We start from the raw sequence: 112,425 nt of genomic DNA, 5'->3' as shown, positions 1-112,425 counted from the left end.
GCGGCCAGTGAACGCAGCTTTTCGCCCACATCCAGCAAGCGCTTGCGCATTCGTGTCGCCGCGCCCATGCGCGAGGATTTCACTTCACCCCATACTGCCAATTCCATCAGAGCCGTCCATTGGGCGCGGAGTTCCGCGACCCAGACCGGGTCGATGGTGACTGCCTGGCGCACTTCGTCAGTATTCATGCTGATCCCAACAGCTCGCGATTCAATTCCGCCAGGCGCTCCGGCGTGCCGATGTCGCGCCAGCGTCCGGCGTAATATTCACCGCTGACTTGCTCGCGTTGCATCGCCCAGCGCAACAATGGGGCGAGCTTGGCTGGTTGGCCAGGCGTCATGCCCGCAAACAACGCTGGCCGGTAAATGCCGATGCCGCTGAAAGTCAGCAGGGCATTACCGTCGCTGTGTACGGTATTGGCAGACAAGGCAAAATCACCGCGGCTGTGTTGCGGCGGGTTATCCACCATTACCAGATGCGCCAGGCACTCAGCCACACGATGAGTCCTCATGGCATCGAGGCGCGGCAGGAGCTTGCGAAAATCGTAGTCGGTCCAGATATCCGCATTGACTACCAGGAACGGTGCATCGTAAAGCATACGCAGGGCATTGACTATGCCGCCAGCGGTCTCCAGCGCCTGCGCCTCGTGCGAGTAACTGATGCGTACACCAAAGGCGTTGCCATTGCCCAGCATCGCCTCAATCTGCTCGCCCAGGTGTGCATGGTTGATGACCACGTCAGTAAATCCGGCGTCAGCCAGTTTTTCCAGATGCCACACGATCAACGGTTTCCCCCCCGCCATCAGCAGCGGCTTGGGGGTGTGATCGGTAAGCGGGCGCATGCGTTCGCCACGCCCGGCTGCCAGAATCATGGCGCTGTTCAAAAAGTATATCCGGCGGATTCGGGGGCTTGCCCCTGTAATGTATCGAGCAATTGCAACAATGGTTCGAGCTCGCGATAACGGGCACAGGCACTGCGCAGATACGCCATCACCAACGGCATATCCTTGAGATATCCGGTTTTGCCATCGCGATGATACAGGCGCGCGAAAATACCCAAAACCTTGAGATGACGCTGCACGCCCATCCATTCGAAATCGCGGTAAAACGCGCCGAAGTCGGCATTCACCGGCAACCCGGCGCGCCGCGCTTTTTCCCAATAGCGAATCACCCAATCCAGCATGATTTCTTCATCCCAGCAAATATAGGCATCCTTGAACAGCGACGCCAGATCGTAAGTCACCGGGCCGTAGACGGCATCCTGAAAATCCAGCACGCCGGGATTGGGTTCGCTCACCATCAGATTGCGACTGTGGTAATCGCGATGCACGAACACCTGGGCCTGCGCCAGATTGTTGGCGAGGATGGCCTCAAATACCGTATCCAGCGTTTGCGCCTGCTGCGCATTCAATTCCACTCCCAGATGACGCGTGATGTACCATTCCGGAAACAGCCGCAATTCACGCTCCAGCAGAACACGATCATAATCCGGCAGCACTCCGGGGCGACTACTGCGCTGAATACTGACCAACGCATCCAGCGCATCGTTATAAAGCGGGCCGGCATTATCTGCGTTGAGTACCGACAAGTAAGTGACATCGCCCAGATCGGTCAATAACAGGAAACCCTGAACCAGATCCTGCGCCAGCACTTTAGGGGTATTGGCGCCCGCCGCGCCAAACAGTTCGGCTATCGCGATGAAAGAATGGCAATCTTCATACTGCGGTGGCGCGTCCATAACGATATAATGGTCGCCATTCGACAATACGGCGCGGAAATAGCGCCGAAAACTGGCATCCGCAGAAGCGGGTGCAAGACGGATGGCCTGTTCTGGAAACAGGTTCTCCAGCCAAGCCTGAATGCGGTGTTGACGTTCCAAACGATCTCCGGACGATGATATATATTGAGCCACGATTCTAGCATTATTCGCTGACCAGACCCCATGCCGCCATCCCAATTCAAATGTTACCTAGCTGCCTGCCTGATGCTGTTTTGCGATATCGCGCTGGCAGAAGATCCACCTGCTGAGCAAACCAGTTCAGTCCTCCCCCCACAAAAAACCGAAGACGCCCCGCTGTACCTGCATGCCGACCAGATAGAAGGCATTGCAAACCAGCAAGTGAAAGCTAAAGGCCACGTTGAGTTGCAACGCAACGACGGCGTGTTGACCAGCGATTACCTGCAATACACATTTGATACCGACCAGGCCTACGCCACTGGCGATGTCACACTAGAGCAACCGGGACTGAATGTGCGCGGCCCGGAACTGCGTCTGCGCCTGACCGATCAGGTGGGGCAGATGCAACAGCCGGTATACAGCCTGAGCGATCTGATTACGCATACCCAGGCCACCGCATTGACTCGCAAGGCGCGCGGCGAGGCGCGAGTGCTGGATTTTGAGGGGAAAAACCAGTACCGTCTCAAAGACGCTACTTATACGACCTGCCCGGTCAATAATGATGACTGGTATCTGCACGTCAAGGATCTGAACATCGATCGGGGGCGTGAGGTGGGTACTGCACGCAATGCTTATCTGGAATTCAAGGGCGTGCCCATTCTGTATACGCCATTCATAGATTTCCCGCTCAATAACCAGCGTAAATCAGGCCTGCTCGCGCCCACCTTCGGCACCACGGGTAGTAGCGGCCTGGAGTTTCGCCTTCCGTATTACTGGAACATCGCACCGAATTACGACGCCACCATCAGTCCGCGCATCATGAGCAAACGCGGGCTGCAGCTGGGCGGAGAGTTCCGTTATCTGGGTGAAAGTTATCGCGGCTTACTCAATGGTGAGTTTCTGGCTGACCAGGCCACCAAAACCAATCGCTGGAGCGTGTTTGTCAACCACGACCAGACTTTCGCTCCGGGATGGAGCGGCCACCTGCATTATGAGCGGGTCTCCGACAACAACTATTACCGGGACTTGTCCAATCAGATCAACACCACTTCGATTACCAACCTGTCGCAGGATGGCAGCATCAACTACAGCGCGGGCTGGTGGAACGCCGGTATCCGCGCGCAAAAATTCCAGACCCTGCAGGATCCGCTGGCGCCCATCGTGCCGCCCTATAATGTGCTGCCCCAGCTCACCCTTAACGCCAATCTCTACGACTGGCACGGCGTGGATTTCAGTTTCGCCGGCGAAGCCGTGCACTTCGACCATCCAACCCTGGTCACCGGTACACGGGTATCGGCTTACCCCAGCTTCAGCCTGCCGATGGCGAATGATTTCGCCTACCTCACTCCCAAATTCGGCGTGAGCCAGACCAATTACTATCTGGATTCGAGCACGCTGCCGAATACCGTGCGCACCTTGCCGATCACCAGCGTGGATAGCGGCTTTTACATGGACCGCACTACCACGCTGTTTGGCCACAATTACCATCAAACGCTGGAACCGCGAATTTTTTATGTTTACATCCCCTATCGCGACCAGAGCCAGATTCCCAATTTCGACAGCGGCGAGGTCGATTTCAATTTTGCCCAGATGTTCACCGAAAACCGCTTCGCCGGTGGCGACCGCATCAATGACGCCAACCAGCTCACTACGGCAGTGACCTCCCGCCTGATCGAGCCTGAAAGCGGCCTGGAACGCCTGCGCGTTTCGCTGGGCCAGCGTTTTTATTTCGCTCCCCAGAAAGTCGTGTTGCCCGGGGGCACACCCAGCAATAGCACATCTTCCGACGTACTCGCCAGTATCGGCGGCCAGCTCAGCCAGGCGTGGCGCGCCGAGGCGGCGGTACAATTCAATACGGGTCTGGGCGAAAGTATCCGCAACAGCATCTCTGCGAACTATCATCCGGAGCCGGGGAAAACACTCAATCTGAGCTATCGTAGTATTCGCGGCACCTATAACAGCCTGGGAGCATCCAATCTCGATACCATCCGACAGGTGGACATCTCCGCGCAATGGCCCCTTGCACCGCGCTGGTATGGCCTGATGCGTTATAATTATTCTTTTGTGGATGGCCGCCTGGTGCAAGGTTTGGCGGGGCTGGAATACAATGCCGGCTGCTGGGCAATCCGCGGCGTACTGCAGCGCATTGCCACCGCCACTGGCAGTGCCAGCAATTCTTTTTTCATCCAGCTCGAATTGAACGGTATTGGCCGACTCGGCTCTAATCCGCTCGATGTCCTCAAACAAAGCATTTCCGGCTACGTGAATACCAATGAACTTCAAAACCCTTAATCGCATCCTGCACGTCATTACCCTGCTTGCCGCTTTGTTACCGGGCGCGGTCCATGCGGCGCAAGACGACGCTGCCCAACCAGCATCCGGCACACCCAGTGGCTCTACAGCCAAGCACGCTGCGCCGCCTATCAAGCCGCTCGACAGCATCGTCGCCGTGGTCAACGATGACGTCATTACTCGTTACGATCTCGATGAGCACTACGATCGCGCCGTACAGCAATTGAAGGCACGCAAAATACCGCTGCCATCGCGTGCGGTGCTGGAAAAACAGCTGCTGGAACGCATGATCAACGACCGTATCCAGTTGCAATATGCCAACCAGACCGGTATCCGCGTGGACGGGCCTACACTGGATAAAGCACTGAACCGCATCGCCGCCCAGAACAACATGAACCTGGAACAGTTCCGCGCCGCCCTGGCCAAGGAAGGCATGGCGTTCAACAAATTCCGCAACGACATCCGCGATGAAATCATCCTGCAGCGTCTGCACGAACGTGATGTGGACAGCAAAGTCAACGTCACTGAAGCCGAGGTCGATGCGTATCTGGAAAACCAGGCCAAACAAGGTCAGGAGGACGAGTACAACTTTGACCACATCCTCATTCGCATTCCCGAGGCCGCCACCACAGAGCAAATTCAGAAGCAGCGCGCTCGTGCCCAGAAGGTGCTCGACGAACTCAGGAAAGGCGCTGATTTCGCCCAGCTGTCAGCCAGTTATTCCGACGCCTCCAATGCGCTGGATGGCGGTAATGTAGGCTGGCGGCGCGGTTCGCAATTACCCACCGTGTTTGCCGATATTCTGGCCAAGATGCAGCCCGGCCAGGTATCCGACATTATCCGCAGCAGCAATGGCTTTCATATCCTCAAACTGGTCGACAAGCGCGGGCAGAACTCCAAAATGGTGGTCCAGCAGACTCATGTACGCCACATTCTGATCAAGACCAACGAACTGGTATCGGCAACCGACGCCAAAAACCGCTTGCTGCAAATTCGTGAACGCCTGCTCAATGGCGCCAAATTCGCAGATATGGCACGCCAGTACTCGGACGACAGCTCGGCTGCCAAGGGGGGCGATCTGGGCTGGGTGTCGCCCGGCGAAACTGTGCCAGAATTCGAACACGCGATGAATGCGCTGAAACCCGGCGAAATCAGCCAACCAGTGCAATCACCGTTCGGTTTCCATCTGATCGAGGTGCTGGCACGACGCGATCAGGATGTCACCAAGGAACGCCAACGCCTGCTGGCGCGCCAGGCGCTGCGCCAGCGCAAGATCGAGGAAGCGCAGGAAGAATGGCTGCGCCAGCTGCGCGACAGCGCTTACGTCGAATACCGTAACGCGGAATAATTCAGGCCGTGACTGCGCCCATCCTCGCCATCACCGCGGGCGAACCCGCCGGCATTGGTCCCGACCTGTGCGTGATGCTGGCCCAGCAGTCACGGGAACAAGCCTGGGTGGTCATTGCCGATCACGATCTGCTGGCGCAGCGTGCCGCCATGCTTGGCCTGCCGCTGGCGCTGCAGCACTATGGCAGTACGCCGGTCAGCCATGCAGCCGGAACGCTTACCGTTCTGCATGAACCGCAGCATGCGCATACCACCCCTGGGCTGCTTAACCCGGCCAATGGCCATTATGTGCTGCAAACCCTGAAACTTGCGGTACAAGGCTGTATGGATGGCGAATTCGCCGCCATGGTCACCGCGCCCGTCAACAAGGCCGTCATCAATGACGGCGGCATCCCCTTTACCGGCCATACCGAGTTTCTTGCCGAAGAAACCGATACCCCGCACGTGGTAATGCTGCTGGCTGGCGGTGGCATGCGCGTCGCGCTCGCCACCACTCACCTGCCGCTCGCGCAAGTCGCCGCCGCCATTACCCGCGAATCACTTACCACCACATTGCATATCCTGCACCATGATCTGGTCCGGCGTTTCGGCATCGTACAACCGCATATCCTGGTCGCCGGACTCAATCCGCACGCGGGAGAATCCGGCTACCTCGGGCATGAAGAAATCGGCATCATCAATCCGGTACTGGATGAGTTACGCGCACAAGGTATGCGCCTGACCGGCCCCTTGCCCGCCGATACGCTATTTAATCCGGCGCGCCTGGTGGATGCTGATTGCGTGCTGGCGATGTATCACGACCAGGGCTTGCCGGTGCTCAAATACGCCAGCTTTGGTGGCGGGGTGAATATCACCCTTGGCCTGCCCATCATCCGCACCTCGGTTGATCACGGGACCGCACTCGACCTGGCGGGCAGCGGGCAAGTCCATTCCGGCAGTCTGCAAGCGGCGCTGGATCTTGCGGCTCAGCTGGTGGCGCACAGCCAGGCCAGCTAGGCACACCGGCATGTCCCGACATATCCCGCGCAAACGCTTCGGTCAGCATTTCCTTCGCGACCCCGACATCATCGCCGCGATCGTTCATGCCATCCGTCCGCAGCGTACTGACAACATGGTGGAAATCGGTCCTGGCCTGGGCGCGCTGACGCGACCCTTGCTGGCGCATCTGGATCATCTGCATGTGGTCGAACTCGACCGCGACATCATTACCAGGCTGGCGCGCGAGCATGTTCCGGAACGCGTGTCCATCCATGCCGGCGACGCATTGGCGTTTGACTTCGCCAGCCTGGGTGAAAAGCTGCGCATCGTCGGCAACCTGCCCTACAATATTTCTACGCCACTGCTATTTCACCTGGCAGAATTCGCGCCCCATATTGTCGACATGCACTTCATGCTGCAAAAAGAAGTGGTCGAGCGCATGACTGCCAGTCCCGGCACCCACGACTTTGGCCGCCTCACCGTGATGTTGCAATACCGCTTTGACATGGAAGCATTGTTCGACGTGCCGCCGGATGCTTTCGACCCGCCGCCCAAGGTCAATTCCGCGATCGTGCGCATGCTGCCACGCGCGCCGGACATGATGGCAGCAGCCAGCATCGAATTGCTGGAAAAAGTGGTGGCCAGCGCTTTCAGCCAGCGTCGCAAAACCTTGCGCAACACGCTGGGCGGCATGTTGTCCGCGGCCGGATTTGAACAAATCGGTATCGACCCGGGCCGTCGCGCCGAGACGCTCGCAGTAGAAGATTTCGTATGCATCGCCAATTATTTACATGGTAAGGAAGTCAAATGAACCTGATAGATATCGTCCAGGCCTGCCTGGAACACATGCAGCTGCCTGCCACCCGCGTACCCAACCTGCCTGTCGTCAACCTGCCGGTGGAAATCGAGAACGGCAAGCTGAATATTTTCATCCATGCGCATGAGGATGCCGAACGCGTCTTCGTTTATGCGCGCCCGCAGGACATGCTGGTGCCGATCGAACGCATCCCGGCCATGGCCGAATTCCTCACCCGCGCCAACTACGGCCTGCCCTTGGGCAACTGGGAAATCGACATGAACGACGGTGAAATGAATTTCAAGAACAGCATCGATGTCAGCGGCGGCGCGCTGACTGAAGCGATGGTGAAAACCCTGCTGGTATTCGCCATGGAATGTGCCAACCGCTACCTGCCCGGCATCCGCGCGGTGATCGATGGCAGCGATGCCAAAACGGCGCTGGAAGCCATAGACGGCCCCACCAAGGTCGTCATCAAATAGGCAGTTGAAGATATGTCGCTGCGCATGATCGCCCGTGGCATTGCGGTGGAAATGTATGTCGGTATCTGCGATTTTGAATACCAGACGCCGCAGACGGTGATTGTCAACGTGGAAGCCGAGGCCACGCTGCCGTATCGCCCGCACGACATCGGAGAGTGTCTCGACTACACGCTCATGTGTGATTTCGTCCGCGCCTGGAAAGACCGCCCGCATACCGAACTGGTGGAAACCCTGCTGTTCGATGTGGTGGAATTCTGCTTTGCCGATGCCCGCGTCACGCGGGTCGATGTGGAAATCCTCAAACCCACTGTCATCGCGCAAGCCAATGCGGTAGGCGTAGGCATGCGCGTAACGCGCGCTGATTACCAGCAGTTGCGCGCCAGCCGGGGCGCAGCATGAGCACGCAGCCTCCTCTGGCCGTGGTCACCGGGGCGGGCAAGCGCCTCGGACTGGCTATTACCCGCACACTGCTGGAAAACAACTGGGAAATTCTTGCATTGGTGCGTCACCCCAGTGTTGCACTCAACGCATTGGCCGCAACAGGTCAGCCCGTGCACATCATCCAGCAAGATATTGCCGATCCCGCAGTGTGGTTTGAACTCTGGCCAAGTCTGCGTGCGCGCTGCGGACGTCTGCCGCAAGCGCTGGTACACGCTGCCTCCCTGTTTGAGCACGACACCGCCGCCACCAGTTCATGGGCAGCCATCGAAGCGCACCGCCGCATCAATTACGACAGTTTTGTCGCCGCCGCCAGCGCCTGGCTGCAATGCGCCGATGCCGCACAACGCGGCGCGTTTGTGGCGCTGGTGGATCAAAAAGTGCAACGCCTCAACCCGGATCATTACGCCTATACCCTGAGCAAACTCAACCTCGCTGCCAGCATCCCGTTTCTGGCGCAGGCGCTGGCACCGCAGCTACGCGTGAATGGCGTAGCGCCCGGGCTGACCCTGCCCAGCGGGGGGCAGACGGACGCTGACTTCCATACTGCGCAAGCTGCGTTTCCTCTGGGCGCGGGACTCGCCCCAAACGATATTGCCAGCGCCGTGCTGTTTTTGTTGCAACAGCGCTGGATTACCGGCCAACTCCTTACCGTGGACGGCGGCCAGCACCTGCAAAGCGATTGCGACGTGATACGACGCACACCCACACCTTCGTGACCTCATGACTGGTTTGCACAAGCGCGGACAAAGGCACCCTCTCCGCGACTACCCGTCGCAGCCATTCAGCTTGTTACAGCCCTCCTGCTGAATCAGGATTTTTTCTGAATGAATTCGATCTTGTAACCGTCCGGATCTTCCACAAATGCGATCACCGTGCTGCCATGCTTCATCGGCCCGGCTTCGCGGCTGACCGTGCCGCCCAAGCGTTTGACCTCGGCGCAGGCCTGATAGGCATCATCCACTTCCACGGCGATATGGCCAAAACCGTTTCCCAGATCGTAGGCGGGTGTGTCCCAGTTGTGCGTGAGTTCCAGCACGGTATGGTCCGACTCATCGCCGTAGCCGACAAACGCCAGGGTAAACCGGCCTTCCGGGTAATCGTTGCGGCGTAACAATTTCATTCCCAGCACTTCGGTGTAAAAACGGATCGAACGTTCCAGTTCACCGACGCGCAGCATGGTGTGCAACATGCGCATGATTTTCTCCTTTCATCTGATTTGTTAATAATGCAGCCCATCCATCAAGAGAGGCGCCAAAAATCGAAATTTCGCGTTAAACTTGAAAAATTATCCAATCACTCCATGCACTGCTGTTTTTTCATGGTAACGCTTGCTTTCATTCATGCCCGAGCTTCCGGAAGTTGAAACCACCTGTCGCGGGCTGGCCCCGCATTGCGTTGGGCGCAACATCGTTACAGCCTTGGTGCGCAACACACAATTACGCTGGCCGGTACCCGCCGACCTCGCGCAACAAGTCGCCGGACAGCCTATTCTGAACCTGAGCCGGCGTGCCAAATACCTGATCATGACGCTGCAGCATGGCGCCATCATCCTGCATCTGGGTATGTCGGGCAGCCTGCGTATCATGGACAGCAATTCCCCGGCAGGCGTTCATGACCATATTGATCTGGTGCTCGATAATGACACCTGTATCCGCCTGCGCGACCCGCGCCGCTTTGGTGCCGTATTGTGGACGCAAAGCGACGTTTTACGTCACCCCCTGCTGGAGAATCTGGGGCCGGAACCCTTGTCGGAAATGTTCGATGAGACCTACCTGCATGGTTATTCACGCGGGCGCAAAGTACCCATCAAAACGTTTCTGATGGATAGCCATGTGGTGGCGGGGGTGGGAAATATTTATGCCAACGAGGCGCTGTTCCTCGCCGGCATCCGTCCCACCATGCCTGCCGGGCGGCTCTCGCTGGCCCGTTATGCCAGGCTGACAGCGGCCATCCGCACGATCCTGGCACGTGCAATTGAGGCTGGCGGCAGCACGCTGCGCGATTTCGTCAACAGCGCAGGCGAGGCTGGCTATTTCCAGCAACAATACACGGTGTATGGACGAGCTGGAGAATCATGCCGGGTATGCAGCAGTTCCATCAAACAAATACGCCAGGGGCAACGCTCCACATTTTACTGTCCGTGTTGCCAGACTTGACCAGGCATGGGCTTTGCTATGCTTTATTCATGGATAAATTTACAAACCATTGAAGCGGCTAAATATTTGGCCGATAATGACCCGGCAAAATACAAAAACGCCCATTCAGGAGAGCGCACCATGTCCAACAATACCCTGGTCGAACAGTTCGAGCATTACAGTTCCTGGCGCGAACGTCTGGCCCAGAGCATCGCGGGTTACCACGATTGGCTCAGCGAACAGGAAATCAACGATGGCCAGATTGATCTGCGCTTGCAGCATCTGCTGGACCGGCTGGCCGAGGACAAGCTGAATGTGGCTTTTGTCGCCGAATTTTCGCGCGGCAAGTCAGAATTGATCAACGCGATCTTCTTTGCCGACTACAAGCAGCGGCTCCTGCCTTCTACAGCCGGGCGTACCACCATGTGCCCGACCGAACTGCTCTACGACCCGGAACGGCCGCCCTCAATCCAGCTGTTGCCCATCGAGACCCGCGGCAGCAGCGTGACCACCGCCGAGTACAAACGCTATCCGGAGGAATGGATCACCACGCCGTTGAATGTTGATTCGGCTGACGCAATGACTGCGGCCATGCTGCAAGTTGGTGAAACCCGCAAGGTCTCCAAGGATGAAGCGACAAAATACGGCCTTTATCACGAAGGAGATGTGGATGCCCTGCTCACCGTGGATGCGGATGGCCGTGTGGAAATTCCGCGCTGGCGTCACGCCATCATCAACTTTCCGCATCCGCTGCTGAAAAAAGGCCTGGTCATCCTCGACACGCCGGGACTGAACGCCATCGGTACCGAACCGGAACTTACCCTCAACCTGCTGCCCAACGCCCACGCCATCGTGTTCATTCTTGCCGCGGATACCGGCGTGACCAAATCCGATATCGAAGTGTGGCGCGACCATATTGCCACGCTGCACAGCCGCAATAAAGGGCGGCTGGTTGTGCTCAACAAGATCGATGGGCTGTGGGACGATCTCAAACAGGCCGATGCGATCGAGCAGGAACTCACCAGCCAGATCAACAGCTGCGCCAACCTGCTGGGGCTGGATGCCTCCCAGATTTATCCAATCTCCGCCCAGAAGGGCCTGCTTGCCAAGGTTAATGGCGATGCAGCCCTGCTGGCCAAAAGCCGTCTGAGCGAATTTGAACGAGCGTTAAGCGATGAGCTGATCCCGTCCAAACGCGAAATCGTGCGCGACAATACCGAAAACGAAATGCAGGACCTGATGTCCGGCACGCGCGCCTTGCTCACTGCGCGGATGACCAATATCAACGAACAGCTGGGTGAACTGACCGGCCTGCGCGGCAAAAACGAAGAAGTCGTGCAGCATATGATGACCAAAGTGGAGGAAGAAAAAACCCACTTTGAAAAAGGCCTGCAGCAGTTCCAGGCGCTGCGCAGCGTGTTCTCGCAGCAATCCAATGCACTGTTCGATTATCTGGGTATGGATCGCATCAAGAGCGAGGTCCGTGAAACCCGCATTGCCATGGAAAACAGCCGCTTCACCAAAGGCCTGCGCGAGGCGATGAGTGCTTTCTTCATCCATGTGGACGCTAATATTACCCACTCAGCGGAACAGATCGAAGAAATCAAATCCATGATGACGGCGATGTACAAGAAGTTCAACGAGGAACATGGCCTGATCGAAATCACTCCGCCGAACTACTCCACTTTCAAATATAAAAAGGAAATGGAGCGCCTGGAAAAAAGCTACAACGAGCATTTCAACACCTTGATCAACATGCTGACCAACGAGCAGTACACGCTGACCACCAAATTCTTCGAGACGCTGGCAAGCCGCGTGGTCAATATTTATGAAGTAGCCAATCGCGAAGCCGACAACTGGCTCAAGGCAGTGATGGCCCCCATGGAAACGCAAGTCCGCGAACACCAGATGCAGCTGCGTCGTCGGCTGGAAAGCATCAAGCGCATCCATAAGGCCACCGACACGCTGGAAGACCGTATCGCCGAACTGCAGCAGATGCAGGTCACCCTGCGCAGACAACTGGACGAGCTGGATGGGATGCAGTCACATGTCACGACGGTGCTCAACCCAGGCCTGACTGAAGTCAGCGCTGCTGTAGCCTGAACTTGGCTTCTATCGCCAAATAAAAAGCCCCGCAAGCGGGGCTTTTTATTTGGGAGGCCATCTCAAGCCGACGCCTGGCGTCCCGTCAATAACAGATAACGATCCATTAACTGCTCCTGAGTTTCCTCAATCCCCAGCGGGATACAGTCCACCGGGCATACCTCCACACATTGAGGCGCGTCGTAATGTCCAACACACTCGGTGCATTTGTTCGGGTCGATTTCGTAAATGCTGTCGCCCTGATAGATCGCCTCATTGGGGCACTCCGGCTCACACACGTCACAATTGATGCATTCATCCGTAATTAACAGAGACATTTAATTATCCTTTACTGGGTTGATGCAATTTTAGCCTGAAGTCGTTGTGCGACCAAGTGCGGCACAAACTGGCTCACGTCGCCGCCCAGCAGGGCGATTTCACGCACCATGCTGGCGGAAATAAACATCAGTTGCTCGGCCGGGGTCATGAACACGGTTTCGACCTCGGGATTGAGGTGACGGTTCATACCGGCGAGCTGGAATTCGTATTCGAAATCCGATACCGCACGCAAGCCACGCAAGATGATATGAGCTTTCTGCTCGGCCACGAGTTGCATCAGCAAGCCAGAAAAGCCCACCACACGCACCTGCGGCGCATCGGAAAACACCTGCTGCGCCATCTCCACGCGTTCGCTCAAATCAAAAAACGGGCGCTTATGGCTGCCTGCAGCCACCGCCACCACAACCTCGTCGAAAATGCGCAATGCACGCCGCACCAGGTCTTCATGACCGCGTGTAACCGGATCAAAGGTGCCGGGATAGACCGCAATTTTATACATGGCTGTCCTGTTCCTGCGCCTGTTTGAGTAGGCAAAAATGCGCTTTACCCGCGCGCCCCTCGCGCCACACCAGCCAGCCAGGCGGCACGACCAGATTGCCGTCATGCTCGACATACACACGGGCGCCGGGGTTCAGATGCGGCGGTAACGCCGCCAACACCTGCTCCTGCAAACCTGCAGCATAAGGTGGATCAAGAAATACCACGTCAAAGCGCCCGCTGTACTCGGACAGGAATTTTACCCCATCTCCCTGCAACACATCGACATTGTTGGCTGCCAATGCAGTCAAGCTGAGTTGCAATCCATTGAGTACCAAACGGTTTTTTTCCACCATTGTCACGCGCCGAGCACCGCGTGAAGCCGCTTCGAATCCAAGCGCGCCACTACCGGCGAACAGATCGAGGCAATCCAGGCCATGCAACTCTTGCCCGAGCCAGTTGAACAGCTTTTCGCGTACCGCATCCGGAGTGGGTCGCAGTCCTTCAGCATCGGGGAAACTGATCAAACGCCGCCGCCAGTGGCCGCTGATAATGCGCACCCGATTGCGCAAAGTCCCGGCATGATTCATTTTCCGCTGCCACCCACCACGATGGTAACCAGTTTGTCCGGATCGATATGGCGTTTGAACGCAGCTTGAATCTGTTCTGCAGTGACCGCTTCGACCCGCTTCGGGAACTCGTCCAGATAATTCAGTGGCAGATCATAAAAACCGATCACGGCGAGATATTCGAGGATTTCCTTGTTGCTGTCTATACGCAACGGAAACCCTCCCACAATGTTGTTCTTGGCCTGGGTCAGCTCCGCGTCGGTCACCCCGTTGGTGACAAAATTCGCCAGCGTCTGACGCACTACCTGCAGCGCCTCATCGGTCTGGTCAGTGCGGGTTTGCAGCCCGATCTGAAACGCGCCAGCCTCGCGCATGGGCATGAAATAACTGTACACGCTGTAGGCCAGACCACGCTTTTGCCGCACTTCGTTGAGCAGGCGCGAATCGAAGCCGCCACCCCCCAGGATGTAGTTGCCCACATACAGTGCAAAATAATCCGGATCGCCGCGTTTTACACCGGGCTGCCCGATGAGCACCTGGCTCTGCTTGGCGGGGAAGGGAATGGTGCGCGACACCGCCTGCTGCAATGCAGGCACCGGCGGTATGGTCAAACTTGCCTCGCCACTGGCTGGTGGCAGTTGGTCAGTAAGCTGATGGGCAATGCGATCCGCCTCGGCACGACTGATATCGCCCATCAATGCCACCACCGCCCCCGAGGCGGCGTAGTGACTACGGTAAAAGGCCTGCAAATCGGCCACCTTGAGCTTGCTTACGCTGTCGATCTCGCCGCTGTCACGCCGCGCATAGGGATGGCTGCCAAACACCGCAGTCTGGAATGCCTTGGCGGCAAGGCTCTCAGGCCGGGCTTCGGCTTCTTGCAAACCAGCGATGACACGCGCCTTTTCCCGCTCCAATACAGGCGCAGGGAAGGTCGGCTGCTGCAATACCTTAGCCAATATCGACAGTGCTGCATCGCGCTGCTCGGGGCTGCTCAGGGTGCGTAGCGTAATGCCGGCGCGATCCGCATCGAAACGTCCGCCCAACTCCGCACCCACGTCGGCCATGCCGCTGGCGATCAGGTTGTCATCCAGTCCGCCCGCACCCAAGCCCAGCAGGTGGCGCGTGAGATTGGCCACGCCGCCCTGGTTGGCGGGCTCCAGCGCCGTACCGGCGGGAAAATCGACACTGACGTCCAGGATCGGCAAATCGTGGCTTTCCACAAAATACACCTTGGCGCCATTGGCCAACACCCAGTGCTGGATGGGCAGGCTGGCATGTGCGCTCAATGTGGCGAAAACTGCAAACAGTGCAAACAGGATACGCATTATCGAAGTTCTCCACCGGTATGACGCATCCCCGGCATGTCGGGGCGCGGAGGCTTGTTGTCGAACGGTTGCGGATCCAGCGTCGCCACAGTCAGTTCGTCATCCACCAGATATTTGCGTGCCACATCGCGCACCTGCTCGGGGGTCACCGCCTGCAATTTTTTCACGCGCGCCTCAATTTCGGATATGGGCAAACCTGCAGTGGCGTACTCGCCCAGTTGCATGGCCTGGTAAAAAGTCGAATCGCGCTGATATACATCGCTCGCGATGACCTGCGCCTTGACCCGCTTCAACTCGTCGGCGCTCACACCATCGCGCTTGATGAGTTCGATCTGGGCACGCAGGGCGGCTTCCAGATCGGCAGCGCTCTTGCCCTCGGAAGGCGTGCCATCGAGCAGGAACAGCCCGGGGCCACGCGCCACGGCATCGTAATCGGCGCCTGCTTCGCTGGCCACACGCTGCCCGCGCACCAGGTTGCGGGTCAGGCGCGCGGCATCGCCGCCATCCAGCACTGCCGCCAAGACTTGCAGCGCATAGGGCTCCCAGTCCTTGTCGACATCGCGCAGTACCGGCGCGTGGTATGCCATGATCAGATACGGCAGCTTGGCGGGCGCTTTAACCGTCACGCGCTTGATGCCGGTTTGCGCCGGTTCTGGCTGGGGCTTGCGCAGCGCCAGCTGCTTGGCGGGAATGGGTCCGAAATAGCGCTCAGCCAGCTGTTTCACCGCGTCCGCCTGGACGTCGCCCACCACCACCAGCGTGGCATTATTGGGCGCATACCAGCGCTGGTACCAGTCGCGCGCGTCCTCCACTGTCATGTGTTGCAAATCGCTCATCCAGCCGATGACCGGGCGCCGGTAGGGGCTTTCCTGAAACGCGGTGGCCATCAGCTGCTCATACACCAGCGCCTGCGGCTTGTCGTCGGTACGCATGCGACGCTCCTCCATCACCACCTGGATTTCTTTGGCAAAAGCGGCGTCAGACAGGATGAGATTTTGCATGCGGTCGGCTTCCAGCTTGAGCGCCAGTCCCAGCCGGTCTTTTTGCAATTGTTCAAAATAGGCAGTGTGGTCCCGGGCGGTGAACGCATTTTCACGGCCACCCGCTGCTGCAATCAATTTGGAAAACTGCCCATCCGGCACGTCTTTGGTACCCTTGAACATCATGTGTTCGAGCACATGGGCAACCCCGGTGGTGCCGTTGAATTCATCCAGACTGCCCGCGCGGTACCACACCTGCGATACCACAATCGGCGCACGATGGTCTTCCTTGACCAGGACGCGCAAACCATTGGCAAGGTGAAATTCCTGTACGGAGGCCAGGGCTGGGGTCGCCAGGCATAAAATGCCGATGACAAGCGCTTGTTTTATAAAGTTCATACAATCCCGGAATGAGTTAGGCTAAGGCGCATGATAAAATAGCTGTCGCAATTATATGCTGTGTTTCCGCACACCGTTTAAAGACTGCCCACACTGTGTTTAGTTTCTTCAAGAAATCCGGCGACAAGCCCATCCCTGCCGAAGCCCCCCCTACGCCGACCAAATCGGCCGTCGTTGACGCGCCAGTGCCTGCAGTGGAGGCTGTGCCCAAATCATCCTGGACGCAGCGCCTGAAACAGGGCTTAAGTCGCACCCGGGAACAATTTGGCAAACAGCTGAGCAACCTGTTTTCGCGCGGCGGGAAAATAGACGCAGACTTGTATGACGAACTGGAAACCATTCTGCTCACCGCTGATGTGGGCGTGGATGCCAGCCAGTATCTGCTCGACAGCCTGCGCCAGCGCGTCAAAAAAGACCGGCTCACCGACGCTACCCAATTACAGGCTGCACTGCACGACACATTGTGCACCTTGCTTTCACCCCTCGAACAAGCATTGGACGTAAGCACCCACAAACCCTATGTGATCATGCTGGCAGGGGTAAATGGCGCCGGCAAAACCACCACCATCGGCAAGTTGGCCAAATACTATCAGGCGCAAGGCAAATCCGTGCTGCTGGCAGCGGGGGATACGTTCCGCGCCGCGGCACGCGAGCAACTCATGGTGTGGGGTGAGCGTAACAATGTGGCGGTGATCGCGCAGGATGGCGGCGATTCGGCGGCGGTGATTTTTGATGCCATTGCTGCCGCCCGTGCCCGCGGCATTGATATCGTGCTGGCCGACACTGCTGGCCGCCTGCCCACCCAGCTCAACCTGATGGAGGAAATCCGCAAGGTCAAGCGTGTCATCCAGAAGGCTGAACCCACTGCCCCGCATGAAGTCTTGCTGGTGCTCGACGCCAACACCGGACAAAACGCGGTTACACAGGTCAAAGCGTTTGATGATGCGCTGGGTGTTACCGGCCTGGTGCTCACCAAGCTCGACGGTACGGCCAAGGGTGGCGTGATTGCGGCCATCGCCAAAACCCGTCCGCACCCGATCCGCTTTATTGGTGTGGGAGAAAGCCTGGAAGATTTGCGTCCGTTCGTAGCACAGGATTTTGTTGACGCTTTATTTGAGGGACCTGCGCCATGATTCGTTTTGATGCCGTGACCAAGCGCTATCCAGGCGGTCATGAGGCCCTGTCCAATGCTTCCTTTGAAATCGCCAGCGGCGAAATGGTATTTCTCTCCGGCCACTCGGGTGCAGGCAAATCCACACTGCTTAAACTTATCGCTGCTATTGAACGCCCTACGCTAGGAACCGTGACGGTCAATAGTCAGAATGTCGGCAAAATGCGCCGCGCTGCAATTCCCTATCTGCGCCGCAATATCGGCCTGATATTTCAGGATCACAAATTGTTATTCGACCGCAGCGTCATGCAGAACGTGCTCCTGCCTTTACAGATCGCCGGGTTTCCGCGCCACGAGGCAGCTGGCCGCGCACGCGCGGCACTCGACAAGGTTGGCCTGCTCAAACGCGAAAAGGCCAACCCCATCACCCTTTCCGGAGGCGAGCAACAGCGCCTGTGTATTGCCCGCGCCGTGGTGTCGCGCCCCAGCCTGGTATTGGCCGATGAACCCACCGGCAACCTGGATGCAGATTACGCACGCGACATCATGGACATGTTCAAGGCATTCAACCAGGTGGGTGTCACACTGGTCATTGCCTCACACGATGAAAACGCCATCAGCGCCTATGGTAGCCGGGTAATCCATCTCGAACACGGGGCATTACTGTCATGATGACCTGGCTCGCGCACCATCGCCAGGCACTCATCGCAACCCTGGCGCGCATGGGGAAAGCCCCTTACGCTACCCTGTTTGCCATTATCGCTATCGGCGTCGCATTAAGCCTGCCGGCAGGACTGTTTGTATTACTTCAAAACATCACCCGGCTGGCCGCTGATCTGCCCGCTCAACCCGAGATCAGCGTTTTCATGCAACAGAACGCGAACGATGCCGATATCACCGTGATACGCCAACGCCTGCAGGCACGCACCGATTTAGCCGGTTTTCACTTCGTACCACGTGCGCAGGCGCTGGCAGCTTTGTCGAAGCAAGCCGGCGTCAGCGACTTGACTGCGGGCTTGACTGACAATCCGTTGCCGGATGCCTGGATCATCGTCCCTGCGCAAGCCGACGCCCAAAATATGGCGCGTATCGCCGCTGCTATTCGCGGCTGGCCGCAGATCGCCGAAGTCCGGGATGACAGTCAGTGGGCGCAGCGCCTCACCGCTCTGCTAGGTTTGGGCCGCGATCTCGTATGGGTACTGGCAAGCCTGCTGGGCGCTGCGCTGGTAGCCGTATCCGGAAATACCATCCGACTGCAAATTCTTACCCGTCGCGAGGAAATTGAAGTCAGTCGACTGATCGGTGCCACCGACCGCTATATACGTCGTCCATTCCTGTATTTCGGCGTAGTACAGGGACTATTTGGCGGACTCATTGCCTGGTTGATTCTAGTGGTTTCTGTGCTGCTGCTCGACCAGCAGGCCAGCAAGTTGGCCGCACTCTACGCCTCAAGCTTTCATTTGACCGGCCTCGGGTTGATAGAAGTGGCAATACTGCTGGCGATTGCCGCCGCACTGGGCTGGCTGGGCGCTTATCTGGCGGTGAACCGCAGTCTGCGCCTGATAGAATCCAGATAATCAAGAAATCCGGTGAACTTTACATGATTAGCACTCTCTTATGTAGAGTGCTAGAATGGATTCAAGGAGGAATATGCCATGTCACCTACTTTTGCATTGCCAGCATTAAGCAACAGTGCCAGCAGTCTGGACAGCTATATCCACACCATCAATAGCTATCCGATGTTGAGCCTGGAAGAAGAAATTTCACTGGGACGACGCCTGCGTGACGATAACGATCTGGAAGCAGCCGGCCACCTGGTGATGTCACACTTACGCGTGGTGGTAAGTATCGCCCGCAAATACGTCGGCTACGGATTACCCCAGGCCGACCTGATTCAGGAAGGTAACATTGGCCTGATGAAAGCGGTCAAACGCTTCGACCCGGAACGCGGTGTGCGATTGGTGTCATTTGCCATGCACTGGATCAAGGCTGAAATGCACGAATACATTCTGCGCAATTGGCGCATGGTAAAAATCGCCACGACTAAAGGCCAGCGCAAACTGTTTTTCAACCTGCGCAGTCACAAGACCGGTCTCAATAGCCTGAGTCCGGACGAGGCCAGCGCCATGGCTAAGGAACTGGGCGTAAAGCGCGAAGAAGTGCTGGAAATGGAGGCGCGATTTTCCGGGCAGGACGTTACGCTGGAGCCTTTGGGCGAAGACGGTGAGGACGGTTATGGCCCCTTGGCATATCTGAGTAATGCCGAAGATGAACCATCGAAGATTCTGGCGCGTAACGAAAACGAACAGCGCACTAGTACGGGCCTGATGTCTGCACTGGGCAGTCTGGATGCTCGCAGTCGCCACATCGTCGAAGCACGCTGGTTGCGTGAAGATGAAAACGCCACCCTGCACGACCTGGCTGCGGAATATAATATTTCTGCCGAGCGTGTACGTCAGATCGAACAAAAGGCATTTCAGAAAATGAAGGCTGCGCTGGTTTAAGTTGTTATCAGATTTGCCCTGACCCATAAAAAACCCCGCATTTGCGGGGTTTTTTATGGGTCACATTTGCGTGTCACGCAAACAGGAGAACCGAGAAGAAGCTGAGCCAGGCAAACACAATGAGACTCACGATAACGGTCATCGGCAGATTGGTTTTATTGAACAGCTGAGTCATGATCCATCCTTACATGAATATATAAAATTGAATCCATTTTAAACTATTTCGTTTTGTCGCTCAATTGATTCGACGGCAGCATCGGGTCATCCTCATCCATCAGGATGCGTTGTGCCGGCCCTTCCATATCTTCGAACTGGCCGCTTTTGATTGCCCAGAAAATACCGAAACCAATCAATAAAATAAATATGACCGTCAAACCCAGCAGAAATACCAATGTAGATGTCATCTTAACCTCAAAGCGTTCAACACCACCACCATGGAACTGATGGACATACCCAGCGCTGCCAGCCACGGCGAGACATAACCGAGCGCGGCAAAAGGTAATGCGATCACATTATACGCCACCGCCCAGAACAGGTTCTGGCGCATCACTCCCAACGTGTCACGTCCCGTTTCCAGTGCCTGCGGCACATCGTCCAAGCGGTTGGAGAGCAAAACGATGTCGCTACTCTGGTTGGCCACGTTAGTGCCCGCCGCCATGGCAAACGATACCTGGGCCGCAGCCAGGACTGGCGCATCGTTGATGCCATCCCCCACCATCGCGACGATAGCGCCATCGCGTTGTATCGCCTGCAAAACAGCCAGTTTGTCCTGAGGTTTTTGCTGCCAGTGGAGATCGCTGACACCCAGCGCAGCGCCGACATGGCGCACGGTGGTTTCGTTATCTCCACTTAAAATACTGATGCCAATGCCACGCGTCCTGAGTGTCGCAATTGTCTGCCTGGCATCATCCCGCAACGGATCTTCCAGTACAAACACGGCCAGCGCTCGCGTCGCATCACACAGCCATACCAAAGTTGCACCGGGATAGCGGGTGGAATAATTCTCAGCCAGGATACGGCTTGCAGGCGAAAAATCCTGATTACCCAGAGAATAAGTTTGCCCATCCACTACACCGGACACACCTTGTCCCGGGTGATTTCGTGCCGCTTGCACGGCCGGTAAATCAGACGCCAATACGCGCCCCTTGAATGCCGCTGCCAACGGGTGTTCCGAGGCTTGCTCGAGACTCGCAGCCAGCACATCACACTGCGCCGCGGTCAAATCTGCTAGAACAATCACATCCATCACCGCCGGTTTACCTTGCGTCAGCGTCCCGGTCTTGTCGAATACCACATGATTCACTCGTGCCAGTGTTTCCAATGCATGGCCGCGCGTCACCAGAATACCGCGTTTAATGAGATGTGAGCCTGCCGCTGCCAGTGCAGCCGGTACTGCCAGCGACAATGCGCAGGGGCAAGTCACCACCAGCACTGCCAGTACGATATCCAGCACCTGCGTGCGGTCTATGAATAGCCACGCCAGCCCGACCACAGCGGTAAAAACAAGCAGTGCAAGCGTGAACCAGGAAGCGGTGCGATCCGCGAGTGTGGCGATATGCGGTTTTTCGGCCTGCGCCTTATCCACCATACGTACAATGCCAGCCAGGACGGTATTTTCACCCACGCCAGTCACTGTCAATGTGAGCGGGCCTTCCAGATTAATGCTGCCGGCGATCACGCTATCGCCAGGCTTTTTAAGCACCGGACGCGGTTCGCCGGTCAATAGCGCTTCATCTACCGTCGACATCCCTTCCGCAACCGTGCCATCCGCTGCGATCGTCTCACCCGGTTTGGCCAGGATACTGTCACCGCGCAGCAGATCCAGCACCGGTACATATTCTTGCAGGCCAGCCCGCAACCGGATGGCCATGGTGGGCTGAAGCTTGAGCAGGTTTTCTGCCGATTCAATCGACTTTCCGCGGGCGCCAGCTTCCAGCAAACGCGTACCCAGCAGGAACAGGGTAAACATGCCGATAGAATCGTAATAAACATGCGCTCCACCGAACAGGGTGACCCACACGCTCCCGATGAATGCTGTAATAATCGCCAGCGCCACCGGCACATCCATATTCAGATGCCTGGACTTGATGCCACTCCATGCTGCGCGATAGAACGGCATGGCAGAGAACGTCACCACCGGCAGCGTCAGCAGCAGACCGAACCAGCGCAGCAGCACCACTGTACTGGGAGCAATGCCATCCCAGTTCCCTGCGTAGAGACCGACCGACAACATCATCGTCTGCGCCGCGCCTATCCCGGCAATGGCAAGCCTCTGCAAATCCTTTTTACGCCTGGATTGGCGCAACGCATCGGCTTGCAAAGCGCTGTAGGGATGCGCGTTATAGCCAAGCAACTGGATTTCCTGGAGGATGCGCGACAGGGAGATTTCACGGCTATCCCAGGCAATCCTGGCACGATGATTAGCGTAATTAACCTGTACCGAGTTCACGCCCGGCAGTTGTTTGAGATGGCGTTCGTTTAGCCAGACACAGGCAGCGCAGGTGATTCCTTCCAGGATCAGCACCGCTTCGCGCTGATTCACGCCGCTGTCGATCACAAAGCTGCGCTGGATATCCGGATGATCGTACAGGGCAAGCTTTTTCAGCTCATCCGGCAATATTTCATGCCCTTGCCCCGGCAAAGCAGTGCGATTCGAGTAATACTCGCTTAGACCATTGTCCACAATCGCCTGGGCGACTGCCTGACAACCACGACAGCACATAGCGCGCGACTGGCGTGCGATGTTAACGCTAAATTCTGCGCCGCCAGGGACGGCCTGACCACAGTGATAGCAAGATTCAGATGCCGTCATGCATTACTCAGGAGGCAGGCACGCTCACATCGTGTTCGCGCTCGACGCGTTGACCATTGGCCTCGATCACCAGCTTGACCACCCACGAGCCGGTACCGGGAATACTGATACTGCCGCCGTACTCACCTGGCTTACCCTCAAGCAGGCGGAGTGGAGGAAGCATTTGCACATAGCCGGGACGAAAGAAATTCAAGGTGACAACGGCATTTTGCATAGGCTGCTTCAGCCTGTCATGTAAGCGCATGGTGAGATTATTCACTGCTGACGGTCCTGACTTCAGCGTATCCAGGCCTTCCATTTCTACGTCCCAGCCCAACTTTTGTTCATCCGAGAGTGTTTTAAGATGCTCGTTGACCGCCTTGGCCGCCTGCTCGTCGTGCTCGGTAACTCCCGAGAACCCGGAATATACCGGGTGATTCTTGGCACGTGGCATGATCAGGCTGGCCACCCAGGGCGGCACGCCCTGGGTGGAAACAGCCACGAATGTGCCATCGATCACCGTCAGCAATCCGAAGAACACGACCATTGCTTTGGGTGCCCAGTGCATGCGTTTTCCCGAGTTGCGTTTATCGCTTGCGAGCAGGCTGAGTACAGTTGCGGTGGCGAGATAGATTGCGACGTGAATGGCTATCACATCAAGCTGATCGCCATTCATAATGGCATAGACGGCATAACCGATAGTGGGAACCGCACCGGAAATCACGCCACGCCAATAATTTGCCAGCCCTGCACGCCCCAGCAGCCAATGCAATATCACCACGATTACGGTGCCGCCAAACAGCGTTTCCAGCAAGCTCATTGTTCGTTCGTCCTTGAATAAAAGTTTACCTGCTCTACCACCCGCCCATCCGGTTCAGATATTGGGGTGATCACAAAATCAAATCGGGGATATTTTCCGACTTGCTGCGGCGTGAGTATGATACTTGCCTGCACGAGCACGCTATTGCCACTGCGCACCTTGACGGTCTGCGACTCATCCATAGCCAGAGCCCCCGGCGGCAAGCCCTGCGTGCTGATGCGATATTCCATATCAGCACCGCTCTTGTTGGTGAGATGAATCTGATAACGATTGCGGATGTCGCCATTGGAGAGCACTACGTATAACGGCTGGCGTATTTGCTGCACATCGTGTTCGAAATTGGTACGCGTGGCGATACTGTATATCAGCGCACCTGTCATAACGCTGAGAGCCACGAAATATCCCACAACCTTAATTCGTTTCCAGTGAATATGCGGCTTGGCCGGCTCAGGCAGCGCCAGATTGGCTTCCGAATCGTAACGGATCAGGCCGCGCGGATAACCCACCGAATCCATAATGGTGTTGCAGGCATCAATACATAAACCACAGGATATGCAACGGTATTGCAAGCCGTCCCGAATATCGATCCCAGCCGGGCACACCTGCACGCAGAACCCGCAATCAATGCAGTCGCCATAACCCTTCTGCTGGCGTATTTCGTGTATTTTCAATTCTGCCCTGGGCGCTGCACGTCCCATGCTGCCATCACCCCGCTTGGCGTCATAGGCGACAGCCAGCGTTTCGGGGTCGTACATCACACTCTGGAAGCGCCCATACGGGCATATATATGCGCAGATTTGCTCGCGCATCAGGCCTGCCGCGGCGTAGGTGGTGAGTGTCAGCGAAAATACCGTGACATAGGCGGCATAGACTGCGTGGCCGGTAAAAAACCGCACCAGCAGATCCGGAGCATAGCCGTAGTAGAGCACGAAAGTCATACCGGTCCAGAATGAAATCAGCAGCCACAGACCGTGCGTCACGCCCAGTTTGAGAATCTTCTCGCCGTTCCACGGTTGCCGCTGCAACCGAATACGCGCGGGACGCTCACCCTGCACCAGCTTTTCAATCCAGATAAATATATCTGTCCATAAAGTCTGAAAGCAGAAGTAGCCGCAAAATGCACGGCCTATCAATGAAGTGGCAAAAAAGAGCAGAACGGCGGCAATGAATAACAACAAGGCCAGCCAGAAGATATTCTGCGGATACATGACCAGGTCGAAAATGAAGAAGCGGCGTTCAGCCAGGTCGAACATGACCGCTTGGGAAACCACGCCATGTCGCGTCCAGGGTAGCCAGGGCAACCCGAAGAACACCGCATAGGCCAATACCATCACACCCCATTTGAAATTGCGAAAACGCCCTTTAACTGAACGGGTAACAATTGGGATGCGCTTCTGGTATAGCGCCCGCGGTTCTTCAATACCAACGTTCAAACATATTCTCCATGAAAAAACCCCCGCAGTATGGCAGGGGTTTTGTTTAGGCCGCGAGACCGGCCGGAACCGGATCAGGGGTCAATAGCTACTTATTTACCACCACCCAATTCGTGTACGTAGACGGTCAACAACTTGATTTGTTCAGCCGACAGTCGATCTTTCCAGCTAGGCATGACGCCTTTATTCAGGCCGGTACGAATGACATTCTTCACTGCGGCTTCCTTCAGCGGTATGGTTTTGGCATCGGGCACGTCTGCCCACAGCCAGATGCTGTCAGTCAAGTTGGCTGAACCGTGTGCCTGGCGACCTTTGGCATCAACCCCGTGACAGTAGTAGCAGGCTGCCGTTTCGGAATGAAACAGCACGTCACCCGCCTTGGCGCTCTCCGGATTTACGGCGTTATGCGAAAGACTCAACACATAATCAGCCAGTTGGGTCATTTGCGCATCAGTCAACACCTCGGCAAACGGCGGCATGTAGCCATGACGGCCATCGGTGATGGTCTGCTGAATGTTTGCGTAATGACCACCGTAGAGCCAGTCGTCGTCGGTCAAATTCGGTGCGAAATCCATTTTTCCGCCACCACCCTGCTGATGGCAGGCTGCGCAGTTGTCCGAGAACAACTGTTTGCCTGCGGATAATACAAAGCTGTTGAGTTCCGGATTCTTGGCAATCTGTTCAAACGGCATCGCCGCAACCTTATCGAAATAGGGTTTCTGCGCAGCGACCGCCTCGTTGGTTTCATGCATAAGCAGAGCACGGGTATTCCAGTGTGTGGTCTTGGTCACACCCTTGTCGTTAACGTAGGTGATCTGATCAAAACCCGTGGTAAATCCATTACCTATCGGCCACGCGGGATAAGTAAACCAATATGCAACCGCCGCGAGCACGCTAATATAGAACGCATAAAGCCACCAGTCCGGGATCGGATTGTTGTATTCCTGCAGGTCACCGTCCCATGCGTGACCGGTAGTCTGTACCGTGTGGGACTGTAATTTTTCCTGGCTCATTTCTTGTCTTCCTTGCTTTCAGATTCATCGTCCATGAATGGCATGTATTTGTAGGTTTCCAGCCGCTCACCGCGCTTTTTGCTGCCGTACACATACAGCACAATCAGCACGAAAGTGACAAACAGAATCACCAGCGCCAGCGGCTTGGTATTCTCATATGAAGCAAACCAACTCAACCATTTCATGTCCATGGGCCGGCCTAATTATTGATTAACGGTATTTCACAAACGCGTCGTCGTCATATTTGCTGAAATCAACCATGGTGCCAAGCACCTGCAAATACGCCACCAGCGCATCCATCTCCGTAATTCTGCTGGGGTCACCATCATAGTTGCCCGACTCTGCCTGAGCGATAAGATTTTTGCGCGCATCCGGGATGCTCAACATCTCGGCTGTTGCTGCCCCGAACTGTTTGACGTTAGCCTGATATTCGGATTTGGTGAGCGAATAGGGTACGCCGACTTTACGCAAGGCTTCCATGCGTTCCTTGATATCCGAAATATTCAGTTCATTCTTTTCCAGCCAGGGGAAATTGGGCATGACTGATTCTGGAACCATGGAGCGTGGACTGGTCAGGTGAGCAACCTGCCATTCGTTGGAGTACTTCTTGCCGACGCGCGCCAGATCCGGTCCGGTACGCTTGGAACCCCACTGGAATGGATGATCGTATTCCGACTCGGCTGCCAGCGAATAGTGTCCATAACGCAGCGCTTCATCGCGGAACGGACGGATCATCTGCGAATGGCACAGGTAGCAACCTTCACGCTGATAGATATCACGGCCCCGCAATTCCAGCGGGGTGTAGGGACGTACGCCATCCACTTTCTCCACGGTGTTCTTGATAAGAAATAGCGGAGCGATTTCTACCAGGCCGCCAATACTGATGGCCAGCATGACCAGCACCAGCAGCAGGCCCACATTGGTCTCAATCCATTCGTGCTTGAAATTGAACATTTCTGTTTCCTTGTACTTTTAAGCGCCGGCCATGCCGGATTTGACCATTTTGGCGGACATTTTTGCTTCCAGCTCTGCTGCCTCGCCTCTGGCTTGGCGAATGGTCATGGCAACGTTAACGAACATCATCACCATGCCGGTCAGGAAGAACATGCCGCCAATCGCACGCATCGCATAGAACGGGTGCATGGCTGCAACAGACTCAACGAATGAGTACTGAAGATTGCCGTACTGATCGAATGCACGCCACATCAGCCCTTGCAGAATGCCGGAAATCCACATCGCAGTGATGTATAGCAACACGCCAATGCTGGCAAACCAGAAATGTATGCCCACCAGTTTTTGGCTCCAGATTTTGGTGTCCCACAGCTTGGGTATCATGTGATACATGGAACCGAAGGTAATCATTGACACCCAGCCCAGCGTGCCTGAGTGCACGTGACCAACAGTCCAATCCGTGTAATGCGACAGCGCGTTCACGTCTTTCAGCGCCAGCAGGGGGCCTTCAAAAGTAGCCATGCCATAGAACGACAGCGCCACGATCAGGAAACGCATGATCGGATCGGTACGCAGCTTATCCCACGCACCGGACAGGGTCATGATGCCGTTGATCATGCCGCCCCAGGATGGCAGCAGCAGCATGATGGAGAATGTCGCCGCCAGAGTGGAAGTCCAGTCCGGCAGCGCGGTCCAATGCAGGTGGTGTGCGCCGACCCACATGTACAGGAAAGACAGTGCCCAGAAATGGACGATGGACAAACGGTAAGAGTAAATCGGACGACCGGCCTGCTTGGGCACGAAGTAGTACATCATGCCCAGAAACGCCGCTGTCAGGAAGAAACCAACCGCGTTGTGCCCGTACCACCATTCCGTCATCGCATCCTGCACACCCGAAAACAGGCTGTATGACTTCATCGAGAACAGGCTGACCGGCACCGCCAGATTGTTGAAGGTGTGCAGCAGCGCAGTGGCAAGAATGAAGGACAGGAAGAACCAGTTGGCCACATAGATATGTGGCTGCTTGCGGCGCATGATGGTGCCGACAAACACGGCAAGATAAGTGACCCATACAATCTCGATCAGGATATCGATCGGCCATTCCATTTCCGCGTATTCGCGCGATTGGGTGTGGCCCAGCATATAACTGATATCCGCCAGCACAACAATCGCTTGCCAGCCCCAGAAGGTGAAGCTTGCCATACCGTCACTGAACAGGCGCGACTGGCAGGTGCGCTGCACAATGTAATAGGAGGTTGCAAACAATGCGCTGCCGCCGAAACCGAAAATCGCGCTGGTGGTATGCACCGGACGGAGTCGTCCGAATGTGATGTATGGAATATCGAAATTCAGGAACGGCCATGCCAGTTCTGACGCAATATATACGCCCGCTGTCATGGCAATCACACCCCACACCATGGTCATGATGGAGAACTTCTTCACAATATCGAAATTGTATTGCTCGGTACTGCTCAGTGCCGTAACCGCCATGAGGACTCTCCTACGTCGCCTAGTCTTAATTAAAATTAGCTAGTGTTAGTAAATTGGAATATTACGAATTTTCGGATTTTACCAGCGACAGGTTGCCGCGCGCAAGATATGTTCAGTTCCTGAGCAACAATGAAATGTCGTGCGCGATTGCATGAGGCCCTTCCCCATAGGGCATGTAGAGTCGCAACCGGCCTTGTGTGTCGTAGATATAGGTCCCGGCACTGTGGTCCACCGTATAATTGCCACGCGCATCTGGCGGCTGCTTTTGATAAAAAACCTTGAATGATTTGGCGAGTACGGCAGTTTCTTCCGGGCTGGCATACATTCCCAGGAAACCGGGATTGAAGGCAGGCATATACTGGGCAAGCACGCTGCGTGTATCCCGTTGCGGATCCACCGTCACAAAAATGACCTGTACCCTGGCGGCATCCTTGCCAAGCAGTTTCATCGCCATGGCGAAATCCGACAATGTGGTCGGACAAACATCCGGACAGTGCGTATACCCAAAAAAGATTGCAACGACCTTGCCACGAAAATCGGCCAGGGTTCGCACCTTGCCGGTCTGGTCAGTCAGCCGAAAATCGCGCGCATAATCGGCGCCGGTGATATCGGTAGCTTGATAATGCGGTGCCTGTTTCTGACTGCAGCCACTGAAAACAAGCGCCACAAACAAAAAAAGGAAATGAACTGGATGCCGGCTGACCATATTGCCTCTTCGAACATACCCACAAGGGAAAGTTTGCCGCAAGTTTATAGCGGGCAAACCAGGATTGTATTCCTGCTGTCCGAATGATGAAAATATATGGTGCGCTAACCCACCGGCCGCATGAATTTGATCATCCAGTAATGGTCAACCAGCAACAATGCAAACAGCAAACTGAGGTACAGGATTGAATAGCGAAATGTCTTTTGCGCCAGGGCATCACTGTAATGCCGATAAATGGAAATCGCATAATAGAGGAAGATGCCATCCAATATCAGCGTACCGCCAAGGTAGATCAATCCACTCATGCCCGTAACGAATGGCAGCAGCGTCACTGCGGTAAGCGCCACGGTATAGAGCAGCACTTGCAAGCGCGTGTATTCTTCACCGTGGGTTACCGGCAGCATGGGCAATCCGGCTTTCGCATATTCCTTGCTGCGATACAGGGCCAGCGCCCAGAAATGCGGCGGGGTCCACACAAAAATAATCAGGAATAACAGCAGTGCATCACTGCTCACCTCGCCAGTGACCGCCGCCCATCCCAGCACCGGCGGCATGGCACCTGATGCCCCCCCGATCACAATATTCTGCGGAGTGGCCGGTTTTAGAAATATAGTATAGACCACCGCATAGCCCACAAACGTGGCCAAGGTTAACCATGCCGTCAACGGATTGACATATGCATGCAGCAAATACATCCCGCCGCCGCCTACCAAACCAGAGAACACCAGTGTTTGTGCACTGTTGACTTCCCCGGTGGGAAGCGGCCGGGCACGCGTACGCGCCATTTTGGCGTCTATCTTCTGCTCCACCAGGCAGTTGAATGCAGCTGCCGCACCTGCCACCATGGCAATACCAAGCGTAGCGGCCAGCATCGGCACCAAGGGTGGCCAGCCGGGCACCGCGAGGAACATGCCAATCACAGCAGTAAATACGATCAACGATACAACGCGCAATTTGCAAAGCCGCAAAAATTGCTGACAGCGGCAAGCGCTTATTTGCAAAATCAGGCTGGTAGTCATATTTTACCTCCGTCCGTTGGGCACGCTGTACGCACCTTCAGTTTTAATTTTCTAGCCAATTTGTGATGTCTTGAGCAAATGCTTGATGTCTTTGATCATGCCACTGGGGTTCGGTTTTTTTGGAAAACGCATCATCAGGTTACCCAACGGGTCGACCAGATAAATATAATCCGCTACCTGTCCGTTCGCAGGGAATTTTGCGCTCATCTCTTTGCTCGCTGTCACCACAATCGTGCCCGGATAATCGACCATCAATTCAGAGGTGGGCGCTACATTATCGGTGACCAGCCAAAGACGCTGCAGCCTGTCGCGCTCCGCACCCTGCGCTGTGCGTACCTGGCGCATGGTATAAAGTTTCTCGCGGCAAGACGCATCGCACCTGCCGCTGTCAAACATCACCATTACCCACTTGCCTTTTAATTGTTTCTGACTGAATGCAGATCCACTCGCCTCAGTACCAGCCACGCCAGTCAGCATCTGCACCGGCAGCAATTCGCCATAGTTGGAAGTTTTCCCACTGGGCGTCCAGAAATAATACGCAATATATGAAGCCGCCAAGGGCAACGCAAAAAGTCCGAATAGCAACAATAGCTTGATGCGGGAAATTTTGTTTTCAGGCTGAGATACGTTTGACATTGAGCACCAGATAAATAATTAAAATTGCCGTTGCGATTGCGAACCACTGTACGGCATAACCCATATTCATCGCCGCACCGGCATCGGGGCGATCCCATACCCTAACCAGACCATCCCTGGTGTCATTGATCTGCTGGATCAAAATGGGCTGTACAGCGTAGGGAAGCGTCGCAGTGTAATGCTTAAAATGCAGGTTTTCCCATACCTGTCCCTGTACCGTTGCTGTCGACAATTCCAGGAAACGGCTAATCGGGTTGGTCACGATACCTTCAATACGCACCTCGCCGGGCGCCTGTTCTGCGTGCGGAGGAATGGCGCGATTACCGGCACCCAGCCAGCCCCGATTGACCAGCACATAGCTTCCGCTAAAGTCGTCGCGAAACGGTGCAATGACATAGTAACCTGCACGCCCCTGGTAGAGTTTGTTATCGATGTAAATCTGGCGGGAAAAATCAAAATGGCCATGCAAAGCCACTTTTTGGTACAACAGGTTTGTGCCATCGCCCCCTCGAACCGGCAGCGTCACGGCGGGGTCTCGCTGCATCAGGTCATAGCGCGCTTGCAATGCGCTTTTTTGATCTGCCCGATTCAGTTGCCAGTTGGCTAAAAACAAGGTCAGCGCGATCATCACTATCATGGCCAAAGTGGGCACCAACGTCGGCTTGAATTGATAGGCTCCAAATCTCATCTTGCTAGTGTCTCGCTGGCATGTCTCGGTAGGCTGGGATAGACTGAAAAAAATTGTATCGCGGAGGCCAGTCATGCGCATTATTGTATTGATTTTTATTTTTCTGATTCTCGCCAGCCTGTTCAGTGCACTCTACTATCTCATCAAAGATAAAGGCCAGTCCGAACGTACCGTCAAGGCGCTTACGGTACGGATCATATTGTCTCTCACTTTGTTCGCCCTGCTGATGCTCGGCTTCCATTTTGGCTGGTTGCCTCAACGCAGTGTGTAACCCGGAATAAAAGCGCCGCACACTTGCGCGTGCGGCGCAGTCCCCTTTATCCCCGCCTTGCTCTTATAACCAATACACCACCACAAACAGCAGCAACCATACCACGTCCACAAAGTGCCAATACCAGGACACTGCCTCGAACGCAAAATGATGGCTTGGTTTGAAGTGCCCAGCCATCGAACGAAACAGAATCACAATCAACATGATGGTGCCGACGGTGACATGAAAACCGTGAAACCCGGTCAGCATGAAAAACGTGGCGCCATATACACCCGCTCCCAGCGTCAGGCCCAGTTTGGTATAGGCTTCGTGATATTCATATGCCTGCAAACCGAGGAAGCACATACCCAACGCGACGGTCAAGATCAGGCCAAGCACCAGCTGGGTGCGATTGTTTTTCTTCAATCCCCAGTGCGCCCAGGTCACGGTCAAACCTGAAGTCAGCAACAGCAAAGTATTGATCGCGGGGATGCCCCAAGCTTCCATCGGAGTGAATTTCGAGGCCAGCCCCGGACCGGCTGTCGGCCAAGTGGCCGTATAGTGCGGCCACAACTGCAGCATGGTTTCGCCCGAGCCCAGACCGGGAACCGAGATTGTGCGCGTATAGAACAGTGCGCCGAAAAAAGCAGCGAAAAACATCACTTCGGAGAAAATGAACCAGCTCATGCTCCAGCGAAATGACAAATCCACCTGATCGTTGTATTTGCCTGCTTCGCTCTCGCGTATGACTGTGCCAAACCAGCCAAACAGCATGAACAGCAGCACACCCGCTCCGGCAAGCATGACGAGCTTGCCGTTGCCCATACCATTGAGATCCATGACAAATCCAAATGCCAGCAGCATCAATGCAATCGACCCGACAATCGGCCAATGCGATGGTGGTGCGAGGTAATATCTATCCTGATGCGTTTCCATGACTGTGCTCCTCCTTCACTGTTTTATTTTTTTACACGCCTAAAAATTATTTTACTTGGTCACCAGATAGACCAAAAATAAAATCGCACCTACCAATAATGCAGCACCTATCAACCCGGCCACGATAACCTGCACGGGCTTCAGATGGGTTACATCCGACTGGTAATCCGACTTGCGCCGGATACCCAGAAAACTCCAGAACACCGTCTTGGCCGCGCGCCAGCCGGAAAGTGTTTTACGTTGCCCATCCTCAACCACGTGCGCCCTTATCGTTTGCTGCGACGGCTTGTGCATTCGGGTTCAGATTGAAAAACGTATACGACAGGGTAATAGTTTTTACATCCTTAGGCAGAGCTGGGTCAATCACAAACAGTACCGGCATGATTTTGGTTTCATGCGGTTTAAGCATCTGTTTGGTGAAACAAAAACACTCAATTTTCTTGAAATATTGCACGGCAAGGGCAGGGGCATAACTCGGGATCGCCTGTCCGGTAATCGGCACATCACTGTTATTGACCGCCTTGTAATCCACCTGCATCAATTGCCCCGGGTGCACTTCAACGATGGGCTTCATGGAGGAAAATTTCCATGGCATGTTTTCGTTGAGGTTGGCATCCAGCTCAAGTCGTATTTTTCGGCTCATGTCTACCTGGGTATTTTTGGCGAGCTCCTGCTCACCACCCTTGTTGAGGCCGCTGACTTCGCAAAGCTTGTTGTAAAACGGTATCAGCGCAAAACCGAACCCGAACATTGCAACGGCAACAATGCCCAGTTTTTTCAGCATTACCCGGTTAGCTTGCGTCGCGCTCATTGCCAGTGGTTAATAATGGTGTAAAGAAACAAGCCGACCGCTATCAATGCAAGCGAGATCGCCGTTAAATATTTTTTACCTTCATTGTTCAATTTGTTCACCTATTCCCGTTCGAGCAGGGCGAACGCCCTGCTCTGCAAACATTCACTTCACCATCGGCGCCGTCTCAAACGTGTGATAAGGCGCAGGTGATGGCAGCGTCCACTCCAGCCCTTCCGCACCTTCCCATACTTTGTCGGTAGCCTTGGCTCCGCCACGCACCGCCTTCAACACCACGATCAGAAAAATCAACTGGCTGGCGCCAAAGATAAATCCGCCAATCGAGGCAATCTGATTGAATTGGGTGAATTGCAGCGCATAGTCCGGAATCCGCCTTGGCATGCCGGCCAGCCCGAGGAAGTGCATGGGGAAAAACAGAATGTTCATGGAAATGACCGAGAGCCAGAAATGCAACTTGCCCAGCTTTTCGTCATACATGTGCCCGGTCCATTTTGGCAGCCAGTAATATGCACCGGCAAAAATGGAGAACAGCGCCCCGGATACCAGTACATAGTGAAAATGCGCAACCACGTAATAGGTATCCTGCAACTGGATATCGACAGGCGTAATCGCCAATACCAGTCCGGAGAACCCTCCCATGGTAAACAGACAAACAAAGGCCACTGCAAACAGCATTGGTGTCTCGAAAGTCATCGAACCCTTCCACATGGTGGCTACCCAGTTGAACACCTTCACCCCGGTGGGCACCGCAATCAGCATGGTGGAATACATGAAGAACAGCTGTCCTGCTGCAGGCATGCCCACAGTGAACATGTGGTGTCCCCAGACGATGAACGACAGAATGGCGATGGAACCGGTGGCGTACACCATCGATGCATAACCAAACAGCGGCTTGCGTGCAAACGTTGGAATAATCTGGGAGATGATGCCAAAGGCCGGCAATATCAGGATGTACACTTCAGGGTGTCCGAAGAACCAGAAAATATGCTGGAACATGACCGGATCACCACCGCCTGCCGCATTAAAGAAATGCGTGCCGAAATGGCGGTCGGTCAGCAGCATGGTCACCGCGCCGGCCAGCACAGGCATGGTAGCAATCAGCAGGTAGGCGGTTATCAGCCAGGTCCACACAAACATCGGCATCTTCATCATGGTCATGCCAGGAGCACGCATGTTCAGGATGGTCGTGATGATGTTGATCGAACCCATAATGGACGAGGCGCCCATGATGTGTACGGCGAAGATGTTCAGGTCATAAGACATGCCGCCCTGAATGAACAGCGGCGGATACATGGTCCAGCCACCAGCGACAGCGCCACCCGGCAGGAAGAACTCGCCAATCAGGAAGATCGCAGCCACCGGCAGCAGCCAGAAACTCCAGTTGTTCATGCGCGGGAAAGCCATGTCCGGCGCCCCAATCATCAAGGGCACCTGCCAGTTCGCAAACCCGGTAAAAGCAGGCATGATCACACCAAAAATCATGATGAGGCCATGCATCGTTGTAAGCTGGTTGAAGAACTCCGGATGCATAAACTGCATGCCCGGCTCAAACAGTTCGGCACGGATCATCATCGCCATGCTACCGGCAACGAAGAACATGATCAGCGCAAACCACAGATAGAGCGTACCGATATCCTTATGGTTGGTGGTTTTTATCCAGCGCATCAAACCGCTGGGGTGATGATCATGACCATGGTCGTGAGCGTGTGTCGCATCCATATCGAGTCTCCTCTTCTTGCTCGCTTGATTATTTACGCAGTGCTTTGATTTCAGACGGCTGGATCACATCGCCTGTATGGTTGTTCCAGGCGTTACGTTCATATGTGACCACCGCTGCAATCTCGGTATCGGACAATTGCGCTGCAAATGCTGCCATCGCGGTCCCCGGCTTTCCGTTCATCACCCGATCAATGTGTGCCGCCTTATCCCCGGTGGCAATCTTGGAACCGTTGAGTGCCGGGAATGCGCCCGGGATACCCATTCCGGATGCCTGATGGCAGGCTGCGCAATGGGTGGTGTATACCTTTTCGCCTTTGCTCTTCATTTCATCCAGGGTATAGACCTTATTCGGATCCTCTACCACCGCGGCCATTTTTGCTTTCTGATCGGCAAGCCATTTGGCATAGTCTTCAGGCGTTTTAGCCTCGACCACGACAGGCATGAAGCCATGATCCTTACCGCATAGCTCGGAACACTGGCCGCGATAAATTCCCGGTTTATCAACCTTGAACCAGGTATCGCGGATAAACCCCGGTATCGCGTCCTGCTTTACTCCAAAGGCCGGCACGGACCAGGAGTGGATCACGTCATCGGCGGTAACCAGCATGCGGATTTTTTTGCCGATCGGCACCACCAGAGGATGGTCCACTTCAAGCAGATAGTGCGCATCCTTGGTGGCCTTATTGTCAATCTCGTCTCTGGGTGTAGATAGATTGCTGAAAAAATGTATTCCTTGCTGCAAATAATCGTATTCCCATTTCCACTGATAGCCGGTGACTTTAATCGTCATGTCCGGACTCGCCGTATCCTTCATGGCCAGTACCGTCTTGGTCGCGGGAAACGCCATACCTATCAGGATAAAAAACGGAATGATTGTCCAGATAACCTCAACCGTGGTGTTTTCATGGAAATGCGCAGCCTGGTGGCCCTTGGACTTGCGGTGCGCATAGATCGAATAAAACATGGCGCCGAACACCACCACGAATATCGCCAGAATCACATACATAATCAACGTGTGTAGATGATAAATCTGCCCAGCGATGGGTGTTTCCGGACTTTGCAGATTCAGCTCATAGGCCGCATGCGCCAAATTCGTCGCCAAACCCAGCACCATGCCTGTGGCCGATCCCAACATTCGTTTTATTTTCATGCCTTCTCCCCTATCCTCGTGATTCTGCTTATTTATTGACACCCAAGCCGCCATTCCAGCTGGTGTGCCAGTTCGGTACGTTGCTCATCGTTAAGATGACGTCCCAATTCCTGCTCGGCGCCGTGTGTGCGTAGCGCCACCCGACACTGCTGACCGACCGTCCGACACTGCAGCACGACCTGCGCCCAGCAACGGTTATATTCGGAACGCATGACGCGCACATTATCGCGTCGCTCCAGCACCAGTTTGTTACCTACAATGGTAATGCGCTCGTAGTCGCGCTCGTGACAGGAAATTTGATAAAACGCCAGCAAGACAACCAGCATTTCCAGCCCGGCAAAAGGCAGAATCGGCCAGGCGCCCATCATGGCAAACACCCAGGCGGTGCCCGACAGAATCAGAAAGAGGGAAGCTAAAACAAGAATTTTGCCCGACCGCGACAGCGAGCAATTGGGCCGTGCAGTGATACAGCAATCCACTGGGCCAGTCTGAGTGATTTGTATGCCGCCGTACATTTTGTGCAAATCCCGCTTATTGTCGTTTTAAGTCGGATGCCCTGCGACCTTTTGTCGCGCTGGCTAAAGTAGCACAGCATAACGGCGAAAACAATCAAATATATTATGCAAGCATTTGAAATATCTATGTAATTTATTAATTAAATAACACTATTCGAATTTGCTGTTAGAGTAATTTTTCGAACGCGAGATAGGTGGAAAGCGCTGAAAAATCCATACTGGCCAGCCACGGCACTACGCCCAATAAAGGCATATTGAGGCGCTGCTGTAGCGTCGCCAGATTGGCGTCAAATTGCGCCATGGCGGGATCAATCCGGTTGGCCACCCAACCCGCCAGTGGCAGCCCGGCCTGGCGGATGGCTTCGGCGCTAAGCAACGCATGGTTGATGCAACCCAGGCGCATTCCAACCACCAGTATCACCGGCAAGGACAACTTGCGCGCGAGGTCGGACATGTCCTGATGATCATTCAACGGCACGCGAAAACCACCTGCGCCTTCCACTATCACGACATCAGCCTGCGCGTGCAACGCATCACACGCCCGCGCGATCACATCCAGCTGGATTGTCATCCCGGCCTGCGCAGCTGCGATGTGCGGTGCGACGGCGGCCTCGAAACGGTAGGTATTCACCAGCGCTTGCGCTGCATCCACATTGGCTGCAGCGCGCAGTTGCTCCACATCATCCCAATACGCTACCCCATCACGCCACTCGCATCCCGCCGCCACCGGTTTCATTCCGGCCACGCGCAATCCGCGCTGGGCAAAATAGCGCAGCAGGGCAGCCGATATCAGCGTCTTGCCCACACCGGTGTCGGTGCCGGTGACGAAGTAGCCCCGCGCTGTCATGGCAGGCCTTTCTCCGTGCGGCGCCTCTGGATATTCATCTGGATGATTTGCTGGCCATCGGCGGTACGGGTTTTCTGGTTCACCCAGGCGTGGCCATAGATCACTTCGTAAGTTGACGGCAGGCGGCCTTGCTGGCGAAATTTTTCATACGCCGTTTCCAGCGCCTGCCAGCGTGCGCGCCCCATCAGTCCGGGATTGCGCCCTGCCGTAACGTTGTGCGCGCCGATTGCCTTGAGCTCCCGCATCAGCGTTTTCAGATCGTCATAAGTCAGCGTGATGTATTCCATGTCCATCACCGGCGTACTGAACCCCGCATGTACCAGCACATCGCCGATGTCGTGCATATCGACGAAACGGTTGACGTGGCTGTAACCATCCACCGTGTTGAACGCCTGACGCAATTCCTTGAGCGTATCCGGGCCGAAGGTGGAAAACATCAGCAAACCATTGGGCGCCAGCACCCGGTGCATTTCCGCGAAACTCACATTCAGGTCGTTGCACCATTGCAGCGCGAGATTGGACCACACCATGTCCACGCTGGAAGTTTTCAGCGGCAGCCGGTCAATGTCCGCACATACCGCGCTAAACGGCGCAGCTCGACTGATGCGCTGCCACAGGCTGGGTTTGGGCCGGGCGATCTGCAACATGGATTCAGCCAGATCCAGCGCCACCAGATGCGCTTCCGGGTAACGGCTACGCAACCTGGCGGCGCCATAGCCTGTGCCCGCACCGGCATCCAGCAAGGTGTTGGGCGTGTGCTTCACATAATCGAGCCGCTCCAGCATGCGGTCGCAAATTTCGCGCTGCAATACGGCATGCGCGTCATAGCTGGCGGCAGCGTGGTCGAAGGCTGCACGCACCCGTTTTTTGTCGAGATCGTAAATGGCGTCAGTCATGCAAAAAATCCGTCAGCGCCGAAACAAACTCGACACGATGCGAGAGAAAGGGGGCGTGCGAAGCGCCGGAAATACGACACAGATGTCCATCCGGCAAGTGTTGCGCAAGCCATTCGCCCGCAGCCATCGGAGCCAGGGCATCGTGACTGCCATGTATCACCAATGCGCGTTGAGTGATGTCCGGAACAGAGCTCCGCAGATCGGCATTGAGCAAAATAATCAGTCCAGCTTCGAGTACTGCCTGGTCCGGTCTGCCGCGCACAAACAGCAACTCGCGCAGTCGTGCCAGCACTGCTCGCGCCGACTCGTCTCCTCTGGCCTGCAATGCAAGGAAACGCTTCAGCGTGCCTTCATAATCATTCACCAGGCTTTCCGCGAAGAGTTGCAATACTTCACGCTGAATGCCCTGCGGCCAGTCGGCACGCGTCACAAAGCATGGATTGGTACCCACGGTAACCAGTCTGCTCACCTGCGCCGGATATAACCGCGCCATGCTCAGCGCCAGCTGACCACCCAGCGACCAGCCGCATACATCGAAATGCGCCGGCAATGCATCGATCAAACGCGCTGCCAGCGTTTCCAGCGTGTAAGGAGTGAGCGCTGCACTGCCGCCATAGCCGGGCAAATCCACAACATGCAATTGATGATGCCGAGCCAGTTCGTCGGTCACACCCGCCCACACACCGCCGTGCATGCCCCAGCCGTGCAGCAGCACCAGCGGCGCGCCCTGTCCACGTATTTCGATATGCAAATCAGCCCGCTGCATGAATACTGTTAAGTGCGTCCACCAGCTGCGCCACATCGGCTTCAGTGTGTGCCGCGCTCAGCGAGATGCGCAGACGCGCGCTGTTGGCAGGCACCGTAGGAGGACGGATCGCCGGTACCAGGATGCCGCGCTCGAGCAAGCGCTGACTGGCTGCCAGCACCGCATCGTTGCTACCGATCAGCACAGGCTGGATGGGGGTGGCGGAATCCATCAGCTGCCAGTTTGGGGTGCGCAGGCTGGCACGCAATTGTTTGATCAGGTTTTGCAAATGCACACGCAAGCCGTCACCCGCTTCGATCAGATCAATGCTGGCGAGCAAAGCCGCCGACAGCAGCGGCGGCGTCGCGGTCGTGTAAATATAGGTGCGCGCTTTTTGCAGCAGCCATTCGATCACCTCTGCCTCGCCTGCCACGACCGCCCCGAATACACCGGCGGCTTTGCCCAGAGTGGCCATGTAGATGATGCGCGGCGATGCCAAGCCGAAGTGCGCCAACGCCCCACGCCCACCCGCGCCCAGCACACCAAAGCCGTGCGCATCATCCACCAGCAGCCAGGCGTCGTAACGCTCGCACAGCGCCAGCAAATCAGGCAACGGCGCCAAATCGCCGTCCATGCTGAATACCGCATCCACCAGCACCAGCTTTTGCACTGAGCGGCTGGATGACAGTTGGGTTTCCAGCGTGGCCATATCGTTGTGCGGGTAACGCGTCAATTTTGCGCGCGACAACAGCGCGGCATCGTTGAGCGAGGCATGGTTGAGACGGTCGGCAAACACCTCGCCATCGCGTCCGATCAGCGCCGTCACCACGCCGATATTGGCCATGTAACCTGTGGAAAATAGCAACGCGGCAGGCAAGCCGACGAATCCGGCAATACGCATTTCCAACCCATGGTGGAATGCATGATGACCGGTGATGAGATGCGAAGCACCCGCCCCCACACCCGTGCTGAGTACAGCCTGACTGGCCGCAGCAATCAGCGCAGGATGATTGGCCAATCCAAGATAGTCATTGCTGCAAAATGACAGCAGGTTTTGGCCGTCAACACGCACGTGCGCGGCTTGCGGTGATTCGAGCAAACGCCGGTTACGCCGCAGGCTTTGCGCCTCGAGGTGTGCCAATTCAGTACGAATGCGCTCCAGCGCATTGAAGGGGGGAGGCGTTGTCATCGCTTGATCTATGAAACCAACAGAGTGACAGGATTCAGAACATCCAGCCGCATGCGGCCTTCAACCTGCCTGTATCAATGCGCTTCGCCCTGCGGCCGTATTCCCAGCTTGTTCAGCAGATTACGGTCGCGTGCCACATCCGGGTTGCCGGTGGTCAGCAGTTTTTCGCCATAAAAAATCGAGTTGGCGCCCGCCAGAAAACACAGCGCCTGTATGGCTTCAGACATTTCCTGCCGTCCTGCGGACAACCGCACATAGCTCTTCGACAAGGCGATGCGCGCCACCGCGATGGTGCGCACGAATTCGAGCGGGTCGAGCGCCTCGGTGTCCTGCAACGGCGTGCCTTCCACCTGCACCAGCATGTTGATCGGGACCGATTCCGGCTGCGGGTCGAGGTTGGCGAGCTGTGCAATCAGCCCGGCGCGCTGGGTGCGTGATTCACCCATGCCGACGATACCGCCGCAGCATACATGCAGATCGGCGCCGCGCACGCGATCCAGCGTGTCAAGTCGGTCCTGATAGGCGCGCGTGGTGATGACCTCGCCGTAGAACTCGGGCGCGGTATCGAGATTGTGGTTGTAGTAGTCCAGTCCGGCATCTTTCAATTGCTCGGCCTGACCGTCTTTCAGCATGCCCAGCGTGGCGCAGGTTTCCAGCCCGAGCGCCTTGACCTCGCGCACCATGTCCAGCACCGGATCCAGATCGCGCTGTTTGGGCCCGCGCCAGGCGGCGCCCATGCAAAAGCGCGTCGCACCGGCAGCCTTGGCAGCGCGCGCTGCGTCCAGCACTGCATTCATTTCCAGCAGGCCCTGATTTTCTACCCCGGTGTCGTAGCGCGCGGCTTGCGGACAGTAGCCGCAATCCTCGGAGCAGCCGCCGGTCTTGATGGAAAGCAGGGTGGACAGTTGCACGGTGTTGGGGTCGAAATGCTCGCGGTGCACGCTCTGCGCGCGAAACATCAAATCATTGAAAGGCAGCGCAAACAGCGCCTCCACCTCGGCCACGCGCCATTTTTCGTTTGCCGATTCGATCAAGGCTGCGGCTTGGGTCATGTCATTCATTGGTGTCTACCTCTATTGTCATATCCTGCCATTGCTCATGGCCCGCCTTGTAAATGCTCCACACCCCCCACGGCACCACCACAATGGCCAGTATCGCCCATATCGCCACTAGGCCATGCCAGTTGCCAAACAGGACATAAATTGGCTGACCGAACACCATCATCGACCCGGCTGCGCCATAGAATCGATAGCCGGAAAAGCGGTTGTACTCAGCCGTGCGCGGGTTCGGATGATGGGCGATCGAGGCATATACAAAAATGGATGCAGCAATCCAGATCATCAGCAAAGGTGGAATCAGCGTGGCCGTTACGCTGGCGATGCTGAACAGCTGTGCCGAAAATCGCGATTGCTCGGCGGTAATAAGCTTCTTTACTTTCATGCACGAGTGGGCGCGTTAGAATGGGTTGAATTGTCTTTTATTTGAGGTGGATAGTCAATTTTGTCTGTGCCAATATTGAACATCTGCACAAAATTTATGCAAACCTTGCTGCCGCAGGATTGCCTGCTCTGCGGTGCATTCTCCGGTCGCCGCAAGCTATGTGCTGGCTGTGCTGCTGACTTGCCCTACCATAACCAGGCGTGTTGCCCGGTGTGTGCACTCCCCACGCTGGATGGAAAAGTATGTGGGCACTGCCTAAAACGTGCGCCCCACTTTGCCCATACATTTGCTGCCTTTACCTATGCTTTTCCGCTGGATCGTTTGGTCCAGTCACTCAAATACAGCCACAATTTCGCCGTCGTCTCCCTGCTTGCAGACACCCTGGCAACTCAGGTGAATGGCCAGCCTTTACCGGATGCGCTGATTCCCATGCCGTTGCACCCCAACCGGCTCAGGCAGCGAGGCTTTAATCAGGCGCATGAAATCGCCCGGCATGTCGCCCGCAATCTGCATCTGCCGGTATTGCCTCACGCCGCCACGCGCGTCATCGACACGCCGCCGCAAGCCAGCTTGCCGCTCCAGGAACGACGCAAAAATCTGCGCGGTGCTTTTGCCTGCGACCCCAGCATTCAAGGCAGACGCGTCGCCATCGTGGATGACGTAATGACCAGCGGCAGCACACTGGATGCGCTGGCCGAAACCCTGCTCAAAGCCGGCGCGCTGGAAGTGCAATGCTGGGTGATTGCGCGGGCATTGCAGCATGGTTTCTGACGTCACTGCCCGGCTATCGCTCAGTCCCGCTTAATGATCCAGAAAAGGATAGTCGGTGTAGCCATGCTCATCACCACCATATAGCGTCGCGGGATCCAGCTCATTGAGCGGCGCATTGCGGCGCAAGCGCTCGACCAGGTCCGGGTTGGAAATGAACGGCCGGCCGAAGGCGACGAGATCAACAGTATTGTCAGCCCTTGCAGCAAGCGCCATCTCGCGTGTGTAGCAATTATTGGCCATGTAAGTATTCGGGAAGCGCTTGCGCATGGCTTTGAAATCGAAATCGCGGCCGGTTTCGCGCGGGCCGCCGGTATTGCCTTCGATCATGTGCAGGAAGCCGAGTTTGCGCGCTGCCAACTGGTCAGCGACATAGCCATACAGCGCTGCCGGATCACTGTCGTCGATGTCGTTGAACGTGCTCAGCGGCGACAGGCGCACCCCCACACGATCGGCATCCCAAACCGAGAGCACGGCATCGGTGACTTCGAGCAACAGGCGCGCGCGGTTTTCAATGCTGCCGCCGTAAATATCGGTACGCTGGTTGGTTTTGTCGCGCATGAACTGATCGAGCAGGTAGCCGTTCGCGCCATGTATCTCCACGCCGTCGAAACCAGCGTCGCGGGCATTCTGTGACGCATTGCGGTAATCGGCAACGATGCCGGCAATCTGGGCAGTTTCCAGGGCCCGTGGGGTGACCATGTCTTCCTTGCCTTTGCTCGTATACACCGTGCCTTCGGGTTTGATCGCCGAAGGCGCAACGGGCAGTCCGCCGTCAGGCTGAAAATCGGGGTGCGAAATGCGTCCGACATGCCAGAGCTGAAGGAATATTTTTCCGCCCGCTCCATGCACCGCATCCGTCACCTTGCGCCATCCCGCAATCTGTTCCGGGCTATAGATGCCTGGTGTCTGGATATAGCCTTTGCCCTGCTGGGAAATCTGCGTCGCCTCGCTGATAATCAATCCGGCGCTGGCGCGCTGCGTGTAATACGTCACCGCGAGCGGGCCGGGCACATCGCCAGCCAGTGCGCGGCTGCGGGTAAGCGGCGCCATGACAATACGGTTGGCCAGCGTCAGGGCGCCCAGCTTGTAAGGCTGGAACAGATCGCTCATGGCTGTTACATCGGGATTACTTTGGTGCTGGATAGTCATTACTGGCTCCTGTAGTTACGGACTGAACAGTCCAAAATGGTTAAAAAAACCGGATTACTTAATGCGTAGAACCTAGCAAGCATTCCAATTGCACATCAATGATTGCCGCCAGTCTGTGCGTTTCCACACCTCCTTTGGCCAGCACCTGAATACCGGCAATCAAATTAAGCAGCATGTCGGCGCTGTGGGCTGGCTCAAACCCGGACGGTATCGAGCCATCCGCGTTTCCACGCTGGATGGTTTCTGCCAGAAATGCGGCAAGCATGTCGAGGTGATGGCGCACCGCATCTTCAATTTCACGATCATGCGGCGCCAGTTCCACGGCAATATTCACGATCAGACAGCCGCAGCGCTGGCTGGGACGACACGCCGCCGGATCGATACTGTGCCTGACCCACTCGGCAAGCAGCACCGCAACCGGCTCAGCGGCGCTGAAATGACGTCGCGTTTCGGCCATCTCGCGTTCGCTGTAACGGCTCAATGCCGCCAGCAGCGCCTCACGCTTGCTCCCGAAACATTCGTAAAAGCTGCTTTTGCTCAAGCCCATGGCAGCCATCAGATCCGTCATCGAGGTTGCTTCATACCCCTTGAGCCAGAACGCGTTGAGCGCCTGGTCAAGGGCATGGTCGATATCGAATTCGCGACAGCGGGGCATAATTTGCTTGCTTGGGGAAGATACACAACCATAACGGACCGAACGGTCCAATACAAGACTTGCCATTCGTTTAATGCCTCAAAATGCTACGAACAACCCAAGACCGGAAGCCTACAAGCTTACTTCCTCAATCGTAAACAGCCGCCGGTACTCGCGCATGGCATAGCGGTCTGTCATCCCGGCGATATAGTCTGCGATGGCACGCGGCGCGTCGCCATGGGCTTTTTCCTGGTGTTCCATGGGCAACAAACCGGGGTCGGACAGGAACACACCGAACAGGTCGGTAACCACACGCACAGCCTTGGTGCTCATACGCGCGACACGGAAATGGCGATACAGATGTTTGCGTAAAAACTGTTTGAGCTCGCGATTTTCGTCCGCAATAGCGGGGCTGAAACCGACGAGCATGGGCGCGGCGCGCACTTCGTCCAGGCTTTGCACTCCCGCCGCATCAATGGCGGCCTGACTGTGCTCCACCAGGTCGAGCACCAGAGTGTTGATCATGCGCCGCACGGTTTCATTGATCAGGCGGCGGCCATTGAGCTGCGGATATTTGGCCTTGGCCGCTTGCAGATGGCGCGCAAACAGATCCACCTGTTCCAGTTGCTCCAGCGTGATCAGACCCGAGCGCAGGCCATCATCGACGTCGTGGTTGTTGTAGGCGATCTCGTCGGCGAGATTGGCAACCTGCGCCTCCAGGCTGGGCTGCTGTTTCATGATGAAGCGCTCACCGACGTCACCCAGCATGCGCGCATGATGCAGCGAGCAGTGCTTGAGGATGCCTTCGCGCGTCTCGAAGCACAAATTGAGGCCGTCGAATTCAGCGTAGCGCTCTTCCAGCTTGTCCACCACGCGCAAGGATTGCAGGTTGTGTTCGAAGCCGCCGTATTCCTTCATGCAGGCGTTGAGCGCGTCCTGCCCGGCGTGGCCGAACGGCGTATGGCCGAGGTCGTGCGCCAGCGACACCGCCTCCACCAAATCTTCGTTCAGCGTCATGATGCGCGCGATGGTACGGCCGATCTGCGCGACTTCCAGGCTATGAGTAAGACGCGTGCGGAACAGGTCGCCTTCGTGGTTCACGAACACCTGGGTCTTGTATTCCAGCCGGCGGAAGGCGCTGGAATGAATGATGCGATCGCGGTCGCGCTGGAATTCGCTGCGCGGCGTGGCCGACGGTTCAGGGTGACGCCGCCCGCGCGAATCGGCGCTGCGGGCGGCGTAGGGAGCAAGTTCAGGCCGGCTGGACATAGTGGGTAAGCGCCGCCTCCAGGTCGGCTTGCGGTACCTCGGCGGTGACAAACGCCGCCCCGATGCCGCGCAACAACACAAAGCGGATGCGCCCGCCTTCGACTTTTTTATCCAGCCCCATGTGCTGCATGTATGCTTCCACGCCCAGATCGGGCGCGGTGTCGGGCAGGCCGGCACGGCGGTACAGGCTGCGCACGCGCTCGACTTCGGCGGCGCTCATCAGCCCCATGCGCCGCGACACGTCCGCCGCCAGCACGGTACCGGCAGCCACCGCCTCGCCATGCAGCCAGTTGCCGTAGCCCATGCCGGATTCGATGGCGTGGCCGAAGGTATGGCCGAGATTCAGCAACGCGCGCAGGCCGGATTCGCGCTCGTCCTTGGCCACCACTTCGGCCTTGACTTCGCACGAGCGGCGCACCGCGTAGGCAATGGCCTCCGCATCCAGGGCGCGCAGTTTTTCGACGTTGGCTTCGAGCCAGTCGAAAAATGCCGCGTCGTAGATCAGCCCGTACTTGATCACCTCCGCCAGCCCGGCAGACAGTTCGCGCGGCGGCAGGGTTTTCAGCGTATCGGTATCGGCCAGCACCAGTTGCGGCTGGTAGAACGCGCCAACCATGTTCTTGCCCAGCGGATGGTTGATGCCGGTCTTGCCGCCCACCGACGAATCCACCTGCGCCAGCAGCGTGGTGGGAATCTGGATAAACGGCACGCCGCGCAGGTAACTCGCTGCCGCAAAACCGGTCAAGTCGCCGATCACGCCGCCGCCCAAGGCGATCAACGTGGTCTTGCGCTCGCAGCGATGGGTCAGCAGCGCGTCGAAAATCGTATTCAGCGTTTCCCAGGTTTTGTATTGCTCGCCGTCGGGCAGCACTATGGGCACCACTTCCACGTTGTTCAGCGCCAGGCCGTCGGTGAGGGTTTGCAGATACAACGGCGCCACCGTGGTATTGGTAACGATGGCGACGCGCTTTTGCGCCAGATATGGCAGGATCAAAGCGGGCTGGTGCAGCAGTTTGGCGCCTATGTGGATGGGGTAGCTGCGCTCGCCCAGGTCTACGGTGAGTGTTTGCATCAGGTCTTGCTTTCCGGGTTGGTCGGTCTGGAAGGTGTGTAGCCTTTCAGAAAATACAACGGACGATTTTTGGTTTCATCGAACATGCGCCCAAGATATTCGCCGATTATACCCATGCCCATCAATTGCAGGCCGCCGAAGAACAGGATCACCACCATCATCGACGGATAACCGCGCGCCGGGTCGCCATGCATGAGGGTGCGGTAAACGATCCAGGCGGCGTACACGAAAGCGCCCAGCGACGCCAACATTCCCACATAAGTGGCGATCTTGAGCGGCGCGATGGTGAACGAGGTGATACCTTCCAGCGCAAAATTCCACAGCTTCCAGTAATTCCATTTGGTTTCGCCAGCGAAGCGCGGATCGCGCTTGTACAGCACCGCCTTGCTGGGAAAGCCGATCCACGCGAACAGACCCTTCATGAAGCGGTGCTGCTCGCGCAAGCTGCCCAGCGCATCTAGCGCGCGCCGCGATAACAGCCGGAAATCGCCCACATCCTGCGGGATGTCGACCCGGCTCATGCCGCGGATCACTTGGTAGAACAGCTTGGCAGTCGACTTCTTTATCCACGACTCGCCGTCGCGCACGGTGCGTTTGGCATACACCACATCGAAACCCTCGCGCCAGTATTTGACCAGTTCGGGGATGAGTTCGGGCGGATCCTGCAGATCGGCGTCAATCACCACCACTGCCTCGCCACGCGCGTGGTCCATGCCGGCAGTGAGGGCGATTTCCTTGCCGAAATTGCGGCTCAAATCGACGATGGCCACCCGCGGATCGACAGCGGCCAGTAGTTCCAGCAACGCCAGCGTGCCGTCGCAGCTGCCGTCGTTGGCGTAGACCACCTCGCTGGTCACACCCAGGCTATCGAGGACCGCGCTCAACCGGCGGTGAAACGCCGGTAGCACTTCCTGTTCGTTGTAGGCCGGCACCACTACTGACAGCGTGATCGGCTCATCTTTGTTCAAGTTGTATTCTCCCTGAATACCCACAACTTGCTGCCGGCGAAATTCCACACCAACACCAAGCCCGTCGCCACAATTTGCGCCAACAGGTAATGCATGCCGACCTCGTGCACCAGCCCAGCCATGATGGCGGCATTGATCCCCATCCCCAGCAACGCCACTGTAAAAAACTTGGGCAGCGCTTCGGTATGACGTTTGCTGCTGTTAAACGTGAACAGGTAATTGAGCACGTAATTCACGCAGGCACCCACTGCAAAACCCGCCGTGGAGGCCAACACCGCGTCCATTCGAGCCAGTCGAACCAGCGCGATAAGTACACCATATTGGGCGGCGGTGCCGATTGCGCCCACCCCGGCGAATAGCAAAAACTGGCCCCCAAGCTTGCGTGGCTGGCTTGTCGGTTGGGTGTCAGTCATGAGCAAGGGTGCCTGTCTGCATTCCGCCACAAGCATGATAGTGGTGACATTCAGCGTGCACCGAATCTATCCCGCAACTTCAACAGCTGGTAATTATCGTGTTGTTCGATGACATCAAATTGACCGGCTGCCGTTTGCGCAATCTGCCGCTCCCAATCGCGCGCCGACGGCCCACGCAACATGCGGTTGGTGGGCACAATCAGACAGTATAACGGCCTGCCCGGCGCACGCGCCGCCACAATCTGCGCTACCGCCGCAAAGCCCTTGCTATCCGTCGCGCTGTCTAGCTCCAGGTGCATGATGGCGCGACTACGCACCAGCCTCTGCACGAAGGTATCCTGATTGGACACGATCACCGCATCCACCGGCAAGTGCGTCACTAGACTAGGCAGCGTACTGTCCCGCGCCAATTCATACTTGATCCGGTTGGTGAGTATCCAGTCCTTGGGCAGTACGGCAGCCGCGTCGACAAAGCGAGGGGAAGAGGCAAATGCTTCGGCGATGTAACCTTCACGCTGCAGATCATCGTTTAAATACACTGCACGGCCTGCCAGTAATAACGCGGTCAGCAGCAGGAAAAGTTTTTTCTTGCTGAATAGCGCATATGCCGCCAACCCCAGCATCACCCACGTGGATTGCATGGCGTAGCGTACCGAGCCATCTACACCGTAACGTTTCTGCGCAATGATAACAATGATACTTGCCAGCACCGCATAGCTTGCCAACAACAAGATTGTGAAGCGCTGTTCCGGCACGGCACGGCGTAATTGGACCAGCGCCAGGTACAGCAACCCAGCGGCCATCGGTACGCCGGCCAGCAGCAACAACTTGAAATCCCACGCTAGCAGCGCGATAGTTTTTGATCCGCTCATATCCATGAACAGACCGGATATGAAAATCCGCAGGCTTTGCAGATAGCCAAATGACGCCTCGCTGTTTTGATAAGGCTGGAGCTGTCCGAACAACAGATAGTTGCGCCAAAACAGCGGCACCGCCATGCATGCCACGCCCAGCCCCCAAACCACCAGATGCGAAATGGCCAGCTTCACACTGCACGCGCGCACCAGCACGGCAAGCACATAGGCGCACACTACAGCGACCAACAATGCCGCGCCCGCATTGCGCAAGGCGTAAGCAGTACCGCTCAACAACCCGGCCATCAACATCGCCGGCACCCAGCGCCGCATTCTCTGGGCGCGCGCCAGCAAACCCAGGGAAAACGCCACCAGCACCAAAAACGGCACATCGGTCATCGCCATGTAACCGTTTTCCACTGCGCCGGGCGAGAGTGCCGCTAGCACACCGCACACCGCCGCCCGCGCAAAACCGGTAAGCGGTGCCAGTGCAAACGCCACGGCAAGTGGCATCAACACCCAGAAAAAACGGCTTACCCACAACGCCGCCGTATCTGCTGATATTCCACCGAGGATGACACTACCCACCAGCAACGAGTAGCCTGGAGGAAACAGCGTGGTGGGTGCAAACAACTGCGGCAGCTGGGTCAGCGATGCAGTGCGCATTAGCCCCTGACCGGCGTGCCAAAACTCGGCTTCCTGAATAACGCCCGTGCTGTCGTTTTCGAAGGGGTACTTGAAAGGTGAGTTTAACGCGGTCAGCGTCCAGGCGATGACAATGCCCAGCATTAGCAGGCTGCCATAGCGAATCAGCGTTTCCTTCCACGGATATTGCATTATCGGCTTCCTGTGCGCGTCATAGCGCATAAATTTTGTAATTATTTTTCAACTGACTGGCGTTTATCGCGGCAATTTACTGTGCACTGCGCTAAAAAATGGTAATGACCACTCATCTCATCGCCGTTTAGTTCAACGGTTCTGGCACAGCCATTTGCTGGAGCCTCCACGTTTGTTTTTCCTAAAACAATTCTCCGACATAGCCGACTCCGGGCCATGTCGGAAATACGCTCAAAAAGAGCGTTGGCAGTTCGTCAGGAGTGTCAAGCTCCCAACCTGGGCGGCCATTATAGTCGATCCTGCCGCGGGCCTGGACATGGCTTGCCGTCCTGCCCATTATCAGCATGTGTCGATCTTTATTGGGATGCGCGATCAAAAACAAGGTATAAGCAGCAAGTCTGCTTGCCAATGCGTGAAGCCAGCTTGCAGGCATAGCGTTTGCTTTATACATAAGATTGCCAACATAATGAATAGGCGACGATAATTCCCCGTCATAATCATTGATTACAATAAACGCGACCAAATCGCCACTAACTTTAGAGCCACTCCATATGATTCAAGCATCAAAAAGCCTGTACGGTTATCGCGAACTGTTGATCGCACTGGCATGGAAAAACATCACCGTGCGTTACAAGCAGGCGTATCTGGGCATCGCCTGGGCAATCGTCAAGCCGCTCACGCTGATGCTGATCTTCACCCTGGTCAAGAGTTTCGTCGGCATCGATAGCGGCAATATTCCCTACCCTATCCTGACCTTCGCCGCGTTGATGCCGTGGACCTTTTTTCAGGAATCGGCATCGGAAGGCGTGACCAGTGTCGTGGGCAACGCCAACCTGATCAAGAAAATCTACTTCCCGCGCGAAATATTCCCGCTCACAGCGGTCGTCACCAAACTGGTGGAGCTGGGTATCAACTTCTTTATTCTGGCTGGGCTCATGGTCTGGTATCAGATGATGCCCAGCATCTATATGCTTTGGGTGCCACTCATTATTCTCTACACCCTGCTGGCGGCTTTGACCGTTGCTTTCGTCGGCGCCGCCATCAATGTCTATTACCGCGACGTCGGCACCGCGCTGCCGGTGCTGCTTTCCCTGCTTATGTATGCCTCGCCGGTGATCTATCCTTTGCATCTGGTAAAAGAAAAACTGCTGGTGCATCAGGCGGCCGGCGAGTGGTCGAACACACTCTATACCCTGTACACACTGAACCCGCTGGCCGGCATCATCGACGCGTTTCAAAGCGTGGTATTGAGAAATGAAGCCCCCGACGTAGCAGCCATGATTCCCGGCATGATCCTGATCGCCATCCTGCTGCCCTTGAGCTACGCCTTCTTCAAGCGGGCGGAATCGTATTTCGCGGACGTGATTTAAAGACAGCGAGTATAGCGAGAGGGATTGAGAAAGCTTGACCACCATGACCAATATCGATACACAGACAACAGACACGCGGGAGCAGGAAATCCGGGCGATGCTTGTCGCCACCATGCGCGCCAATACAAACCGCCTGGGCGGGCATCAGGTTGTCCTGTTCGGTTCTCGCGCTCAAGGCAAGGCCAAGTCGCGTTCCGATTTTGATTTGGGCGTGGTTGGCAAAACACCCCTCCCCCTGGAAGATTTTTTTGCCATCCAGGACATGCTCGACGAATTGCCAACCTTGTACCGCATCGACTGGGTCGACTTCGCCCGGGTCAGCGAGCGATTCCGTTCGCAAGCACTGAAAAATGCAGAGGTGATCTATGAGTGAAAGCTGGATCATTGACGACTTCGCAGCTGCGCTTGATCAGTTTGAAGCCGCCATGCAAGTGGCGCCGGCAAGTGACCTGATCAAGGCCGGTTGCATCCAGTATTTCGAGTTCACGTTTGAGCTGGCATGGAAATCGGTCAAAATTCTTGCTGAACAGGCTGGCCTGGAAGCAGGTGGATCGCCCAGATCCTGTCTGAAAACAGCCTTTGCGCAAGCTTGGATAGATGATGAACCGCTCTGGCTGGAAATGCTGGAGGCCAGAAACCGGATGTCACATACCTACCACGCCAAGGATGCCTTACAGGTGTATGACCGTTTGTCGCATTTTCCGCGCCCAATGCGAACACTGTTAGTCGCCCTGCGAAAAAACTGAACCCGTATGGACATGAATTATCATCGTCTGCGTTTTATAGGATAAACATGAGATTGCAACCCAAAGAGGTAAATGCCATTGCACAAGCTGCCCGGGATGCCTTTACTCCTGGTACAGCAGTGTTTCTCTTTGGTTCCCGGGTGGATGACAGCAAGCGTGGGGGAGACATTGATCTGCTGGTTGAGATTCCCGAAGCCATGCTTCCTGCGGAGTTAGTGCGACGTCGTACCCGTTTTGTGTCGCGCATCTACCGGTTGCTTGATGAACAGCGCATCGATGTCGTCATTGCCACGCAAAACCAGCAAGATTCGCGGGAAGTTGTTATTGCGGCAAAACGTGAAGGAATCCAGGTGGCGCAAGTATGATGCCGACAGACAAACTTGCTGCTGTGCTTTGGGAGGCAGATCGCCACCTGGACATACTTACGGAAGCATTAGCAGAATGGAGCGTATCGCCTGCGATCACATGGCAGGCGTTGGAAAGTGATCGCGCCCGTGTCCGGATTGTGGACCAACTGCTTTTCCGCTTTATCAAATTGCAGGACACGGTGGGGGAGCGCCTCATACCAGCAACACTGGCCAGCCTGCGTGAGCCGCTTGAAGATTGGCCCATGCGTGACCGGCTAAATCGTTTGGAAAAGCTGGGTTACCTTGATGTGGACAATTGGTTGGCCTGGCGCGAAGTTCGTAACAGGTTGGCCCACGAATATCCAGACCAACCGGAGGTTCGCTTTGCCGCTCTGATGGCTGCAATTGATGCAGCCAAAGCTTTGGCCGCACTGTATCGAAATTGGCGCGCCCGTTTGGAAACCAGCCCGTAGCCTACCCTTTAAACTATCCGCTATCTGCCAACAACTAACCGCTACACGTTACTTCACTAACCCCTAGGAGCCCTGAAGATGAGCCTCACAATTGAACAAATCGCCGAGGAAGCGCTTTCCCTCCCTAGCGAAGCACGGGCTTTGCTTGCTGATCGCCTTGTTGAAAGTCTTGACCCCTTGGAGGACGGCTATATACGGCAGCTTTGGGTTGCTGAAGCGCGCACTCGCCGTGATGACGTCAGGAATGGCCTGGTTAAAACCATTCCGGGTCAGGAAGTGCTGGATCGCGTCCGGAAATCGGTCACGCGATGAGATTCGAGTTTCACCCTGAGGCACTGGCCGAGTACGAAGATGCCGCTCGCCATTACGCGGAGTGTCAGAAGGGACTGGAACTTCGGTTCATTGCGGCAGTGGAACATGTCATCCAGCAGATTATTGAAACGCCCGACCGTTGGCCGGTGCTCGAAGAGGATATTCGCCGATGCCTTACCCGCGTCTTTCCTTATGCAGTACTTTACTCGGTTGAAACCGATTACGTACTGATTATCTCGCTCATGCACAGCCACCGCGAGCCAGGATATTGGCGCAAACGTATCGCAGATCCAGCTAATTGACTAACCACTAACCCCTATACGCTAACCGCTATGCCCATCATCGAAGTCAACCACGTCACCAAGGAATACAAGCTCGGCCAGCTGCACAGCCTGAAAACCACCGCGCTCAACCAGTGGCGGCGGCTCACCGGCCAGCCGGTTGAAGAGCGCGCCCCGTTCAAGGCGCTGGATGACGTCAGTTTCTCCGTTGAGCAAGGCGAGGTTGTAGGTATTATTGGCGCCAACAGGCCGGCAAAACCGAAAATTGGTGCTGACCCCATTGATTGCGTGATTGACTAATCCTGTACGCTACTGACTACTTTAATTTAATGGATGGAGGCAAAAATGAAATACCGCGTCATTATCCAGCAAGACGAAGACGGAATGCTCGTGGCGGAGGTTCCCGCCCTTCCCGGATGCGTGTCCCAGGGTGCGACACGAGTGGAGGCACTAGCCAATATCCGAGAGGCCATAGAAGCTTATCTGGAGAGCCTGAAGGAGCACGACGAGCCCATTCCCCCTTCCATCGACGAAGAGGTCGTTGAGGTGGCTGCGTGAGCAGCCTACCTCAAGTTTCGGGTCGTAAGGTCGTGGCAGCCCTGGCAAAAATCGGCTTTGAGAAAGACCGCCAGAAAGGGAGTCACATCGTGCTCCGGCAGGTTGAAGCGCCTCATCGCCGTCTCGTGATTCCCGACCATGACGAAGTTGCAAAGGGCACCCTTCGCGCCATCATCAAGCAAGCGGGCCTTACTGTAGATGAACTCATTGACCTATTGTGACATCGTGGCGAAACGTATGTCCTTTAAACAATACGCCACCCACTAACCCCCTATCCGCTAACAACTACCCGCTATGAGCATCATTGAAGTCAACCACGTCACCAAGGAATACAAGCTCGGCCAGATACACAGCCTGAAAACCACTGCGCTCAACCAGTGGCGGCGGCTCACCGGCCAGCCGGTTGAAGAACGCGCGCCGTTCAAGGCGCTGGACGACGTCAACTTCAGCATCGAAGCAGGCGAAGTCGTCGGCATCATCGGCCACAACGGCGCCGGCAAGAGCACCATACTCAAGCTGCTGGCCAATATTTCAAAACCCTCCAGCGGCAGCATCAGCGTCAAAGGCAAAGTGGCACCGCTCATCGAAGTCGGCGCCGGTCTGATAGGCGACCTCACCGGGCGCGAAAACATCTACCTCAACGGTGCCATCCTCGGCATCTCCAAGGCAGAAATAACGCGCAAATTCGATGAAATCGTCGCCTTCGCCGAACTGGAAGAGTTCATTGACACCCCGATCAAGCGTTATTCCTCGGGCATGCAGGTGCGGCTGGGATTTTCCATCGCCACCAGTGTGGAATCAGACATCCTGATCGTGGATGAAGTGCTGGCGGTGGGCGATCTGGCGTTTCAGCGCAAGTGCTTTGACCGGATGGAGGATTTGATCAAGCGACAAGGTAAAACTGTATTGCTGGTGAGCCATAACATCCGACAGGTACAACGACTGTGTAGCCGAGTCATTATGTTAGACCACGGACGAATCAATTTGGATGGGACTCCACAAGCGGTATGCGACAGCTTCTACGAACAGAGTGACGAGAAGATCAAGGCCAGCACTGTCCTTGCACCGACGCGCACCGACACCAGTGGCGAACTCGAATTAATGGAACTATATTTTCTGGATCATGACGACCAAAGGACCGACCGCCTTTCGTATAACCACGACTGTGTGGTTCATTTCAGAATCCGGGCACTCCAGAGACTGGACGAAGTCACCTTCGGCTTCGGCTTTCATACGACAGACTTTCTGTACTTGACCACCCACAACAGCGAAGAGCAACTCCATATCAGCCACCTCCCACCTGGTGAGCATGAGATCGTGTGCAAAATAGCCCGTTTGCCGCTTCTGCCGGGTGTCTATTCACTGCGTTTTGGCGTAACCGCCGGTCAAGCGGCGGGTGGCATCTTCTATGGCGAGAACCTGAAGCATTTTCAGGTGGTCGGCGATGTACCAATTACGGTGCGCGAGGGATTCTTCGCCTTGGATGCACACTGGTTGCTAGAGGGCCGCGAAGTAGCAGAAATCCCGGCTATCTCTCCGAATACCTGCCACATTTGCAATGCCGTTCACAATCGTTCCATCTTTGAAGAGAAATAGGATGAATAAAACAACATTAGCAGATCACGCATTACCTTTTACTGGCGAGAGATTTGTACCTGAGAGGCAGGATGAAATTGCGATCGAGCACATGCATCGGTATGCGCTTGCGATGGAGTTTTGTGACAATAAGGACATCTTGGATATTGCGTCTGGAGAGGGCTATGGTTCTGATCTCCTAGCCACCCGAGCCAAGAGCGTCATAGGTGTCGATATTGCTAAGGAAGCTATAGAACATTCGCAGTCGAAATACCAACGATCGAACCTCCGCTATCTCGAGGGTCGCGCCGACAGTATCCCGTTGGACGCATGTTCTGTTGATGTAGTTGTAAGTTTCGAAACGCTAGAACATCACAATATGCACGAGGAGATGTACGCAGAAATAAAGAGAGTACTTCGCCCTGGTGGATTATTGATTATTTCGACGCCGGACAAACTCTTTTACTCGGATTTACCAAAATTCGAGAATGAATATCACGTCAAAGAGCTTTATCTCGAAGAGTTCCGTAACCTTTCAGCGAAATATTTCAAAAACGTGACGATGGTTTTCCAGAAGCTTGCCTATGGATCACTATTGGTTTCCGAACAAAACAATACTGCTTTCGAATACTACGCTGGTACTGTTGGTGAAATAGACTCAAGTGCGCAACTACCTGAGCCAACGTACAACATTTGTATGGCCTCTGATGAAACCGTACCCCCTGTCGGGGTTAGCCTTTTCGACGCAGCAAAAATCCTGGCTGACTATCAAGCGCAATCCTCGGAAAAACCTCGGCTAGATGCGCGATTGGAAAGCCTAAGTAAGCAGCTTAATGATGTTGTCAATTCGCGATCATACCGTCTAGGCCGGATGTTAACTTGGCTTCCTCGTAAAATATCTGGCGGTAATACTTGATTAAGAATCTTCTAGATGCTTGATCCCACTTTAATGCTCATCGATATAGAAGCCCCTGTGCTGTCAGCAATGGCCAAGGTCTCCATTGTCATTCTTAACTGGAATGGCAAGGAAGACACACTTGAATGTTTGGCTTCTGTCGGCCAACTGGACTACCCAAACTATGAAGTTATCGTGGTGGACAACGGTTCCACTGATGACTCAGTCGATGCCATTTCGAAGCAATACCCCGACACAACCCTTCTGCAAACCGGTGCCAATCTGGGTTATGCAGGCGGGAACAACGTCGGCATTCGTTGGGTACTGGAGCATGGCGCGGATTACGTTTTATTACTTAATAATGATACCGTCGTCTCAACTAATTTACTAAGTGCATTCATAAATGCAGAGAAACTCCTGCCATCTGGCTCTATCTTGGGTGCAAAGATTTTTTTCTACGACGAACCAGACAAGCTCTGGTTTGCTGGTGGCCAATGGAACAGTGGGTCAAATAGCTTCGAACACATTGGACATGGCCAGTCAGGTTCCACTGAATTCAATCGCGTGGCAGAAGTAGATTACATAACCGGGTGCGCGTTATTCGCTGGCGCCGAGACATTCAAGGAAGTTGGCCTGCTAGATGAACGTTTCTTCCTTTCGTATGAGGAAACGGACTGGTGTTATAGAGCAAGGGCAAGCGGCCACAAATGTATCGTTGTTCCTGACGCCAAGCTTTGGCACAAAATTTCTTCGTCTTTTGGTGGTGCTGATACTCCGCTTTTCAGCTATTTTATGGTCCGCAACAAACTGCTCTGGGCAAAAAAACACCTCTCTCAGTCAGCCAGAATTAGTCTGCATAAAGAAAATCTTCGCACCTTGTGCCGAATTTTATTGCCGCCATTGATCCTGGCAAAGATGAACCTTCCGTTTGTAAAAAAATTGCTGTGGTCACTTACCACTTGGCTGAAGACGGTACGGCGGAGCCTGGCCAATCCAATGAACCAGGCTACGCTGATGGCTCTGCGTGACTATTATCTGGGCAGGTTCGGAAACTGTCCGCCCAAGGTTAGAACCCTCCGTAAGCAGCAAAAAAAAGCATAAGCGCATGGCACTCCCTTTTGGCATCAATGTAATTGGTTACGTAAGCAGCAATGTCAGCTTGGGCATTACTGCGCGCCAGTTTATCAAGCTATTTCAGGAAAAAGGCGTGCCAGTCGCAGTCCATGATATCGATTTTGGCCGCTCCGAGAGAGGCCGGGATTTCGACTTTCAATCTCTGGTCGTGCCGGCGGGGAGCGAATTACCGTACTCCGTCAACATGTTTTTTATCGCGTTGTACCAACTCCCACATCTATTGCTTAAATCGTCCCCAGATATCTTCTCTGCTGAGCGTCTAAATGTAGGTCTGATGTGGTACGAAGTCACCTCTATACCAAGTCACCATGCCGAGGCGCTCGCACTATTAGATGTGCTTGTTTGCGGATCCGGATTTGTCAAACATATCTTCGATACAAATGTACGAAACACATTGACGATCGAGTGCAAGCATCCACTGTATCTACCTTCCGATATCTTCCCATCACGGGAAAAATTCGGCCTTCCGAAAGACTGCGTCTTGTTTATTTGCAGCTTCGACCCTCACCACGACCCCGCGCGGAAAAATCCATTCGCAGTGATCGACGCATTTCTTGCGGCGTATCCCCTCAGAGACGAGGGAGCCCACCTTGTAGTTAAACTTAATAATGCAGACGTTAAGACCAAAGGTTGTGATCCTGGAGCTCTCGTCCAGCAACTCAGGCAGCGGTGCGCAAACGATCCCCGAATTCACATCCTGCCTCAATCTCTTCCTTACTCGGAAGTCCTCAGCCTTTACGCGAGTTGCGATGTGTTTGTTTCCCTGCATCGATCGGAAGGTCTAGGCTTGGGTCCGCTTGAAAGCATGCTACTTGGTAAACCTGTGATTGCCACCGCATGGTCTGGAAATATGTCCTATATGAAGCACACCAACTCATGTCTGGTTGGTTACGACCTCATTCCATACTCCGGCATGGGAGCAGACGGCCCTTTCCAACTCCGCAAAAAAGCGAAATGGGCCGAACCTCGCGTCAGTGAAGCCGCTGATTGGATGCGAGTTCTCGCACAAGATGCCAACCTCAGGCGAGAGATCGGAAGCAAGGCAGCAATCGATGCAGCGGCCTACCATAAGGAGGCGCAGCGCGCAGACTTCCTGAACGAATTGGAATGCATCGTTAAGGAGAAGCAGTGGTTACACTCCCGCACGTCAACAAAATGGACTCAGATTGATCGGCTTCGGCAGTTGCAACAATCCATAGATTTCGTTGGTTGGAGTGGCTTCAAACGCCATATCCGCCATGAACTTGATCGAAGAGTCTTATGGCGACTCAATAAATAACTGAGCCAACCTCGGGAGCCGAAAACATGAAATCCATTTACTGGCGCTTGGCGCCAAGATTCAAGCGCTGGCTGCTCAGAGTACTGAAGCAGTCATCGCTGCTGGAAAAACTGAACCTGACGTTGACGTTCTCCATCAACGGTGCGCCTTTCAGGATCCCCATCATCAGGGGAATAGGCGACCAAAATGCCTTCATGACTGAAATGTGGATGGTGGAGGTCTTGAAACGCCTGCTTCCCCTCAAGCCAGGTACTTTCATCGACGTCGGCGCAAATATCGGCCAAACCCTTCTCAAGCTGCGGGCCGTGTCGCAATCGACCCCCTATCTGGGTTTTGAGCCCAATCCTGCCTGTGCGGCGTATCTGTTGGATTTGATCCTAGCGAACCGCTTTGAACGGACTCTCATGATTCCCATAGGGCTCAGTGATTCTCGCGGTCTGTTGGATCTTATCTATTACGCGGAAGACAACCGAGTTGATAGCGGAGCATCTTTGGTGACAGACCCAAAGTTCAGGCCTAATCACCCCGTGGTTTTCAGGCAACCGGTTCCGGTATTACCTTTCACGGACGTTGCACGGTACCTGGGTGACTCGGAGCCAGGCCTTGTCAAGATTGATGTCGAAGGAGGGGAGATGGAAGTCCTCAAGAGCATGGGCGCCATGATTCGGATGCACCAGCCACCGGTTTTGCTCGAAATCTTGTGTATGGGTGACGACGCGTCTACTTTGGCCAAGAATCTGCTTCTGGAAGCATTCTTCCGTGAAATAGACTATTCCATCATGCGGATCGAGAAAGTACGAGAGCGTTTCGGCCAATTCGTGCTAATCGATGCCATCGGATTGAATACAGACCCGACAGGTTGGGACTATGTAGCCGTACCATCCCGTCTGGTGGCGAGCTTGCTACCATTGGGCGGAATCCATGAGGAGCGAGAATGACCGTCTACTACCTCTGCCCCGAACACAAGACACCAGTCGGCGGCGTACGCGTCATCTACCGTCACGTGGATATCCTCAACAAGCACGGCATTCCGGCTTATGTGGTTCACAAGACCCGGGGGTTTCGCGTTGACTGGTTCGAGAACGACACCCCCCTCGTTTATTGGCGCAATAACCTGTTCGATCGTCTGACGGCCAAGGTGGGGCGCAGACTCGATCCGGGCGCAGTGATCGAATTGACTATATCTGGTGGCCCAGTCTCCAGAATCGGCGCCGCCGATATCCTGGTGATCCCGGAGATGTACGGCCCAGATTTAGCTGCGGCCTATGGCCGTGGGATCAAGAAAGTGGTGCTGAACCAGAACTGTTATCTGACCTTCCGTGGTTATTCCTTCAACCGGGACCGGCTCATCTCACCCTATCACCACAAGGATGTGCTGGCCGCTCTGATCAATTCGGTGGATGGTGAGGAATACCTGAAATACGCGTTTCCCGATCTGCCGCTGTTTCACTTCCGGCTGTCCATCGACCCGGAGCGCTTTTCCTACCAGAGGGAGAAGAAAAAACAAATCTGCTTCTCGCGCATCAAGAACGAGCAGGACGCCATGCAAGTAGTAAATATCCTCAAGTTCCGCGGGGCGCTGGAGGATTTCGAGATCGTGCCTTTCATCAACCTGCCGCAGAGCGAGGTGGCGCGCATCTATAAGGAGTCATTGCTCTTTCTCAGCTTCGGCTATCCGGAGGGTTTCGGCCTGCCGCCTGCGGAGGCGATGGCCTGCGGCTGTGTGGCGATAGGCTTCCATGGTGGTGGCGGAAGGGAATTTTTTAAGCCGGAGTTTTCTTACCCCATCGAGCAGGGCGATATCATCGGCTTTGCCCGCACAGTGGAAAAGGTCATTCAGGTTTACAAGGAAAATCCAGAGTATGTCCAGGCAAAGGGGGAAAAGGCCGCAGCCTACGTCCAGGAGTACTATTCTCCGAAACTCGAAGAACAAGAGGTTATCGCGGCTTGGGAGGCAATCCTCTCGAACTGCCAGCAAGGAACCAAACAAAATGCATGAGCCGAAAATGAGCAAACGCGCGCGCGTCATCGCTTTCCATCTGCCTCAATACCATCCAACCCCAGAGAATGACCTGTGGTGGGGGAAGGGATTTACCGAGTGGACCAACGTCGCGAAAGCGACCCCCTTGTATCCCGGTCATATGCAGCCGCGTGTTCCGGCTGACCTGGGGTTTTATGATTTGCGCCTGCCTGAAGCGCGCCATGCCCAGGCCGAGCTGGCTAAAGAATACGGGATCGAAGGCTTTTGCTACTACCATTACTGGTTCGGTGGAAGACGCATACTTGAACGCCCCGTCAACGAAATACTCGGCAGCGGCGAACCCGATTTCCCTTTCTGCCTGTGCTGGGCCAACCATAGCTGGAGTTCGGTGTGGGACGGCACCAACAAAAGCCTGATCGAGCAGACCTATCCCGGCATGGACGATCACCGGGCCCATTTCGACTGGCTGTTGAAGGCTTTTACTGATCCCCGCTACATCACGCTGGATGGCAAGCCCGTATTCCTGATTTATCGCCCGGACGACATCCCCGACATCCACAAGATGGTGGACCTTTGGCGCGAGCAGACGGCCGCCGCGGGCTTGCCGGGTTTGTATCTGATCGGTGTTTCTCATCGCGATGAAAAATGGGATCCGCGCTCCTGCGGTCTGGATGCCTGCGTCATGCAAGCCTTGCCAAAGCGGGACGGGCGTATCCCCCGTCGCTATTTCTTGACCAAGCTGAAACTTGCTCTGCAAAACCGCAAATCCGAGCTGACCATCTGGGATTATGAGGAATTCATGCCCAGCCTGCTGCGTAGCAACAAGGTCGATTTTGACGATTACCCCATCGCACTGCCTTGCTGGGACAATACGCCGCGCTCGGGTATGCGCGGTGTGGTCTTGCACAACTCCACCCCGGAACTGTTCAGGCAACACTTACGCCAGGCCATGGGGTGCGTAGCGACTCGGCCCCCGCAAAAGCAAATCGTTTTCCTGAAGGCGTGGAATGAATGGGCTGAAGGCAATTATGTCGAGCCCGATCAAAAATGGGGGCGGGCCTATCTGGATGTCATCAAGGAAGAAGTTGCGCAGGGCGACTGATTGCCAGCTACTATCATGACCTACACCACACCGACACCGCTCATCTCGATCATCATGCCCTGCCTCAACAGCGAGCGGCATATCCAGGCTGCCATCGACAGCGTGCTGGCGCAGGCTTTTGGCGATTTTGAGCTTATCGTGGTGGACAACGGCTCGACTGATCGCACGCCCGAAATTCTCGGCGCTGAGAACGACTCCCGCCTCAGGGTACTTACCCTGCCGGAACGCAGCGTAAGCCTCGCGCGCAATCTGGGTTTACGAAAAGCGCGTGGCGCCTTCATCGCCTTTCTCGACAGCGACGATGCCTGGAGCGCCGAGTTCCTGGAGAAAATGCACACGGCGCTGGTTTCTGACTCCAAGGCTGTGCTGGCTTATTGCGGCTGGCAGAACCAGGGCTTGCCCGGGCCGCGCGGCGAGCCGTTCGTCCCGCCCGATTACGAAAATCCGGACAAGGCCGCCACGCTGCTGGAAGGCTGCCGCTGGCCCATTCACGCTTGTCTCACCCGCCATACCGCCATTATCGAGGCTGGCGGATTCAACACCCGTCTCAGCATCGCAGAGGATTATCTGCTCTGGATGGAGGTGTCTGTCACCGGCACCATCATCCGCGTGCCCGAGGTACTCGCTAGCTATCATCACCACGACGAGGGGCAGCCCAGGCGCAACCAGGCGCTGGTTGCCCTTGACACCCTCAAGGCAAAACAGCTGTTTCTGCGCCACCACCCTGAGATCGCAAAACAGATCGGGCCCGACAAAACCGAGTCTCTGACTTGGGACAAGTTGATCCAGCAAGGCAATGCATTGCACTGGCAGGGTGATCTCAAAAACGCGCGGCCTGTTTTTCGCAAGGCTTTACTCGCTGGCCACGGCTCGCTTTCTGCCAAACTGCGCATGCTGCCCAGCCTGCTTCCACTCAGCGCGCATCGTGCCATCCTGGCGGCCAAGGAACGGCTGAATTTCTGATGGACACAGCTCAAAACCAGATTATTGCAATGGGCCGGTCATTTAAAATGAATAATATCCTGCAATGATTGATCCATTTTCCAATTACCTTCATCGTAGTGCCGGTCAACATGGCCCGGTCATGCTGATGTACCACTCGGTCACACCGGGTAGTAGTCACCCTGACTGGCCCTGGGCTGTTTCCATGCAGAGCTTCCGGGACCAACTCGATTTGCTTGCAGAGGGGAATTGGGCGACACCCACCATGACAGAGCTGGTCGCCACACCGGAAAAATGGACAGCCCGCACGGCTGTCATTACCTTCGATGACGGTTACGTGGACAATCTCGCAGCCTGGGAAGAGCTGCAAAAACGCGGCATGCGCGCTACCTGGTTCATGGTTTCCGGTTCTGTGGGACGGGAACCCAGCTGGCCGGCGGACGGGCGCCCGGCTGGCCGCCTTCTGAATGCCGCCGAACTGCGTACCATGCAGGCCAGTGGCATGGAGGTGGGGTCGCATACGGCCAACCATGTGCGCCTGACACAAGCTGACGACAAGCTTCTGAGCGCAGAGCTGAATGATTCCAAGGCTGCCCTGGAAGACGCCCTTGGCAGCGAAATATCCAGTTTCGCTTACCCCTACGGCGCCTGGGACGCGCGCTGCGCAAGTGCGGTGCGCGAGAGCGGCTATCGTGCCGCTTGTACTACACGTACCGGCTGGGCTTTACGCGATGATGACCCGTATTTGCTGCGCCGTTTGACCGTGTTCAATACGGATACGGCAGGCAGTCTGGCGCGCAAGCTTTACTTCGGCAGCCATGAGGTTTCCTGGCCCGCTGTCGCGCGTTACGCCATGCAGCGGCTGACATCCAGAATGCGCCCATAGATCGCGTGAGCCCCGGCGTTTCCATCATCATGCCTTGTTACAACGCTGCGGCTCACCTACCGCAAAGCGTGAGCAGTGTGCTGTCCCAGACCTTTACCGATTGGGAGCTGATCGCGATAGATGATGGCTCCAGCGACGACACGCTAACCTTGTTGCAAGCTCTGACGGATCCGCGTGTGCGTGTCCACTCCCAATCCAACCAGGGCGTCAGCGCTGCCCGTAATGCCGGGCTGGCACTGGCGCGCGGCCAGTATGTCGCTTTTCTGGATGCGGATGACACCTGGGCGCCGACTTTTCTGGCGAAGCTGTTCGCTGCCCTGCAAGCCCACCCTGACGCGGTATTGGCCTACTGCGGCTGGCGAAATATCGGGCTGCCGGGACCTCGCGGCGAACCCTTCATTCCTCCCGATTATGAAACCTCTGCCAAACTGGAAACGCTGCTGGGCGGCTGCCGCTGGCCGATTCATGCTGCGCTCACGCAGCGCGACGCGATTGCGGATGCGGGCGGCTTTAATCCGCTTTACACCAACGCTGAGGACTATGCATTGTGGCTGCAAGTGGCCACGGTTGCGCCGATTGCGCGGGTGGCCGAGGTGTTGGCGTTTTATCACTTCCACGGTGCGGCGCAGGCATCCGCCAATCATGCTCGCGCCGCACTGCAACTGTGGCGGGCACAACGCGAATTTCTCGCCAGCCATCCACAAGCCATTAGCCAGATCGGCCGCGAGCAGGCCGCGACACTCACGCACGGCACGCTGATGCAGCACGGTTTCGAATGCTACTGGGCACGTGACCTCGATGGGGCACGGAGCATTTTTCGCACTGTCATGCGGCACGGCTACGGCGCACCGCGCGAATGGTTATATATGCTGCCATCCTGGTTACCCTTGTCATGGCACTGGGCAGCGCTACGACTGTTTGAACGATTGATGGGGAGGCGAAATGGAAAACCCTGAACCGCGCCAGGGAACAGGTACGCCACCTGCGCCGGTCACCATCGCCGTCTGCACCTATAACCGCAGCGCATTGTTGCCCGGACTCATTGGCGCATTGCGCGCGCAACAATGTCCGCTGCGTTTCGATATCCTGGTAATAGACAACAACAGCAGCGACGCCACACAGGCTGTATTGCAACAACAGGCGGCGCTACCCGGTGCCACGCTGCGCTGGATACATGAAACCCGCCAGGGCATCGTCCATGCACGTAACCGCGCCATTACCGAAACGGCTGCCAGCGAGTATCTGGTGTTCATCGACGATGATGAGTTGCCTGAGCCGGGTTTTATCAACGCCGCACTGGATGCGCTAAGCCGCGAAGGCGCCGATTGTGTCGGTGGCCGTATCACCGTGGATTTCACTGCGCATTCACGCCCGCACTGGCTTAAGGATGATGTGCTTGGATTTCTGGGTGCGCTTGACTATGGTGCCAACCCGCTCTGGATAGAAACCGCCGCAACCCCGCTATGGAGCGGCAATATCGCCTACCGGCGCGCCTTGTTCGAGCGACTGAACCTGCGCTTCGATGCACGTTACAATCGGGCCGGCGATGGTCTCGGCGGCGGTGAAGATGCTGCCATGTTCCGCACCCTACTGGCTGCCGGGGCACGTATGCGCTACCGTCCGGATATGGCCATCACCCACAGGGTGGACGCCACGAAACTGCGACGCCGCTATTTTCTGCGCCTGCACTGGCTGGCGGGGCGTAAAGTCGGACAATTCGAAACGCCGGATTACCTACGCACCTGGTTCGGCATCCCTCCCTTCATGCTGATTCAGGCACTCAAACACTCAAGCAAAGCCTTGATGATGATGATGACACAGCGCCCTGCTACCTTGCGCCAGGCAATGAACGCTGCCCATGCCTGGGGCATGATTAGTGGTACCAAGCAATCTTTGCTGGAAAGGCGGGAAAATGAACCGAACCGTTATTAATGTCACCTTGGGTTCCACTCCCACTGTTTGCTGCCGGGAACACTGCTCATGACTTGTGCCCTGTGGAGGTATAGCCCTACGCTCAGCACCCCGCGAGCAAAAGGTAACCCGGTTCCATGAGATTAACTGTCCTCATCTGCACTCACGATCGCGCCGATCTGCTGGCTCGTGTGCTGGCCTCGCTCCAGGCGGCGACGCGGCCACGGGATTGGCAGGTAAATATTTTGGTGATGGCCAATGCTTGCACGGATTCCACCCATGAGCTGCTGGAGAGCGCGCGCCAGGCCGGGCTGCAGGATTCGTCCAGGCTGCCGCTAGACTGGCTGGCCGAGGCACGACCCGGCAAATCGTATGCCCTGAACACGGCTATCCCCCATGTTAAAGACAGCGACGTGGTGACTTTTGTGGACGATGACCACCGCGTGGACAGCGCCTATCTCGTGGAAATATGCCGGGCGGCAGAGACCTATCCCGACGCCACGATGTTCTGCGGCCGCATCCTGCCGGACTGGGACGGCAGCGAACCCGCCTGGGTGCACGATGACGGGCCATACAAAATCCGCCCCCTCCCCATCCCGCGCAGCGACGGCGGCCCTGAGCCTCGGCAATTGACCCTCGACGATCCTACGCCGGGTGGCGGCAACCTGTTCCTGCGCGGCGCGGTTTTTGACCGGGTGGGGCACTTCCCCACGGACCTGGGGCCACGGGGTCATGACCTGGGGGGTGGGGAGGACAGCGTATTCGTCCAGTCCGCCCTGGAAAAAGGGGAACAACTCATGTATGCACCCGGGGTGGTGCAGTACCACTACGTGGACCCTGAACGATTACGCTTCGGCTATGTATTACGCAAGGCTTTCCATCGCTCCCGCAGCCAGGTTCCCCATCAGGCCAGTCGCACGGGTGTGCCTTTATACATGTGGCGCAAACTCGGCGGCTATCTGTTGAACTGCGTTTTCACCCTGAGTCACGCAAGTCGCCGTTTCTATCTGGTACGTACAGCCGCCATGCTGGGAGAAATTTCCGGTGTGCGCCGCGCTGGCCCACGTCTCGCCTGCAGGAAAGGTGACAAGCGCCGGGACGCGGCCTACCTGACCGGCATGGCGCTGTCCCTGATGGCCGGTTTTGCCGCCGCAGTCAGCAACGCTCCAGACCTCAGCCTGATCGCCCTTGCAGCCAGTGGACTGGCGGCCGGATTGGTCACCCTTGCCATAGGGGTGAAATCCATCGCCAATTTCAGCGTCACCGGCCCGCGTATGCCGCCTGATATCCGGGTCCATTACCGGCGCTATGCCCTCTTCGCCTTCCTGCGCCTGGTGGCCTACACCTTCGTCATATCCCTGCCGCTGGCTGGGGTGGGCGTGCTGGTCTATGTAGCCGCTGCATTCGGGGGGCTGACAACAGCCGGCTTACTCCAGGCCACCCTGGCGGGCCTGGTTTCTACGCTATTGCTGGGAGCGTTGCAATTCAGCCGTCACCTGCTCTTGCTGCCAGCCAATATCAGTACCTCCTACAACTACCGCCTGAGCCGCCTCTATCCCTATTGGCAGCGTCTCACACCGGCCCGACTGCGGGTAGTCAGCTTCCTGCTCCTGGCTCTGCCGGCGGGGTTTGTGTTCGGAGCCGGAGCCATACTGCTGGGCCAGGGGAACTTGCCACCCGGGTTGGCCTTGTTCGCATTCCAGCTGACCTATGGCCTGCTCGGGCTGTGGCTACGCGACCCCGAGCCCGGCACCGTGCAGACTACTCCGCGCTCTGGCGCGCCCAACATCATCATGATCGGGTCGGATACCTTGCGCTCCGACCGCCTGGATGGGAGTTACACTCGCGAAGCGGCCCCCTATCTACGCGAACTGGCCAACAAGGGCGTACTGTTCAACCACTGTTATGTACCCTGCGCGCGCACTGCCCCCAGTTTGCTGTCCATGCTCACCGGCCGCTGGCCCCACGAAACCGGTGTGCGCGACAACTACGTCACCGACGAACAAACCCGTCTGCAGGTGGAGAGCCTGGCCACGATCCTGAGTGAACACGGCTATTACACTGCCGCGCTGTCCGACTGGTGCGGCGCAGATATGGGTAAATTCACCCTGGGCTTCGACCACGTCGATGTCCCCGCCGACCAGTGGAACATCAAGTACTTCCTGCGCCAGGGCCCGAAGGACCTGCGGTTATTTCTTTCCCTGTTCGCCCGCAACCGGTTCGGCAAGCGATTCCTGCCGGAGATATATTATCTTGGTGGGGTACCGTTAACCGATGAGTTGGGCCGGGATGCCCGCCGCCTCATCAATGACCTGGCTCGGCGCGACCAGCCGTTTTTCCTCAACCTTTTCTTTTCTACCACCCACGGCCCCTTCGGTTCCGAATATCCCTACTACACCCGGCACGCCGATCCCGGCTATGCGGGCGAATCCAAGTTCGTCATGGCTCGTCTGACTGACCCGTTTGAAATCATCCGCCGCCAGGGTGCACCCAAGGAAGAATTCGACCTGGATCAGATCATCAATCTTTACGACGGCTGCGTGACACGCTTCGACGATGAGGTAAAACGCCTGATGGCGCACATGGAACAGTGTGGATTGACTGAGAACACCCTGGTTGTGATCTACGCCGATCACGGCATGGAGTTCTTCGAGCATGACACATGGGGACAGGGCAATTCCGTCATCAGCGAAGTCTCCAACCGCATCCCCCTGCTGATCTGCGGTCCGGGTGTAGCGCGCACAGGCATTGTCCGGGATCCCGTTCGCAGCATCGATCTCATGCCCACCCTGGAGGAGCTGTGCGGCATCACTCGTGAGCGAGGAACGGATGGCGTGTCCCTGGTGCCTTATCTCCAGAATCCGGCGACCTGCATGGCACCGGATGTGTTCAGCGAGACCGGCGTGTGGCTAACGGACCTGCCGGGAACGCCGTCCGGGCACTTGCGTTATCCCAATCTTCTGGAACTGCTCACGGTGCGCAACAAAACCACCGGCACCATCTCACTCAAGCCCGGATACGAAAAACAGGTCATCCACGCCAAGGATCGGATGATTCGTACAGGTCGCTGGAAACTAGTATATCAACCTTTGCAGAATGGGCACCTGCTCAAGCTATTTGATGTGGAGGCGGATCCGGGTTGCAGCCAGGACGTTAGCACGCTGTATCCAGATGAAACAAATGCGCTTTGGCTGCGCCTCGCCTGCTGGTTAAATGCTGACCCAATGATGGCGCACGATAATGCACAAGATAAATTCGAGAATAACTAAAAGGACATCAGGATGAATCCTCTCAATAGGTTGATGCTCCCCTTAGCCGCTTTTTACCTCCGCTCCTGCACATTCGATATCGGGCGCTGGAGGCTGCTTAATCACTTCTTGCCAATGTTGCGCAAAGACGGTTCTCTCATGGGTGAGAGGATAGTCAATACCCATTACGGGTTCCGATACAAGGCAGATCTGGGTGACTGGTTGGGTCAGTATGTTTACCTCACAGGTGTATATGAGCCACCCACTGCCCACGTAATTTCTACGTTATTGAACCCTGGCGATATCTTCATTGATGTAGGCGCCAATTCCGGTTTTTTCACTCTCCTGGCTTCGCGCCGGGTTGGCCCTACCGGCCGAGTCTTATCGTTCGAACCCTTACCATCCATGCGGAGCCGGATCACGGAAAATATCGCCCTGAATGAGATGGGAAATGTAACCCTGCATCGTGTAGCCCTTTCCAATAGCGTGGGTGAGGTCACCTTCTACGAGGGTCCACAGGGCCACAAAGGAATATCAAGCATGAGGCCGATCGGTGAGGCGTCCGCCATCCTGCAGGTGCCCACGATGCCATTGGATGATTTGGCTGACAAAATCCCTTCGATCAAGCTGATAAAGATCGACGTTGAAGGCGCGGAGCAACTCGCTATTGAAGGAATGAAAAAGCTACTGGCTCAACACCATCCATACCTGATCATCGAGATTACCGACCAGTACCTGAAGCCTTTTGGACACAGCGCCCAGGGACTCAGCAATTCACTCTGCAGCCTGGGATACCGGATGTACAAAATCACCCCAAATGGCTTGACCGAAACCTCCCCAGATCGAGCGGCCGACGAAGATCAATATAACGCATTGTTTAGCAAAAACCCGCTCGGCTCCCTTCTCTCCCATGTTTTAATACCGCAATGAATCTGTCCAATATTCAAGGTATTATCCATGTCGAATCCTGAGAAACAGAGCAGATTAATTGAGCTCGATGCTTTTCGGGGTATCGCAGCCTTATCGGTTGTGATTTTTCACTATACAACACACTACGATTTTCTCTATAAACACAGCACACCATTAGCTTTCGGTTTTCCTATTGGCCGATACGGGGTAGAGCTTTTCTTCATGATAAGCGGCTACGTTATTTTTTTAACACTAGACAAAACAAAAACTCCGCAAGAATTCGTTGTTTCCAGATTTTCCAGACTCTATCCAGTCTATTGGGTAGCAGTGCTGTTGACGTACGCAATTACATCATTTCTCTTGTTACCGCGATACGGTGTAGCGTTCACTGATGCGCTGATTAATCTTTCTATGTTTCAAGAATTGGCTAGAGTGCCGGATGTAGATAATGTCTATTGGACGCTTCAACGCGAACTAGGGTTTTATCTGTTGACCGGGTCATTATTTTACTCTGCCGCAAGAAAATATATCGTCCATATTATTGCAGCGCTAATATTCGCAAATATCTTTATTTCATATTTCAGCCTACTAGACAAAATTCCAGGTCTATGGCGTATATATTCAGTACTTCCGATAATTCAACTCCATTTATTCGGGCTTGGCATAGCATTATATCTACTGCACAGAAACAGAATAATGAACTGGCAATTCTACCTCATGATAGCGTTGTGTCTATTCTCTGCAGGTATTGCTGTCGACACTACACATTCATTAATAGTTGCTCTCTTGTTTGCATGCATATTTTTTGCCACTCGTATCCAGCCAAGAATATTACGCCATCCTTATCTGTTGTTTCTTGGGGAAATATCTTATCCATTATATTTAATACATAATAATGCTGGAAGTGCAGCAATATATACTTTAGAAAAAAATGGCATGCCTGTTTTTTTATCAATTTTATTCGCGATATTGTTAATAATAATACTAGCAACAGCAATGAATAGGTTAGTAGAAAAACCCGGGCTCAGGTGGCTCAGAAGCCGATTCAAAAAGAAGATGGAAACACCTCAGTATTCTTGAATACACAACCCGTACATATTCATTTATAAAGTATGAAAAGCTGTCTTTTTATCAACAACAGTCCTCAACCCGGCCGCAAACATCTGGCCAAGCTGGGGGGTGGCGGCAAGAGCTTGCTCTCCCTGCTCGCCCAGATACCGGAACAAGGCTGGCAGGCTCATGTGGTGGTCCCCGGCGAAGGGCAATTCACGGATGCTCTGGTTGATATGGGCATACCGCACACCATCTTTCCCTTCCGTCTACTCGACTGGCGCCGACCGATGGAGGCCGCACGGACCACTCTGGCCTGGCGGCGGATCATGCAAAAGGTAAACCCGACACTGATTCACGCCAATGGCTTCGACCTGAGCCGCTCCTTCGCCTTGGCCGCCGGCAGCTTGAATATTCCCTTCATTACCCATGTGCGCTTCCCGATCGAGCCCGAGGGCGCGCGGTGGGTGCTGCGTGGCCTGCCCAAGCCTGCTGCCTTCATCTTCAACAGTCAGGCCATGCAGGACAGGCTGTGGCCGGATGTGATCAAGAACGCTCCGCACAGCCGTCCATACACGGTGCACAACGCTGTGGACCTGGCTAGTTTCACCCCCGCACCTTGGCCGGAAGGCTCGCCTTATCGAATCGGCATTGTCGCGAATTTCGCGCCTTTCAAGCGCCATGAGGACTTCCTGCGCATGGCGGCGGAAATGTTGAAGACGCGACAGGATCTGGAATTTTTAATCGTGGGCGACGACACCGAGGGTGCAGGCCGACGCGCCGTGCTGGAAACGCTCGCGGAGGAGTTAGGCATCGCTCCCTATGTGCGCTTTCTGGGCCATCGGGCGGATATCCCGGACATCATGCGGCAACTGCATGTGCTGGTCGTGCCCTCCCAATTCGAACCCTTCGGCCGGGTGGTCATCGAGGCTATGGCCTGCGGCCGGCCTGTGGTCGCCAGCCGCGATGGCGGCATCCCCGAAATTATTGACGACGGAAAAACCGGTTCGCTGGTAGAAGTGGGAGATTACGCCGGATTTGCCCGGGCCGCACTTGATCTGATCGACAACAGAGAGCGGTGGGAAAATTTTAGTAGAAACTCGGTCGAGGCCGCACAACGACGCTTCTCCATACAGGCACACACCAAAAATATTCTTGATATCTATGGCGAGCTATCAGCCAGATAAGCTTTGTCGGTGATATGAATTTAATTGCACTCGTATCGAAATAAGGCAATGTAAACTTTACCAAGTAAGTCACGGCCAAGAAATCGCTTTGTCTAGGGACAGAACCGGCACCAGGGATTAGTGGGCGAGCCTATTTTTGGTTCTGGAGCTTGCGCGGGCTCCTCCTTAGGATGGGGAGTGGCGCTTTCGACGGACTCAACGGGTGGTGGTTTTACTGGCGAGTCTTGTTGTTCCATCGGTTTCGCTGTTACGTGATGCGGTGTCGGAGGCGTGGTGCCACCGAGCACTTTAAAACGTCGAAGCAGCCCGGCAGAATCGGGCGCATAACGCAACCCTTCCTCGGCAGTATTCAATGCCTTTTTCTTATCACCCAGACGGACATAGTAATCACTCAACGCGTAATAGGCCGGCAGATAATCGGGCTGCACCTCCAGGGCTTTCATAAAACTTGCCGCGGCCTTGGATGATGAAGTATTTCGCTGCGTGCTTTGGCGCAAATACGCATTTCCCAAGTTCACGTAAGCCTCAGCCTGTAGCGGGCAGTTTTTCCACCAGCCTCCTTGAACCACCGAGTTGAAAGACTGTATGCCTTGTTGCAGCCAATACCCGCTCTCCCTGTTGAACTTGTCGGCACGTATCATAGACTTGAGGCCGTCACAGTAGTGATGGATGGAGGGGCACCCCTCGGGTATGGTACTTTTTATTTCAGGAAGGCCAACGCTGGCGCCATACATCGCAGTACAGTAGGGCGGCATCAATGCCAACTCATCCTTGGTAACCCCAAAACTTTGCAGCGCAAACGCAGGTGCCTGAAACAACAGAACAATCAAAATTAATAAACTGCGTGACATGTAATAATCCTCGCTTCGGTTACCGGATAACTCTGAATGATTCCTGGATATGCGATTCAGAGCCGATTCTTTTGGAAAAATTCGCAGCAACAATTTACTACCTGCTCTAAATACTTCTTTCGTGGCGCGTTCTGGTCAAATTCCATATCCGCGACAATAGCGCCATTAATTATGCCCCGGGCGTTAACAGCTATATTTTCTCATCCTGCACCAAGCGATTGATCATCTCAGCATAACGCCCATTTCGAAAACGACAAGTGCCAATGAAATGAACAAAACGTGTTGTATCTGGTTGTAATTTTTCACAGTCAGTGTAATCCGGGTGTGGCAACACCATGGCAGCTGACTGGTTCGCTACCACCAAATTCGACATCACTTGCTCGCTACCCCACTCATTCCATTTGTCGCCGATGAGCTCCTGCATCTGAGCCGACACGCTCCGCATCAGCTCAATTTTCCCCGGTCCTGCCGGGAAACCGGCGAAACCTGAACAGCCGCGTGTGTATTTCAGTGTAGGCGCTTCGCGCAAACGATCAAAATGGATCTCGGCTTGGACCTGTACATGATTTGCAGCACCAGCACTTGCGCGCGTCCAACCGGCCAATTCTCGTGCGATTTCAATTTCCTGGCCATTCCTGGTGCCAATGGCAAAAGCACGATTAGCCTGTACGGTATTTTTCACTTCATCAATCGGTCCCCGCGTCAGCGTGTCTGCATCAAGCTGAATCACATAGTGCGTTTGAGATAGGCGCGCGATAGCGGTAAGGCGTTCCCAGGTACCCCCGGTCGGCAAACCTGGCTCACGACAATCCACCAAGGCATGGAAGCGGATGTCCGGCACATGCTGTGACAGCAACACGCGATCCTCTGGCGTGAGACTGCCGTCATCCACCACATGCACAATGCTGGGCGGCACCCGTCTGGCAAAGGACTTCACTGCAGCAAGGTACATTAAAACATCCTTATGCTGCAGTTGCGACAGCACGGCAGGCGCCGTAGTATCGCCCAGTTCTACGGGGGCAGTGTGTAGTATTCCTTGCACGCGACTGGAAAAATAGCTGCGCCGCAATCTATCTTTCAGTTTATAAAACATGATTTTTCATTTTTGTGATCCCTGCAGTTGCAATCGCCGCGTCTTGTCGGCCACACGTTCCCAAGCGAATTCAGCCTGCGCCCGGATCAATCCCGCCTCACCCATACTCCGTGCCAGCGATGGATCACCCAAAAGTCGGTGTAGTGCCGACGTCACTGCGAGCTCATTGCCATCCACACGCATGCCGGTCATACCGTCAATCACTGCTGCACCCGTGCCACCTGCCGTTCCTGCCACAGCGGGTTTAGCACACGCTGCCGCCTCAATGAATACCATGCCAAAGCCCTCAGTGTCGCCGTTGATTTCGCGATTGGGCATGGCAAACACGTCACACGCATTGTACCAACGCGGCAGGTCGTCCGCACTGACGTGTCCCAGCAAGTGTACGCGATCAACGACGCCATGTTCACTCGCCAGATCGAGCAAATAATCCTGATCCTCGCCGATGCCGATCAGGGTGTACTGCACATCCAGACCTGCCTGGACCAACGCAGGCAGCGATTTGATGACCTGATCAAAGCCCTTGCGCCGCGACAGGCGGCCGACCGATAAAATCAACTTGCCTGCTGCGCCCACCCCGACCGACTGGCGCAAATCGTCGCACGCCAGGCCGGGTCGGAAACGCACCACATCGACGCCAGGGTAAATCAGCGTGATGCGCGCCGGGTTGACGTCCATCTTGATCAACTCATCGCGGGTGAATTCGCTGTTGGCAATCACCCGGTCGGCGTGGCGCAGGGCGAAGCACATGGCCTTGTATTTGCCGCCGCGCCCCCAGGTGGTAAGTTCTTCTCCGTGTGCGTAGATCACCACTGGATGGAATGTCAGCCGCGCCACCGCCCAAGCAGTGAGCCCCTCGGGCAAGGCGCGTCCAGCGTGGATGGCATCAAAACGGTGGGTGAGCGCCAGTCCCAGCGATTTGAAAAACAAATTGAAATACATGCCGAGCGATTCCGGTCGCAGCCACGCCACGCGGCGCATGTTGATGCGGTGCACGCTGTTGGGATGGCTGGCATCCACCTCGACGGCACCGGGCACGTCGGCAGTCACAATATGAGTTTCCTTGCCCGACAGGCGCCGGTATACCTCGGCAAACCACACGGCGGTGCCGCCCTTGGTGGGCAGGAATAATTCGGTGAGTACCAGGTAACGCGGCATCTTTAGCCTTTAAGTATGGACAACAGATTGCGCAGGCTGGCAATACTCGGGGATTCAATCAGCGAAGGCAGCACAGCGCGTACGGCTTCCATCCGTCGGCCTGATTTTACCAGCGCGTAAGCGAGGTTGAGCCGCGCCTGCCGTAACCGGCTGGCATACCCGCGGCGTACCGCGGCGGGCAAGCCCGCAGCCTGTTTACCCAATGCAATCAGCGTGCGCATATTCTCGAACTGGGCGCGCACCGGATCGGCACGGGTGGCGCTGGCATTATGAATGAGGTACACCGCCATCGGCTCGCAGATCACCCCGGCCCGGTGGCTGCGTGCGACCAGGCGGGTGAGCAGGTGTACGTCTTCACACACCTTGAAGCCCAGCGGATAGCCGCCTAATGCCAGAAATGTGGCGCGCGGCAGGCTCAGGGTATGCGTATCACCGAAATGGTCGGCCACAAAAGCTTCGAATTCTGCGCCTTCCATCACCACTTCGCGGTTGCCCGCAGCTTTGTCCAGCATGGTCCGGCCGGATGCCTTGCCCGGCATCGAGCGGCTCAGCAATTTTCCGGAGAGGTCGCGATATTCGTAATCGCCGCTGAGAAAATCCAGCGCCGGGTCGCGTGCAATCCATTCGGCGTGCCATTTCAGGCGGTTGGGATAGTACCAGTCGTCGGCATCGAGAAAGGCCAGCCAGTCACCGCTCGCCGCCTGTGCTCCGTGGTTACGCGCGGCGGATACGCCTGCATTTTCCTGGTGCAGATAGCGGATCTTTTCCCCGTAGCCTGCCGCCACGGCGGCGGTAGCATCGGTCGATCCATCGTCCACCACGATGATTTCATGCGCCGCCCAGGTCTGCGCCAGCACCGAATCCAGTGCGCGCGCCAGCGTCGCGGCTGCATTGCAGGCAGGGATGATGACGGAAAATTTCGGGCCGCTCATGCTGCCCATTTTCCCAGCAGCCACAACGGCAACACCAGTCCGGTAAGGCGTGCCAGTTTTGCGAAATGCGGCAGCGTTTGGGTGCGTGCCAGCCAGGCACGCAGACGTGGGTGCAGGCGAGTTTCAATCAGCTGCATATCCTGGCGTGCCATCGCCTCGGCGATTTCCTGCGTGGACAGGAAGCGCAGCGCGGGATAAGCAACGCATGCCGCGTTCAGCAACCGTTCCAGTTCATGGAATGCTACGTCAGCTGGTTCGCCGATAAAATTGAATCGGTGGGTTTCCAGCAGCGTCGGTCGAGCGCACGCAGTTTGCCGCGCCAGCGCCGCCAGTCCTTGCTCAGCTCGGTGGCCGAACGCAGGTTCGAAATACTGGTCGCGCACCACGTAGCGCACGTCGTTCCGACCGCGTTCGCCATTCAGTATGTAGCGCCCATCGCCCGCCGGGTGGCCTTGTGCATCGCGGTATTCGTGACGCGTGCCGGGGGTGACGATGCAGCGCACGCCATGCGCCGCCCAGGCGCGTTCGACCTCGTCGTTCCACACAAAGGTGGTGGGCACGGCAACTTGCGCCGCTATGCCGAAAATACGCTGGAATGTGGCGGTTTCAGTGGCAGCGGCTTCGATGATTTCCGGGGTTGAGAGGGGCAACGAGGGCAACACAGCCGCCGCGGCCCAGCGGCTTTGCAGCGGCGAGGGCAGGTCTTCGGTGCGCGGCAAGGCTTCACCCGCCAGCCAGGCTGCCACTCGCCAGTCTGTTTGAGAGGCTGCCATGACGGCTGGCGGCCAGTAGTGTTCCATGCCATGCAACTGGGGAACGAAGACGCCGTCCGCGATACCTGCACGCAATGCAGCCAACACCGGCGCCAGGCGCGCATCGTCCAATGCGATACTCACATACTCACGACCGCCAGCCGCGCGTATCGCCTCGGTATCGGCAATGGCCAGCACGACGCCCAACGTCATCACCGGATGGCGCCCGGTATGGTCGGAATGACGGCCGAGCAATGCACGCAACGCATCCAGTGCTGCCGCCTGGGACAGCATGCCCGCGCCCCAGTCGTCGCTTTCAATCACCAGTACCGGGTAGCGCCATGCCGGCTCATGCCACAGGGCTAGCAGCGGCCTGGCGTATAACACTAACACCAGCGCCCAGGCCAGCGGCAGCAGCCATAGCAGCGCCACCATGTTCAGAGCGTGTACCCCATCGCCCGTGCCACGCCAGCCACTTTCGGCAGCACGCGCTCTACACGGTCACGGTTGCGCCCGTCCTTCCATTTATCCAGGCGGATTTCGGAGAAGGCGTTGTAGGGCGTGTCTAGCACGTTTTCGCAATGCGTCTGCATGGTCGCATCGAAAGGTAGCCCTGCCTCGTCAAACAGACGCTTGAAACCACCTACTGGATCGCGCACCAGGTCTTCGTACAGCACCTCGCTCCACTGCCCGGTGGGAATGGCCACTTTTGCGTCGAGTATGGCCTGGTTGATGGCGTTGTACTGGAATGCGCACACCTCTTCGACCGACGCGTTGACGTAATCGCGCCAGCCATCGGCGAGGAAAAAGCACCATTGCGTATAGCGGCCGTTTTCCACCGCGACTTTTTCCGGCAACTGCTGCGACCAGGTGGCAAATTCTTCCGGTTTGCCCCAGCCTTCGATCAGCGAATTGAGGTTGTCGCCGGGGCTGCGCTTGATGAACACGAAGTGGGCATCGGGGAACAGCGAGTGCAGGTAGGGTACGCACAGGCCGTTCTGGTTGTTCTTGTCGACAAAGCGGGATTGCCCGGTCCAACTGTAGAAATAACGCGATACGTAATCGCGGTCAGCAGCGCTGGCATCCGCCGCATCCAGGCCGTGGGTGTCCCAGTGCTTGTTGGAAAGCGGATGCATGCCCACCCAGAAATCGTGGGTTTCGCGATTGAGCGAACCCAGCACTTTCGACTCGGAAAAGGTCTTGTACACTAGCGTGGTGCCGGCACGACTGCAACCGACGATGATGACCGGCCGTCGCGCCGGCGTGCGCGTCACATTCCACCAGCCTGCACGTGCCGCGCGCAGGGCGCGGTTGCCATGGTATTTCAGGGTTTTTTCAACCTTCAGCCAGAATTCACTCACGTTTATGCTTCATCCCATAGAAAAATTCGTTAGCCACAGATTTCACAGAGAAAGTTCCAAATCGCTCAGAAACCCTTGGTCCGATGGATCAAAACACTATGCAAACCCGCCTCACCTCTGTGCTCTCTGTGCGCTCTGTGGCTGTCATTGGTTTTTTGAGTTCATCAAAAATGCCTGCGCTTAGGTTACCATCCCGGCTACAAAACCAAACACACAAGGAGTGAGTATGGCCGGAATCTGCGGCTGGCTGGACAACAAACTGGATCGGGTGCGCGGTCAAGGTATCCTCGACACAATGTGCGCCGCACTTGGCACCCCTTCTGCCGGACTGGAGAGCACCCTGCGCGATGGTGCGGCGCTGGCGGCGAGTTCGCCGTTCAATGACATCAGCTTGTATGAAGCCGGCGGCGCGATCGCCGTGCTGCGCGGCCGCATTCACAGCGACGACCTTGCCATCGCCAGCGCCATCGCCCGGCACAACCCCGCGGCGGGGGTACTGGCCGCCTGGCGCCAGGCCGGCCGCGACGGGCTGGCACAGATCCATGGCAGCTTTGCCCTGGCGGTATGCGAACCGGCCAGCAACACCCTGCTGCTGGCGGTGGATCGCGCCGGCGCGCAGCCCTTGTGCTACGCGGAAGTTGCCGGCGGCCTCGCGTTTGCCGCGCGTGCCGACGCGCTCACCGCCCATCCCGAGGTGGGCAGCACGCTCGATCAACAGGCTATTTTTGATTTTCTGTATTTTCATCTTGTCCCTGCCCCCTCTTCGATTTTTCAGGGGGTGAAAAAGCTGCTTCCCGCCCAGTTTGTTGAGTGGCGCAATGGTCGACTCAGCACCGGATTTTACTGGCACCTGCATTACGATGACCACAACCGCGCATCGCAAGCCGAGTTGGCCGCACGCTTTCGTCCCATTCTGCGCGACTCGGTGGCACGCGCTGCGCAGGGCGACCACCTGGGCGCATTTCTCTCCGGCGGACTGGATAGCAGTACCGTCACCGGTACGCTCGCCCAGCTGAGCAATACACCCGTCAACACCTACTCCATCGGCTTCGAGGCCGATGGCTTTGACGAAATGGAGTACGCGCGTCTGGCCACCAGAACTTTTACTGCACACGCGCATGAGTATTACCTCAAGCCTGCCGATATCGTCACCGCCATTCCCATTATCACCGCCGCTTACGACGAACCCTTCGCCAACGAATCCGCCGTGCCCACTTATTTCTGCGCCAAGCTGGCGCACGATGACGGCATCCGCATCATGCTGGGCGGCGACGGCGGCGACGAAATTTTCGGCGGCAACGCGCGCTACGCCAAGCAAAAAATCTTCGAGGCTTATGGCCTTATTCCGCCCTGGCTGCGCGCTGGCGTCATCGAGCCGCTGGCGCACTTTCCCGGCCTGGCGACGCTGCCACCGGGACGCAAGCTGCAGAGTTATATTCACCAGGCCAGGGTGCCGCTGCCGGATCGCATGGAGTCGTATAATTTCCTGCACCGCACGCCGCTGGCCGAGATTTTCAACGCTGATTTCCTCGCCCAAATCCAGCCCGACCAGCCCGGTGAACTATTGCGCGAAGTCTACCAGCGCAGCGATTCGCAGCATTTCATCAACCGCATGATGCACCTCGACCTTAAGTTCACGCTAGCCGACAACGACCTGCGCAAGGTCGGGCGCATGACCGAGGCAGCCGGGGTGGAAATACGCTACCCACTACTCGACGATGCCCTGCTTGATTTTTCCGGGGAGGTACCCGTGCATCTCAAGGTCAAAGGCACACGCCTGCGCCATTTCTTCAAGGAAGCGGTTCGCGACCTGCTCCCCAATGAAATCATCAACAAATCCAAACACGGCTTCGGCCTGCCGTTCGGGGTGTGGGCAAGCACCCATGCGCCACTACGTGACCTGGTGCAGGACAGCCTCGCCGCGTTCGAGCGCCGCCACATCCTGCAACCGACTTACCTGGCCGAACTGCGCCGCCAGCACCAGAGCGGCCACGCCACCTACTACGGAGTGATGATCTGGGTGGTGGTGATGCTGGAGCGGTGGCTGGCACACCGCGATCTCAAACCCTGATTGGCCGAACGAAAACAAAAATAGTTAACTGCGACTACGCCTCACAAAAGGCTGTGGTTTACGCAGTGGTTGGTTCACCACCACAGTACCTGCTGGCACCGTTTGCTTGAGAGCTATCACCCCGGTCATCACCATGATCGCGATCAGGTGGTAATACAGGTCAAAGTTCGCCAAGCCCAGAAACGCGCCCGCAGAAGCAAAGCCGATCATGCTGACCTGCAGCATGCGCGCCAAATCAGCTGCCCATTTTCGATCCGGATCCTTGCCGCATTCGCGGATAATCCGCGCGCCCTTGCGCCAAGTCAGCCAAGCCAGCAACATGAACAAGCCAAAACCGACATAGCCGTGTTCGCCCAGCATTTCAAAATAGATGCTGTGCACATCGTGTACATTGGTTGGATCGGGAGCATATACCCTGAACACCGCTGGCTGGAAGGTATCGAACCCGCCCCCCACCAAGGGTCTGTCCTTAGCCAGGTTATACGCGGTCCACCACGCATTAATACGCCCTTCCGCAGACTGATCAGTTTGATAATTATCAATAGTAGACATGCGTGCATGCCATGCTGGAGGCATGATTGCCAAAATCGCCGCCACCGCTAGTACCATGATTAGCCCGGTAAACAATTTGTTGCGGGTTTTCAGCCAGAGAAAAGCGCCCATTGCCACACCACCTACCAGTGCACCGCGCGATTGGCTGCCTATGACGGCCAGTGCGCATAGGAACATAGCGGCGGTGTAACCATGGCGCAACCAGGCTTTCTGCGCATTCAGGTGCAGATACCAGATCAACGGTATGGTCATGATCAGCGCCAACGCCATTTCATTGTTGCCACCAATAAAGGTGCCCATTGGTCCCTGTACCCGGTAGGCACCGCCGTGAACAATCGTAAAAATGCCGCCCTTGATTCCATAGAAACCCAGCGACAGGGCAATGATCAACACCAGTGTTTCAAGCTTCTCGCGCGTGTTGATGAGCATCATGGTCAGGAAAACCATCAATTGAATTTTCGCTACCTTCTCCAGCTGCAGCCACGCTAACTGCGGATACAGCGAGAAAATGGTAGTGACCACCATCCAGCCGATCATTATCAGCAAAACAATATTCTCCCGCGTCCACGGAATACGCTTGGGCTCGCGTGAAAAAGCAAGCCCCAGCAAGGTGACGATAGCCACCACAAAGGCAAACGGAAAATCGTAGGCCATGCCCCATGTCAGGCGGTGCGGGTTCATGTAGCCCAGCCACGACCACATATAAATTCCGACATAAGGCTTTCTTAATATTAAAGGAAGGGAGCCAAACACCACTGCAAAAACAAACAGATCTCTCAAGCTCATGTTGTGCTTCTCCTGTCACTATTGATGCCAGATGACGGCACCACATGGCTCACCACATAACGGTATTTACCGGATTTTTCCTTGGGCACTTCATCCATCCGTTCTATCTCCACGCGTACTTCCGAGCCCAGGCGTTGCTGGATACCCGACAGGATTTTTCCGATATTTGCTTCGTCAAACTGACTGTCGGTAGCCAGCAGTACGCGCGTCAGCGCCAAGCTTTCCTGAACGATCTTGAATTGACGCACGCCAGGCAGGTCGCGGATCACATATACCAGCGCCAGACCGTGCATCACAGTGCCGTCCTGTGCCACCACGAAATCGGTGCTGCGTCCTTCGATGGCTTTCAGCAACGGCAAGCCACGCCCGCAGGGGCATGGCTGGTCATCAAGCACGCCGACATCGCCTGTGCGATAGCGAATAAACGGGAAATCGCCGGTGGCCAGATGCGTCACCACGATCTCGCCCGACTCGCCGTGCGGCAGCACGCGCCCCTGGGGGTCGACGATTTCCACGATGATGTCTTCGGCGGTCAGGTGCATGCCACCTGCCGGGCACTGATGCGCGATGAAACCGGCGTCCCGACCGCCGTAACCGTTCGCCACCGGGCAACCAAAAGTTTTTTCAATTTGTGAACGCTGGTGATCGTACAGCGCTTCTGAGGTGACGAAGGCGACTTTGATGCCCAGATCATTCATGGCAATGCCACGCTCGTCAGCGTGACGCGCAATATGCGCCAATGCAGACGGGTAGCCGAACAGCATTTTCGGACGCATGGCGCGAATCTCACCGATGAAACCGTCGAGCTTGTGCGCGGACATTTCAAACGCGGGCAACAGTTTCGTACGCAGCAGCTTATCGCGCAGTTGCTTCACACGATCCTGTGCACCCAGCTCAATCGGTGAGCCCCATACCACGATCTCCGGGTCGCCGATATCCACCCCCCACCAGCGCGTGGCACGCCACTTGGCGGCGACATCGTGGCTGACACGTTCGCGACCAATGAAAAAAATCAGCGGCTCGCCGCTGGAGCCGCCGGTATTGAAGCGCGCCAGACCGGTGGCGTTATCCGCCTTGAGTTGTTCAAGATGGCTACGTATCTCAACCTTGGTCAGGAATGGCAAGCGCGCCAGATCGTTCAGCGAAGCCATGCTTAATGGCTCGAAACCGATGCGCCCAAACAACTCGCGGTAGTACGGCACATGCACCTGCGCCTGCGTGAGCAAGGCGCACAGACGTTCCAGTTGCAAGGCTTGCAGACGTTTTGTGTCCCACCACTGAGCCTCTTCCATGCCACGGTGCACCGCAACAGTAGTGTGATGTTTGAGTCGCTCATGCAGCGGGAACAGGATATTGGCGGCAATGGCGGTATACATGGGATGCATGTTCCGTTCAGACAACGCTGTAGACAGCGCGCAAATAAAACAGGGTCCTAGCCAAGATGACCTCCGTTACCAAGACTCACTCACTGTGCGGATGCGCGCGTAGACAACGCAAGCGCATGAATCGTGTTGAGTTCTTCCACCAGCACAACCACACGTTTTTGCCAGTCGTTGTCGCGCGCATAGGCAAGGATGGCTGAACGATCCCAGTCTTTTGCCAGCGCTGCCATGAGGGCAGTCCTCAAGGCGGCGTGGTCTCCGAAAGGCACGATCATGCCCAACTCGTCGCGGCACACCACTTCGGCATTGCCGCCCACATCGGTGCTGATGACGGGCAGACCGCATGCCATCGCTTCCAGAAACACATTGGCCCAGCCCTCATTGCGCGTCGACAGCACGAACACGTCGGCAGCCGACAGTGGCCATTTCAGCGATGCGGCGGGGATGATGCCGAGAAAGCGTACCGTATCCTGCAGGCCCAGCGCCGCTACCTGTTGCTCAAGCTCGGCGCGCATGTCGCCCTCGGCACCGGCACCGCCGACGATCAGATAAACCAGTCCGGGGAAACGCAGTTTCAATTCCGGCAGGCATGCGAGGACACGATGAAAGCCCTTGCGCTCGACCAGCCCGCCTACCGAAATCAACACCGGCGCATCAGCGGCTATGCCCAATTGAGTACGCGCTTCGCTACGGGCGACCGGATGAAATTTATCGTTATCCACGCCGTTGCCCACCACGCGGATTTTGTCGCCGGCGATGCCCAGGTCAATGGCATGGCGGCGTAGCGAATCGGACACCGAGAATACCCGCGCCGCACGTGTCAGTGCACGCACCAGCAGCGGGCGCAGCTTTGCATTTCTGGAATGGGGTACTTCGGTGCCGCGCAGGGTGATGGTGACCGGCACGTCCAGCCATTTGCCCAGCAGCGTAGCGGCATAGCCGTCGGGGTAGGCAAAATGGGCGTCCAGGATGTCGAGTTTGCCGGCGCGACGCAGCTTCTTTAGAGTGAAATAACTTCCCAGCGCCATGAACAGGCCATCCAGTTGTTTGAATGCGCCCGGTACCGAAAAGAAAAGCGGGTGCAACACTTCGATACCATGCTGGCTCTCGTGACGCAGCGCGGGCGGACGGAAATGCGGCTTCCAGCGCCGCAGCAGCGATTGTCCCGGAAACCACGGCTGCGGCGACACCACGGTGAGCGGCAGCACCTCACCCACACGGAACATGCGTTCGCGGATGAACGGACCGGCATTGGGCGCGCCCGCGTGCGGGAACAGCGTTGAGAACACCACTAGGTGGGGTTTCATGCACAACACCTTAATCCTTTAGCCACGGAGGACACAGAGCGCACAGAGAAAATGAGGATCGCAGGGATGGAGACTTGTCGCCCAACTCGCAAAAATAGCTCAATAATGCAAGCGCGTATCCTCCTCCCGTAATTCGCACGCGAAGGTTCTCTCCGTGACCTCTGTGTCCTCTGTGGCTCAATGCTTTTCCTGGCTTCATGGTAACAAGGTCTGACGTTTGGCGTAGTCGTAGACGGCTTCATAGCGCGCTACGCTGGCTGCCCAGTTGCGCTCCTTTTCGACAAAACGACGGCCATTGGCGGCAAGTTGCGGCCAGCGCGCCGGCGCATTGAGCAAGCCAAGCACTTTTGCAGCCAGATCGGTCGCGTCGCCGGCGCGGAACAGCACACCGGTTTCTCCGTCGCGGATCAGTTCCTTATGCCCGCCCACGTCGGACGCCACCAGTACCCGCCCTTGCGCCATCGCTTCCAGCGGTTTCAACGGCGTGACCAGTTCAGTCAGCCGCATGGACAGACGCGGATACACCAGTACGTCGACGAGGTCATAATAACGCTGCACCTGATCATGCGGCACGCGTCCGCAGAACACCACCTTGTCCGCCACACCCAAGTGCGCGGCCTGCGCCTTGAGCGCATCTTCCTGCGGCCCGCCGCCCACCAGCAGCACCCGCACATCGGGATTGCTTTGCAGCATCAACGGCAGCGCGTCGAGCAGCAGGTTCAGGCCTTCGTAGGCGTAGAACGAGCCGAGAAAACCCAGCACCTGTTTGCCTTGCAGACCGAGCTGCGCCTTGAGTACGGCATCCGCCACGCCGCTCGTGGTGAATTTTTCGATGTCCACCGCATTCGGTATGACCGTGATTTTTTCCGCTGCCACACCCTTGCGCGCCGCGAGGTCGCTGCGCAGACCCTCGCAAATGGTCGTTACCGCATCGGCATGCTGCACCGCCCAGGTTTCCAGCGAGCGGCTCAGCCGATAGCGCGGCCCCCACTCGGCACTGGTGCCGTGATCCACTGCGGCGTCTTCCCAGAAGGCGCGAATTTCGTATACCACCGGAATATTCAGCGCACGCCCGACGCGAATCGCGGGCAGCGCGTTGAGCGCCGGCGAATGGGCATGCAGAACATCGGGTTTCTCGCGTGCCACCACTTCGCGCAGGCGCCGCTCCGTCGCATTCATCAGCGCGATCATATTGAAAAACAACAGCCGCGCGACCAGACCCGTGACCGGCGGCGTGCGGTAGAAATGCAGCCCGTCCACCACCTCCTCGGCCACCTTGCAGTTGATCTGCTTGGGGCTGGTGAGGTGTTCGGTGTCCCAGCCACGCTTCCTTTGCTCGCGCAGGATCGCGGCGCTACGAAAGGTGTAGCCCGAGTGCAGCGGAATGGAATGGTCGAGGATGTGCAGGATTTTCATCGCGCTGCCGCCTGAGCCATTTCCACGTGACTTGTACCGATATTTTCCTGGTTGCGCAAAAACGCCTCGAACATCAGCACCGACCACAATGCCGCGCCGTAATCGCGTCGCCCGCTGGCGTGCTGATCAACCATTTCCTTGAGAAATGCCGCATTGAACAGGCCGGTGTCGAGCAGGCGCGGCGACAATACGGCATTGCGCAAACGCTGCATCAAGGGGCCGCGGAACCACTCGGACAGCGGAATCGAAAAACCCATTTTCTTGCGATACAGAATATCGTGCGGCAGGTATGGTTGCAGGGCGTATTTGAAAATGTGCTTGCCCTCGCTTCCCTTGAGCTTCATGCCCACCGGCAGGCCCGACACCCATTCCACCAGCTGGTGATCGAGCAGCGGCACGCGCACTTCCAGCGCGTGCGCCATGCTGGCGCGGTCCACCTTGGTGAGGATGTCGCCGGGCAGGTAGGTTTTCATGTCCAGGTACTGCACCCGCGACACCGCATCGCGGCCGGGGTTGCTGGCGTCGTGGCGGCGCAGCACTTCCACCGCCGAATAGCCTTGCAGCTGGCGCTTGAGATCGTCCGAAAACAGTTGCGCGCGCAGCGCATTGCTGCACACCGACACACCGTGAAAATAGCCTTCCACGCTATCGCGCGCCATCGCCTCGAAGGTGGTCTTGGCGCGCAATACTTTCGGCGCCCAGTCGGCTTTGGGGTAGACGCGGCCGAGCAGGCCGAACAGCGGACGGCGCATGCCCAGCGGCAACAGTGCGCGCATTTTCTCTTCGTAGCCGTGCCAGCGGTAGCGCCGGTAACCGGCGAAATTCTCGTCGCCGCCGTCGCCGGACAGCGCCACAGTGACGTTCTTGCGTGCCAGTTCGCATACCCGGTAGGTGGGCATGGCGGAGCTGTCCGCATAGGGTTCGTCGTAGAGGTGCGCCAGCTCGTCGATCAGCGAAAAATCATCGGCCTCGACCTGGCCCACGCGGTGCGCAGTCTGATAACGCGTGGCCACCTGCTGGGCGTATTCGGCCTCGTTGTATTTGGGATCGCCGAAAGAAATCGAACAGGTGTTGACCGGCGCATCGGACAGATCCGCCATCATCGCCACGATGGCGGAGGAATCCACACCACCGGACAGGAAGGCGCCCAGCGGCACTTCCGCCACCATACGGATTTTCACGGCTTCGCGCAGGCGCGCCACGGTTTCTTCGGCGGCGTCGTCTTCACGCATGGGTGGCAGCGGGGTAAACGGGATGTCCCAGAACTGGCGCGACTCGGGCAAGCTTTTGCCACGCTGCAAGGTGAGCGTGTGGCCGGGCGACAGCTTCAGCGCCTGCCGGTAAATGGTGCGCGGCTCGGGCACATAGCCGTAGCCGAAGTAGTCTTCGATCGCCAACGCATCGAATTCGCGCTTGAAATCGGGGTGGGCGGTGAGCGTTTTCAGCTCCGAACCAAACACAAAGCAGCCATTGTCGAGCAGCGCATAGTAGAGCGGCTTCACCCCCATGCGATCGCGCGCCAGGAAAAAAGTCTGGCGATTGCGATCCCATAAAGCAAAGGCAAACATGCCGCGAAAATGCTCGACGCAAGCTTCACCCCATTCTTCCCAGGCGTGCACGATCACCTCGGTGTCGGAGCGGGTACGGAAGGTGTGGCCGAGGCTTTGCAACTGCGGGATCAGGTCGACGAAGTTGTAAATCTCGCCGTTGAACACCACCACCACGCTGCCGTCCTCATTGAACAGCGGCTGCTGGCCGCTGGCGATATCAATGATCGACAGGCGCCGGTGGCCCAGCCCGACGCCCGGCTCGATGTGCAACCCCGCCTCGTCCGGCCCGCGGTGCGACTGGATATCGTTGATGTGCGACAGCAGTGCCCGGTCGATCGGACGCACACCCGTCAGGTCAAAAATTCCGGCGATTCCGCACATGGTAAAACTGTCCTCGTTTAGCCGTCATTGCGTGACGGTTCGTCATTATTGTCAGGTACGCAACACTTGGTCATACACCTGTTCGTAAGCATGCGTCATCGACTCCAGGCTGAATTGACGCTCAATTTGCTGGCGCGCAGCCTGTCCCTGGCGGCCTGTCTGTGCCGGGTCATCAAAATAGCTCAGCAAGGCGCGTGCCATCGTCTCCACATCGCCCACATTAACCAATGCGCCATTGCCGCCGGACTGCACCAGTTCCACGTTGCCACCGACCGCCGTGGCGACCACCGGCAGGCCGCTGGCCTGTGCCTCCAAAATGGTGTTGGAAACACCTTCCCCCAGTGACGGCAGCACGAATACGTCCATGGCACGCATCAGCTCCGGGATATCAGTGCGTTCGCCGGGCAGCCAGGCCAGTTCTTCAGCGCCCGCAGCACGCAACAGTTCCAGGCACGGGGCGCGGGCAACCCCCTCGCCCACAATCACCAGGCGCGCCCGCTGTCGTGCTTGTGGGTGCAATTCCAGTAAGCGCAAAAAAGCACGCACCAGCGTCGGATAATCCTTTACTTCGGCCATGCGCCCGACACTGCCGAACACCACCGCATCATCCGGAGCGAAGCCTGCCGGCAACTCGCTACGCTGCCCTGTGCGCGGATGAAAGCGCGTGCTGTCCACGCCGCTGTAGATCTGGGTAATGCGGCTGGCCGGCACGCCCACCGTTGCTTGCAGCCACGTCTGCAGGTCGCGGCTGACAGTAATGTAGTGCCCCACCAGCGGGCGTGCGGCACGCCGCAACAGATTGTATTTGCGGTTGCTGCCATACAGGTCGAACACGTCGCGCCCGTGTTCGCCATGGATACGCCGCCGCACCCCGGCAGCAGCGGCGACGAACTGACCTTCCAGCGCCGACAGGTTGCGCGTATGCACCAGGTCCGGCTGTAGTTCACGCAACTTGCGCCATAATTTCGGGTAGATTGAAATATCCCGTCCCGGTTTTTTGTGCAACGCATGAAACGGCACCGGCTGAGCCACAATGCGCGCGGCAAAGTCCGTGTAGTCAGTCAGGCACACCACCGTATGACGATATTTGTGTGCCGGCAATCTGTTCAGAATATTCACCATGCCATTCTCCATCCCCCCCACCGAGAAGTGATGCACGACATGGACGATCAGCGGAACCTTTGCAGCACTCAAGGTTGTGCGACTTGTTTGAGGCTGGCAGCAATGGATGGCTGCATATCGCGCATGAATTCACGCAGCACCGGTTGCGCCTGTTCCACATCGCCGGCATAAGGCGTGGCAATCACAATGGCCGCGCCGTCGTCGCGTGCACCAACGACTCTTTCGCTGGCCAGCAACAACTTGGCGAGATAGTCATTGGTGGTGTCGCGCCCAGCCAGTTGGTTCCAGCGCCATACCAGCAAACGTTGCGGCGTCGAACGCAGCCTGGCCTGGATTACTTCGGCGGGCTGCGTGCCTGCACCCGGCGCGATCGTCGTCTCACCCAGGTTCGACCACTCGGGATCTTTCTGCCTGATCATGTAATTCTGGCTGGTAATCTGCTCGGCACCCTGCCGCTGGGTGCGGTAATAGGCCAGATACAGCATCACCTGCTGGGTACCCTTGCGGTAATACACGGCGTGCTGGGCATCCGGACCGACGTAGTGCGGATGCCAGTCTGTAAACGGCGCGGTTTCCAGCGCCCAGCCGTTGGCCGGCGCGGGGGGTGCAATCTGCAGGCCATTCGGCGGAACCGTGTGTCCATCCAGCCAGGCTGCGTAGGCATAGCCGCTGAGCGCGACGGCGATACTCAGTAGCGCCGCTAATGCCACCCTGCTGAGTGGTGCGGCGGGTGCATCGTGCGCCAATACCTGCGCCGACGGCACAATCGACTGTTCATCCTCGCGCCAGAAACCGCCGATCCAGAACAGTAACAGCATCACCACGCCGAAAAACACCCAGCCGTAGATCAGGTGGTCGAAGCCCAGTGCCAGCTTCATGTCGGACAGCACGGCGATCATCACGATCATGTAGGCACGCAGGCCATTGGCGATCACCGGCACCACGATGGCGGCTAGCGCGAACAGAATGCGCCGGGTATTGCTGCGATACGTGAGGTAGGCGTACAGGCAACCCAGCGTGAACGAGGCAATCAGGTAACGCAGCCCGCTGCAGCCCTCCACCACCGACCACTCGCCACTCGGGATGGTGAAGAAAGTACCTTCCTGATAAACCGGCATGCCGGTCAACTGCAGCGCCTTGACGGTGAAATTGGCGGTAAACGTCATCATGTGCGGAATCAGTGCCTCACCCATGGGTACCGCGAGCAGCAGGAACCCGAGCGGAAACGCCATGGCACGCACCACGCGGGTGCCGAGCAGGGTCCACACTGCCGCCGGCAGCATCGCCACCAGCATCAGTTGCTCGCCCACCAGTACGCCACCGCTGTGCGCGAACAGCCAGCCCATCGAAAGCAGCAACAGCAACACCAGACCGCGCCAGTCCGGCCGGTATGCCAGGCGCGCCAGTTCGCTGCGGCGGCGCCAGATCAGCCAGGCGCTGATAGGGAAAATCAGGAAGCCATGGGTATAGGTTTCAGAACGCTCCCAGATCGCCACCGTGGACGCGCTGGTGGAATAATAAATCAGCAGTAAGGCAACGACAGTGGCAATGGCCAGCGCGGCGGCGGCAGGCCAGCCCCGCACCATGGACGGTTCAGCGGCAGCGGGTTGCAAGGTGGCGCTCATGTGCGGTGTTCCCTGATTGATACCACCTTGGCGGCAGTGGGTTGTTGAATCGGTGAAGGATTATGGCGATCGAGAAGGGCGTCCACCCGGCGCAGATTATCCGGCCAGGCATAATGCCCCAGCATGGCGGCCCGCGCTGCCGCGCCCATATCAGGATGCGCGCCACCCAATAGCGTCATGACTTGCCCGGCAAAGTTGGCTGTGCTGTCGGCCACCAGCAAATCCCGGCCCGGCGTAGCCTGGATACCCTCCAGCGCCTGCGCGCTGGCGACTACCGGCAGCGCCATCGCCATGGCTTCCAGCACCTTGTTCTGCACCCCCCGGGCGATACGCAATGGCGCAACTGCCAACCGCGCGTGACGCAACCAGGGGCGCACATCCTCGACGCGACCTGTCACCGTCACGCCGGGCAACTGCGCCAAATCCCGTACCACCTGCCCTGGGCGCCCACCGACAATGACGAATTGCGCTGCAGCATACCGTGCACGGATAACAGGGAATATCTCGCGCGCAAACCATACCACCGCATCCACATTCGGCCAGTAGTCCATGGCGCCGGTAAATACCAGTGGCAGGCTGCCTGCCGGGTAAGGATTGGGATAGGCTCTATCCGGCGAGAAATATTCGAAATCCACGCCGTTATTGAACCAGTCGATATGTGTCGCCGATTCCGGTGCGAGCTGGGAAAAATGACGCGCTTCGGCTTCCGATACAAATAACGCTGCATCGCTACGTGCTGCCAGATCGCGCTCCCATGCCAGCAGGGTACGGCCTTCGCGCCGATACAGCCAGGACAGCGGCCAGCGTTTGGCCTGGGCGTATTGTGTCCACTTGTCGGAGTCCACATCGACAAAATCCACCACACTATGCAACGCGCGATCCTGCGGCACGAATTGTCCCATCGCCGATGAGAAAATCAGGACTTTGGAGACTCTGCGCGCAGCGAGCGTTTGCGTTACCCAGCGCTGCAACCCTGCATGAGCATAGTAGGGCAGCGTCAGCGGCGTACCTCTGACAAGCCCGACCAGACTTTTCAATTTGGCACGGCCCGGTTTGAGCGGCGCAAAAAAAGTCTCGTCGCAGATTGCCTGCAAATGGCTGGTGTATTGCCAGTCTTCGGGGTCATCGACAAAGCACCCAAGGTGAACACGGTAGCGCTGGGTCAGGTGCTTCAGCAGGTGGTAGGAGCGAATCTTGTCGCCCTTGTTGGGCGGGTAGGGAATGCGATGCGCAAGAAACAACAATTCTTCCATCGCCTAACCCAGGTTTTTGACGATATGCGGGCCGATTACATTGGCCAGCGCCAGCGGCATACGTTGCCACGCCTTGATGAACAGCCGGTATTTTGGATTGAGGGGATTGTGGTCGGGCACGCTCTGGCCGCGTACCAGCTGATATTCGTAATAAAGCGGTTGCGGTTCGAAACCCCAGTTTTTCTTGAAATCGTAGGAGCCGGTGCCGAGTTTGCTGCGCCCGTAGTCGAACATGCGGCAGCCTTTTTCACAGGCACGGCGCATCACCTCCCAATACATGAAATCGTTACCAGCCAGATTCCGCGCTTCGGCAGTGCCCCCGCCGTAATAGGGCAGCACTTCATCGCGGAAATAAAAATTCATTACGCTGCTGATGACGCGACCCTCCACCGTAATGGTCAGGATTTCGCAATCTTCGTCGAACACCTCTTTCAATATCCGGAAATACTTGCGCGAAAACACCGGCGTGCCAAGCCGGTGCACACTACTGGAATAGGCGTGGAAGAAGCGCTGGGTGTCCGTATCGATCTCGCTCACCAGTCCGGCCTTGATGCCTTTGCGCACCATCGCGCGCTGCTTGCGCGGGATGGCATTCAGGTTGTGCTCAACTTCCGGGTCGATCTCCTTGCGAAAGGTCACGTACAAATCCTTGCCCGGCCAATCCGTATGGAAAGGCTGGAGGTTGCGGTATTCGAGATGCTCGACACCCAGTTCGATGGCTAGCCTTTGCGCAGCCTGATCGAGAGCGTGCTTTGCCTCAGGGCTTGATGCGGCCGGGCCACCGTATACGCAGAATGGCAATGCAGAAAGCGAATGTCCAAACAGGCGGCTGTTGATTTCAGCGAGCGGCAGCACACCGTGGATTTCACCGTTTACTTCAGCCAGCAAAAAATGGGTGCGATGGCCGAAGGCGCGCTTGATTACTTCCGCCCAGCCCGCACGGTGAAAAAAAGTCGCCTCAGGGCAGTCTTGTACAAAAGCATCCCAGCGCGCCGCATCGCCCGGCTGCATGGGACGCACGGTCATATCGACCGATTCGGACGGGAGTTTGACCGATGCGTTCATGCCGCATCCTTCATGAATACCCTGTCCACCCGATCCCATTGAAAGTCACGCAACAAGTGCGCAATGCGGCCTTCCATACGATCCAGGTTCACATAGTGGCGAAACCGCGTTTTGAAGCCGATACCGGTCTGGCGCGGCTGTTCCGGGTCGATTTCCCAGGGATGAAAATAGAACATGCAGGGCTCGCCATCGGTGTTGTTCACGCGTCGCATCAGCCAGCGCGACAGCGCGTAGGGCATCAGGCGGAAGTAGCCGCCGCCGCCGGCGGGCAGGTTGCGCCCGAACAGATGTACGGTGCTGGGCGGGAATTCCTGCAAATCATCGTTCAGCGGGCGGAACGCAAAACGTGGTGCCTCGGGCATTCCGTAGTGATCGTGCACCACGGGATAAATGCTGGAACTGTAACTATGGCCGGCTTCGCGCAAGGTTTCCAGGGCCCAAAGATTGCGGCTGCCAATGGAGAAACTCGGTGCGCGATACCCACGTACCGCCACACCGCCGATGTCTTCCAGCAGACCTTTGGCGCGGGTGATGTCGGCACGGAATTGTTCCGGCGTCAGGTCTGACGCACGTTGATGACCGTAACCGTGGCTGGCCAGTTCGTGCCCGTTGTCGACAATGGCGCGCACCAGTTGCGGATAGCGCTCGGCAATCCAGCCCAACGTAAAAAAAGTGGCGTGGGTGTGATGCTCATCCAGCAAGGCGAGTATGCGTGCAATGTTGCGTTCCACCCGGCACGGCTGGCTATCCCAACTGTCGCGTGCGATGTGCGCCGCGAAAGCGGATACCTGAAAGTAATCTTCTACGTCGATGGTCATGGCATTGCGCACGATAGGCCCTTTATGCGACAGCATAATGACGCGCGTCCAGCCATTGCGACAAAATCGCGGCGATGCGTATCGCTGCGCGACCATCCCAGTATTCGGGAATGCGCCCGGCCTTGCCGCCGCCATTGAGCACTGCCTCTGCCGCCACCAGTATCTGCTTGCGGTCGGTACCGACAATGGTATTGGTGCCTTCGTCTACAGTAATGGGCCGCTCGGTATTGTGGCGCAAGGTCAGGCAGGGCACGCCCAGCGCTGTGGTTTCTTCCTGAATGCCGCCCGAATCGGTCAACACGATGCGCGCATCTTTCATCAGGCCGAGCATTTCCAGATAACCCAGCGGGGGCAGTACCCGGATACCCGGCTGGTTCAGCCACGCCGTCAGACCGAGACGGTCAATACTGGCGCGGGTACGCGGATGCAACGGAAAAACGATGGGAAGGTCTGCGGCGATCATTGCCACGGTTTCCAGCAGATTGCCGAGGATGTCGACGTCGTCCACATTGGACGGCCGGTGCAGCGTCAGCACCCCATAGCCTTGCGGTAAAGTCTCACCCAGGGTGACCGCAGCAGGTACTGCGCGCGGCAGATTATGGTGCAGCGTGTCGATCATCACATTGCCGACAAAATGCACGCGTGCGGCAGCGATGCCTTCGCGCAACAGATTTTTGTGGGCATCCTTTTCAGTGATGAACAACTGGTCGGAAATCTGGTCGGTCAGCACACGATTGATTTCTTCCGGCATGCTGCGATCGTAACTGCGCAAACCGGCTTCAACGTGAATCACCGCCACTCCGCGCTTGGCCGCCACCAGCGCACAGGCAATGGTGGAGTTGACGTCACCCACCACCAGAATCGCGGCCGGCTGCTCCTGCTCCAGCACCGGCTCAAAGCGGCGCATGATTTCGGCGGTTTGCACGGCGTGACTTCCCGAGCCGACTTCCAGATTGATGTCGGGATAGGGGATGCCAAGATCGGTGAAGAAGCGGTCATTCATCGCCGCGTCATAATGCTGGCCGGTATGCACCAGCTTGGCATGGATGCCGGCGCCCGCCAAAGCGGTCATCACCGGCGCGATTTTCATGAAATTGGGACGCGCACCTACCACGCACAAAATATCGGTCATGCTGATCCCCGTGTTGCGTTCTATTGATTGGCTTCCGGCGCTTCGTTCGCCGGGGGCACACTTTTCTCCGATACCATGAACAGTATCTTGCGTACGATGGGCAGCATGCGGTTGAGCGAACGTTCCATCTGTTCGACCCGGCCATTGAGTTGCAGCAAGTCATCGGGTATACCCTGCCCACCATTGGTGGTGCTGCCATTTCCGCGCAACACGCTTCCGCCTGGCGTATCCTGATGTGCTATTTCGTGGCGCAGATCTTCCACGACTTCCTTTACCGCCGCGCTATCGAAAGCGGTCTTTTCTTCCAGAAAACCATACAGCATCAGGCGATCGCAAAAAGTGTTGATACGACGCGGTATGCCGCCGGTAAATTGATAAATGGCCTCGAATGCATCGTCACCGAATGACGGCATGCCTTTCCAGCCTACGGTACGCAGGCGATGCTCGATATAGGCGCGGGTTTCCAGCGCATCTAGCGGCCCCAGGTGGTAGGAAGCGATCACGCGTTGGCGCAGCTGCTGCATGTCCTGGCTTTGCAGGATATTGCGGAACTCGGGTTGGCCCAACAGAAAACTCTGGATCAGCGAACGCTCGTTATTCTGAAAATTCGACAGCATGCGCAACTCTTCCACTGCGCGCGGAGTCAGGTTCTGCGCTTCATCCACGACCAGCAATGCGCGCTTGCCCTGCTGCGCGGCTGCCTGCAGGAAACCTTCAAGGTTTTTCAGGATGGCGGATTTGCTGATGCCCTCGTGTTCCAGACCGAACGAGGCGGCGACGCTGCGTAGCGTGTCATCCGCGTCCAACTGGGTACTGACCAGTTGCGCCGCCACCACATTCTCCGATTCCAGCTGCTTGAACAGGTTGCGAACCAGCGTGGTCTTGCCCGCCCCCACTTCGCCGGTGATTACAATGAATCCCTCGCCCAGCGACAGGCCGTACTCCAGGTAAGCCATGGCGCGTTTGTGGCCTTTGCTGCCAAAGAAAAAGCGCGGATCCGGGCTCAGCTGGAAGGGTTTGGCGTTGAGGTGGTAATACGCTTCATACATGTGATTGCATCCTAGAAGGTCATATTGACCAGCGCCGTGATGCTGTTTTCAGTGAAGTCATTGCCGGGCTGATTGGAGTTGCGTGCCTGATGGCGAATGAATACGGAGCCGTTTAATTTGGGCTGGAACTGATGGGTCACGCCGCCCGAAACACTCCACAAGTTGTCCTTGCGATTGCTGGCTGGCACATCAAAACGCGTCAGATTCCCGGTCAGGCTAACCGTAGTGAACGGTGCAAAGCGCCAGTTCCATCCGGCATTGATACCCGACGATTGATCATAAGTCCCGCTGGTCTGCAAATCGCGGCGCATGCGATAGACACCCAGGTTGTAATCGCTCTTGCCCACATTCACGCCGACGCCTGCGGTAAAGTTTTTAAGAATGTAGACTTCGTTGACCAGGCTGAGGTTGGGGGTAACGACTGCTGCAGCCAGTTGACAATCTGCTGGAACCGGAGAGCCGAGAGGAATCGCCACCACAAACCCGGTGGGTGACCCCGTTGCCGGGAAATAGGAATACCCGGCCGGGATGATTTGGCATACATAATATCCACCCAGCAATGCATAAGACAGGCTGGTGGCGCTGCTGGTAGTGAGGTCTTCGCTGTACCCGGCGCGCCAGGTGGTATGACGGGTGCGTTCGCTCAGGTCAAACGAATAGGTATTGCCAAAATAGCGGCGGCCATAAGTTGCTGCCACACTGGTACGGGACGTTGGTGTCCAGCTGAATCCCGCATTCCAGAAAGACCCGTCAGTTGAACCGCTATTCAGGATAATGTAGCTATTACGCTCCACCCCTGCTGTTGCGTTCACCCGGAATTTGCGCGTCAGCGCATAACCCAGCGTGGCAGAAGCGCGTTCGAATTTGGTATCGGGTACAGACTGGTTTTTATTCTGACTGTAGCTGTAATTGAGTCCCCAGAACAGGTCGTTGAATGATGGACCGCTGGTCAACGATCCACTCATGCTGTTGGTCACCGTATTGGAAATCCCCTGGCTATTGTAATAAACACCGCTGGTGCTTACCCGGTACATGCCGTCGGCGAAGTTACCAAAACGTTTTTGAACATAAGGGCTGATGCTGTAGGTCCCAACCGTGGTCAGGTTATTGGTCGCATTGGTGTTGCCAAACCCTACCGGCCCCAGCGCATTGATGTTTTGCTGGGAAATCGCCGTGTTGGCATCGAGAAACAGAAAATCTTTCAGCAATTCGGCGTTGGCGCCCGCATTGAGCTGGTGATTGATCGCGTTGTTATTGCTGTTATTAAGATAAGTCAGGGATTGCAGCGAGTAATTGACCCTGACCCTGAGACGCGCACCTTCTTTGCTGAATTGCACGCCCGGGCGCACCTCGGTAATGAAATCACTCTCCCTGGGCTGACCGGAAGGTGCGAAGTTGACGTTATCGGTATAGCGCTCGCTCAAGGTCAGATTCGGCGTGACGGTCCAATCGGCCGCCGCAGCCGGTAAAGCGACTCCACCCAGCAATAGGGTAGGGACGAACACAACACTAACGCCCAGGCGTGCTGCAGAATTAAGCCGCGACCTATTTTCCGTATGTGCCATAGTATCCGTAGTAGTTATCGTTACCGAGTACCGCGGTCGACTTGTTCAGCACCATGCCAATGACTTCACACGACTCAAGCTGGCTCAGCGCTTCCTTGACAGCCTCCTGCGAGGTTTTTTCTGCTTCTACCACCATCACGATCTGCCCCATGTGGGTGGCCAGAACGCTGGCTTCACTGGTGGACAGCAGGGGTGGGGAGTCAAAAATGATGACGCGATCCGGGTAGCGATTGGCCAGGTCTGCAACCAGCCGGCTCATCGCCGAGCTCGCCAGCAACTCGGTGCCATGCTTGTAAGGATGGCCGGCAGTCAACAGGGAGAGCTTGGGGATGTTGGTGCGCAGCATCACCTCCGACAATTCCAGGCTTGGATCCTGCAATACATCCAGCAAGCCCTTGCCGGCACGTATGCCGAGATATTCAGGCAGGCGTGGTCGCGCCACGTCGGCATCCACCAACAGCACGGTACGCTCCATTTCCGTTGCAATGCTGATTGCGAGATTGAGCGAGCAGAATGATTTTCCCTCTCCGGGCAGCGCACTGGTCACCATGATCAAATTGCCGTTCCTGACTGCCGCTCCGCCCTGTCCAAAGGCATTGGCCAGCAGCGGGCGCTTGATCAGACGGAACTCCTCGGCGACCTGGCTGCGCTCGGCGTCCGGCGTGACACCTCCCATACGCGCCAGGCGCTTCAAATCAATCTCAACCTGCATGGAAGTCACGCTAACGCCAGTGTCGTTATCCGTTGGCGCCGGCGTGGCGGGGGATGCGGTCTGGGCATGTTCACGCTGCATTGCGGCTTCAATTCGGCTGGTATGATTTTCCGTTGCCGTTTTGTCTGCTGCGCCTTGCGGCTGCGACACGGCATCACCATGCCCCAGCTTGTTGGCTGCTTTTTCTATAATGCTCATTTATGAACTCCCTGAATCCGGCCTCTGCATACAAAACCGCAGAACATTGCAGCGGGCATGCTTGCAACGTAATCGGTGGCCTGTCTCCGAGTTATTGATTGGATGCTCCGCAACGTTTTCATCTTGATCATCGCGCCATGAACATCTGCAGCGTCAACAGAATGCCGTAGGCGCCAATCAAACTGAAAAATGACAGCGCGTAGGCAATCAAACCTTTGCGTTTTTTGAACTTGACGGCATCGGTCTCGATCCGGGTTACCGAACCCAGCAACGGCAGGCCGGTCAGTTCACGCAATACGCGCCTGTCGGTAACGGTACGGCGCAACTGGCTGACCAGGAAGGCCACTACAATACCTGCAAGTATCCCCACTAGCGGTACCAGCGAAATCAGCAACGGGCGATTTGGCCAGGACGGCTTGAGCGGAACGCGTGGTGGATCGATCACCCGGAAATCGACGACGTCGGTTTTGCTTTCCACTTCTCCGGACAAACTCGCCGTCTCGCTACGCGCCAACATGGAGGCGTAGTTTTCCTTATACATCCCGTAATCGCGGGTCAGCTGGGTATACTCCGCCTCGACATCGAGCGTGCTGTCGACAGCTTTTTTGAGCTGACCCAAGCGGCTCTGATATTCATCCACCCGTGCTTTAAGCGAAGCCACCGTAGCATCCGCTTCGGCGATAGCGACGGTCAACTGCTGATAGACCGGGTTGAGTGCACGACCATCGCCACTGCTCTTGATGGTTTTGGCTTCCTGTTTTTTCTGCGCTTCCAGCTCCTTGATCAGACGCTTGGTAGACACGATATCCGGATGCAGGTCGGTATAAGTGAGGCGCAGGGTATCCAGGTTTTTTTGCAATGCCTGGATACGTGCATCCAGCTCCGGATTGCTTTGCGTCTGTACCGCAGCTGCGGATATCTCCGGCTCTTCATCAGCCAGCTGGCTTTTGAGTTGGTTGCGGCGGTCGGTCGCTTCACGCAAATCAAGTTCCGCCTGATGCAGCGAGGTCGTGGTTGCTGACAGCTTGGCGTAGTAATCGCCGCCTTCGCCAGGCATCAAACCCATGTGTTTGCGCTTGAAGTCCTTCATGGCATTCTCGGTATCGATGAGTTTTTGCTCATAAACCTTGAGTTGCTCATCAATAAATTTCCGCGAAGAGGAAAGATCCTTGCGGGATTTACCCAGACTGCTTTCGACGAAGATGGTCAACAACGCCTGCACCACACGCTTAGCCAATTCGGGATGCTCATTCTGATAAGCGATAGTGTAGAGATTGTTACCTGTGGCAGATGCCTCCATTTTGATCTGGCTGGCCAGACCATCCAGCATGGCTTCAGTCTGTTGCGGCGTCTTGGCCTTGATGTCCATGTCGGTCATGCGCGCCACTTTTTCCAGGTTGGGGCGGCTGACCAGGGTACGCGTCATCAGCCGGACCTGCTGATCAATATCGGGCTGGACAGTAAGCCCGCCGAGCAGCGGCTTGAGCAAGGTTTGGGTATCTACATAGACGCGAGCGGAAGCCTCAAACCGGCTGGGAAGGGTATACACCCAGAACCAGCCCGCAATCGAGACGATCCAGGCGACGATGACAATGTACCAGCGACGATGCCAGGTCGCCCGTACATAGCCCATCAACTGGTTTAGCAGTTCATCCATGTTTCCCCCTAGAGTTTTTCAGAAGTTCTTGGCAACTGAAAATTATTATCAGAAAAAGCTTTCCGGGATCACCAGCACGTCGCCCGGGAGGATGGGCACATCGGCACTGATATCACCGCCGTTGACCAAGTCATCCAAACGCACGCCCAGACGCTGCTGTTTGCCATCCACGGTACGCAAGATATAAGCCTTGTTGCCTGCCGCAAAATCGGTAATGCCGCCCACATCGATCATCAGATCAATCAGACTCATGTGTTCGCGGTAGTTCAGCGCCTGTGGCTTGGTCGCCTGACCGATCACCCGAACCTGCTGGCTGAACGGCCCGATACCGCCCGCCACTATCACGGTCACGATTGGTTCCTGAATGTATTTCGACAGCGCTTTTTCGAGATCGCGCGCCAGTTGGGTGGGGGTTTTGCCGCTGGCAGGCATATCCTCCACCAGATTCATGGTCATTTTGCCATCCGGACGCACCGGGAAAGTGCCGGAGACTTCGGGATTGCGCCAGACGAAAACACTGACGCTGTCACCGGGGCCAATCAGGTAATTCCAGTCAGCCTGTTGGGCTGTCTTGGCTGGCGCCATTGGATAATTCGTTGCACATCCTGACAAACCCATCAGCACAGCCAGCAGCATTATCCACCGGAAAGAAATCAGGGGGTTGATTGCGTTCACGGTATTCCTCCCACTTATCAATTAGTTAAAAGTTTCGCCAAGCATTATGCCACATGCGTAATTCTTTAAAACGTGTCACAAAATAAGTGCATCAAAATACAATCAGGCCAAACCGTAAGCACATTCCAAGCCAAACAGCGCCATGCTTAATGTAACAATGAGTTAAATTTTTTAATTCGTTAAATGCGCACCGTCATTTCATCATTACCGACGATATGCGTTACATAACTGACGAAACGCCGACAGATCATTCCAACCAAACCCTTTCGAGCATACCAGTATGCGATCACAACGCACATCATCCAAAAGTGATAGCCAGACTGACATTCACTGCATTCAATCCACACCCTCCACATTTGCGGCCAATAAAGCCGCCCGACGCTGCAAACATTGCGGACAATGCCCGCATGGCTTGGCATAACCCAACAGGCAGCTATACGTATCGCGTAAATTTATACCCAATTTGATGGCAAGTTCAATCACCTGCACTTTATTCAGTTCAGCCAGCGGCGTGTGCACCGCAATATCGCCCAGGCTGCGCGCCAGGTTATTGAAGCTCTGTACAAACAATGGCGACGCGCTCGGATAGGCGTCCGAGTCATCGCGATTCAGGGCCAGATGCAGACAGGTTGCGCCGATTTGCGTGGCATAACTCATCCCCAGCGCCAGCGCTACCAGATTGCGGTGCGGCAGCGGCACATGCAGGCGTTGCGTCTGTCCGGCGCGAAAAGCGTCTCCTACCGCCCCCATGTCCAGCCGCTGCAACGGCACACCCAGCTTGTTGCTGTGAATGCTGGCGGCACGCAACTCCTCGCGGCCGGCACGTTGGCCATAATCGATGAACAGCGCATGCAATGACGCGCCCTCGCTGTGCTTGAGATGCAGCAGGGTCACGCTATCGATGCCGCCGGAGAGCAGGACAAGTTCGGTCATGGCGAGGATGCTACACTATCCACCCGCAACAGGAGGCACGTGCATGTCCACCGATAGCATCGAGCAACTACAGGCCGAGATTCGCCGCTTTGCCGAAGAACGCGACTGGCAGCCGTTTCATACGCCGAAAAATCTGGTGATGGCGCTGGCGGTAGAAGCCGCCGAGCTGATGGAACATTTCCAGTGGGCCACGCCCGAACAGAGCCAGCACCCGGACCCGGTCAAACTAGCCGCCATCGGCGAAGAAATGAGCGACGTGCTGATTTATCTGGTGCGTCTGGCCGACGTGCTGGAACTGGATTTGCTCGCCGCCGCGCGCGCCAAGCTGATCCACAACGGACAAAAATATCCCGCCGATGCGGCGCGCGGCAACGCCAGAAAATACACCGAACTTACGCAGGACAAGCAGCCATGAGCTACTACAAACACCACGTTTTTTTCTGTACCAATCAACGCGAGGACGGCGCCCGATGCTGCGGCGCATCCGGCGGGCAAGCCATGCGCGACTATGCCAAAAAGAAGATCAAGGCGCTGGACCTGAATGGCGAAGGCCAATGCCGCATCAACAGCGCAGGCTGCATGGACCGTTGCAGCGAAGGACCGGTACTGGTGGTGTATCCGGAAGGCACCTGGTACACCTACGTGGACGAGCAGGATATTGACGAAATTATCGAACGGCATCTGCAACACGGCCAGGTCGTCGAACGGCTGAAAATCTGACGTGAAGCGATCCAAACTGCGTATCAAAACGGCCATCGGCAATATCGAAACGCTGGTCAACGATCCCGGCAGCGAACGGCGCGGGCTGGCCTTTATCGCCCACCCGCATCCGCTGCACGGCGGCACGCTGGACAACAAAGTGGTGCAGACCCTGGCGCAGACCTGCCACGATGAAGGCTATGTCGCAGTACGGCCGAATTTTCGCGGCGTCGGCGGCAGCGACGGCGAATACGATGGCGGCTTGGGTGAAACCTACGACATGCTGGCAGTCATCGCCTTTGTGCGCGCCCAATACGCCGCACCGTTGCCGCTCATCCTGGCCGGGTTTTCCTTTGGCGCCTACGTACAGCACCGCGTCGCGCAGCACCTTGCCCACGCCAAACTCATCCTGATCGGTCCGGCGGTGAACATGTACGATTTCGATGCTGTGCCTGCCCACACTCACGTCATTCATGGCGAACACGACGAGCTCGTGCCCCTGGCCGCCGCACAAGCCTGGGCGCAGGCCAGCGGCGCGCAGCTCAGCGTGATCCACGACACCGGCCACTTCTTTCACGGCAAGCTGGCCGAACTCAAAGCGGCGGCACTGGCAGCATGTCACTCCTGAGGGCGCGCAATCTGCGCAAACGCTACGGTGACACCGAAGTGGTGCGCGGCCTCGATCTCGACATCGAGGCGGGTGAGTGCTTCGGCCTGATCGGCCCGAACGGCGCAGGCAAGACCACCACGCTGAAAATGCTGCTCGGCCTGATTGCACCGGATGACGGCAGCATCGAAATCCTCGGCGAACCGGTGCCGTTGCGGGGGCGCGAGGCACGACTGCGCATCGGCGTGGTGCCACAGATGGACAACCTCGACCCGGATTTTTCGGTGCGCGAAAACCTGCTGGTGTATGGCCGCTACTTCGGCATTGCCGACAGCGTCATCCGCGCGCGCATCCCCGGCCTGCTTGAATTCGCCGGGCTGACCAGCAAGGAAAACGCCCGCATCACCACACTGTCCGGCGGCATGAAGCGGCGCCTGACGCTGGCGCGCGCGCTGGTCAACGACCCCGAGCTGATCGTGCTGGACGAGCCCACTACCGGCCTCGACCCGCAGGCGCGTCACGTCATCTGGCAGGGCCTGCGCCGCCTCATCAGCCAGGGCAAAACCATTTTGCTGACCACGCATTTCATGGAAGAAGCCGAACGGCTGTGCGACCGGCTGGTGATACTCGATCACGGCACGGCGATTGCCAGCGGCAGTCCGCGCGACATGATCGCCGCCGAAATCGAGCCCAGCGTGATGGAAATCTATGGCGAAACCGTGGCTGACTGGGGCGCACAGCACGGCCACACGCTGTGCGAACGCTTCGAGATCACCGGTGAAACGCTGTTCTGCTACACGCGTGATTGTGACCGTGTGCTGGACCAACTGCGCGCCCAGCACAGCTTGCGCTACCTGCACCGCCCTTCCAATCTGGAAGACGTATTCCTGAAATTCACCGGACGGGAGTTGCGCGATTGAATAACCGTCACAACTTCGCTGCACCGCGCCTGTCGCTGCGCTTCATCCCGGTGTGGCGACGCAATTTTCTGGTGTGGAAAAAGCTCGCCGGATCCAGCATTCTCGGCAATCTCGCCGACCCCATGCTCTACATGCTGGGCTTTGGCTACGGCCTCGGCAGCCTGATGCCGGAGGTCGGCGGCGCCCGCTACATTACCTTCCTGGCGGCCGGAACGGTGTGCTACTCGACCATGAACAGCGCCACCTTCGAGGTGCTCTACTCCGGCTTCTCGCGCATGCATGTACAAAAAACCTGGGATGCCATCCTCAACACACCACTCAATCTGGACGACGTAATGCTGGCCGAGCTAACCTGGGGCGCGTCGAAAAGCCTGTTGTCCGGACTCGCCATCCTGGCGGTGATCTGGGGCATGGGGCTGCAGCAAAGCTGGCTGCTCAGTCTTTGGGTACTGCCGGTGGTCATCCTCATCGGCCTGACCTTCTCCGCAATGGGGCTGGTAATGACCGCGCTGTCGCCCAGCTACGATTTTTTCATATACTACTTCACGCTGGTTATCACGCCGATGGTGCTGCTATGCGGGGTGTTCTACCCGGTGGACCGGCTGCCTGATTTTCTCCAGATAGCCGCCGCCTGGCTGCCGCTGTCGCACGCCATCGACCTGGTACGCCCATTGATCCTTGGCCGCATCCCGACGTATATTGCCGGACATGTGGCGGCGCTGGCCACGTGGGGCCTGCTGAGTTACTGGCTGGCGCTGGGGCTCACCCGTCGTCGACTGCTCAAATAGCGACGGCCATGCCAGATTTTTGGCGGCATTGGTATAAACTGTTCGAACAACGAAAACACAGGAGGCTGAAATGGAGGCTGAAATGGATATTCCGCAACGTGATGGGGATGGCTATCTGACCGACATGAGCGCGTGGACGCCGGAAATCGCGCGCGCGATGGCCACAGCCGATGGCTTTGAACTGTCCGATGTGCAGTGGGAACAGATCATGAAAGCCCGCGAATACTACGAGGATTGCAACTCGGTGCCGCCGGTCCGGAAATTCGCCAAATACATCGAGATAGACCAAAAAGAACTCTTCAAAATCTGGATGACCGGCCCGATGAAACCCATCACCAAATACGGCGGCCTGCCCAAGCCCACCGGCTGCGTCTGATCTGACGAGGCCCCCGGCTAACGCCGCAGCGCCTCCAGAAACCGCTGCCCCGCTTCAGCCAATGAAAACACTCACACTGTCCCGACATTCGCCTGACCGATGACGCGAACGGCGAGGCCGCCCAGTTCTGCCGAAGTCTCGACCTGCATATCCAGCCGGTGCACCGCTGCGATGCGTCGCACGATCGACCAGCCCAGTCCACTGCCGCTCTCACTGCTGCCAGGCACTCTGAAGAACCGCTCACCCAGCCTGTTCCGGTCGGTATCGGCCAGACCCGGCCCACTGTCTTCAACGCTCAACACAACACGCCCGGCCTGCTGCCGCACGCTCACCTTCACTTGCGCTGACGCCGGGCTGTATCTCACCGCGTTGTCGACCAGATTACGCACCAGAACCGCGAGCAGCGTCTCGTTGCCTGGAACGCTGCAGGGTTCAGTGGCATCGAATTCCAGCGTTTGATGTTTGGCGAGCGCTTTCGGTGCCAGTTCGGCCACCACCAGTTGCGTCAACGCGCTCAGATCGACCGCCGCCATGGCAGGCGCCGTAACGGCTTCCAGCCTGGACAAGGTCAGCAATTGCTCCACCAGTCGCGTGGCGCGATCGCAGCCCTCCAGCGTGTTTTTAAGCGCGTGCCTACGCAAGGCATCGTCAGCTTCGCCCAACGCCACCTGCGCTTGGGCACGGATCGCCGCGATCGGCGTGCGCAGTTCGTGCGCGGCATCTGCCGTGAAGCGGCGTTCGGATTCCAGCAACGTGCCAATGCGCTCGAACAGACCGTTCAGGGCGTTGATCATCGGCGCCATCTCCGAGCTTATGCCGTCGAGCGCGACCGGATGCAGCGCCTGCGGTTGGCGCTCAGCCAGTGCACGCCCGAGCCGGCGCATGGGTGCGACGCCGCGGTATACCGCCCACCACACCGCCAACGCCAGTAGCGGCAGCGCCACGACCATCGGCCACAGCGTGCTGCGCAGCACGGCCCACAGAATCGAGTCCCGCGAACTCGCCTGCTCGCCCACGTACACCTGCACGTCGCGCTCAGCCCCGTAGGCCGCAAATACACGCCACGCAATGCCTTTGATCTGCGCTGTCGCGAAGCCGGTCTTGATGTCCTTGCCGGATTCGACCATTGGTGTGACCGGCGCGTTGGCCGAGCGCAGCACCAAGCGACCCTCGTGGAAAACCTGGAACGCCACCTTGGGCGCATAACGGTGCAATGTGGGCGTATCAATGCCGGGGCCGTCGTCCTCTACCTCGCGCGTCTGCTGCACCACCAGCAGCGCAGCCGCCTGCGCCAGGTGGCTATCGAGCAACTCGTCGAGCTCGTAGCGCGCGTCAAACCAGGTCATCGCCGCGGTGACCAGCCAGACGCCCACCACCACGGCGAGTACCAGCGCGAGCAGCCGGCCTTGCAGCGAACCAGACGGTTTGATCATGATTTCGGTAAGTCGCGCAGCAGAATGTAGCCGACGCCGCGCACGGTCTGGATCAGTGCAGCGCCAAGCTTGCGTCGCAGATTGTGGATATGCACCTCGACGGCGTTGCTTTCCACCTCCTGGCCCCAGCTGTAGAGATGCTGTTCGAGCTGTTCACGCGAGAGCACGCGGTCGGCGTTGAGCATGAACGCGTGCAGCAGGTCAAACTCCCGCGTCGACAGCATGACGGACTCGCCCGCCTGTCGCACGGAGCGGGCCGCCGGATCGAGAACGACATCCTGCACGGTCAGGCACTCCTGCGGCTGGCCGTGTGCACGACGAATCAGCGCGCGCAGCCGTGCGGCAAGTTCGTGCAGGTCCACCGGCTTGACCACATAGTCGTCGGCGCCGACGTCGAGTCCGCGGATACGGTCGGGCACTGCGTCACGCGCGGTAAGCACCAGCACCGGCAGCGTGACGCCGGCGCGGCGGACGGCAGCCAGCACCTCCATGCCATCCTTCAACGGCAGCCCGAGGTCGAGCACCGCAGCCGCATAAGGCTGGGCGCGCAACTCGCGCTCTGCGGCCTCGCCGTTGCGCACCCAGTCCACCTGGAAGCCGAGCTGCCGCAGACCGGCGCGTAGGCCGTCACCCAGCAGCGGATCGTCTTCGGCGAGCAGGATATGCATGGCGTGAATTGTCTCACGAAGCGTGCTCAGCCGCGATCAGGGTTCCCGACCGTCGCCGATGCAGCGGGCCGGTCGGCGAGACCAGTGCCCGACGGTGCGCTTTGCCACTGCATCCACCAGAAACCCAGCACCACCGCCAGCATCAGCACGGCCACGCTGCGCCAGGGGCGGCGAATACCTTGCTCCGGCAGGCCCGGCTTGCGCCCGTTGATCATCGAGCCCACCAGATTCTCGCGGTGCAGCCAACTGCTGAGCAACACACCGGCGACATGCACACCGATGACGGCCAGCATCACGTTGGCTGCCGCCTCGTGCACCTCTTCCAGCCAGTCGCCTGCGATATCGTTGTAGGTGGCCCAGCCCGCTGCGGTGACGGCCAGCGCCAGGCCCAGCAGGGCCACGATGGCCAGCGCGCCGGCCGGGTTGTGGCCTGTATGGTGTTCGGGCCGGCCGCGCAGCAACGCGCCGACATAGCGCGCCACTGCTTTGGGGCCACGCACGAAGGTCGAGAAGCGCGCATAACGGGTGCCCATCAGGCCCCAGGCAATGCGAAAGCCCACCAGACCGGCCATCGTGTAGCCCAGCGTCACATGCAGCAGTCGCCAAGATTCGCTTTCGGCGGTGAGGTAGGCACCGGCAAAACTCAGCACCATGAGCCAGTGGAAGACGCGAACCGGAACGTCCCAGACCAGGATCTTGCGGGTTCCCAGTGCGTCGACAGATTGGTTAGCGGGGGATACGGACAAATCGTTCATTGAAATCTCCTTGGTCGGATCGGGTATGGCAGGCGGCACAGTTGGAAGCGCTCTTTATCGACGGTCGCTTCCAGGCGGACGCAGGCACCTCGTCGTGCTGGCGAATGAACCACGCCGAACGGGTGATGCGATCCTCGGGAGGCGCTTCGCGCACGCGCCCATAAGTGCCGGAGTAGGCGGTGAGCCAGGTCGCGAGCTGTTTCACCGTTGCCGGATCAAGCGAGGCATCCGTGCCGTAGTGGTGCGGCAGGTTGTGCATCACCCGCTGCCAGGAGGCGGCCGGCAGCATGCCGGGCGGATAGGCCACGTGGCAGGCGGCGCATTCCTGCTGATACTTGGGCAACAGCGGCACCCGCGCAGCGCGCTGGTCGTCATCGGCCATGGCCGGGTGGTTGATAGCGATGGCGACGAGCAAGCCGAACAGGGCCTGATGGACGCGGGAGTGAAGTCGAAACGGCATGGCGGGTTCTCCTTATAGGGTGGATGAAGTGGGGCGCATCATGGCTTGAGCGTCAGCAGCCAGCTCAACACGTCCGCCTTCTCGGCGGCAGTGCATTCGCGGCCCACGACGTCATTGCAATTGCGGCGGAACCATTTCTCGGTCCTGGCCGCGTCGGTGAAGCGCTCGGGGTTGAAGGCCGGCGCCAGCGCGCCGATGGTCTTACCGGTCGACGCATGCTTGCCGGTCTTGGTGGGCACTGCGCCATGGCACGAGGCGCAACTCCATTCGCGGCCGTGGTGGGCGGTGAAGAACTGCTGGCCACGGGCGGGCACGGCAGGCGAACCGGCCTGGGCGGTATAGCCAGACAACAGCTCCGGCGCGGTCGCCGCCTGGGCGGCAGGCGCGAGAGCAGCAACGGCCAGCCCGACGGCGGCGATGGATCGAAGCAGGGATTGATGCAGGGACGATAGATTCATGGCAACTCCTTTGTTGCCATGTTGCGGCTGAAATCTTAAGGCTTTCTTAAGCTGGGCTGTGCGTCCTCTGGCTCTCTCAAGCTGCGCTGGCTAGCGGCTTGCCGGGCTGAGGGTTGATGTCACCGCCAGAAAACCTGCACACGCTGCAGTGCATGACCGCGACCTTTGGTTTTTTTGTGGGGGATTACAATCCGAACACGCATTTCCTCGCCAGCGTCGTCGATATTCGATATTGCACGCTGCCGGGCACCGACGTGTTACAGCGCCTCCAGAAACCGCTGTCCCGCCTCAACCAACTCCGCCTTGAGCGCATCGCCACGACCCGCATCGTCGCCACAAGCCTCGTCCAGCAACCGCATCGCATCGGCTTCAAAGCGTGCAAACGCCACCCGCACCTTGTCCGGATCAAGTTGCCCGGCATGCGCCGCTGCCTTGGGCTGCACCGAATCGCCGATGGGCCTGAGCACTGCGTAACGCGGAATCACGCGCTGACCGCTACCGTCTTCTGCCGAAGCCACCAGCGGGCTGACTTTGGTATAGACTTTACCCTCGAATTCGAACTGCGCGCCGAGCGGGAGATGTGGGAATTTCATGAATTTCGCCAAGGCCATCAGGATTTTCGTATCAAGCAGTGTGAATTACACTGAACAAATACTTTCGCGTTTTATTTTCCAAGTGTCGTTTTATTTTACACATACGCCCAATCTTATAACCTTGAATTACGCATGTGCTTGTTTCGAACAAAATAATAAATAATGGTATGTTTTATGCTTAATTATTTTCACGCATATCAAGCGCAACTTTCCGGGAGATCATCATGAAATATCTGTCATTTATCGCCTTCAGTCTCATTTCATCGAATCTTTGGGCTGCAGGGGGAGTGGCACCAACAACAGTCCCTGAACCTGAAACTCTCTTTCTGTTCGGGATTGGCGTTGTGGCGCTGATCCTTTCCCGCAATAAACGCAAGTAAGCCAGGCCCCGGCACCGCCAGGTGTCGGGGCTTCGTTTATTCGCATTCCACAGTACAGCTTCTGCCCGCCTTTGAAATAACCCCTGCACCCGAATCAATCAAGCAGCACATCCAGGCCGCTACGCCTCACCTGCCATCCGAAAGGCGCCGCAAACATGCGGCCCATGGTACGCGCATGCAGGCCGGCGCGGGTGACAAACAAGCCCGCAGCATTGCAGAAGCATTAAGCCAGACCCTGCGCACGGATACACCAGCAAGCATCGATTTGCCGGTAATCAAGGGGCGCAAGGCCACAGCAGCGGTTGCGGAGCCTTCCATCAGCGGCTCGCGCGAAAGCCTGTTGATGTTTGTCGAACAACTGGCCCAGATCAGCCCGGAACAGGCCGGGCAGGGCGAAGCAAAAAGAGTGTCCGGCAAACGCGTGACGAAGAAGCAGGCGGCCACCAAACAAGCCAAACCCGTGAGTAATGCACAGCGGATTGACGATGCGTTTGCTGCGCTGGAGAGGTTGAGAACTTGATGATCAGGGGTGTTCGCCTGTCCCGCTGGCACTGAGATCAGTAGCGATCTCCCTGAACTGTTCCAGCGCCGCCTCCAAATCCTCCACAATCTCCGCCGCGATCACTTCCGGCGCGGGCAGGTTGTCGGAGTCGGACAGCGATTCATCCCTTAGCCAGAAGATATCCAGGCTGGCCTTGTCGCGGTTGATCAGCTCTTCATAGCCATATTCACGCCAGCGGCCATCGGGGTTTTCTGCCGACCACGTGGCTTTCCGGTCATGCCGGTTTTCCGGGTGGTAGCACTTCACGAACTCGTCCAGGTCTTCCCGCTTCAGCGTGCTGGTCTTGAGCGTGAAGTGCATGTTGGTGCGCAGGTCGTAGATCCACAGCTTGCGGGTCCACGGGGTTTCGGCGGCGGGCTTTTTGTCGAAGAACAGCACGTTCGCCTTCACGCCCTGAGCGTAGAACAGGCCGGTGGGCAGGCGCAGCAGGGTGTGGACGTCACAGTCGTGCAGCAGTTTGCGGCGGATGGTCTCGCCGGCCCCGCCTTCGAACAGCACGTTGTCCGGCAGCACCAGGGCGGCGCGGCCGTTCTGCTTCAGCAGCGTCTTCACGTGCTGGACGAAGTTGAGCTGCTTGTTCGAGGTGGTGGCCCAGAAGTCGTCGCGCTCGACGGTGTCGCGCTCCTTGCTGACCTTGCCCTCCTCGCCCACGATGGTGGTGCTGCTCTTCTTGCCGAAGGGAGGATTGGTCAGCACCACATCAAAGCGCTCGCCCGGGTCGGCGGCCAGCGAATCGCCCACCGCAATCGGCAACGTAGAAGCGGCGTCCCGCCGCTTTTCATCGTCGTCCAAGCGGCGGGACGCCGCTTCTACACTGCCGATGCCGTGCAGCAGCATGTTCATCGCGCACAGCCGGGCGGTGGCCTGCACCAGTTCCCAGCCCTTGAAGCTTTCGCCGCGCAGTTTCTTCTTCTCCGCCGATGTCATGTTGGGGTAGTGTTTCACCACATAGTCGTGCGCCGCCAGCAGAAAGCCGCCGGTGCCGCAGGCCGGGTCGGAGATGGTCTCGCCGGCCCTGGGCGCCATGGCATCGACAATCGCCTGGATCAGCGGGCGCGGCGTGAAGTACTGGCCCGCGCCGGACTTGGTGTCCTGCGCGTTCTTCTCCAGCAGGCCCTCGTAGGCGTCGCCCTTCACGTCGGCGCTCATCGACACCCAGGTTTCCTTGTCGATCAGGTCCACGATCAGCCGCCGCAGCTTGGCCGGGTCCTGGAACTTGTTCTGCGATTTGGTGAAGATCAGGCCGAGCAAGCCTTTCTGCTTGCCCAGTTCCTCCAGCGTGTGGCGGTAGTGGTCGAACAGCTCGTCGCCGTCCTTCTTCACCAGGCTGGGCCAGTCATAGCCGGCGAGCACCGGGCTGGCCTGGTTGTAGGGCGGCCGGCTGCGCTCGTCGGCCATCTTCAAGAACAGCAGATAGGTGAGCTGTTCGACATAGTCGCCGTAGCTCATGCCGTCGTCGCGCAGCACGTTGCAGTAGTTCCAGAGTTTTTGGACGATGGTTGAAGTGTTCACAGCTTGGCTTCCATTTATTGAGCTACCTTTTATTTACCAGCGGGCGAGACAGGCTCACGCAGATTCATCCCCACTCCCTTTAACTTGGCCACCACTTAAGTTAACGAAAAACGATTTCCGTTAACTAACAAATAATCGTAGGTAACGATCAAACGCATAAGCCCGTCCCCGTTGCTGCCCGGTAATCTCCAGCAGCATCCCCAGCTTCTCGAAATCCCGGATCAGGGCATTGGCTGTTGGCGTGCTAACGGACAACGCTTTCTCGATGTCGGCCGCCGACACCACCGGCTTGCGGTACAGCAGATTCAGTACCTGTCGGGCGTTGGCGGCCCGCTTGCCCAGCCCCAGCACGGCGTGCTCGGCTTCGGTGCGCAGGGCCAACACCTGCTGGAACACTTCGCGTCCCTTGGTGGCGGTTTCCGCCATGCCCTGCAGGAAGAAACGCACCCAGTGGATCAGATCGTTC

120 protein-coding genes (2 of these 120 cut by a window edge) are annotated in these 112,425 nt (G+C 56.9%); 49 read left to right on the top strand and 71 right to left on the bottom strand.

Annotation, left to right across the window (positions count from 1 at the left end; genetic code table 11):
- The 3 genes in view from EI185_RS08125 to EI185_RS08115 are tightly spaced (at most 8 nt apart) and all read right to left on the bottom strand, a layout consistent with a single transcriptional unit that may run on beyond the window.
- Positions 1-188, bottom strand: the 5' portion of a protein-coding gene (locus EI185_RS08125) for a hypothetical protein (protein ID WP_124704627.1). The gene continues 250 nt to the left of window position 1, outside the view; the window shows 188 of its 438 coding nt (coding positions 1-188); the start codon lies at positions 186-188; its stop codon lies off the left edge, out of view.
- On the bottom strand, positions 185-871 hold the full coding sequence (gene murU, locus EI185_RS08120) for an N-acetylmuramate alpha-1-phosphate uridylyltransferase MurU (RefSeq protein ID WP_124704679.1): 687 nt from the start codon (positions 869-871) through the stop codon (positions 185-187). Before murU ends, EI185_RS08125 begins: the two co-directional genes overlap by 4 nt.
- A gap of 8 nt (positions 872-879) precedes the next feature.
- Entirely contained in the window at positions 880-1,878 is a 999-nt protein-coding gene (locus tag EI185_RS08115) for an aminoglycoside phosphotransferase family protein (protein WP_189836334.1), read from the bottom strand.
- Positions 1,879-1,941: 63 nt separating this feature from the next.
- Between EI185_RS08115 and EI185_RS08110 the strand changes: the two genes are divergently transcribed.
- From EI185_RS08110 to EI185_RS08080, 7 genes are read left to right on the top strand one after another with little or no spacing between them, the layout of a single operon-like run.
- The gene (locus EI185_RS08110) at positions 1,942-4,188 is read left to right on the top strand and encodes an LPS-assembly protein LptD (protein WP_124704625.1); all 2,247 of its coding nucleotides are present in this window, start codon (positions 1,942-1,944) and stop codon (positions 4,186-4,188) included.
- The gene (locus tag EI185_RS08105) at positions 4,169-5,536 is read left to right on the top strand and encodes a peptidylprolyl isomerase (protein WP_124704624.1); all 1,368 of its coding nucleotides are present in this window, start codon (positions 4,169-4,171) and stop codon (positions 5,534-5,536) included. Before EI185_RS08110 ends, EI185_RS08105 begins: the two co-directional genes overlap by 20 nt.
- 8 nt (positions 5,537-5,544) lie before the next feature.
- Positions 5,545-6,531: a 4-hydroxythreonine-4-phosphate dehydrogenase PdxA gene (gene pdxA, locus EI185_RS08100; protein ID WP_124704623.1), complete on the top strand. Its 987-nt coding sequence runs from the start codon at positions 5,545-5,547 to the stop codon at positions 6,529-6,531.
- A 10-nt stretch (positions 6,532-6,541) separates the two neighbouring features.
- On the top strand, positions 6,542-7,324 hold the full coding sequence (gene rsmA, locus EI185_RS08095; RefSeq protein WP_124704622.1) for a 16S rRNA (adenine(1518)-N(6)/adenine(1519)-N(6))-dimethyltransferase RsmA: 783 nt from the start codon (positions 6,542-6,544) through the stop codon (positions 7,322-7,324).
- Entirely contained in the window at positions 7,321-7,791 is a 471-nt protein-coding gene (locus EI185_RS08090) for a YbjN domain-containing protein (RefSeq protein WP_124704621.1), read from the top strand. The genes rsmA and EI185_RS08090 overlap by 4 nt, the downstream gene beginning before the upstream one ends.
- 12 nt (positions 7,792-7,803) lie before the next feature.
- Complete coding sequence (locus EI185_RS08085) at positions 7,804-8,190, top strand: dihydroneopterin aldolase (RefSeq protein WP_124704620.1); 387 nt, start codon at positions 7,804-7,806, stop codon at positions 8,188-8,190.
- Entirely contained in the window at positions 8,187-8,948 is a 762-nt protein-coding gene (locus EI185_RS08080) for an SDR family oxidoreductase (protein WP_124704619.1), read from the top strand. The genes EI185_RS08085 and EI185_RS08080 overlap by 4 nt, the downstream gene beginning before the upstream one ends.
- 92 nt (positions 8,949-9,040) lie before the next feature.
- Here EI185_RS08080 and gloA read toward each other — a convergent pair whose 3' ends face one another.
- Positions 9,041-9,427, bottom strand: a complete 387-nt coding sequence (gene gloA, locus EI185_RS08075) for a lactoylglutathione lyase (protein ID WP_124704618.1) — start codon at positions 9,425-9,427, stop codon at positions 9,041-9,043.
- A gap of 145 nt (positions 9,428-9,572) precedes the next feature.
- Here gloA and mutM point away from each other — a divergent pair, with 145 nt between their 5' ends.
- Positions 9,573-10,388 carry a bifunctional DNA-formamidopyrimidine glycosylase/DNA-(apurinic or apyrimidinic site) lyase gene (gene mutM / locus EI185_RS08070; RefSeq protein ID WP_124704617.1) on the top strand — a complete coding sequence of 272 codons (816 nt, stop codon included), beginning with the start codon at positions 9,573-9,575 and terminating at the stop codon, positions 10,386-10,388.
- Between the two features lie 120 nt (positions 10,389-10,508).
- Entirely contained in the window at positions 10,509-12,470 is a 1,962-nt protein-coding gene (locus EI185_RS08065) for a dynamin family protein (RefSeq protein WP_124704616.1), read from the top strand.
- Positions 12,471-12,532: 62 nt separating this feature from the next.
- Here EI185_RS08065 and EI185_RS08060 read toward each other — a convergent pair whose 3' ends face one another.
- From EI185_RS08060 to EI185_RS08040, 5 genes are read right to left on the bottom strand one after another with little or no spacing between them, the layout of a single operon-like run.
- On the bottom strand, positions 12,533-12,787 hold the full coding sequence (locus EI185_RS08060) for a YfhL family 4Fe-4S dicluster ferredoxin (RefSeq protein WP_124704615.1): 255 nt from the start codon (positions 12,785-12,787) through the stop codon (positions 12,533-12,535).
- Between the two features lie 11 nt (positions 12,788-12,798).
- The gene (gene coaD, locus EI185_RS08055; protein WP_124704614.1) at positions 12,799-13,287 is read right to left on the bottom strand and encodes a pantetheine-phosphate adenylyltransferase; all 489 of its coding nucleotides are present in this window, start codon (positions 13,285-13,287) and stop codon (positions 12,799-12,801) included.
- Positions 13,280-13,855: a 16S rRNA (guanine(966)-N(2))-methyltransferase RsmD gene (rsmD, locus tag EI185_RS08050; RefSeq protein ID WP_124704613.1), complete on the bottom strand. Its 576-nt coding sequence runs from the start codon at positions 13,853-13,855 to the stop codon at positions 13,280-13,282. Before rsmD ends, coaD begins: the two co-directional genes overlap by 8 nt.
- Positions 13,852-15,159 carry a M16 family metallopeptidase gene (locus EI185_RS08045; protein WP_124704612.1) on the bottom strand — a complete coding sequence of 436 codons (1,308 nt, stop codon included), beginning with the start codon at positions 15,157-15,159 and terminating at the stop codon, positions 13,852-13,854. The genes rsmD and EI185_RS08045 overlap by 4 nt, the downstream gene beginning before the upstream one ends.
- Positions 15,159-16,538, bottom strand: coding sequence for a M16 family metallopeptidase (locus EI185_RS08040; RefSeq protein WP_124704611.1), 1,380 nt, complete (start codon positions 16,536-16,538; stop codon positions 15,159-15,161). The genes EI185_RS08045 and EI185_RS08040 overlap by 1 nt, the downstream gene beginning before the upstream one ends.
- 95 nt (positions 16,539-16,633) lie before the next feature.
- Between EI185_RS08040 and ftsY the strand changes: the two genes are divergently transcribed.
- The 4 genes from ftsY to rpoH all read left to right on the top strand — a co-directional run bounded on the left by ftsY (position 16,634) and on the right by rpoH (position 20,153).
- Positions 16,634-17,671 (top strand): signal recognition particle-docking protein FtsY, encoded by a 1,038-nt coding sequence (gene ftsY, locus EI185_RS08035; protein WP_124704610.1) that lies wholly within the window; start codon positions 16,634-16,636, stop codon positions 17,669-17,671.
- Positions 17,668-18,321, top strand: coding sequence for a cell division ATP-binding protein FtsE (gene ftsE, locus EI185_RS08030; RefSeq protein ID WP_124704609.1), 654 nt, complete (start codon positions 17,668-17,670; stop codon positions 18,319-18,321). Before ftsY ends, ftsE begins: the two co-directional genes overlap by 4 nt.
- On the top strand, positions 18,318-19,226 hold the full coding sequence (gene ftsX, locus EI185_RS08025) for a permease-like cell division protein FtsX (RefSeq protein WP_124704608.1): 909 nt from the start codon (positions 18,318-18,320) through the stop codon (positions 19,224-19,226). Before ftsE ends, ftsX begins: the two co-directional genes overlap by 4 nt.
- A gap of 78 nt (positions 19,227-19,304) precedes the next feature.
- On the top strand, positions 19,305-20,153 hold the full coding sequence (gene rpoH / locus EI185_RS08020) for an RNA polymerase sigma factor RpoH (protein ID WP_124704607.1): 849 nt from the start codon (positions 19,305-19,307) through the stop codon (positions 20,151-20,153).
- 218 nt (positions 20,154-20,371) lie between these two features.
- Here the strand turns inward: rpoH and ccoS are convergent, their stop codons facing one another.
- From ccoS to EI185_RS07960, 12 genes are all read right to left on the bottom strand, one after another.
- Positions 20,372-20,557 (bottom strand): cbb3-type cytochrome oxidase assembly protein CcoS, encoded by a 186-nt coding sequence (ccoS, locus tag EI185_RS08015; RefSeq protein WP_124704606.1) that lies wholly within the window; start codon positions 20,555-20,557, stop codon positions 20,372-20,374.
- On the bottom strand, positions 20,554-22,965 hold the full coding sequence (locus EI185_RS08010) for a heavy metal translocating P-type ATPase (protein WP_124704605.1): 2,412 nt from the start codon (positions 22,963-22,965) through the stop codon (positions 20,554-20,556). Before EI185_RS08010 ends, ccoS begins: the two co-directional genes overlap by 4 nt.
- 7 nt (positions 22,966-22,972) lie before the next feature.
- Positions 22,973-23,764: a FixH family protein gene (locus tag EI185_RS08005; RefSeq protein WP_124704604.1), complete on the bottom strand. Its 792-nt coding sequence runs from the start codon at positions 23,762-23,764 to the stop codon at positions 22,973-22,975.
- Entirely contained in the window at positions 23,761-25,197 is a 1,437-nt protein-coding gene (gene ccoG / locus EI185_RS08000) for a cytochrome c oxidase accessory protein CcoG (RefSeq protein ID WP_124704603.1), read from the bottom strand. Before ccoG ends, EI185_RS08005 begins: the two co-directional genes overlap by 4 nt.
- 92 nt (positions 25,198-25,289) lie before the next feature.
- Positions 25,290-26,210 (bottom strand): cytochrome-c oxidase, cbb3-type subunit III, encoded by a 921-nt coding sequence (gene ccoP / locus EI185_RS07995; RefSeq protein ID WP_124704602.1) that lies wholly within the window; start codon positions 26,208-26,210, stop codon positions 25,290-25,292.
- The gene (locus tag EI185_RS07990) at positions 26,207-26,401 is read right to left on the bottom strand and encodes a cbb3-type cytochrome oxidase subunit 3 (RefSeq protein WP_306308272.1); all 195 of its coding nucleotides are present in this window, start codon (positions 26,399-26,401) and stop codon (positions 26,207-26,209) included. The genes ccoP and EI185_RS07990 overlap by 4 nt, the downstream gene beginning before the upstream one ends.
- Positions 26,402-26,420: 19 nt before the next feature.
- On the bottom strand, positions 26,421-27,164 hold the full coding sequence (gene ccoO, locus EI185_RS07985; protein WP_124704601.1) for a cytochrome-c oxidase, cbb3-type subunit II: 744 nt from the start codon (positions 27,162-27,164) through the stop codon (positions 26,421-26,423).
- 18 nt (positions 27,165-27,182) lie between these two features.
- A complete protein-coding gene (ccoN, locus tag EI185_RS07980) occupies positions 27,183-28,652 on the bottom strand; it encodes a cytochrome-c oxidase, cbb3-type subunit I (protein WP_124704600.1) in 1,470 nt (489 codons plus the stop codon).
- A gap of 112 nt (positions 28,653-28,764) precedes the next feature.
- On the bottom strand, positions 28,765-29,358 hold the full coding sequence (locus tag EI185_RS07975; RefSeq protein WP_124704599.1) for an SCO family protein: 594 nt from the start codon (positions 29,356-29,358) through the stop codon (positions 28,765-28,767).
- A gap of 104 nt (positions 29,359-29,462) precedes the next feature.
- Complete coding sequence (cyoE, locus tag EI185_RS07970; protein ID WP_124704598.1) at positions 29,463-30,377, bottom strand: heme o synthase; 915 nt, start codon at positions 30,375-30,377, stop codon at positions 29,463-29,465.
- 51 nt (positions 30,378-30,428) lie between these two features.
- The gene (locus EI185_RS07965; RefSeq protein ID WP_124704597.1) at positions 30,429-31,013 is read right to left on the bottom strand and encodes an SCO family protein; all 585 of its coding nucleotides are present in this window, start codon (positions 31,011-31,013) and stop codon (positions 30,429-30,431) included.
- On the bottom strand, positions 30,991-31,665 hold the full coding sequence (locus EI185_RS07960) for an SURF1 family protein (RefSeq protein ID WP_189836333.1): 675 nt from the start codon (positions 31,663-31,665) through the stop codon (positions 30,991-30,993). Before EI185_RS07960 ends, EI185_RS07965 begins: the two co-directional genes overlap by 23 nt.
- A 109-nt stretch (positions 31,666-31,774) precedes the next feature.
- Between EI185_RS07960 and EI185_RS07955 the strand changes: the two genes are divergently transcribed.
- Positions 31,775-31,972, top strand: a complete 198-nt coding sequence (locus EI185_RS07955) for a twin transmembrane helix small protein (RefSeq protein ID WP_124704595.1) — start codon at positions 31,775-31,777, stop codon at positions 31,970-31,972.
- A 63-nt stretch (positions 31,973-32,035) separates the two neighbouring features.
- Here the strand turns inward: EI185_RS07955 and EI185_RS07950 are convergent, their stop codons facing one another.
- The 12 genes from EI185_RS07950 to EI185_RS07895 form a co-directional block, all read right to left on the bottom strand.
- Positions 32,036-32,887: a cytochrome c oxidase subunit 3 gene (locus EI185_RS07950; protein WP_124704594.1), complete on the bottom strand. Its 852-nt coding sequence runs from the start codon at positions 32,885-32,887 to the stop codon at positions 32,036-32,038.
- 51 nt (positions 32,888-32,938) lie between these two features.
- Positions 32,939-33,145: a DUF2970 domain-containing protein gene (locus EI185_RS07945; protein WP_223247742.1), complete on the bottom strand. Its 207-nt coding sequence runs from the start codon at positions 33,143-33,145 to the stop codon at positions 32,939-32,941.
- Positions 33,138-33,698, bottom strand: a complete 561-nt coding sequence (locus EI185_RS07940) for a cytochrome c oxidase assembly protein (protein WP_124704592.1) — start codon at positions 33,696-33,698, stop codon at positions 33,138-33,140. Before EI185_RS07940 ends, EI185_RS07945 begins: the two co-directional genes overlap by 8 nt.
- Before the next feature lie 144 nt (positions 33,699-33,842).
- Complete coding sequence (gene ctaD, locus EI185_RS07935; RefSeq protein WP_124704591.1) at positions 33,843-35,417, bottom strand: cytochrome c oxidase subunit I; 1,575 nt, start codon at positions 35,415-35,417, stop codon at positions 33,843-33,845.
- Positions 35,418-35,445: 28 nt separating this feature from the next.
- Entirely contained in the window at positions 35,446-36,567 is a 1,122-nt protein-coding gene (coxB, locus tag EI185_RS07930; protein ID WP_124704590.1) for a cytochrome c oxidase subunit II, read from the bottom strand.
- Between the two features lie 32 nt (positions 36,568-36,599).
- A complete protein-coding gene (locus tag EI185_RS07925) occupies positions 36,600-37,082 on the bottom strand; it encodes a DUF2244 domain-containing protein (RefSeq protein ID WP_124704589.1) in 483 nt (160 codons plus the stop codon).
- A gap of 166 nt (positions 37,083-37,248) precedes the next feature.
- The gene (gene bioD, locus EI185_RS07920) at positions 37,249-37,929 is read right to left on the bottom strand and encodes a dethiobiotin synthase (protein ID WP_124704588.1); all 681 of its coding nucleotides are present in this window, start codon (positions 37,927-37,929) and stop codon (positions 37,249-37,251) included.
- Positions 37,926-38,825 carry a malonyl-ACP O-methyltransferase BioC gene (bioC, locus tag EI185_RS07915; protein WP_124704587.1) on the bottom strand — a complete coding sequence of 300 codons (900 nt, stop codon included), beginning with the start codon at positions 38,823-38,825 and terminating at the stop codon, positions 37,926-37,928. Before bioC ends, bioD begins: the two co-directional genes overlap by 4 nt.
- Positions 38,818-39,591 (bottom strand): pimeloyl-ACP methyl ester esterase BioH, encoded by a 774-nt coding sequence (gene bioH, locus EI185_RS07910; RefSeq protein ID WP_189836332.1) that lies wholly within the window; start codon positions 39,589-39,591, stop codon positions 38,818-38,820. The genes bioC and bioH overlap by 8 nt, the downstream gene beginning before the upstream one ends.
- On the bottom strand, positions 39,578-40,759 hold the full coding sequence (gene bioF, locus EI185_RS07905; protein WP_124704585.1) for an 8-amino-7-oxononanoate synthase: 1,182 nt from the start codon (positions 40,757-40,759) through the stop codon (positions 39,578-39,580). Before bioF ends, bioH begins: the two co-directional genes overlap by 14 nt.
- 74 nt (positions 40,760-40,833) lie before the next feature.
- Positions 40,834-41,820 (bottom strand): biotin synthase BioB, encoded by a 987-nt coding sequence (gene bioB, locus EI185_RS07900; protein WP_124704584.1) that lies wholly within the window; start codon positions 41,818-41,820, stop codon positions 40,834-40,836.
- Positions 41,813-42,199, bottom strand: a complete 387-nt coding sequence (locus tag EI185_RS07895; RefSeq protein ID WP_124704583.1) for a hypothetical protein — start codon at positions 42,197-42,199, stop codon at positions 41,813-41,815. Before EI185_RS07895 ends, bioB begins: the two co-directional genes overlap by 8 nt.
- 96 nt (positions 42,200-42,295) lie before the next feature.
- Here EI185_RS07895 and EI185_RS07890 point away from each other — a divergent pair, with 96 nt between their 5' ends.
- Complete coding sequence (locus EI185_RS07890; protein WP_124704582.1) at positions 42,296-42,970, top strand: ComF family protein; 675 nt, start codon at positions 42,296-42,298, stop codon at positions 42,968-42,970.
- Positions 42,971-43,000: 30 nt separating this feature from the next.
- Here EI185_RS07890 and EI185_RS07885 read toward each other — a convergent pair whose 3' ends face one another.
- From EI185_RS07885 to EI185_RS07855, 7 genes are all read right to left on the bottom strand, one after another.
- The gene (locus EI185_RS07885; RefSeq protein WP_223247750.1) at positions 43,001-44,080 is read right to left on the bottom strand and encodes an alkene reductase; all 1,080 of its coding nucleotides are present in this window, start codon (positions 44,078-44,080) and stop codon (positions 43,001-43,003) included.
- Between the two features lie 97 nt (positions 44,081-44,177).
- Entirely contained in the window at positions 44,178-44,774 is a 597-nt protein-coding gene (locus tag EI185_RS07880) for a TetR/AcrR family transcriptional regulator (RefSeq protein WP_189836331.1), read from the bottom strand.
- Between the two features lie 111 nt (positions 44,775-44,885).
- The gene (locus EI185_RS07875) at positions 44,886-46,022 is read right to left on the bottom strand and encodes a deoxyguanosinetriphosphate triphosphohydrolase (protein ID WP_124704579.1); all 1,137 of its coding nucleotides are present in this window, start codon (positions 46,020-46,022) and stop codon (positions 44,886-44,888) included.
- Positions 46,006-47,094, bottom strand: a complete 1,089-nt coding sequence (gene aroB / locus EI185_RS07870) for a 3-dehydroquinate synthase (RefSeq protein ID WP_124704578.1) — start codon at positions 47,092-47,094, stop codon at positions 46,006-46,008. The genes EI185_RS07875 and aroB overlap by 17 nt, the downstream gene beginning before the upstream one ends.
- Complete coding sequence (locus tag EI185_RS07865; RefSeq protein ID WP_223247741.1) at positions 47,094-48,062, bottom strand: glycosyltransferase family 2 protein; 969 nt, start codon at positions 48,060-48,062, stop codon at positions 47,094-47,096. Before EI185_RS07865 ends, aroB begins: the two co-directional genes overlap by 1 nt.
- A complete protein-coding gene (locus EI185_RS07860) occupies positions 48,059-48,475 on the bottom strand; it encodes a GtrA family protein (RefSeq protein ID WP_124704577.1) in 417 nt (138 codons plus the stop codon). The genes EI185_RS07865 and EI185_RS07860 overlap by 4 nt, the downstream gene beginning before the upstream one ends.
- 50 nt (positions 48,476-48,525) lie before the next feature.
- Positions 48,526-50,166: a glycosyltransferase family protein gene (locus EI185_RS07855; protein WP_124704576.1), complete on the bottom strand. Its 1,641-nt coding sequence runs from the start codon at positions 50,164-50,166 to the stop codon at positions 48,526-48,528.
- Positions 50,167-50,717: 551 nt separating this feature from the next.
- On the opposite strand from EI185_RS07855, the gene EI185_RS07845 reads away from it, so the two are divergent.
- From EI185_RS07845 to EI185_RS07725, 25 genes are all read left to right on the top strand, one after another.
- Positions 50,718-51,536, top strand: a complete 819-nt coding sequence (locus EI185_RS07845; protein ID WP_124704574.1) for an ABC transporter permease — start codon at positions 50,718-50,720, stop codon at positions 51,534-51,536.
- Between the two features lie 43 nt (positions 51,537-51,579).
- Entirely contained in the window at positions 51,580-51,909 is a 330-nt protein-coding gene (locus EI185_RS07840; RefSeq protein WP_223247749.1) for a nucleotidyltransferase family protein, read from the top strand.
- Positions 51,902-52,282 carry an HI0074 family nucleotidyltransferase substrate-binding subunit gene (locus EI185_RS07835; protein WP_124704572.1) on the top strand — a complete coding sequence of 127 codons (381 nt, stop codon included), beginning with the start codon at positions 51,902-51,904 and terminating at the stop codon, positions 52,280-52,282. The genes EI185_RS07840 and EI185_RS07835 overlap by 8 nt, the downstream gene beginning before the upstream one ends.
- A gap of 47 nt (positions 52,283-52,329) precedes the next feature.
- Positions 52,330-52,647: a nucleotidyltransferase domain-containing protein gene (locus tag EI185_RS07830; RefSeq protein ID WP_124704571.1), complete on the top strand. Its 318-nt coding sequence runs from the start codon at positions 52,330-52,332 to the stop codon at positions 52,645-52,647.
- A complete protein-coding gene (locus EI185_RS07825) occupies positions 52,644-53,102 on the top strand; it encodes a hypothetical protein (protein ID WP_124704570.1) in 459 nt (152 codons plus the stop codon). Before EI185_RS07830 ends, EI185_RS07825 begins: the two co-directional genes overlap by 4 nt.
- Before the next feature lie 78 nt (positions 53,103-53,180).
- Complete coding sequence (locus EI185_RS07820; RefSeq protein WP_124704569.1) at positions 53,181-53,414, top strand: addiction module protein; 234 nt, start codon at positions 53,181-53,183, stop codon at positions 53,412-53,414.
- Positions 53,411-53,716 carry a type II toxin-antitoxin system RelE/ParE family toxin gene (locus tag EI185_RS07815; RefSeq protein ID WP_124704568.1) on the top strand — a complete coding sequence of 102 codons (306 nt, stop codon included), beginning with the start codon at positions 53,411-53,413 and terminating at the stop codon, positions 53,714-53,716. The genes EI185_RS07820 and EI185_RS07815 overlap by 4 nt, the downstream gene beginning before the upstream one ends.
- 30 nt (positions 53,717-53,746) lie before the next feature.
- Entirely contained in the window at positions 53,747-53,995 is a 249-nt protein-coding gene (locus EI185_RS07810; protein WP_223247740.1) for a hypothetical protein, read from the top strand.
- Between the two features lie 45 nt (positions 53,996-54,040).
- Positions 54,041-54,253 (top strand): type II toxin-antitoxin system HicB family antitoxin, encoded by a 213-nt coding sequence (locus tag EI185_RS07805; RefSeq protein ID WP_124704567.1) that lies wholly within the window; start codon positions 54,041-54,043, stop codon positions 54,251-54,253.
- Positions 54,250-54,474, top strand: coding sequence for a type II toxin-antitoxin system HicA family toxin (locus tag EI185_RS07800; protein WP_124704566.1), 225 nt, complete (start codon positions 54,250-54,252; stop codon positions 54,472-54,474). The genes EI185_RS07805 and EI185_RS07800 overlap by 4 nt, the downstream gene beginning before the upstream one ends.
- 73 nt (positions 54,475-54,547) lie before the next feature.
- Positions 54,548-55,849: an ABC transporter ATP-binding protein gene (locus EI185_RS07795; RefSeq protein ID WP_124704565.1), complete on the top strand. Its 1,302-nt coding sequence runs from the start codon at positions 54,548-54,550 to the stop codon at positions 55,847-55,849.
- 1 nt (position 55,850) lies between these two features.
- Positions 55,851-56,744 (top strand): class I SAM-dependent methyltransferase, encoded by an 894-nt coding sequence (locus EI185_RS07790; RefSeq protein ID WP_223247739.1) that lies wholly within the window; start codon positions 55,851-55,853, stop codon positions 56,742-56,744.
- Positions 56,745-56,759: 15 nt separating this feature from the next.
- Complete coding sequence (locus tag EI185_RS07785) at positions 56,760-57,824, top strand: glycosyltransferase family 2 protein (RefSeq protein WP_124704564.1); 1,065 nt, start codon at positions 56,760-56,762, stop codon at positions 57,822-57,824.
- Between the two features lie 4 nt (positions 57,825-57,828).
- On the top strand, positions 57,829-59,136 hold the full coding sequence (locus tag EI185_RS07780) for a glycosyltransferase family 4 protein (protein WP_124704563.1): 1,308 nt from the start codon (positions 57,829-57,831) through the stop codon (positions 59,134-59,136).
- A gap of 26 nt (positions 59,137-59,162) precedes the next feature.
- Positions 59,163-60,074: an FkbM family methyltransferase gene (locus EI185_RS07775; protein ID WP_124704562.1), complete on the top strand. Its 912-nt coding sequence runs from the start codon at positions 59,163-59,165 to the stop codon at positions 60,072-60,074.
- Positions 60,071-61,135: a glycosyltransferase gene (locus EI185_RS07770; RefSeq protein WP_124704561.1), complete on the top strand. Its 1,065-nt coding sequence runs from the start codon at positions 60,071-60,073 to the stop codon at positions 61,133-61,135. Before EI185_RS07775 ends, EI185_RS07770 begins: the two co-directional genes overlap by 4 nt.
- A 7-nt stretch (positions 61,136-61,142) precedes the next feature.
- A complete protein-coding gene (locus EI185_RS07765) occupies positions 61,143-62,219 on the top strand; it encodes a glycosyltransferase WbsX family protein (RefSeq protein ID WP_124704560.1) in 1,077 nt (358 codons plus the stop codon).
- Positions 62,220-62,234: 15 nt separating this feature from the next.
- On the top strand, positions 62,235-63,182 hold the full coding sequence (locus EI185_RS07760; RefSeq protein ID WP_124704559.1) for a glycosyltransferase family 2 protein: 948 nt from the start codon (positions 62,235-62,237) through the stop codon (positions 63,180-63,182).
- Between the two features lie 64 nt (positions 63,183-63,246).
- Positions 63,247-64,047: a polysaccharide deacetylase family protein gene (locus EI185_RS07755; protein WP_124704558.1), complete on the top strand. Its 801-nt coding sequence runs from the start codon at positions 63,247-63,249 to the stop codon at positions 64,045-64,047.
- Positions 64,048-64,052: 5 nt separating this feature from the next.
- Positions 64,053-65,003: a glycosyltransferase family 2 protein gene (locus EI185_RS07750; protein WP_124704557.1), complete on the top strand. Its 951-nt coding sequence runs from the start codon at positions 64,053-64,055 to the stop codon at positions 65,001-65,003.
- Positions 64,990-65,979 carry a glycosyltransferase family 2 protein gene (locus EI185_RS07745; protein WP_124704556.1) on the top strand — a complete coding sequence of 330 codons (990 nt, stop codon included), beginning with the start codon at positions 64,990-64,992 and terminating at the stop codon, positions 65,977-65,979. Before EI185_RS07750 ends, EI185_RS07745 begins: the two co-directional genes overlap by 14 nt.
- Positions 65,980-66,095: 116 nt before the next feature.
- Positions 66,096-69,227, top strand: coding sequence for a sulfatase-like hydrolase/transferase (locus EI185_RS07740; RefSeq protein ID WP_124704555.1), 3,132 nt, complete (start codon positions 66,096-66,098; stop codon positions 69,225-69,227).
- A gap of 12 nt (positions 69,228-69,239) precedes the next feature.
- The gene (locus tag EI185_RS07735) at positions 69,240-70,136 is read left to right on the top strand and encodes an FkbM family methyltransferase (protein WP_124704554.1); all 897 of its coding nucleotides are present in this window, start codon (positions 69,240-69,242) and stop codon (positions 70,134-70,136) included.
- Positions 70,137-70,163: 27 nt separating this feature from the next.
- Positions 70,164-71,195: an acyltransferase family protein gene (locus EI185_RS07730; RefSeq protein ID WP_124704553.1), complete on the top strand. Its 1,032-nt coding sequence runs from the start codon at positions 70,164-70,166 to the stop codon at positions 71,193-71,195.
- A 32-nt stretch (positions 71,196-71,227) separates the two neighbouring features.
- Complete coding sequence (locus EI185_RS07725; protein ID WP_124704552.1) at positions 71,228-72,352, top strand: glycosyltransferase family 4 protein; 1,125 nt, start codon at positions 71,228-71,230, stop codon at positions 72,350-72,352.
- A 92-nt stretch (positions 72,353-72,444) separates the two neighbouring features.
- On the opposite strand, the gene EI185_RS07720 is transcribed toward EI185_RS07725, so the two are convergent.
- The 6 genes from EI185_RS07720 to EI185_RS07695 form a co-directional block, all read right to left on the bottom strand.
- Entirely contained in the window at positions 72,445-73,203 is a 759-nt protein-coding gene (locus EI185_RS07720; RefSeq protein ID WP_124704551.1) for a tetratricopeptide repeat protein, read from the bottom strand.
- A 190-nt stretch (positions 73,204-73,393) separates the two neighbouring features.
- Positions 73,394-74,188, bottom strand: a complete 795-nt coding sequence (locus tag EI185_RS07715; protein WP_124704550.1) for a hypothetical protein — start codon at positions 74,186-74,188, stop codon at positions 73,394-73,396.
- Positions 74,189-74,302: 114 nt separating this feature from the next.
- Positions 74,303-75,454: a glycosyltransferase family 4 protein gene (locus EI185_RS07710; protein ID WP_124704549.1), complete on the bottom strand. Its 1,152-nt coding sequence runs from the start codon at positions 75,452-75,454 to the stop codon at positions 74,303-74,305.
- Between the two features lie 2 nt (positions 75,455-75,456).
- The gene (locus tag EI185_RS07705; RefSeq protein WP_124704548.1) at positions 75,457-76,386 is read right to left on the bottom strand and encodes a glycosyltransferase family 2 protein; all 930 of its coding nucleotides are present in this window, start codon (positions 76,384-76,386) and stop codon (positions 75,457-75,459) included.
- Positions 76,383-77,573, bottom strand: a complete 1,191-nt coding sequence (locus EI185_RS07700; RefSeq protein ID WP_223247738.1) for a hypothetical protein — start codon at positions 77,571-77,573, stop codon at positions 76,383-76,385. The genes EI185_RS07705 and EI185_RS07700 overlap by 4 nt, the downstream gene beginning before the upstream one ends.
- Positions 77,574-77,575: 2 nt before the next feature.
- Positions 77,576-78,499, bottom strand: a complete 924-nt coding sequence (locus EI185_RS07695) for a sulfotransferase family protein (protein ID WP_223247737.1) — start codon at positions 78,497-78,499, stop codon at positions 77,576-77,578.
- A 226-nt stretch (positions 78,500-78,725) separates the two neighbouring features.
- Here EI185_RS07695 and EI185_RS07690 point away from each other — a divergent pair, with 226 nt between their 5' ends.
- Positions 78,726-80,570 carry an asparagine synthetase B family protein gene (locus EI185_RS07690; protein ID WP_223247736.1) on the top strand — a complete coding sequence of 615 codons (1,845 nt, stop codon included), beginning with the start codon at positions 78,726-78,728 and terminating at the stop codon, positions 80,568-80,570.
- 24 nt (positions 80,571-80,594) lie between these two features.
- Here the strand turns inward: EI185_RS07690 and EI185_RS07685 are convergent, their stop codons facing one another.
- From EI185_RS07685 to EI185_RS07605, 17 genes are all read right to left on the bottom strand, one after another.
- Complete coding sequence (locus EI185_RS07685; RefSeq protein ID WP_223247735.1) at positions 80,595-81,908, bottom strand: putative O-glycosylation ligase, exosortase A system-associated; 1,314 nt, start codon at positions 81,906-81,908, stop codon at positions 80,595-80,597.
- Positions 81,905-83,293, bottom strand: a complete 1,389-nt coding sequence (locus tag EI185_RS07680) for a phenylacetate--CoA ligase family protein (protein WP_124704545.1) — start codon at positions 83,291-83,293, stop codon at positions 81,905-81,907. Before EI185_RS07680 ends, EI185_RS07685 begins: the two co-directional genes overlap by 4 nt.
- Positions 83,294-83,373: 80 nt before the next feature.
- Entirely contained in the window at positions 83,374-84,597 is a 1,224-nt protein-coding gene (locus EI185_RS07675) for a glycosyltransferase (protein ID WP_189836330.1), read from the bottom strand.
- 195 nt (positions 84,598-84,792) lie between these two features.
- Positions 84,793-86,013, bottom strand: coding sequence for a TIGR04063 family PEP-CTERM/XrtA system glycosyltransferase (locus EI185_RS07670; protein ID WP_124704543.1), 1,221 nt, complete (start codon positions 86,011-86,013; stop codon positions 84,793-84,795).
- Complete coding sequence (locus EI185_RS07665) at positions 86,010-87,944, bottom strand: XrtA/PEP-CTERM system amidotransferase (RefSeq protein ID WP_124704542.1); 1,935 nt, start codon at positions 87,942-87,944, stop codon at positions 86,010-86,012. Before EI185_RS07665 ends, EI185_RS07670 begins: the two co-directional genes overlap by 4 nt.
- Positions 87,945-87,995: 51 nt before the next feature.
- Positions 87,996-89,138, bottom strand: a complete 1,143-nt coding sequence (locus tag EI185_RS07660; protein WP_223247734.1) for a TIGR03088 family PEP-CTERM/XrtA system glycosyltransferase — start codon at positions 89,136-89,138, stop codon at positions 87,996-87,998.
- Positions 89,135-90,691, bottom strand: a complete 1,557-nt coding sequence (gene xrtA, locus EI185_RS07655; protein ID WP_124704541.1) for an exosortase A — start codon at positions 90,689-90,691, stop codon at positions 89,135-89,137. Before xrtA ends, EI185_RS07660 begins: the two co-directional genes overlap by 4 nt.
- A complete protein-coding gene (locus EI185_RS07650; RefSeq protein ID WP_124704540.1) occupies positions 90,688-91,944 on the bottom strand; it encodes a TIGR03087 family PEP-CTERM/XrtA system glycosyltransferase in 1,257 nt (418 codons plus the stop codon). Before EI185_RS07650 ends, xrtA begins: the two co-directional genes overlap by 4 nt.
- A gap of 3 nt (positions 91,945-91,947) precedes the next feature.
- Positions 91,948-93,009: a FemAB family XrtA/PEP-CTERM system-associated protein gene (locus EI185_RS07645; RefSeq protein ID WP_370685761.1), complete on the bottom strand. Its 1,062-nt coding sequence runs from the start codon at positions 93,007-93,009 to the stop codon at positions 91,948-91,950.
- Complete coding sequence (locus tag EI185_RS07640; protein ID WP_124704539.1) at positions 93,006-93,863, bottom strand: XrtA system polysaccharide deacetylase; 858 nt, start codon at positions 93,861-93,863, stop codon at positions 93,006-93,008. The genes EI185_RS07645 and EI185_RS07640 overlap by 4 nt, the downstream gene beginning before the upstream one ends.
- On the bottom strand, positions 93,850-94,959 hold the full coding sequence (gene wecB, locus EI185_RS07635; protein ID WP_124704538.1) for a non-hydrolyzing UDP-N-acetylglucosamine 2-epimerase: 1,110 nt from the start codon (positions 94,957-94,959) through the stop codon (positions 93,850-93,852). The genes EI185_RS07640 and wecB overlap by 14 nt, the downstream gene beginning before the upstream one ends.
- Positions 94,960-94,979: 20 nt before the next feature.
- Positions 94,980-96,008, bottom strand: coding sequence for an XrtA/PEP-CTERM system-associated ATPase (locus EI185_RS07630; protein WP_124704537.1), 1,029 nt, complete (start codon positions 96,006-96,008; stop codon positions 94,980-94,982).
- Positions 96,009-96,019: 11 nt separating this feature from the next.
- A complete protein-coding gene (locus EI185_RS07625; RefSeq protein ID WP_189836329.1) occupies positions 96,020-97,513 on the bottom strand; it encodes a TIGR03016 family PEP-CTERM system-associated outer membrane protein in 1,494 nt (497 codons plus the stop codon).
- Between the two features lie 40 nt (positions 97,514-97,553).
- Positions 97,554-98,483 carry an XrtA-associated tyrosine autokinase gene (locus EI185_RS07620; RefSeq protein WP_124704535.1) on the bottom strand — a complete coding sequence of 310 codons (930 nt, stop codon included), beginning with the start codon at positions 98,481-98,483 and terminating at the stop codon, positions 97,554-97,556.
- Between the two features lie 127 nt (positions 98,484-98,610).
- Positions 98,611-100,140, bottom strand: coding sequence for an XrtA system polysaccharide chain length determinant (locus EI185_RS07615; protein WP_124704534.1), 1,530 nt, complete (start codon positions 100,138-100,140; stop codon positions 98,611-98,613).
- A gap of 48 nt (positions 100,141-100,188) precedes the next feature.
- Positions 100,189-100,776, bottom strand: a complete 588-nt coding sequence (locus tag EI185_RS07610; RefSeq protein WP_124704671.1) for an XrtA/PEP-CTERM system exopolysaccharide export protein — start codon at positions 100,774-100,776, stop codon at positions 100,189-100,191.
- Positions 100,777-101,151: 375 nt separating this feature from the next.
- A complete protein-coding gene (locus tag EI185_RS07605; protein WP_124704533.1) occupies positions 101,152-101,748 on the bottom strand; it encodes a 7-cyano-7-deazaguanine synthase in 597 nt (198 codons plus the stop codon).
- Between the two features lie 43 nt (positions 101,749-101,791).
- On the opposite strand from EI185_RS07605, the gene EI185_RS07600 reads away from it, so the two are divergent.
- The 6 genes from EI185_RS07600 (at position 101,792) to EI185_RS07575 (ending at position 105,138) form a co-directional block, all read left to right on the top strand.
- Positions 101,792-102,163, top strand: coding sequence for a nucleotide pyrophosphohydrolase (locus tag EI185_RS07600; protein ID WP_124704532.1), 372 nt, complete (start codon positions 101,792-101,794; stop codon positions 102,161-102,163).
- Positions 102,160-102,468 (top strand): (2Fe-2S) ferredoxin domain-containing protein, encoded by a 309-nt coding sequence (locus EI185_RS07595; protein ID WP_124704531.1) that lies wholly within the window; start codon positions 102,160-102,162, stop codon positions 102,466-102,468. Before EI185_RS07600 ends, EI185_RS07595 begins: the two co-directional genes overlap by 4 nt.
- Before the next feature lies 1 nt (position 102,469).
- On the top strand, positions 102,470-103,075 hold the full coding sequence (locus EI185_RS07590; RefSeq protein WP_124704530.1) for an alpha/beta hydrolase: 606 nt from the start codon (positions 102,470-102,472) through the stop codon (positions 103,073-103,075).
- Positions 103,063-103,974, top strand: coding sequence for an ATP-binding cassette domain-containing protein (locus tag EI185_RS07585; RefSeq protein ID WP_124704529.1), 912 nt, complete (start codon positions 103,063-103,065; stop codon positions 103,972-103,974). Before EI185_RS07590 ends, EI185_RS07585 begins: the two co-directional genes overlap by 13 nt.
- The gene (locus tag EI185_RS07580) at positions 103,971-104,762 is read left to right on the top strand and encodes an ABC transporter permease (protein ID WP_124704528.1); all 792 of its coding nucleotides are present in this window, start codon (positions 103,971-103,973) and stop codon (positions 104,760-104,762) included. Before EI185_RS07585 ends, EI185_RS07580 begins: the two co-directional genes overlap by 4 nt.
- Positions 104,763-104,844: 82 nt before the next feature.
- Positions 104,845-105,138: a TusE/DsrC/DsvC family sulfur relay protein gene (locus EI185_RS07575; RefSeq protein ID WP_124704527.1), complete on the top strand. Its 294-nt coding sequence runs from the start codon at positions 104,845-104,847 to the stop codon at positions 105,136-105,138.
- Positions 105,139-105,209: 71 nt separating this feature from the next.
- Here EI185_RS07575 and EI185_RS07570 read toward each other — a convergent pair whose 3' ends face one another.
- The 6 genes from EI185_RS07570 to EI185_RS07545 all read right to left on the bottom strand — a co-directional run bounded on the left by EI185_RS07570 (position 105,210) and on the right by EI185_RS07545 (position 109,505).
- The gene (locus EI185_RS07570) at positions 105,210-106,571 is read right to left on the bottom strand and encodes an ATP-binding protein (protein ID WP_124704526.1); all 1,362 of its coding nucleotides are present in this window, start codon (positions 106,569-106,571) and stop codon (positions 105,210-105,212) included.
- Positions 106,568-107,239, bottom strand: coding sequence for a winged helix-turn-helix domain-containing protein (locus tag EI185_RS07565; RefSeq protein ID WP_124704525.1), 672 nt, complete (start codon positions 107,237-107,239; stop codon positions 106,568-106,570). Before EI185_RS07565 ends, EI185_RS07570 begins: the two co-directional genes overlap by 4 nt.
- Before the next feature lie 26 nt (positions 107,240-107,265).
- The gene (locus tag EI185_RS07560; protein ID WP_124704524.1) at positions 107,266-107,994 is read right to left on the bottom strand and encodes a cytochrome b/b6 domain-containing protein; all 729 of its coding nucleotides are present in this window, start codon (positions 107,992-107,994) and stop codon (positions 107,266-107,268) included.
- Entirely contained in the window at positions 107,966-108,454 is a 489-nt protein-coding gene (locus tag EI185_RS07555; protein ID WP_124704523.1) for a diheme cytochrome c, read from the bottom strand. Before EI185_RS07555 ends, EI185_RS07560 begins: the two co-directional genes overlap by 29 nt.
- Before the next feature lie 38 nt (positions 108,455-108,492).
- Positions 108,493-108,912: a DUF1924 domain-containing protein gene (locus EI185_RS07550; protein ID WP_124704522.1), complete on the bottom strand. Its 420-nt coding sequence runs from the start codon at positions 108,910-108,912 to the stop codon at positions 108,493-108,495.
- A 257-nt stretch (positions 108,913-109,169) separates the two neighbouring features.
- A complete protein-coding gene (locus tag EI185_RS07545; protein WP_124704521.1) occupies positions 109,170-109,505 on the bottom strand; it encodes a hypothetical protein in 336 nt (111 codons plus the stop codon).
- A 224-nt stretch (positions 109,506-109,729) separates the two neighbouring features.
- Here EI185_RS07545 and EI185_RS07540 point away from each other — a divergent pair, with 224 nt between their 5' ends.
- The gene (locus tag EI185_RS07540; protein WP_124704520.1) at positions 109,730-109,885 is read left to right on the top strand and encodes a PEP-CTERM sorting domain-containing protein; all 156 of its coding nucleotides are present in this window, start codon (positions 109,730-109,732) and stop codon (positions 109,883-109,885) included.
- Between the two features lie 175 nt (positions 109,886-110,060).
- The gene (locus tag EI185_RS07535) at positions 110,061-110,405 is read left to right on the top strand and encodes a hypothetical protein (protein WP_124704519.1); all 345 of its coding nucleotides are present in this window, start codon (positions 110,061-110,063) and stop codon (positions 110,403-110,405) included.
- Positions 110,406-110,408: 3 nt separating this feature from the next.
- Here EI185_RS07535 and EI185_RS07530 read toward each other — a convergent pair whose 3' ends face one another.
- Both EI185_RS07530 and EI185_RS07525 read right to left on the bottom strand, forming a co-directional pair.
- Positions 110,409-111,959 (bottom strand): class I SAM-dependent DNA methyltransferase, encoded by a 1,551-nt coding sequence (locus EI185_RS07530; protein WP_124704518.1) that lies wholly within the window; start codon positions 111,957-111,959, stop codon positions 110,409-110,411.
- Positions 111,960-112,079: 120 nt separating this feature from the next.
- A protein-coding gene (locus EI185_RS07525) for a Fic family protein (RefSeq protein WP_124704517.1) crosses the window boundary here: on the bottom strand, positions 112,080-112,425 show its 3' portion. The gene runs 788 nt beyond the window's last position; only the last 346 of its 1,134 coding nucleotides appear in the window; its start codon lies off the right edge, out of view; its stop codon occupies positions 112,080-112,082.

The sequence above is a fragment of the Sulfuriferula multivorans genome, from assembly GCF_003851125.1.
GTDB lineage: Bacteria > Pseudomonadota > Gammaproteobacteria > Burkholderiales > Sulfuriferulaceae > Sulfuriferula > Sulfuriferula multivorans.
Note: the sequence above shows the minus strand (reverse complement) of the source record. Positions and strands in the feature narration are given on the sequence as shown.

What these genes read in the sequence shown, in the direction of transcription:
- murU (WP_124704679.1), bottom strand. Translation starts at nt 871, where the DNA reads ATGATTCTGGCAGCCGGGCGTGGCGAACGCATGCGCCCGCTTACCGAT.
- EI185_RS08110 (WP_124704625.1), top strand. Translation starts at nt 1,942, where the DNA reads ATGCCGCCATCCCAATTCAAATGTTACCTAGCTGCCTGCCTGATGCTG.
- EI185_RS08105 (WP_124704624.1), top strand. Translation starts at nt 4,169, where the DNA reads ATGAACTTCAAAACCCTTAATCGCATCCTGCACGTCATTACCCTGCTT.
- rsmA (WP_124704622.1), top strand. Translation starts at nt 6,542, where the DNA reads ATGTCCCGACATATCCCGCGCAAACGCTTCGGTCAGCATTTCCTTCGC.
- EI185_RS08090 (WP_124704621.1), top strand. Translation starts at nt 7,321, where the DNA reads ATGAACCTGATAGATATCGTCCAGGCCTGCCTGGAACACATGCAGCTG.
- EI185_RS08085 (WP_124704620.1), top strand. Translation starts at nt 7,804, where the DNA reads ATGTCGCTGCGCATGATCGCCCGTGGCATTGCGGTGGAAATGTATGTC.
- EI185_RS08080 (WP_124704619.1), top strand. Translation starts at nt 8,187, where the DNA reads ATGAGCACGCAGCCTCCTCTGGCCGTGGTCACCGGGGCGGGCAAGCGC.
- gloA (WP_124704618.1), bottom strand. Translation starts at nt 9,427, where the DNA reads ATGCGCATGTTGCACACCATGCTGCGCGTCGGTGAACTGGAACGTTCG.
- mutM (WP_124704617.1), top strand. Translation starts at nt 9,573, where the DNA reads ATGCCCGAGCTTCCGGAAGTTGAAACCACCTGTCGCGGGCTGGCCCCG.
- EI185_RS08065 (WP_124704616.1), top strand. Translation starts at nt 10,509, where the DNA reads ATGTCCAACAATACCCTGGTCGAACAGTTCGAGCATTACAGTTCCTGG.
- EI185_RS08060 (WP_124704615.1), bottom strand. Translation starts at nt 12,787, where the DNA reads ATGTCTCTGTTAATTACGGATGAATGCATCAATTGTGACGTGTGTGAG.
- coaD (WP_124704614.1), bottom strand. Translation starts at nt 13,287, where the DNA reads ATGTATAAAATTGCGGTCTATCCCGGCACCTTTGATCCGGTTACACGC.
- rsmD (WP_124704613.1), bottom strand. Translation starts at nt 13,855, where the DNA reads ATGAATCATGCCGGGACTTTGCGCAATCGGGTGCGCATTATCAGCGGC.
- EI185_RS08045 (WP_124704612.1), bottom strand. Translation starts at nt 15,159, where the DNA reads ATGCGTATCCTGTTTGCACTGTTTGCAGTTTTCGCCACATTGAGCGCA.
- EI185_RS08040 (WP_124704611.1), bottom strand. Translation starts at nt 16,538, where the DNA reads ATGAACTTTATAAAACAAGCGCTTGTCATCGGCATTTTATGCCTGGCG.
- ftsE (WP_124704609.1), top strand. Translation starts at nt 17,668, where the DNA reads ATGATTCGTTTTGATGCCGTGACCAAGCGCTATCCAGGCGGTCATGAG.
- ftsX (WP_124704608.1), top strand. Translation starts at nt 18,318, where the DNA reads ATGATGACCTGGCTCGCGCACCATCGCCAGGCACTCATCGCAACCCTG.
- rpoH (WP_124704607.1), top strand. Translation starts at nt 19,305, where the DNA reads ATGTCACCTACTTTTGCATTGCCAGCATTAAGCAACAGTGCCAGCAGT.
- ccoS (WP_124704606.1), bottom strand. Translation starts at nt 20,557, where the DNA reads ATGACATCTACATTGGTATTTCTGCTGGGTTTGACGGTCATATTTATT.
- EI185_RS08010 (WP_124704605.1), bottom strand. Translation starts at nt 22,965, where the DNA reads ATGACGGCATCTGAATCTTGCTATCACTGTGGTCAGGCCGTCCCTGGC.
- EI185_RS08005 (WP_124704604.1), bottom strand. Translation starts at nt 23,764, where the DNA reads ATGAGCTTGCTGGAAACGCTGTTTGGCGGCACCGTAATCGTGGTGATA.
- ccoP (WP_124704602.1), bottom strand. Translation starts at nt 26,210, where the DNA reads ATGAGCCAGGAAAAATTACAGTCCCACACGGTACAGACTACCGGTCAC.
- EI185_RS07990 (WP_306308272.1), bottom strand. Translation starts at nt 26,401, where the DNA reads ATGGACATGAAATGGTTGAGTTGGTTTGCTTCATATGAGAATACCAAG.
- ccoO (WP_124704601.1), bottom strand. Translation starts at nt 27,164, where the DNA reads ATGTTCAATTTCAAGCACGAATGGATTGAGACCAATGTGGGCCTGCTG.
- ccoN (WP_124704600.1), bottom strand. Translation starts at nt 28,652, where the DNA reads ATGGCGGTTACGGCACTGAGCAGTACCGAGCAATACAATTTCGATATT.
- EI185_RS07975 (WP_124704599.1), bottom strand. Translation starts at nt 29,358, where the DNA reads ATGGTCAGCCGGCATCCAGTTCATTTCCTTTTTTTGTTTGTGGCGCTT.
- cyoE (WP_124704598.1), bottom strand. Translation starts at nt 30,377, where the DNA reads ATGACTACCAGCCTGATTTTGCAAATAAGCGCTTGCCGCTGTCAGCAA.
- EI185_RS07965 (WP_124704597.1), bottom strand. Translation starts at nt 31,013, where the DNA reads ATGTCAAACGTATCTCAGCCTGAAAACAAAATTTCCCGCATCAAGCTA.
- EI185_RS07955 (WP_124704595.1), top strand. Translation starts at nt 31,775, where the DNA reads ATGCGCATTATTGTATTGATTTTTATTTTTCTGATTCTCGCCAGCCTG.
- EI185_RS07950 (WP_124704594.1), bottom strand. Translation starts at nt 32,887, where the DNA reads ATGGAAACGCATCAGGATAGATATTACCTCGCACCACCATCGCATTGG.
- EI185_RS07940 (WP_124704592.1), bottom strand. Translation starts at nt 33,698, where the DNA reads ATGAGCGCGACGCAAGCTAACCGGGTAATGCTGAAAAAACTGGGCATT.
- ctaD (WP_124704591.1), bottom strand. Translation starts at nt 35,417, where the DNA reads ATGGATGCGACACACGCTCACGACCATGGTCATGATCATCACCCCAGC.
- coxB (WP_124704590.1), bottom strand. Translation starts at nt 36,567, where the DNA reads ATGAAAATAAAACGAATGTTGGGATCGGCCACAGGCATGGTGCTGGGT.
- EI185_RS07925 (WP_124704589.1), bottom strand. Translation starts at nt 37,082, where the DNA reads ATGTACGGCGGCATACAAATCACTCAGACTGGCCCAGTGGATTGCTGT.
- bioD (WP_124704588.1), bottom strand. Translation starts at nt 37,929, where the DNA reads ATGACAGCGCGGGGCTACTTCGTCACCGGCACCGACACCGGTGTGGGC.
- bioC (WP_124704587.1), bottom strand. Translation starts at nt 38,825, where the DNA reads ATGACTGACGCCATTTACGATCTCGACAAAAAACGGGTGCGTGCAGCC.
- bioH (WP_189836332.1), bottom strand. Translation starts at nt 39,591, where the DNA reads ATGCAGCGGGCTGATTTGCATATCGAAATACGTGGACAGGGCGCGCCG.
- bioF (WP_124704585.1), bottom strand. Translation starts at nt 40,759, where the DNA reads ATGACAACGCCTCCCCCCTTCAATGCGCTGGAGCGCATTCGTACTGAA.
- bioB (WP_124704584.1), bottom strand. Translation starts at nt 41,820, where the DNA reads ATGAATGACATGACCCAAGCCGCAGCCTTGATCGAATCGGCAAACGAA.
- EI185_RS07895 (WP_124704583.1), bottom strand. Translation starts at nt 42,199, where the DNA reads ATGAAAGTAAAGAAGCTTATTACCGCCGAGCAATCGCGATTTTCGGCA.
- EI185_RS07890 (WP_124704582.1), top strand. Translation starts at nt 42,296, where the DNA reads ATGCAAACCTTGCTGCCGCAGGATTGCCTGCTCTGCGGTGCATTCTCC.
- EI185_RS07885 (WP_223247750.1), bottom strand. Translation starts at nt 44,080, where the DNA reads ATGAGCGATCTGTTCCAGCCTTACAAGCTGGGCGCCCTGACGCTGGCC.
- EI185_RS07880 (WP_189836331.1), bottom strand. Translation starts at nt 44,774, where the DNA reads ATGCCCCGCTGTCGCGAATTCGATATCGACCATGCCCTTGACCAGGCG.
- EI185_RS07875 (WP_124704579.1), bottom strand. Translation starts at nt 46,022, where the DNA reads ATGTCCAGCCGGCCTGAACTTGCTCCCTACGCCGCCCGCAGCGCCGAT.
- aroB (WP_124704578.1), bottom strand. Translation starts at nt 47,094, where the DNA reads ATGCAAACACTCACCGTAGACCTGGGCGAGCGCAGCTACCCCATCCAC.
- EI185_RS07860 (WP_124704577.1), bottom strand. Translation starts at nt 48,475, where the DNA reads ATGACTGACACCCAACCGACAAGCCAGCCACGCAAGCTTGGGGGCCAG.
- EI185_RS07855 (WP_124704576.1), bottom strand. Translation starts at nt 50,166, where the DNA reads ATGCAATATCCGTGGAAGGAAACGCTGATTCGCTATGGCAGCCTGCTA.
- EI185_RS07845 (WP_124704574.1), top strand. Translation starts at nt 50,718, where the DNA reads ATGATTCAAGCATCAAAAAGCCTGTACGGTTATCGCGAACTGTTGATC.
- EI185_RS07840 (WP_223247749.1), top strand. Translation starts at nt 51,580, where the DNA reads ATGACCAATATCGATACACAGACAACAGACACGCGGGAGCAGGAAATC.
- EI185_RS07835 (WP_124704572.1), top strand. Translation starts at nt 51,902, where the DNA reads ATGAGTGAAAGCTGGATCATTGACGACTTCGCAGCTGCGCTTGATCAG.
- EI185_RS07830 (WP_124704571.1), top strand. Translation starts at nt 52,330, where the DNA reads ATGAGATTGCAACCCAAAGAGGTAAATGCCATTGCACAAGCTGCCCGG.
- EI185_RS07825 (WP_124704570.1), top strand. Translation starts at nt 52,644, where the DNA reads ATGATGCCGACAGACAAACTTGCTGCTGTGCTTTGGGAGGCAGATCGC.
- EI185_RS07820 (WP_124704569.1), top strand. Translation starts at nt 53,181, where the DNA reads ATGAGCCTCACAATTGAACAAATCGCCGAGGAAGCGCTTTCCCTCCCT.
- EI185_RS07815 (WP_124704568.1), top strand. Translation starts at nt 53,411, where the DNA reads ATGAGATTCGAGTTTCACCCTGAGGCACTGGCCGAGTACGAAGATGCC.
- EI185_RS07810 (WP_223247740.1), top strand. Translation starts at nt 53,747, where the DNA reads ATGCCCATCATCGAAGTCAACCACGTCACCAAGGAATACAAGCTCGGC.
- EI185_RS07805 (WP_124704567.1), top strand. Translation starts at nt 54,041, where the DNA reads ATGAAATACCGCGTCATTATCCAGCAAGACGAAGACGGAATGCTCGTG.
- EI185_RS07795 (WP_124704565.1), top strand. Translation starts at nt 54,548, where the DNA reads ATGAGCATCATTGAAGTCAACCACGTCACCAAGGAATACAAGCTCGGC.
- EI185_RS07790 (WP_223247739.1), top strand. Translation starts at nt 55,851, where the DNA reads ATGAATAAAACAACATTAGCAGATCACGCATTACCTTTTACTGGCGAG.
- EI185_RS07785 (WP_124704564.1), top strand. Translation starts at nt 56,760, where the DNA reads ATGCTTGATCCCACTTTAATGCTCATCGATATAGAAGCCCCTGTGCTG.
- EI185_RS07780 (WP_124704563.1), top strand. Translation starts at nt 57,829, where the DNA reads ATGGCACTCCCTTTTGGCATCAATGTAATTGGTTACGTAAGCAGCAAT.
- EI185_RS07775 (WP_124704562.1), top strand. Translation starts at nt 59,163, where the DNA reads ATGAAATCCATTTACTGGCGCTTGGCGCCAAGATTCAAGCGCTGGCTG.
- EI185_RS07770 (WP_124704561.1), top strand. Translation starts at nt 60,071, where the DNA reads ATGACCGTCTACTACCTCTGCCCCGAACACAAGACACCAGTCGGCGGC.
- EI185_RS07765 (WP_124704560.1), top strand. Translation starts at nt 61,143, where the DNA reads ATGAGCAAACGCGCGCGCGTCATCGCTTTCCATCTGCCTCAATACCAT.
- EI185_RS07760 (WP_124704559.1), top strand. Translation starts at nt 62,235, where the DNA reads ATGACCTACACCACACCGACACCGCTCATCTCGATCATCATGCCCTGC.
- EI185_RS07755 (WP_124704558.1), top strand. Translation starts at nt 63,247, where the DNA reads ATGATTGATCCATTTTCCAATTACCTTCATCGTAGTGCCGGTCAACAT.
- EI185_RS07745 (WP_124704556.1), top strand. Translation starts at nt 64,990, where the DNA reads ATGGAAAACCCTGAACCGCGCCAGGGAACAGGTACGCCACCTGCGCCG.
- EI185_RS07740 (WP_124704555.1), top strand. Translation starts at nt 66,096, where the DNA reads ATGAGATTAACTGTCCTCATCTGCACTCACGATCGCGCCGATCTGCTG.
- EI185_RS07735 (WP_124704554.1), top strand. Translation starts at nt 69,240, where the DNA reads ATGAATCCTCTCAATAGGTTGATGCTCCCCTTAGCCGCTTTTTACCTC.
- EI185_RS07730 (WP_124704553.1), top strand. Translation starts at nt 70,164, where the DNA reads ATGTCGAATCCTGAGAAACAGAGCAGATTAATTGAGCTCGATGCTTTT.
- EI185_RS07725 (WP_124704552.1), top strand. Translation starts at nt 71,228, where the DNA reads ATGAAAAGCTGTCTTTTTATCAACAACAGTCCTCAACCCGGCCGCAAA.
- EI185_RS07720 (WP_124704551.1), bottom strand. Translation starts at nt 73,203, where the DNA reads ATGTCACGCAGTTTATTAATTTTGATTGTTCTGTTGTTTCAGGCACCT.
- EI185_RS07710 (WP_124704549.1), bottom strand. Translation starts at nt 75,454, where the DNA reads ATGCCGCGTTACCTGGTACTCACCGAATTATTCCTGCCCACCAAGGGC.
- EI185_RS07705 (WP_124704548.1), bottom strand. Translation starts at nt 76,386, where the DNA reads ATGAGCGGCCCGAAATTTTCCGTCATCATCCCTGCCTGCAATGCAGCC.
- EI185_RS07700 (WP_223247738.1), bottom strand. Translation starts at nt 77,573, where the DNA reads ATGGTGGCGCTGCTATGGCTGCTGCCGCTGGCCTGGGCGCTGGTGTTA.
- EI185_RS07690 (WP_223247736.1), top strand. Translation starts at nt 78,726, where the DNA reads ATGGCCGGAATCTGCGGCTGGCTGGACAACAAACTGGATCGGGTGCGC.
- EI185_RS07685 (WP_223247735.1), bottom strand. Translation starts at nt 81,908, where the DNA reads ATGAGCTTGAGAGATCTGTTTGTTTTTGCAGTGGTGTTTGGCTCCCTT.
- EI185_RS07680 (WP_124704545.1), bottom strand. Translation starts at nt 83,293, where the DNA reads ATGCATCCCATGTATACCGCCATTGCCGCCAATATCCTGTTCCCGCTG.
- EI185_RS07675 (WP_189836330.1), bottom strand. Translation starts at nt 84,597, where the DNA reads ATGAAACCCCACCTAGTGGTGTTCTCAACGCTGTTCCCGCACGCGGGC.
- EI185_RS07670 (WP_124704543.1), bottom strand. Translation starts at nt 86,013, where the DNA reads ATGAAAATCCTGCACATCCTCGACCATTCCATTCCGCTGCACTCGGGC.
- EI185_RS07665 (WP_124704542.1), bottom strand. Translation starts at nt 87,944, where the DNA reads ATGTGCGGAATCGCCGGAATTTTTGACCTGACGGGTGTGCGTCCGATC.
- xrtA (WP_124704541.1), bottom strand. Translation starts at nt 90,691, where the DNA reads ATGAGCGCCACCTTGCAACCCGCTGCCGCTGAACCGTCCATGGTGCGG.
- EI185_RS07650 (WP_124704540.1), bottom strand. Translation starts at nt 91,944, where the DNA reads ATGGAAGAATTGTTGTTTCTTGCGCATCGCATTCCCTACCCGCCCAAC.
- EI185_RS07645 (WP_370685761.1), bottom strand. Translation starts at nt 93,009, where the DNA reads ATGAACGCATCGGTCAAACTCCCGTCCGAATCGGTCGATATGACCGTG.
- EI185_RS07640 (WP_124704539.1), bottom strand. Translation starts at nt 93,863, where the DNA reads ATGCTGTCGCATAAAGGGCCTATCGTGCGCAATGCCATGACCATCGAC.
- wecB (WP_124704538.1), bottom strand. Translation starts at nt 94,959, where the DNA reads ATGACCGATATTTTGTGCGTGGTAGGTGCGCGTCCCAATTTCATGAAA.
- EI185_RS07630 (WP_124704537.1), bottom strand. Translation starts at nt 96,008, where the DNA reads ATGTATGAAGCGTATTACCACCTCAACGCCAAACCCTTCCAGCTGAGC.
- EI185_RS07620 (WP_124704535.1), bottom strand. Translation starts at nt 98,483, where the DNA reads ATGAGCATTATAGAAAAAGCAGCCAACAAGCTGGGGCATGGTGATGCC.
- EI185_RS07615 (WP_124704534.1), bottom strand. Translation starts at nt 100,140, where the DNA reads ATGGATGAACTGCTAAACCAGTTGATGGGCTATGTACGGGCGACCTGG.
- EI185_RS07610 (WP_124704671.1), bottom strand. Translation starts at nt 100,776, where the DNA reads ATGCTGCTGGCTGTGCTGATGGGTTTGTCAGGATGTGCAACGAATTAT.
- EI185_RS07605 (WP_124704533.1), bottom strand. Translation starts at nt 101,748, where the DNA reads ATGACCGAACTTGTCCTGCTCTCCGGCGGCATCGATAGCGTGACCCTG.
- EI185_RS07600 (WP_124704532.1), top strand. Translation starts at nt 101,792, where the DNA reads ATGTCCACCGATAGCATCGAGCAACTACAGGCCGAGATTCGCCGCTTT.
- EI185_RS07595 (WP_124704531.1), top strand. Translation starts at nt 102,160, where the DNA reads ATGAGCTACTACAAACACCACGTTTTTTTCTGTACCAATCAACGCGAG.
- EI185_RS07585 (WP_124704529.1), top strand. Translation starts at nt 103,063, where the DNA reads ATGTCACTCCTGAGGGCGCGCAATCTGCGCAAACGCTACGGTGACACC.
- EI185_RS07575 (WP_124704527.1), top strand. Translation starts at nt 104,845, where the DNA reads ATGGATATTCCGCAACGTGATGGGGATGGCTATCTGACCGACATGAGC.
- EI185_RS07570 (WP_124704526.1), bottom strand. Translation starts at nt 106,571, where the DNA reads ATGATCAAACCGTCTGGTTCGCTGCAAGGCCGGCTGCTCGCGCTGGTA.
- EI185_RS07565 (WP_124704525.1), bottom strand. Translation starts at nt 107,239, where the DNA reads ATGCATATCCTGCTCGCCGAAGACGATCCGCTGCTGGGTGACGGCCTA.
- EI185_RS07560 (WP_124704524.1), bottom strand. Translation starts at nt 107,994, where the DNA reads ATGAACGATTTGTCCGTATCCCCCGCTAACCAATCTGTCGACGCACTG.
- EI185_RS07555 (WP_124704523.1), bottom strand. Translation starts at nt 108,454, where the DNA reads ATGCCGTTTCGACTTCACTCCCGCGTCCATCAGGCCCTGTTCGGCTTG.
- EI185_RS07550 (WP_124704522.1), bottom strand. Translation starts at nt 108,912, where the DNA reads ATGAATCTATCGTCCCTGCATCAATCCCTGCTTCGATCCATCGCCGCC.
- EI185_RS07545 (WP_124704521.1), bottom strand. Translation starts at nt 109,505, where the DNA reads ATGAAATTCCCACATCTCCCGCTCGGCGCGCAGTTCGAATTCGAGGGT.
- EI185_RS07540 (WP_124704520.1), top strand. Translation starts at nt 109,730, where the DNA reads ATGAAATATCTGTCATTTATCGCCTTCAGTCTCATTTCATCGAATCTT.
- EI185_RS07535 (WP_124704519.1), top strand. Translation starts at nt 110,061, where the DNA reads ATGCAGGCCGGCGCGGGTGACAAACAAGCCCGCAGCATTGCAGAAGCA.